This window comes from Streptomyces sp. NPDC002054 (assembly GCF_040296685.1).
GTDB lineage: Bacteria > Actinomycetota > Actinomycetes > Streptomycetales > Streptomycetaceae > Streptomyces.
In genome coordinates this window covers 54,053-166,452 of sequence record NZ_JBEOXT010000013.1, presented here as the reverse complement: position 1 = coordinate 166,452, position 112,400 = coordinate 54,053, and the positions used below count along the sequence as shown (strand labels likewise).

Here is a 112,400-nt window from a genome sequence, read left to right as displayed (position 1 = left end):
GGCCGGCGACGCTGCCGGTGCGGCCGGGGGTGCCGGGGATGCCGGGGATGCCGGGGGCGGCGGTGCCGTCGGTCCGGTGGGCGCGGGCGCCGAGCAGCAGGGCGGCGTGCGCGACGCTGGCGAGGGTGACGTGGTGGTGCCAGCCGCGGAAGGAGCGGCCCTCGAAGTCGCGGATGCCCACGGGTTCGCACACCTCGGCATAGTCCAGGGCGACCCGGTCGGTGAGCTTGGCCAGCAGGAAGAGCTGGGCGAGCGGCCGGTCGCCGATATTGGTGATCCAGAACTCGGAGGGCAGCAGGGCGGCTTCGGTCCAGGCCCCGACCAGCAGCAGGGGGGTGGGCGGCAGGGGTGCCGGCCGGTCCTCGGCGGGGGCGGCGAGGATGGCGGCGGAGGTGAGGAGGGTGACCGCGCCCTCCGGCCGGCCGTGCCGGGTCCACTCGACCACCCGGCGCTGGGAGCGCAGCGAGTCGATGAGTTCACGGGCGGGTGCGGTGTGCGGGCCGGGCTTGTGGCGTCCGGCACCGCCGAAGGAGACCGGCACGGAGCCGTCCACCTTGAGGACGAACGGGATGTCCTGGAGGGAGAGGGCCTCGATGCACTGCGGGAGTTCGGCGTTGCCGACCTCCATCACCACGGGCCGGCGCTGGAGTTGCCAGCCGGCGGCCATCCGCTGGACGGCGTGTACGGCGTCCTGGGCGGGGGTGAGGGAGCGGGCGGTGTCGGGGATGCCGGCCCGGCGGCGGCGGAGCAGTTCGCTGGTCCAGGGCCCGGGGAGGGTGAGGGTCCATTCGACCGGGAAGCTGGCTTCGCTGGAGGCCAGCCAGATGCCGCCGGCCTGCTGGCAGTTGGCGGTGCGGCCGAGCTGGGGGACGAACTGGCGGCCGACGCCGACCGAGCGGTCCCCGGCCTTTTCGATGACCATGGGCTGCACCACCCAGGCCAGGGGACGCTGTGCGGTGCGTTCGAGGTGCTGGGCGAGGGAACGGCGGACCGGGGTCCAGTCCCAGGGGGACTTGCTGATGAACTGCTGAAGACTCTGTTCCACCGAACTGGCCCCGGTGCCGGCAATGTTGCGAATGGTTTTCTTGCCGGTCGTCCCGACGAGGCCGTTCAGGTAAACGCGGGCCCAGTTGCGCTGGTCCCGCCGGGGTAAGGATTCGAAGAACAGAGATATCAATATGTCGATCAATTCGGAGACTTCCTTGGCGGATTCCTCCGGCAGGACTACGCGAGCCATCTGCGCCTCCCCCGCGACCAGCTAGATCCAATACCCTACTTGACCGGCCAGAACGGCCGTAGGCCCCGGCGGCTACTTCCTGAGGTCGCTGGCAGATTCGAGCCGCTCGTCTTCTACCACGAGCGGGATGGGGATCTGGTTCGCCGCATAGTAGATGGCGATGAGGAAGTGCGCGCCGAGGGCGAGCGGTGCGGAAATGAAGGACAGGATGACGGTGATGGGGTAGGCGATGGCCCCGAGACCGAAGCGCATCCGTGTGGCGCGTGCGCGGTCCTTGTCCACGTGCTCGTGGAAGAGATGGCCGACTCGCGTGACGTACCACCAGAAGGCACTGAAGGCAAGGGCGTAGACGACCGTCCAGGCGCTGTACAGAATGGCGGCGACCTTGGCCGCCTCGCCGTCCTTGAGGTGTTCGGCGAGCACGGACGTGGTCCACGGGATCACCGAAACCACCATCAGGACCAGGAGGTTGAGGAAGAGCAGGGGCCGGTCGACCCTCCTGAGGTGACCGAAGATGGTGTGGTGGTTGACCCACATGACGCCGATGACGAGGAAACTCACCACGTATGCGGCATAGTGCGGCCACTGGGCCCATAATCCGTGCCAGAGATCCGAACCGTGCTCCTCCGGAACCTTGATTTCCAGGACGAGAATGGTGATGACAATGGCGAATACGCCGTCACTGAATGCCTCGACCCGGTTGGTTTCCTGTTCCATGGCCTCCTGCCTCCCCTATGCCATGTGATGGGATGGCAGCGGGGAGGGTGGTCTGCCGCCCTCCCCGCGCCGTTCCGCGTACGCTACCCGGATATCCGGGGTCAGCTGCCGAATCCGGCCGTCTGCCGCCAGATTCGGCCATCGCGGACCACGAGTGTCCCGAACGCGTGCTCCGGCGCGCCATTGAGGTTCATGATCGCCCGATAGAAGATCGTGTCCTCGGTCTCGACGTACTCCTGGAGTTCGACGAGGGTGGGCTTCAGGGTGAGATAGCCGGTGAACGTCTCCCGTACCGCGTCGATTCCGACCGATACTCCTTCGAATCGCAGGAGTACGGCGTCGTCCGTGTAGTTCTTCATCACCGCGTCGATGTCGAGCGTAGCGAGGGCGTCCATCTGACGGACGAACACCGGGTGCAGTTTCGCGATGTCGTAGGTGGCCATGTCGGCTCCGTTTCTCGGTTGACGGCATCAGCAGACAGGCATCAGCTGATGGGCAGACGGACGGTCATACGGGTCTCGCCCGGCCGGGAACGCGCCGTGAGCGAGCCGTGGTGGCGCTGGGTCACGATCCGATAGCTCAGGTGCAGCCCCAGGCCGGTCCCCTTCCCCACGTCCTTGGTGGTGTAGAACGGCTCGAAGATGCGCGGAAGGGACGCCTCGGGGATGCCCCGGCCGGTATCGGCGATCTCGACGACCATGCAGCCGCCCTCGACGCGCACACGCAGCGTGAGCACCCCGGCCCCCTCCATGGCCTCGGCCGCGTTGTCGACCAGGTTGGTCCACACCTGGTTCAGCTCGCTCGGATATCCGGTCATCTCCGGCAGATCCGGCTCGTAGGCCCGGACGATGCTGATCCCGGCGAGCTTGGCGCGGAGCACCACAAGGGTGCTCTCCAGCCCCTCCGTGACCGCGAACCGCTGCTCGGGAGCCCGGTCGAGATTGGCGTAATCCCGGGTGGCCGCGACCAGTTGGGAGATCCGCGGGCCGGCCGCCCGGAGCTCGGCGGCGAGCGCCCGGGTCTCCAGCAGGGCGGCGAGATGGTCCAGGGCGGCGGGCCGGGCGGGGCCGCCCACGCCGGCCAGCCGGTCCTGCAGCCAGTCGAGTTCCAGGCCGAGGTCGGCGATCCCGGCGCCGAGGAGTCCGGGCTGCCCGGCGCCCTCGTCCTCGGCCCAGTCGGCGATCTCCTCCTCGGCGTCGGCCTGCGCCAGCGGATCGCTGGTGGCCGGCGGCGGCACCTTGTCCAGCTCCTCGGCCAGCCGGTCGAGTACGGGGCGTTCGGCGCCGCCCGCCGCCGCGCCCCAGGCCTGTGCGGTACGGGTAAGCCGGTCCAGGGCCGGCCCGAGCTCCTGGGCGGCCCGGGCCACGGCCGCCGCCGGGTTGTTCAGCTCGTGCGCGAGTCCGGCGGCGAGCGTGCCCAGGGCCTCCACGGTGGCCCGCTTGCGGGCCTGCACCTCGGAGGACTTGATCCGCCAGGCCAGGACCGGGATCAGCACGGCGGCCACCCCGTGGCAGCGGGTCAGCATCTCGAAGAAGGCCGGTTTCGAGTAGGCGACCACGGTGGTCGCCGGTCCGCTGGCGGCGGCGGTGGCCACATAGCCGCCCTCCGTCAGCAGCGGCAGTTCCCCGGTGAACCGGTGGGCGGCGGCGGGTTTGCCGTCGTGGTCCTCGGCGGACTCCTGCTCGGTGGAGTGCCGGGTGAGCACCTCCTCCCGGCCGTCCACCACCTTGGTGACCACCAAGCCGCCGGAGAGCAGCACATGGAACTCCGACGCCTCCTCCCCGTCGCGGAAGAGCACCGCTCCGTCGGGGAGCACCCGGGGCTCGGACACCGACACCAGCCAGTCCAGCTGCTCCTCGGTGAGTCCGGCGAAGATCTCCAGCCCGTGCAGGGCGGCCCGCAGTTCCTCCTCGGTCATGCCGTGCCCCTCTCGGCCTCGGCCCGGGTACGGGCGGCCAGCCGCACGGTGACCAGCAGCGCGAGCGCGCACACCCCGGCGACCGCGGCCATGAAGCCGACCGAGGTGCGGTGCAGCCCGTGGAGGTTGGTGAACAGGCCGGCGAGCACCGCGGGCACGCTCATGGCGAGATAGGCGAAGACGTAGACGGCGGCGGTGAGTTCCCCGCGGTGGGAGGGGTCGGCGAAGCCGCTCAGGGCCCGGAAGGAGCCGAGGAAGGCGGCGCCCCAGCCGCTGCCGAGGACGGCGGTGGCCGCCAGGAACACGGCGGCGGAACCGAGCCCGAGGGAGAGCAGCACCAGCCCCAGGCCGGTGAGCAGGCCGAGCAGGCCGAGCACGGCCGTCCGCAGGGCCTCGGTACGGCCGAGGAGCAGCTGGGCGGCGGTGGCCGCGCCGGCGAGCAGGGCCACGGTGGCTCCGCCGGCCAGGTAGTTGGTGCTCTCCAGCAGGGACAGGGCCAGGTGCGGGCCGAGGGAGAGGTAGAAGCCGCCGACCGACCAGACGGCGATGATGGTGAGGACCAGGACGGCGAAGCGGCGGCGGGCCGGTGCGGGCACGTGGATCCGGTGCGGTGTCAGCCTGAACCCGCCGGAGCGGACGGCGCCGGGAGCGCTCTCGGGCATCCGCACCACCCCGGCCAGGCAGAGGGCGAACGCACCGATCAGCAGCAGGTAGCTGAGGGAGGTCGGGGCGGGGGCGTACTGGACGAGCAGTCCGGCGCCGATGCCGCCGAGCCCGATGCCGACGGTGGGCCCGGCGCTGTTGACCTGGGCGCCCAGGGCGGGCCGGGAGCGGGGGGCGAGTTCCAGCAGCGCGGCGCCCATGGCCCCGGTGGCCAGGCCCACGGCAAGCCCCTGGACGGCCCGGGCCGCGAGCAGCCAGACCGGCCCCTGGGCGGCTGCGAACAGGCCCATGGAGGCGATGGCCAGGAGCAGCCCGGCGGCCAGCACGGGCCGGCGGCCGAGGGTGTCGGAGAGCGAGCCGAAGACCAGCAGGCCGGCCAGCACGGTGACCGCGTACAGGGCGAAGACCACCGTGATCATGCCGGAGGAGAGGTCCCACCGGTCCTGGTAGAGGACGTAGAGGGCGGAGGGTACGGAGGAGGACAGCATCAACAGGACGAGGACGGTGCCGACCAGCCAGAAGGCTGCTGCGCCGGGGCGGCCGGGTGCCCCGGCCGGCGGCGCGGGCGGCGGTCCGAGGGGCGGCTGGTGCGTGGTGCCCCCCGTACTCGGATTCGGGATGTGTCGTGCCACTGCTGTCACTCCCCCGTGGGATGGCGGGTGTGGCCCGGTCGGGTCAGATCCGGATCAGGGCCTGCGCCCGCTTGAGCGCGCGGGCGGTCAGGACCCCCGCAAGGTGGCCGAGGTATTCGGCCGAGGTGCCGCGGCCGGGCACGAACAGCTCCCGGGGCTCGGCGCGGAAGGCCGCGAGCACGGCCTCGGTGGTGTACGTGTACTCGGTGGTGGGCCCGGTGGCGCGCAGCCGGGCTTCGACCTCGGTCAGCCGCAGCGGGCGCGGGGTGGCGCCGGTGACGGCGATCCGCGGCCCGTCGGGGGTGATCCGTACCGCCGCCGCGCAGAGCGGGTAGCGGGTGGCCCGGTCGGCGGTCTTCTCGAAGGCGGCGGCCCGGCCGCCGGCGGGCACCAGCAGGGCGGTGACCAGGAAGCCCCGCGGCGGTCCGGCGGCGGCGAACTCCTCGGCCGGCAGGGAGTGGCGCCCGTCCGGACCGGCCAGTTCCACCCGGGCGTCGGCGGCGATGGCCGCGACCGGCAGGTCGGTGGCGCGACCGTCGCCGACGGCGGACAGATTGCCGCCGACGGTGCCGAGGTTGCGGACCTGCGGGTCGCCGTTGGCGCGGGCGGCGGCGGCCAGTTCCGGTGCCGCGTCGAGCACCAGCGGGTGTCCGGCGAGTTCGGCGAGGGTGGTGGCGGCGCCGATCCGGAGTGCTCCGTCCCGGCTGCCGTCGATACCGCGCAGCTCCTCGAGCCGGCGGACGTCCACCAGCAGCCGGGCGGTGGCGCTGCCGGCCCGCAGGGCGGGAAGCAGGCTCTGGCCGCCGGCCAGTACCCGGGCGCCGGGGGTGCTGCCGAGCAGGATGAGCGCCTCGTCCAGACCCGTGGGCCGGACGTAGTCGAAGTCGGTGAGGATCACCGCGGTCCCCCTTCCGTTCCGGTCCCGCCGGTTGTTCCGGTCCTGCCGGCCAGGACGCGCCAGACCTTCTCCGGGGTGACCGGCATGTCGATGTGCTGCACGCCCAGGTCGGAGAGGGCGTCCACGACCGCGTTGACCACGGCCGCGGCGGGCGGCACGGTGGCGATCTCGCCGGCGCCCTTGGCGCCGAGCGGGTTGTGCGGGCTGGGTGTCACGGTCTTGCCGAGGGTGAAGAAGGGCGCGTCGGCGGCGCGCGGCAGGGCGTAGCTGGTGAGGTCGGCGGTGAGCAGCCGGCCGTCGGTGTCGTATTCGGCGGCTTCCATCAGGGCCTGGCCGAGGCCGTGCAGAATCGATCCCTCGATCTGGCCGAGGACGATCTTCGGGTTCCCGATATTGCCCGCGTCGTCCACCGCGGTGTAGGACACCACCTCGGTCTCGCCGGTGAGTTCGTCGATCTCGACCACCGCGACATGGCTGCCGAAGGGGTAGTTGAAGTCCGGCGGGTCGAAGTGGGTGGTCTCGTCCAGGGCCGGTTCGATCTCCGGCGGCAGCCCCCAGCCGTACCACATGGCCATGGCGAGTTCGGCGAAGGTCTTGGCGTTCTCGGGGTTGCCGTCCTCGTGGACCCCGCCGCCGGCATAGACCACCTTCTCCTCGGGGATGCCGAGGAAGACGGCCCCGGCCCGGACCAGCTTGCTCTTGATCTTCCGCGCGGTCAGCGCGACGGCCGGCGCGGCCATGCTGTAGGAGCGGCTGCCATATGTGCCCTGCCCGTAGGGGGCCTTGAGGGTGTCGCCCTGGTACACGTTGACGGTGGCCGGGTCGATGCCCAGTTCGGCAGCCGCGACCTGGGCGAACACGGTGCCGTGGCTCTGGCCGGTGGAGGCCGAGCCGACCATGACGGTGACCTCGCCGGTCGGGTGGACCCGGATGTTGGCGCTCTCCCAGGTGCCCCCGAGCATGCCCTCCTGGGACATCCGGGTGGACGGGCCTACCCCGCAGATCGCCACATAGGTGGCGAGGCCGACGCCGAGCCGCTTGCCCCGGGTGCGGGCCTCGGCCTTGCGGGCGGGCATGTCGGCGTATCCGGCGAGCTCCAGGGCCTTGTCGAAGTTCTCCGCGTAGCTGCCCGAGTCGTAGGTCCAGCCGAGTCCGTTGTCGTACGGGAACTTCTCGGCGGGGACCAGGTTCTTGCGGCGGACGGCGGCCGGGTCCATGCCGATCTCGGCGGCGTACCGGTCGACGAGGCGTTCCATCAGGAAGGCGGCCTCGGCCCGGCCGCTGCCGCGCTGGGCGCCGAGCGGGACGGTGTTGGTGAAGGCGGCGTATACCTCGCAGAAGGCGGCGTCGATCTGGTACATGCCGCTGATGGACCGGCCCATCAGGGCGGTGGCGACGCCGGGGCCGATGGTGGACGGGTAGGCGCCGAGGTTGGCGTAGCTGGTGCAGCGCACGGCGGTGATACGGCCGTCGCGGGTGCCTGCCAGGGTGACGTGCTGGCGGTGGTCGCGGCCCTGGACGGTGGAGTTCATCAGCCCGGTGCGGGTGTCCACCCATTTGACCGGGCGGCCGAGCGCCTTGGAGAGGAGCAGGACCAGCGCCATGTCCGGGTAGAGGTAGCCCTTGGTGCCGAAGCTGCCGCCGACAGTCGGGGCGATCACCCGGAGCTTGTTGAACGGGATCCCGAGGACCAGGGCGGACAGCAGGAAGCGGTGGTTGTGCGGGCCCTGGGTGGAGGCGTAGAGGGTGTACTCGCCGGTGGCCCGGTTGTAGTCGCCGACGGCGCCGCGCGGTTCGATGGGGCTGTTGATGGTCCGCTGGTTGACCAGGTCAAGCTCTACGGTGACCTCGGCAGCGGCGATGGCGGCGTCGGTGCGCTCCTTGTCCCCGCAGGTCCAGTACGCGTTGAGGTTGCCGGGTACGGCCTCGTGGAGCTGCGGGGCGCCTTCGGCCAGGGCCCGGTCGGCGCGGGTGACCACGGGCAGCGGCTCGTAGTCCACGGTGATGGCGGCGAGCGCGGCGGCGGCCTGGCGCGGGGTCTCGGCGACCACCACGGCGATGGCGTCGCCCACGTGCCGGACGGTGTCGCCGGTCAGGACCGGGCGGGCGCCGGGCAGCCCGTACGGATGGGGCGGGAAGTGGCTCTCCACCCCGCCGGGTATCCAGATGCAGGGCAGCGGCATCACGTCGGTGAAGTCGGCGGCGGTGGCCACCTTCAGCACGCCGGGCATCTGTTCGGCGGCCTTGGTCTGGATGGACAGGATCCGGGCGTGCGCGACCTCGCTGCCCAGGATGGCCATATGGGCGGTGCCGGGCAGATCGATGTCCGCGATGTACGTGGCCTCGCCCCGCAGCAGCTGCGGGTCCTCACGGCTGTCCAGCGGCGCGCCGAGCACGCTCGCTTCCCCCGTCGGTGCGGTCATCGCTCACCCCTCCTGTCTCGCGGTGGCCTGCGCGGCGCAGGCGCGCTGCACCCCGCGGACGACGCTGTGGTAGCCGGTGCAGCGGCAGAGATTGCCGGTGAGCCACTCGCGGATCTCGGGCTCGGTGGGGGCCTCCTCGCCCCCGCCGGCCGCCGACCGGTCGACGAACTCGCCGAGGGCCATCACCATCCCGGGGGTGCAGAACCCGCACTGCGTGCCGTGTTCCTGGCGCAGGGCCTCCTGGAGGCCGGTGAGTGCCCCGTCCGGTGTGGCGGAGACCCCCTCGATGGTGGTGACCGCGGAGCCGGCCGCCGCGGCGGTCAGGATCAGGCAGCTCTTGACCGAGGCGCCATCGAGGCGGACGACGCAGGAGCCGCACTGGCCGGTGTCGCAGCCCACTTTGGTGCCGGTGAGGCCGAGCCCGTCGCGGAGCCGCTCGACAAGCAGTTCGTTGGGTTCGGCCGAGAACTGCCGGGGCAGTCCGTTGACATTCAGCGTGAGATCCATTCCGTTGCCTGCGCTTCCGTGAGCGGCCGGTTGAAGAGCGGCCCGCCGGGCTGTTGGAGAATTCCGCCGGAGTGCAGCGGGCCGGTGTCCACGGCGGCGAATCCGAGATCCGTGATGATTCCCGCCACGATGTCCTTTGCCTTCACGTCGTCGCCCGCCGTGTAATGGGCGAGGCGTTCCCCGGGTGCGGTCCCGGCAAAGGCAAATGTTTCGAAGTGCATGGTGTTCAGGGATTTCACCAGCCGCGCGCCGGGATACCAGCCGGCGACGATTTCGCTGGAGCTCCGGACGCCGAGGTCCCGGGGCTCGCCCTGCCCGCTGAACGCGTTCATCGCGTCGACGAGCACCTTGTCCCGGACGGCGTCCTGCGGCAGCAGCCCCTCGGCCCGGTCGAAGGGCAGCATCAGCACCAGGAGGTCGGCCCGCTCGGCGGCCTCGGCCACGGTCACCGCCCGTGCGGCGGAGCCCAGTTCGGCCACCAGCGGGCCGAGCGTGTGCGGGCCGCTCCCGTTGGCGAGGATCACCCGGTGGCCGGCGGCCACCAGGATGCGGGCCAGGGTGGATCCGATCCGCCCGGTGCCGATGATGCCCGTGTTCATGACGTTCCTCCGGTCAGTCGAGCGGTCAGTCGAGGCCGATCCATACCGACTTGGTCTGGGTGTAGCTCTCCAGCGACTCGGGACCGCATTCGCGGCCGAAGCCGGAGGCCTTGTAGCCGCCGTAGGGCACGGAGGGGTCGTACTGGTTGTAGCAGTTGACCCAGACCGTGCCGGCCTTGATCTGCGCCGCCACCCGGTGGGCGCGCCGCAGGTCCTTGGTGTGCACCCCGGCCGCGAGTCCGTACGCGCTGTCGTTGGCGATGCGTACGGCCTCCTCCTCGGTGTCGAAGGGGATGACGGAGAGGACCGGGCCGAAGATCTCCTCCTGGGCGATCCGCATGCCGTTGTCGACCCCGGTGAAGATCGTCGGCAGGAAGTACAGGCCTTCGGAGGAGGCGCCCTCGGGGGTCCAGCCGGAGCCGCCGATCCGCAGGTTGGCGCCCTCCTTCTCGCCGACCTCGATGTACGAGCTGACCTTGTCGAACTGGCCGCGGTGCGCCAGCGGGCCGAACAGGGTGGCCGGGTCGCGCGGGTCGCCGGGCTTGAGCGCGGCGGCCCGCCGGACCAGCCGTTCGACGAGTTCGTCGTGGATGGGGCGCTGGAGGAGCAGCCGGGATCCGGCCGTGCAGATCTCGCCCTTGTTGTAGTAGATGCCGAAGAAGGCGAGCTCCTCGGCGGCGTCGAGGTCGGCATCGGCGAAGACGATGTTGGCGGACTTGCCGCCGAGTTCCATGGTGACCTTTTTCAGGGTGCCGGCGGCCTTGCGGATGATGGACTGGCCGACGGCGGTGGAGCCGGTGAAGGCGATCTTGTCGATGCCGGGGTGGCCGGTGAGGGTCTCACCGAGTTCCACGCCCGGACCGGTGACCACGTTCAGCACCCCGTCCGGAATCTCCGCCTCCTGGAACAGCTCGGCGATCTTCAGGGCGGTCAGCGGGGTGGCCGGGGAGGGCTTGTGCACCACCGTGTTGCCCGCGGCCAGCGCCGGGGCGATCTTCGTCATGGAGAGCAGCAGCGGGAAGTTGAACGGGGTGATCGCACAGACCACGCCGAGCGGTTCGCGCAGGGTGTACGCGAGCTGTCCGCCGGCCGGCGCCCGGGAGGAGCCGTCGACCCGTGTGACGGCACCGGCGTAGTAGTGCATGAGCTGCGCGGCCATCGGGGCGTCGACCGTGCTGGAGAACGCGAACGGCTTGCCCATGTCCACGGTCTCCAGCAGGGCGATCTCCTCGAGGTCCCGCTCGATGAGCTCGCCGACCCGGTTCAGCCGCAGGGCGCGTTCCTGGGCGGACAGTCTGCTCCAGGGTCCCGACTCGTACGCTTCCCGGGCCGCCGCCACGGCCGCATCGGCGTCAGCGGCGCCGGCCTGGGCCACCGGCACGATCTCCTGACCGTCGACCGGGCTGATGTCGGGCTCGGTGCCGCCGCCTCTGGCCTCGACCCACTTGCCACCGATGAACAGCTTGCCGGGATTGGCCAGGGGCTGGCCGCTGAGCGCGCGCTTGGTCATAGCTGCCTTCCGCTTTTTTTGGGGCTCACTCGCCCGGGTCGGGGTGCGGGGCCGGTCGCCGGTCAGGCCTGCGCGAGCTGCTGTAAGAAGGTCTCGGCGAGGGCCTTCGAGGAGTACGGGTTCTGGCCGGTGGTCAGCTTGCGGTCCACCACCACGTGCGAGTCCCAGATCGCTTCGGCCTTCTCGTAGCGGGCGCCGAGCCGGGTGAGTTCGACCTCGAGGATCAGGGGGAGCCGGCCGGCCATGTTGGTGACCAGCTCCTCGCTGTGCGAGAAGGCCGTCATCCGGTAGCCCTCGAAGGGCCAGCGGCCCTCTCCGTCGCGCAGCGCGAGCAGCGAGGTGTGGCCGTGGCAGACCGTGGCGAGCGGCTTGTCCTGGGCAATGGCCCAGCGCAGCAGCTGGGCGAGCTCGTCGGACTTGGGCAGGTCGCCGATGGCGCCATGGCCGCCGCTGACGTAGATGCCGTCGTAACCGGCGATGTCCTTCTCGCCGAGGGACTCCAAGGCGAGCGGCTTCTTCAGCTGCGGAGTCGCCCCGATGACCCGGATGTACTCGGCCGCGCTGGCGGCGTCGGTGTCCTTCGAGCCGGCCGGGCGGACCCACTGGAGGAACTGCGGATCGATGCTGGTCTGGTCGACGGTCGGGGCCTGGCCGCCGATCGTCGCCACGTCGACGGTGTGCCCGGCGGCCCGGAAGATCTGATAGGGGACCACGAATTCCTCGGCCCAGAATCCCGAGGGGTGCAGTTCCCCGTCCAGCAGGTGGAGCGTTGCCTTGGCCGTCATGACGACGAGAATCTTCATGACCGATCTCCTTGTTCTGGATTCGCTGCCGATTCAACACGCCCACTATCAGAGGGCGTAAGGGGATGACGTCAGGCACGCGATACTTCGTCACGTGCGTCCATGGCGATGTCAAGCGCCGTGATGATGGTGCGGAATTCACCGACCAGGGGGTGGTCGGGATGGGCGTCCGCAAATATGCGTTCGCCGTACAGGGCGGCCATTTCCGGAACGTACGGAAGGATCCCGGCCAGCGGAGCGCCGTAGACCTCCTCGGCCCGCCGGCGGGCCGGTTCCCGGTCCATGCCGACGGGGGCCATGCTCATCACCAGGGCCCGCCGGCAGGTGAGCCGGCCGGCCAGGGCGAGGGTCTCCTCCACCCCGGACAGGTCGATCCGGTCCGCGCGGACCAGCAGCACCAGGATGTCGGCGCTGGCCATGGCGGTGACCGATTCGTTGTTCAGGCCCGCGTGCGTGTCGAGCAGGAGCAGGTCCAGGGCGTACCGGTCGGCGAACCGGTCGAAGCCCTCGGGCAGCAGCCCCACGTCGTAGCCGGTCGCCATGATCTCGCGCAGGGCCGTGGTGCCGGTCCGGGCGGGTACGACGTACAGCCCGGGCCGGGCCACCGGATGGGCCGCGGCCTCGATCTCGCAGCGGCCGAGCAGGTAGTCGGTGAGGGATCCGCCGCCCGGCGGGAGCCGGAACAGCAGGTCCAGGGTGGGCGACTGGATGTCGGTGTCGACCACTCCGACCCGGCGGCCCCCGTCCGCCAGCAGCAGCGCGAGGTTGGCCAGGACCGTGGACTTCCCCGTTCCGCCGCGGTGGGAGTGCACCACGACGGTGCGGGTCATCAGGCCACCACCCGGTAGCCGGCACCGTCCGCGTGCGGCCCCCGCGCCGCACGTGGTGGCCGGTGCAGGGCCAGCATGGTGACGTCGTCGTGCTGTTCGGCGGTTCCGGTGTGCTCGCGCACCGCGGAGTCCATCCGGTCCAGCACGTCCTTGCCGTTGCCCAGCGGCGGTTCGGCGAGCAGAGCGAGCATCCGCTCGTCGCCGAGGAACCGGCCCTCCGGGCAGCGGGCCTCCGGGACCCCGTCGGTGAAGACGAACAGGGTGTCCCCGGGGTCGAGCTGCGCGTATCCGAGGGTGTAGACACAGTCCGGCAGCACGCCGACGGCGGGTCCGGTGACCTCCAGGGCCACGGGTCTGCCGCCGCCGGGGCTGAGCAGCAGCGGCGGGTTGTGACCCCCGTTGATGTAGACGAGGCTGCCGGTGAGCGGGTCGAGCACGCCGAAGAACAGGGTGGCGAAGTAGCCCTGGCGCAGGTGGTTGCGGGTGAGGTAGCCGTTGGTGGCGGTGACCGCGTTGAGCAGCGGGGTCGCGCCGACGACGGGAATCCGGCCGCCGGACCGGCCGGCCGCCACCAGGTGCTGGAGGCCGCTGTTCTCGGCGGTGTGGCGGAGCAGGGAGCGGATCAGGGCCATGAACAGGGCCGCGCCGACTCCCTTGTCGCAGACGTCGGCGACGACTACGGCCAGCCTGCGCCGGTGGACGAGTTCGAAGACGTCGTAGAAGTCCCCGGCGACCTGGCGGGCCGGGCGGAACCGGACGTCGATCTCCCAGCCGTCGGGGACCGGCAGTGCCTCGGGGAGGAAGCCCGCCTGGATCTCGCGGCCGATCTCCAGTTCCTTCTCGTAGCTGACGAGTTCGGCGCGGGCGTCGGCCTCGCGCAGGGTGCGCCCGAGTTCGGCGCGTTCGGAGCAGCTGTGCAGCCGGGCGCCGACCAGGGCCGGCAGGAAGGGCGGTACGAGGTAGTCGTGGCCGAGCCGGACGTGTTCCTCCAGGGCGGCGAAGCCGTCCACGGTCCAGACGACCACGATCGGTGCGCCGTACCGGCGGCGCAGCCGGCGGACGGCCGTGCGGACCGAGTCCCCCGGCACTTCGGCCGGGGCGAGCAGCACATCGGCCACCGGCAGCAGCTCCACCGGGCCGGAGATCAGCTCCTGCAGGGTGTGGGCCACCAGGGCCGCGTCCATGGTGCGGAGCGCGGTCAGGAGGCTGTCCGGAGGAGGCGGATGGTCGTCGAGGATGATCACGGTTGTGGAGGGCATGGCTCCGTCCCCTCAGCCTGCACGGTCAGTGTGCTGATGTTCCGGCCGTCGTGCCGTACGTAGCTGAACTCGTCGACGCTGGTGAGGGCCAGGTGGATGCCGAGGCCGCCGATCCGCCGCTGTTCCGGCGGGAGTTCGGTGGCGGGTGGCAGGCAGCCGGCCACCGGGTCGAACTCGGGGGCGCTGTCCTCGACGACGATCCTGGCCCGGCCGGGGCCGGAGCGGCCTCGGACGGTGATCCGTCCGTCGCCGCCCCGGTAGCCGTGCATCACGATGTTGGTGGCCAGTTCGTCCACGGCGAGCCGGAGCCGGTAGGCGGCCCTCCGGTCCAGCCCGGCCCGCCCCGCCACCGCCTGTACGAAGGAGGCGATGGCGGCGAGCGAGCCGAAGCTGGCCGGTACCTGGAGCTCACCGGCGGCCGGTTCGGTCAGCGGGGTCCTGGCCTTGCGGGGTGGGTGGCTCTCACTCATCGGAGAGCACGATGCTCCGGTCCAGGCCCGCGGTGCGGATGGTCCGGGCGACGGGCTCGCTGGCCCCGGTCACCTTGATGGCCACATTGCTCGCGACCTTCTGCCGGGCGAAGACCAGGGAGCGCAGTCCGGCGCTGGCCATGTAGCCGACCCCGGTCATGTTGATCTCGACCGTGGCGGTGCCGTGTCCGGCGGCCTTCTCGATGGTCTGGTGGAAGTCCGGTGCGGTGCCGGCGTCCAGCTCGCCCTTCAGTTCGATGACGGTGGTGTCGCCCTCGATGCTCAGGGACACGGAAAGCGGCATGTCAGTCTCCTTCGTTGGTACGGCCCACGAGGATCACCACTGCGCGCGGGCCGATGAGGTACTTGCCGGCGTTGTCCAGTTCGGTCTCCGTGCCGGGGGCGGTGATGTCGTGCGGGGCCTCGGCTCCGGTGTCGGCGAACAGGTGCCAGGTGCGCCGCCCGGGCAGGGCGGGCAGTTCCAGGTCGTGTGCCTCCCAGTGGGAGTTCATGGCCACGTACACCACGTCGTCGTCCCCGGATCCGCAGCGGGCCACCGCCAGCAGCCGGCTCTCCGGCGACCAGTCGGGCTGCCAGGCCCGTTCCCCGTGCCAGCTGATGTCGGGCAGGCCGAGGTCGGCCCGGATCGCGCCGGTGGGGTGGTCGGTGGAGCGGAGTTCGCGGTGGTACGTGCGGAAGGCGATCATCTGCCGGGTGAAATTCAGGAGTTCCGCGTTCCGCTCCACCAGGTCCCAGTCGAACCAGGAGAGTTCGTTGTCCTGGCAGTAGGTGTTGTTGTTGCCCTGCTGGCCGCGGGCGACCTCGTCGCCGGACAGCAGCATCGGGATGCCCTGGCTGGTGAGCAGGATCGCGAGGGCGTTCTTCATCTGCCGGGTGCGCAGCGCGTTGATCTCCGGGTCCTCGGTGGGCCCTTCGACGCCGCAGTTCCAGCTGTTGTTGTCGTTCGCGCCGTCGTTGTTGTTCTCGCCGTTGGCCTCGTTGTGCTTGTCGTTGTACGCGACCAGGTCGGCGAGGGAGAAGCCGTCGTGCGCGGTGAGGAAGTTGACCGAGGCGGCCGGGCCGCGGCCGGTGTACAGGTCGGGCGAGCCGGCGATGCGGGTGGCGAGCTCCCCGACGACGCCGGAGTCGCCCTTGATGAACCGGCGTACGGTGTCCCGGTACTTGCCGTTCCATTCGGCCCAGCGGCCATAGGCCGGGAAGTTGCCGACCTCGTAGAGCCCGGCCGCGTCCCAGGCCTCGGCGATCAGCTTGGTGTGCCGCAGGACGGGGTCGAAGGCGAGCATTTCCAGCAGCGGCGGGTTGGGCAGCGGGGTGCCGTCCAGGGCCCGGCCGAGGATGGCCGCGAGGTCGAAGCGGAAGCCGTCGATGTGGTAGTCGGCGACCCAGTGGCGCAGGCAGTCGAGCACGTAGTTGCGGACCACCGGGTGGTTGCAGTTGACCGTGTTGCCGGTGCCGCTGAAGTTGAAGTAGTACCCCTCCGGGGTGAGCATGTAGTAGGTGGAGTTGTCGAGGCCCTTGAAGCTGATGGTCGGGCCCTGCTCGTTGCCTTCGGCGGTGTGGTTGAACACCACGTCGAGGATGACCTCGATGCCGGCCGCGTGCAGCTCCTTGATCAGGGTGCGGAACTCGTCGCCCTGCATGCCGTAGCGTCCGGTGGCCGCGTAGCCGGCCTTGGGCGCGAAGAAGGAGACGGTGTTGTAGCCCCAGTAGTCGTAGAGCTTCTCGCCGGTCTCGGGGTTGCTGCGCGGGTTGTCGCTCTCGTCGAACTCGAACACGGGCAGCAGTTCGATGCAGTTCACCCCGAGTTCCTTCAGGTACGGGATCTTCTCCCGCAGGCCGGCGAAGGTGCCGGGGGCGGTGACCTGCGAGTTGGGGTGCCGGGTGAATCCGCGGACGTGGGTCTCGTACACGACGAGGTCCTCCGCGGGGATCTGCAGCGGGGTGTCGTCGCCCCAGTCGAAGTCCTGCAGGCAGACCCGGGAGCGGTACTGGTAGCCGCGGCTGTAGTCCGGCGGTACGCCCCACACGTCGCGGCCGGCGATCAGCCGGGCGTACGGGTCGGAGAGGACCTGGCGGGCGTCGAAGCGGTGCCCGACGACCGGGTCGAAGGGGCCGTCGGCCCGGTAGCCGTACTCGATGTTCTCGTGGTCGAGGCCGAAGACGGTCATGGCGAAGACGCTGCCCATGCGGAATTCCTCGGGGAATTCCAGCTCGGCCATCGGCTCTGCTTCGCCGCGCTTGTAGATGACCAGGGTCATGGAGGTGGCCTGGTCGGAGAAGACGGAGAAGCTGACCCCGCCGGGAACCACATTGGCCCCGAAGGGGAACGGTTTGCCGGCGCGGACGCGGTACCCGCCCACCTCGTGGGTCGGGTACGCGTCGACGCGCAGGACCTGCTCGCTGCGGGCGGCCTCGGTCATCGGGCTGCCTTCGCCCTGGCGTTGGCGTTGGCCTTGGCGTTGGCCTTGGCGTTGGCTGCCTCGGCCTCGCCGGTCTCGAAGAAGTCGAGGAAGCCGGTGGCCGACATGACGAACCGGACTTCCTCGCTCACCCCATAGAGGGTGACGGCGACCCCGGCGTGCTGGGCCTCGCGGTAGACCACGAGCAGGGTCCGCAGGCCGGCACTGGAGACATAGGTGACGGCGGTGAGGTCGATCTTCAGCGGCCGGCCCTCGCGGACCAGCGGCAGCAGGGCTTCCAGCAGGGAGCCGGAGCTCTCGCTGTTGATCTCGCCGGTGGCGACGAGCACGGTGCCCGTCTTGTTCCGGCGTTCCTTGATGTGAAGAGTCATTTCTCGTTCCCCTCTTTCCGGGGCGCCCCCGTTGACGCCTAGTTGGTCACCGGCCGCAGGCGGACCTTGACCTTGATCCGGCCCTGGACGTCGGGCAGCCGGACGGTCAGGCCGTCGGCGTCGAAGTCCGTCCACGGCTTTTCGTCGATCTCGACCGAGGCGACGGCCACCGAGCCCGCGGGCAGCAGGTCCGGCGAGACGCGCAGCACGCGGTCGGGCAGGTTGGTCGGGTCGGGCTTGAAGTGGAAGTCCATCTCCCGGCCGTTGATGAGCAGGTTGTTGTAGACCGCGGCGAGGTAGCACAGCTCCGCCGAGTGGTACATGGACATCGAGTGGCTGCCCTTGAGCCGCTCGGTGCCGAGCAGGTACGGCGTGCCGCTGGCGAGCACGTTGAAGTAGACGGCTCCCTCGTCGTGGTCGAGGAAGAAGGTGTTGTAGAAGGCCTCCGCCTGGCGGGCCTCCTTCTTGAAGTCCTCGCCGCCGAGGGTGCCGTGCAGGATGAGGTAGGCGAGGATCGCCTGCTCCTGCTGCCACCAGGCCTTGCGGTCGTGCCAGGCGAAACGGTACGTCTCCCGGGTCGCGTCGGGGGCCTTGATCCGCTCGACCACGTCGTACCAGCCGCCCCGCTGGAGGTCGCTGCCGACCTCCGGCATCAGCTCGCCGATCTTCTTCGCGAGGTCGGTGTAGGCCGGCTTGGCCTTCAGCGAGTTCATCCGGAGCAGGTTCCAGGCGATCTTCAGGTTGTGGCCGACCACCGCACGGTTCTGCTGCCAGCTGTGCGTGGTGTCGTGCGACCAGTCGCGGTGGAAGCGCTCCTGGACGAACGGGCTGTTCTTGTAGTCCGGGAAGCGGTCCGCGATGGTGTCGAAGGTGTACTCCAGGAAGTCGGCGTACCTCTGGTCGCCGGTCGCCAGGTACAGGTTGATGAGGTACGCGGGCGCATGGTCGCCGACCGAGTTCCAGTTCTTGCGCTCGGCATTCTCACCGAGGGACTCGTGGTCGGCGCTGAAGAGGATCGGGTCGATGTGCGAGTAGTAGCCGCCCTGCTCCTCGTCCTTGAAGAACTTGTCGAACAGCCGGATGGTGGCGTCAGCGTCGTTCTTGATCCGGATGTCACCGGTGACCCGGTAGGTCTGGATGGGGCCGGCCAGGGCGTAGATCTGCTCGTACATCGGGATCGCGTCGTAGTCGTCGGAGAACTCCGAGGTGAACAGCTTCCGCTCGGTGTCCCCGTCCACGCTGACGCCGTGGTACCAGAAGACCACGTCCTCCTCGCTGTCCACGACGCGCATGTGCTTGCGCAGGTACTCGGTGCCGCGCTCGGCGACCTCCAGGTACTCGTCCTTGCCGGTCAGCAGGTAGGCCGAGGCCATGCCGTAGACCAGCCGCGAGATGGTGTCGGTCTCCTGGACGTGGCTGGCGGTCTTGTCCCCGCCGAGCCGGATCTCGGTCCGGTACTCGGTGAAGTCGACCGGGCCGTCGCCGAACTGGGCCTTGCGGTAGAAGGAGGCCAGCGACTCGATCTGCTTGACCCACCAGCCGGCCTCCTCGAACCGGTAGTCCTCGGCTCCGCGGCCCAGAAACACCAGGCGCTTGGCGTCGAACCTGCCGCCCTTCTCCGGGTAGTGGACGCCGTACACGAAGAGGAAGCGGCCCGGGGAGAGCATTTCGTCGATGTGCCCGGAGGCGTCGATGTACGGCTCGTCGAGGTTGCGGACCAGCTCGGCGCTGGGGTCGCCGGCCAGCGAGACGTCGAAGGCACGGCCGTCGGCGGTCTTCAGCCGCAGCAGCCGGGACTCGGAGTCGAAGCGGCCGACGTAGCCGGCGATGGTGTCGGAGAAGGAGAAGCTCACGGCGTCAGCCATGTGTCACGTCCTTTGTAGTGTCGGCTTCGTCCTGGAACCCCTGGCTGACCTCGACGATCACGCCGTCGGGGTCGCGCAGCCAGACGGTCCGCCAGCCGCAGATGAAGTCGTCGAAGTCCAGCGGACCGAGCGTGATGTCGGCGGCGTCCCCGATGTCCGCGAGGAATGCGTCGACGCTGTCGGTCTGAAAGGCCAGATGGCGCATCCGCCCGGGGGCCTGCGGGCCATCGTTCCCGTCCGGCCCTGCGGGCGGCTCGGTGCCCGCCGGGAAGAGCTCCAGGTACGCGTCCCCCTTGCGCAGGAACACGATCTGCGCATCGCCCAGGTTCACCACCCTGGCCCGGTCGAAGCCGAAGTACCGGGTGTAGAACTCCTCGGTGGTCTTCTGGTCGGTGCAGTTGAGGCCCACGTGCGACCAGCGCATCAGCCGGCCCCCCGCCCCCGCCCGCCGGCGATCAGGTCGATGATCCGGCGGGCGAACAGGTGGTGGTGGGCCCCGGTGCGGCCGGTGACCAGGTCACCGTCGACCACCACGTCCTCGTCCACGTACTGCGCGCCCATATTGCGGACGTCGCCGATGAGGTTGTTGTGGCAGACCACCTTGCGACCGCGGACCTTGCCGGGGATGGAGGAGGCCAGCCACATGCCGTGGCAGATGATCCCCTTCAGGACCGTCGGCTCCTCGAAGGCCCGGCGGAGCAGCTCGGTGGCCGGCGCGAGCACGTCCACGTCCTCGGTGTACCGGAGCCGGTCGGCCACCATCCCGGAGGGCACGATCAGCGCCGAGTACTGGCGCAGCGCCTCGTCGCTCAGCCCCTCCAGGGACCGGTCCGCGGTGAACGGCGCCCGGTACTCGTGCCCGGAGAAGGTGATGGAGTCGTTGCCCCACAGCCGGGTCAGGAAGTCGACCTCGGCGCCCTCCTCCGCGAACCGGTGCTGGTAGTAGAAGATCTCCGGCTCGTAGAAGTCGCTCTCGACCAGGACCGCGATCCGGGTCCCGGTGAGTGCGCCCTCGCGCAGCACGGCATCAGGCACGGGACACTCCCTTCAGGAAGTCCGCCGCGCGCTCGGCGATCATCGCGATGGCGGTGTGGCAGTTGCCGGACGGCACCGCGGGCATCACGCTCGCGTCCACCACCCGCAGGTTGCGCACGCCGTGCACCCGCAGCTGCGGGTCGACCACGGCGAGGTCGTCGATGCCCATCCGGCAGGAGCCGGCCTGGTGGTGGTAGCTCTCGGATTTCTGCCTGGCGAAGGTCCGCAGCTCCTCGTCGGTGACCGTGCCCGGCCCCGGCTGGAGTTCCTGCTTGTACCAGGGCGAGAAGGCGGAGGTCGCGAAGATCTCGCGGGCCAGCTTGACGCCCTGCACCATCCGCTCCAGGTCCCAGCGGTCGCCCAGGTAGTTCGGGTGGATCAGCGGGTGGGCCAGCGGGTCGGCACTGGCCAGCCGGATCCAGCCGCGGGAGACCGGCCGGACCACGCCCGGCAGGATGGACACCGTGTTGGGGTGGTCCTGGCCGACGATCACGTCGAAGGGCACGTGGACGAAGGCGATCTGCAGGTCCGGGGCGGGCAGGCCGGGCTGCGAGGACAGGAATAGAGCGCTCTCGGAGAGGTTCTGCGCGGGTGCCGGGAGTGCCTGGGTGACCTCGGCCATCAGTCCGGTCAGCACATGGTTGTGGAAGTTCTCGCCGACGCCCGGCACGGCAGCGGTGACCGCGATCCCGTGTTCGCGCAGCCGGTCCGGGGAGCCGATGCCGGAGAGCAGCAGCAGCTTGGGCGATTCGATGGCCCCGGCCGCGACGATCACCTCGCGGCGGGCCCGGACGGTGTACGTCCCGGGCTCCCCCGTGGTGCCGTTCGCGTCCCGTACGGTCCGGCCGGCGACATCGGCGGGCGGCGCCGTCTGGACGTACTCGGCGCCGGTGCAGGTGTCCCCGTCGAACAGCAGCCGAGTGGTCTGCGCGCCGGTGCGCAGGGTCAGGTTGGGCCGGGTCAGGGCCGGTTCCAGATAGGCGGCCAGGGTGCCCTGGCGGCGGCCGTCGGCCACGTCGATGTGGTGCCAGCCGGTGCCGAACAGTCCGCGGCGCGGCCCGTCGGTGTTGAAGTCGGCGATCTCCTGGTGGCCCAGCTCGACGGCGGCGTCGATGAAGGCGCGGGAGACCGGGTTGGGGCTGTGCCGGCCGGCGTGGGTGATGCGCTGCGGGCCCTGGGTGCCGGTGGTGGCGGCGGTGACGTCCTCCTGCGCCTCCAGCAGCGCGAAGTACGGCAGCACGTCCTCGTACGCCCAGCCGGCCGCGCCCTGGTAGGCCCAGTTGTCGAAGTCCGAGGCGTGGCCGCGGATGTGCATCATGATGTAGAGGTTGCTGCTGCCGCCGGGGGCCTTGCCGCGCGGTTCGTAGGTGCGGCGGCCGTCCAGTCCGGGCTGCGGGACGCTGGTGTAGCCCCAGTCGACCGGCCCGCCGAGCAGCTTGTACCAGGAGGACGGGTCGTCCACCTCGGGCGGGATGCGGTTGCCGCCGGCCTCCAGGACGAGGACGGAGACGTCCGGGTCCTCGGAGAGCCGGTTGGCCAGGACGCTGCCGGCGGTACCGGAGCCCACGATGATGTAGTCGTACTCGGCGATCGCCATCGGTCACCGCCCCCCTCAGCCCTGGCTCAGGACCTGGAAGGGGACCGTGTCGTGGTAGTTCGCCATGTAGGCGATCTTTCCGTCGGCGATCCGGAAGAAGTTCATGACCTCGGCCTCGATGGCCGCCCCGGAGGCGCTGACCGCGCTCAGGTGGGAGACCGCCGCGGCCTTCTCGCCGTCGTTGTCCACGATGAAGTGGACGGGCTTGTTCTGGAAGACCCGGTACATGTCCCCCATGCCCTTCATCATCGAGCGCAGGGTGTCCAGGCCCTCGATGTGCCCGGCCAGCTGCTCGTCCATGACCTGGTCCGCGGCGAACAGGTCGCACCAGCGGTCCCAGTCCCCGGCGTTGGCGTACTCGTAGTACTTGGTGAGGATCTCTCGGGCGTCCATGTCCGCTCCCCTATCGGTCCCTGCGGGTGCCGTCCGGGCCGAACGGCGCCCAGAACTGGCTGAAGGCCGTGGCCGTGTCGCCGAACAGGCCGTCGCGGCCCTCGACGATCCGTCCGTCGCGCCAGCGCATGAAGTGGAAGACCTGGTAGTCCATCCGCTCGTAGCCGGACGCTCCTGCCTCGGCCGCGCCCGCCCGCTGGGCGACGTTGCGGCACACGTCGGCGGAGCAGTCCTCGCCGACCAGGATCGACTCCAGGTCCATCCGGAAGGTGCCGCCGGTGAGTTTGTGGGTCTGGCCCATGAGTTCCAGGAAGGCGTCCAGGCTCTCGTACCAGCCGGCCAGCGGATGGCTGCCGGGCACCAGCCAGCGCAGGTCCTCCGCGTAGTACTCCAGGATCCGGTCCCGGTCCCCCGAGCCCAGCGCCTGGTAGGCGGCCTGCACCCGCTCCCGTGTCACCTCGGTCATCGTCCGCCTGCCTCTCAGAGCGAGCCCGAACCGGGCATCGGTGCCAGCTCGTTGACCACATACGTCTTGATCTGCGGCCCGTCCGGGCCCGCTACGACGATCCAGGTCTGGTCGGCGTCGAAGCCGAGCCACTGGCTCCGGGCCCCCGGCGGGTCCCAGATCTTGGCCTGCCAGTTGACCAGCACCCGTACGGTGGCGCGGTCTCCCGCGTCCTCGATGACCGGCTCCACCTTGGTGACGGTGTGCACCTCGTCGAAGAACCGGTGGGTGACGGCCTCGTACCAGCGGCCGAAGCCCTGGTGGCCGGTGAAGGTGTCCTCGGGGACCCGGAACTCCAGGTCGCCGGTGATGAAGGCCAGCACCTGGTCCAGCGGAATGTGCTGGTCCAGAGCCACGTACCACTTCTCGGCGAAACTGCGGATCGCGGGCTCGGTCAGCCGCTCGGCGGGCATGGTCCCTCCCTTTCCGGGTCTTTCCGGGTCAGATCTGGATGTCGACGAGGAACGGGCCGGGATGCGCGATCATCCGGCCCACCGCCGCCACGGCCTCGTCCGGCTTCTCCACCCGCATCCCGCCGGCCCCCAGGGACCGCGCCAGCCCGGCGAAGTCGATCTCGGGGTGGGAGAGGTCGAAGGAGCCGGGGAACTCGTGCGCGGCGATGTCCCGTTCCCGCCAGTACTGCGCGATGTTGTCGTCGAGCAGCCGGTACTTGCGGTTGTTGCAGACGACGAACTTCGCGTGGATGCCGTGCCGGGCGGCGGTCCACAGGGCCTGGTAGGTGTACATGGACCCGCCGTCGCCGGCGAACCCGACGACCAGCCGGTCCGGCCGGGCCAGTTTGACCCCGACCGCGCCCGGGAAGCCGATGCCGAGGGAGCCGCCCCGGGTGAGGTGGTAGTCCCCCGGCCGCTCGGCCGGCAGATGGCGGGTGACCAGCGGCGAGGTGGTGAGCGCCTCGTCGAAGACGATCAGGTCGCCGCGGGTCCGCTCGGCCAGGGTGCGCAGGAACACGGCCATCGGCGTGCCGTCTTCCGGCGCGGGCGGCGCGGCCAGGGCCTCGCGGGCCCGCTCCCGGGTGCGTACCTCCAGCCGGGCCGCCGCGGCGGCGCGCCGCTGCGGGGTCAGTTCCCGCTCCAGTACGCCGGCCAGGGCGCGCAGCGCCTCCCGCGGGTCGGCGGCCAGCCCGAGGTCCACCGGATGGTTCTTGGCGATCTCGTAGGCGTTGAGGTCGATGTGGACGATCCGGGCGCCCTCGCGGAACGGGCTCGCCAGTTCCGGGAAGACCTCGGGGAAGACGTAGGTGCCGACGATGAGCACCCCGTCCGCGTCCGCGACCAGCTCCTTGCTGTGCGGGCCGAACATGTGGCCGGTCTGGCCGCGCCGCAGCGGGTGCGAGGCCGGGATGTTGACCTCGGAGGAGTCGACCTCGTAGACGTCCGCGCCGAGCAGCTCGGCGACGGCGGCGAGTTCCCGCTGCGCGCCGGAGAGCGAGACCCCGTCGCCGATCAGGACCACCGGCCGCTCCGCGGAGGCGAGCAGCCGGGCCGCCTGCCCCACCGATGCCGCGGAGGGGGCCACATCGGTGAGGGGCACCGTGGCGGGCAGCACGGGCTCGGAGTTGAGCTCGTCCAGCACGTCCATCGGCAGGGCCACGAACACCGGGCCGCGCGGCGGGGTGAGGGCGATCTTCACGGCCCGCCGGATGGTGCGCAGTACCGAGTTCGGGTCGGTGACCCGGGTCGCGTACTTGGTGACCGGGCGGGCCATGGCCACCAGGTCGGCGGCCATCTGGGCGTCCATGGCGTCGTACCGGACCCCGGCGTCGCCCGCGACCACCACCAGCGGGGTGTGGCCGCGGAGCGACTGGTAGAGCATGCCGATGCCGTTGCCCAGACCGACACCGGAGTGCAGCTGGAGCAGGGCGGCACCGCCGGTGGCCCGGGCGTAGCCGTCGGCGATGCCGGCGGCCACGGTCTCCTGGAGGGCGAGGATGTAGTGGAAGTCCTCTGCCGCGTCGACCGCGTCGAGGAATCCCTGTTCCACCGTTCCCGGATTTCCGAACATGATGTTCAGGCCGTCGACCTTGAACTGCTCGATCAGCCTTTCCCGTCCGGGAGTGGGCGGAGTGGGCGGCTTGTTCGGCGTGGACCCCATGACATTCCCCCTGTCGTTACCACCCGTAGCGGGTGAGACCGTCCTCCAGGACTTCCACGATCTTCTGACCCGTGAGATACGAGTCGGGGGTCGAACGTCCCGTGACGAAGGGGAAGTCCACGATCACCGATACGGGTTTTCCGAAATTGCCGTGGTATGCGCCGCGCGGGCCGGTGGCATCGCGCAGGATGTACTCCAGCGGATACGGGGGCGGGCCCATGTTGAAGTCGGTACCGAGGAATCCGGTGCCGTCCTTGTAGTCGTATTCCTTGCAGTGGCCGGTGACGTGCTTGCCCCAGATGATGCTCTTGCGGTCGCTCCAGTCCCGGGCGAAGGCCAGGCAGGCCACGCCGTAGCACTCGGCGGCGACCACCTTGCCGGCCTTCTTGAAGGCGAGGATCAGGGCGTGGACCCGCTCGTTGTTGGCGAGGTCGGCGATGGGGCCGCTGCCGCCCACGATGAGGATCGCGTCGTAGCCGGCGATGTCCGCGTCGAGTTTGTCGAGATCACGGTGGTACTGCTCGAGCTTGCGCAGATAGCCCTCGTCGCTCGTGTACGGGCGCTCGGGCACCCAGGCCTCGATGTCGAGCGGCGAGTCCAGCCGGCTCGACTGCTCGAATTCGCGCCCCAGCCGGGCGTTCTCCTCGGTGGTCACCGAGCGGCCCAGCGGGGGGTCGATGTAGTTCGCGTCGAGGCTCGGCGGAAGTGCGTGCGCACGCTTTCCGGTCGGCGTGGCGAATACGACTTCATAGCCCCGCTCGTCGAACTTCGATACGGGCCCTATCAGTTCTTCGGCCCAGTAACCGTGTTCGGAGACAATGACCAGAATCTTTCTGCTCACGGATTCCTCCAGGCGCCGCCTGTTGTCGTTGGCGTCGTCCACACTGGTGGCGCCGTGGGCCTGCGTCAAAGCGCCTGTGTGCGACTTCGTGAGGTAGACGGCCAGGTCGCAGGGACACCTCAGGAAGTCGCCGGGCGAGTTCAGGAAGTCGCTTCCGGACTTCCTGACTTCGGCCGAATCGTTGAACCGGGAGCCGATCTCCGCCTTTATCTTCTGGACGGATCACGGGGACGCTTCACGGGAAGGGACGGGGCCGATGGACACCATCTGCACGCACATCGATCAGATACGTCCGGTGCGGGCGGGCACCGAGGGCTGCGAGGAGTGCCTCGCCCTCGGCGACGGCTGGGTGCACCTGCGGATGTGCCTCAGTTGCGGGCACGTCGGCTGCTGCGACTCCTCGAAGAACCGGCATGCCACCCGGCACTTCCGGCTCACCGGGCACCCCATCGCCGCCTCCCACGAGCCGGGCGAGGACTGGGCGTGGTGCTACGCCGACAAGCTGATGCTGGACGCGGCATGAGTGCGGCACCGGAGACCGGCCGGCCCACGGGAACGGCAGCGGACAAGGCAGATCAGGCCCGGGCGGAGAACCGCAAGCCGGTCATCCTGGCGGTGGACGACGACCCTCAGGTGCTGCGGGCCGTCCGCCGCGACCTGCGCAGCGCCTACGGCGACCGGTACCGGGTGCTGGGCGCCTCCTCCGCCGCCGACGCGCTGAAGATCCTCGACTCCCTCGACGAGCGCGGCCACGACCCGGCCCTGTTCCTGGTCGACCAGCGGATGCCGGACGTGACGGGCGTGGAGTTCCTCCTCGAGGCGGTGAGCCGCTTCCCGGACGCCCGCCGGGTCCTCCTCACCGCGTACGCGGAGACGGACGCGGCGATCACCGCCATCAACCGGGTCCGGCTGGACTACTACCTGCTCAAGCCCTGGGATCCGCCGCACGAGCGGCTCTTCCCCGTCCTGGACGACCTGCTGTCGGACTGGCTGGCCACCTACCGGCCGGCCTACGACGGCATCATCGTGGCCGGCCACCTCGTCTCCCCCGGCACCCACGCCGTACGGGACTTCTTCACCCGCAACGGCCAGCCGTTCCGTTTCCTCAACGTGGAGCGCGATCCCGAGGCGCTGACCGTCATCGCCGACCGCCCGGACGGGGCCCTCCCGCTCGTCCGCTTCCCGGACGGCACGGTGCTGTCCGCACCCACGGACACCGAACTCGCCCAGCGGCTGGGGCTGTCCACCACCGCGTCCCGCCCGCACTACGAGTGCGTGATCGTCGGAGCCGGCCCGGCGGGCCTGGCGGCCGGGGTGTACGCCGCCTCCGAGGGCCTGTCCACCCTGATGCTGGACTCCCGCGCGCCCGGCGGCCAGGCGGGCACCTCCAGCCTGATCGAGAACTACCTGGGCTTCCCCTCGGGCCTGTCCGGCGGGGACCTGACCCGCCGGGCCACCATCCAGGCGTCCCGCTTCGGGGCGGAGATCCTGCACCCGGTGGAAGTGGTCTCGATCACCCGGGACGACCCGGCGAAGATCCTCACCCTGGCCGACGGCACGGAGATCTCCGCAGAGACGGTCCTGCTGGCCACCGGGGTCGCCTACAACCGCCTCGAAGCACCGGGCGCGGACCGTTTCGAGGGCGCCGGCCTGTACTACGGCGCAGCGACCACCGAGAGCTCGGCCTGCATCTCGCAGCACGTGTTCATCGTCGGCGGCGCGAACTCGGCCGGGCAGGCGGCGATCCACTTCGCCAAGTACGCGGCCCGGGTGACCATCCTGGTCCGGGCGGAGTCGCTGGACACGAGCATGTCCCGCTACCTGATCGACGAGATCGGCCGGACGCCCAACATCGAGGTCAAGGTCCGCACCACCGTCACCGCCCTGGAAGGCGGCGAGCACCTGGAACAGATCACCCTCCACAACTCCGAGACCGGAACGGACACCACGATCCCGGCCCGCTTCATGTTCACCTTCATCGGTGCCCGCCCGCACACGGACTGGCTGGCGGGCGTGGTGGAGCGGGACGACCACGGCTTCGTACTGACCGGCTCGGACCTGATCGCCAACGGCGGCGAGCTCCCGGCCGAGTGGAGCCTGGAACGGGCCCCCTATCCGCTGGAGACCAGCATTCCCGGGGTCTTCGCAGCCGGCGACGTCCGCGCCCACTCGGTGAAGCGGGTGGCCTCGGGCGTCGGCGAGGGGGCGATGGCCGTCTCCCTGATCCACCGGTACCGCTCGATGGGCTGAGAGCGAACACCGGCCGCGGAGGGTTGTGATCAAGACCACAACGGATGCAACGTTGATTACATGATTACAGCCGAACAGAGAGAAGAGCTCCGCGGCTGGTTCGCCGGCCGCCTTCCGGTGGACGTCTACGAGGAGGTCCTCGAGGTCGTGGTCGACCGCGAGGAGATCACCGTGGTCGGCCGCCCGCCGGCCGACGAGTCGGCGGCGGACTTCCGCGAACGCACCCGGGAGCAGCGCATCGAGGTGGCCCGCGAGGCCGAACAGCTCTACCGCCGGAAGGTCGCCTGGGGCGTCCGGGTGGGTGACGAGCGCATCCTGTTCACCCACCTGGCCGTCCCGGTCATGACCCGGCTCCGCCAGTCCGAACGCCAGGTCCTGGACCTCCTGGTGGCGGGCGGAGTCGCCCGCAGCCGGGCCGACGCCCTCGCCTGGTGCGTCCGCCTGGTGGGCCGCAACACCGAATCCTGGCTGGCCGACCTGCGTGACTCCCTCGCCGGGGTCCAGCGGGTCCGCGCACAGGGCCCCGACGTAACAGACACGGCAAACGGGGACGCACCGGACTCCGACTCCCAGAAGTCCGACTCCGAATGACGGAAGCCGCCCCGGGGAACCGTTGATCCGACAAGGGTGGGCGCGGCGGCGCGCACCCGCCGGGCCGATCACAGGGAAGAGGCACACCATGACCACGACCACGACCGTCGAGTACATCCGCTACCGGATCGCGTTAGACGACCAGGCCGCGTTCGAGGACGCCTACCGTCGGGCCGCCGAATCACTGGCCGCCGCGCCGCAGTGCATCGACTACGAGCTGACGCGCTGCCAGGAGGAACGCGAGCGCTACATCCTGCGGATCCGCTGGACCTCGGTCGAGGACCACCTCCAGGGCTTCCGCAAGGGCGAGCACTTCCCCGCCTTCTTCAGCGCGATCCGCCCGTACGTCACCGCGATCGAGGAGATGCAGCACTACCTCGCCACGGATGTGGTGGGCATCGGAAAGGCCACGGCACAGTAATGAGCACCCCCACAACCCCCACGATCTACGAATGGATGGGCGGCGCGGAGGCGATGAACCGCCTCACCGACGCGTTCTACGGGCACGCCCTGCAGGACGAGATCCTGGCCCCGGTCTTCGCGGGCATGGACGCCGAGCACCCGCAGCACGTGGCGGTCTGGCTCGCCGAGGTCTTCGGCGGCCCGGCCGACTACACCGCCCACCACGGCGGCCATCAGCACATGGCCACCAAGCACCTGGGCCGCTCCATCACCGAGCAGCAACGCCGCCGCTGGGTGGACCTCCTGCTCGACACGGCGGACGAGGTCGGCCTCCCGACCGACCCGGAGTTCCGGGCCGTCTTCGTCTACTACATCGAGTGGGGCACCCGCATGGCCCTGATCTACTCGGGCGACAACCCGCCCCCGGTGGACGCGGCCAAAATCCCGGTCTGGACCTGGGGCCAAACCCCACCCTGGATCCCGAAGTCCTGACCGACCCGCCCGGCGCGGGGGTCTGGGGCGGAGCCCCCGAAACGGGGTGCCGGGCGGAGCCCGGGCGCCCCGGCGGGGTCCGGGGCGGAGCCCCGGTTTCGGGAAGGGGCGGGGTGGGGGAAAGGCCCCGCGCAGCGGCCCCGCCCGCTACCGCCCCGGCTCCGGCTCCGGCGGCGCGTCAGCCAGCAGGACCTCCAGCCCCGCCCCGGCGCCCTCCACCTCCCGCCAGTACCCCACCGCCTCCTCCAGCACCTCCCGCAACGTCTCCCAGTCCCCCGGCCGCGCCCTGGCAAAGCCCCGCCAAGAACTCACCACCACCACCCGCCCCGGCGCCTCCGGCAACCACGACAGGTCGACCAAACAATCCGCCAGCGCATCCCAGTTCCGCCCGAACCACTCCGGCAGCGCAAACGCCTCCGCACAGGCATCCATCAGCCCGGCCTTGCTCCGTACGCCGTCCAGGTCGAGCCGCAGGGTCGTCCAGCCGGCCGCCGGCTGCGGGTCCAGGGTCATCGGAGAACCGCCTCGAAGGTCTGGTAGTGGTCGTCCGTGTAGTAGAGCTCCCCGCCCTGGCCCGTCACGATCCGCCGGGCCCCGCGGTCCCGCTCCCCCGGGGTTTTCACCGTGAACTCGTGGTAGTAGCCGCGCTTCTGCCTGGGCAGCAGCTTCTCGAAGTTCCCGAACACCGTCCCGTCCTGCCGGTACGGGTACGGCCCACCCCGGTCGATCAGCGCAAGGGTGTCCCGGGCCTGCGGCGGCAGATCGCCGGCCGGAACCGTCGCCATCCCCTCGGCCCACGAGGGCGTGGCGACCACGCTCGGCGAGGTGGTGGTGCCGCTCCCACAAGCCCCGACCCCCGCAGCCACGGCCAGGCACAGGACCACAGCCCCCAGCACCCGCAGCAACCGTCGGGGCACGCTCCGGAAGATCATGCGCCCGATGCTGCCAAATATCCGATTCGTACGCGAATCAGCCCAGCCCGGCCAGCCCAGCCCGCCCGGCCGCCCCGGCCGGCCCCGCCTCAGTCGTCCGGATCAGCCCGGTCCAGCGCCGGCCGAAGCCCCGGCTCCGACTCGGTCAGCAGATAGTCCGCCGCGGCCGTGTCCGTGACCAGGCTGGTCACCAGCCCGGACCGAAGCACCGCCCCGATCGCCGAAGCCTTCCGCAGCCCGCCCGCGATCGCCACCACCTCCGGGATCCGCCGCAGCCGGTCCGCCTCGACGGTGATGCACCGCTCCCCGAGGTCCCGGCCGACCCGGCGGCCCTCCGCGTCGAACAGGTGTGCCGACATCTCCGCGGCGACACCGAGCGAGGCGTAGTGCGCCCGCTCCTCGTCGGACAGCATGTCGTGCACGGTGGAGATGCCCGGCTCCCAGGAGCCGATGGACACCGCGGCCACCGTCACCTTGTCGAAGTAGTCGAAGGCCCGCGCGATCCCGGTCTGGCTGCGCAGCGCCGCCGCCGTCGCCGGATCGGGCAGCAGCATCGGCGCGTAGATGGGGTGCGCGTCCCCGCCCGACACCTGGGCGGCCCGGCGCACCGCCTCCACCGATCCGCGCTCCGCCGTCCCGGCGTCGTACACCCCGGTCAGCTGCACCACGGTGCACTGGGGCAGCCGGTGCAGGGCAGCCGCCATGTGAATGGTCGACCGGCCCCACGCCAGACCCAGTACATCGCCCTCGTTGACCAGCTCGCCGAGGAGGTCCGCCGCCACCGCGCCCAGGTTCTCCGGGTCGGGCGCGTCCTCCGTGACCTCGGCGGGCGATTCGACGACCACGGCGTGCCGCAGCCCGTAGCGGGCGCGCAACGCGTCCGAGCGTTCCGCGTCCAGCTCGGCCGGCACCCGGATCTCGATGCGCACGAGGTCCCGCTCCAGAGCCGTCTCCAGGACCCGGGCCACCTTGAAGCGGCTCACGCCGAACTCCTCGGCGATCTGGATCTTGGATTTGCCCTCGAGGTAGAAGCGGCGGGCCATGGCCGCCGCCTGCACCAGCTCCGCGGGTCCCATCCGCAGGGCTGACCGTCCCGCCGACATTGCAGACACCGCGTTCTCCTCACTGCTGTTCACACTCTCGACTCGCCGTTCATCCTGTCAGATCCGGCGGCCGTTGATCAGGGCAGACGGCCGACGTTCACCGAGCCGTTCACCAATGCTTGTTTCAGTGGTCACACGCCCAGGGAGCCGCGGCGATCGCGGCACCCGCCTGCTCGCGCAGGGTGCGCACCGCGGCGGCCGGATCGACCGCGCCGTAGACCGCGCTGCCGGCGACGAACACATCCGCTCCGGCCTCGGCACAGCGTTCGATGGTGGACGCCGACACGCCGCCGTCCACCTGCAGCCAGAGCTCCAGCCCGTGCTTGGCGATCAGCTCGCGGGTCCGGCGGATCTTCGGCAGCATCACGTCCAGGAACGGCTGCCCGCCGAAGCCGGGCTCCACCGTCATGATGAGCAGCATGTCGAGCTCGGGGAGGATGTCCTCGTACTGCTCGATCGGGGTGGCCGGCTTCAGTGCCATCGAGGCCCGCGCGCCCTTGGCCCGGATCTCCCGCGCCAGCCGGACCGGGGCCCCGGCCGCCTCGGCGTGGAAGGTGACGGACCCGGCGCCCGCCTCCACGTACTGCGGGGCCCAGCGGTCGGGGTCCGCGATCATCAGATGCAGGTCCAGCGGAATGTCCGTGGCGCGGCTGAGGGACTCCACGATCGGCATCCCGAGGGTGAGGTTCGGGACGAAGTGGTTGTCCATGACGTCGACGTGCAGCCAGTCGGCCCCCTCCACCGCCTTCGCCTCGTCGGCAAGTCGGGAGAAGTCCGCGGACAGGATGCTGGGATTGATCTGAACGGCCATGCCCCAAGCCTGCCATGCCCGCGCCCGCCTTCGACCCCGACCCCGCATCTCCCGCAGGGCACCGCCGCAGCCGGCCGCCGCCGGCCGACAACCGCCGCCTAGGCGGTGCGGCGCAGCAGGGCCAGGTACATGGCGTCCGTGCCGTGCAGGTGCGGCCAGAGCTGGATGTCCGGGCCGTCGCCGAGGGCCGGTACGCCCGGCAGGAGCGGGCGGGCGTCGATCAGTTCGGCGGACACCGGCTCGGCGCCGGCGCCCCGGCCCTTGAGGACGTCCTCCACCACGACCCGGGTCTCCGCCAGGTGCGGGGAGCAGGTCGCGTAGCCGACCACGCCGCCGACCCGGACGGCCGCCAGCGCCTCGCGCAGCAGCGAGCGCTGGAGCGGCCCGAAGCCGTCCAGGTCCTCCGGGCGGCGCCGCCACCGGGCCTCCGGGCGGCGCCGCAGCGCGCCCAGGCCGGTGCACGGGACGTCCATCAGGACCCGGTCGAAGGAGCCCGGCAGCCACGGCGGCCGGGTGCCGTCCGCCGTGATGACCTGGTACGGGCCAGGGTTGCCGGCCAGCGCCCGCTCCACCAGCCGGGCTCGGTGCGGCTGCTTCTCCGAGGCCAGCAGGAAGGCGCCCCGCTCCGCGGCCAGCGCACCCAGCAGGGCGGCCTTGCCGCCGGGGCCCGCGCAGCCGTCCAGCCAGCGGGCGTCGGGCCCTTCGACGGGGGCGTTCGCCAGGGCGATGGCCACCAGCTGGCTGCCCTCGTCCTGCACCCCCGCACGGCCTTCGCGGACGGGTTCCAGCGCGCCCGGCTCGCCGCCCTCGGCGAGTCGTACGGCGTACGGGGACCAGCGGCCCGGCAGGGCGGAATCCGCGCCGGCCACCTCGAGCAGCTCCGCCGGGGTGGACCGGCCGGGCCGGGCCACCAGGGTCACCTCCGGCCGCTCGTTGTCGGCCTCCAGCAGGTCCTCGATGCCGGCCCGGCCACCGCCGAGCGCGTCCCACAGCGCGGAGACCACCCAGCGCGGGTGCGAGTGCATCACCGCGAGATGCTGCTCGGCATCGTCCTCGTACGGCGGGGCCACCTGCTCCAGCCAGCCGGCCAGATCGTGCGCGGAGATCTTGCGGAGCACCGCGTTCACGAACTTGGCCCGGCCGTCGCCCAGCACCACCCGCGCCAGCTCCACGCTGGCCGAGACGGCCGCGTGGGGCGGGATGCGGGTGCCGAGCAGCTGGTGCGCCCCGAGCGACAGCACGTCCAGCACCGGCGGGTCCACCTCGCGCAGCGGCCGGTCGATGCAGGCGGAGATGATCGCGTCGTACGTGCCCTGGCGGCGCAACGTCCCGTAGACCAGCTCGGTGGCCAGCGCCGCGTCCCGCGCCTCGAAGTCCGCGTTCTGGCGGGCCTTGCGCAGCAGCGGCGGCAGCACGAGGTTGGCGTACGCGTCACGCTCGTCCACCGCGCGCAGCACCTCGAAGGCAAGGATCCGGACGGGGTCCTTCTTCGGGCGGCGGTGCGGCTTGGCAGGGCGACGGGGCTGATCGCTCACGTGAAAGGTGCTCCGGAGGTACGAGGAGAGAAAGGGTGGGGCTGTTCGACCAGCGTACGTGGGGTCAGCCCAGCCGCTCGCCGGCGGCGATCCGCACGCCGCGGGCCCAGTCGGCGCCGCGCATCGGCTTCTTGCCCTGCGGCTGCACCCAGAGCAGCTCCACGGCGTGCGAGCCGGTGCCGACGTAGACGTTGTTCTTGGCGACGCCGAGCTCACCGGGGGCCAGGTCGGTGCGGTCGGCCACCAGGCCCACCGAGATCAGCTTGAGCCGCTCGCCGCGGAACACCGTCCACGCGCCGGGCGCCGGGGTGCAGCCGCGGACCACCCGGTCGGCGCGCAGCGCCGGGGCCGTCCAGTCGACCCGGGCCATCTCGACGGTGATCTTCGGGGCCTGGGAGAGGCCGTCGGAGGCCTGCGGGACGGCCCGCAGGGTGCCGTCCTCGATGCCGTCCATGGTGGCGGCGAGCAGCCCGGCGCCGGCGAAGGCCAGGCGGGTGAGGAGATCGCCGCTGGTGTCGGTGGGCCGGACCTCCTCGGTCAGCACCCCGTAGACCGGGCCCGAGTCCAGGCCCTCCTCGATCTGGAAGGTGGACGCGCCGGTCACGGGGTCGCCGGCCAGGATCGCGTGCTGCACGGGGGCGGCGCCGCGCCAGGCGGGGAGCAGCGAGAAGTGCAGGTTGACCCAGCCGCGTGCCGGGATCTCCAGGGCGCTCTTGGGGAGCAGGGCGCCGTAGGCGACGACCGGGCAGCAGTCCGGGGCGATCTCGCGCAGCCGGGCCTGGAACTCGGGGTCCCGCGGCCGGACGGGCTTGAGCACCTCGATGCCGGCTTCCTCGGCGCGCTCGGCGACCGGGCTGGCGACCAGGCGCCGGCCGCGGCCGGCGGGCGCGTCGGGGCGGGTGACGACCGCGGCCACCTCGTGCCGCCCGGAAGCGATCAGGGCGTCCAGGGCGGGCACGGCGACCTCGGGGGTGCCTGCGAAGACGAGCTTCACTGGGGTCCTACCTCGCTATCTCGGCGCTGTTGCGACGGCGGCTGTCAGCAGCGCACCAGTCTATGCGGCGGCAGCTGAGGGGGCGTACGCACAGGGGCGCGCCTCTCGCATATGCCGACACGCCCCCGGTGCGTGACTTCCGGGCCGTATGGAGCGTTGGTCAAGAGAGATTGACCGAAACGGGCCGCGTTCTGAACGGTGTGTGCGGCCCGATCCGCTCTTCAGCACCGGTTCGAGAGGCTTGTTCATGGCCGACCACGCCACCCACGACGCCCAAGCGCGGGCCAGTCTGCACCTCTTGGTGCGGGACATCGAGCGGGTCCGCCGGCAGGTGGATGCTCTGCGTACGCTCACCGCCCAGCTCGGCAACGTCTACCGCCCGCGCCGCTCCGGTCCCTCCACGGGCTTTGTCGTCTACGGCCGGGCGCCCGCGCCGACCGTCCGCCTCGCGCAGGAACTGCGGGACAGCGTCGAGACGCTGGTCACCGCCGCGGTGGACTTCGACCGCTCACTCGGGTTCTCGTGGGATGCGGTCGGCTCCGCCCTCGGAGTGACCAAGCAGGCCGTGCACCGGCGGTACGGGGCCCGCCGGGCGCAGACCGCGGAGTCGGCGGAACAGCAGCCGGCCGAGGGCACCACCACCCGCACCCTGGGCATGCCCACGGTCCCGGCGGCCCGCTCGGTCCCCCCGCAACCCCTGCGCGAGGAAACGGCGTCGGCCGCCTCCGCGCCCGCCTCCGCTTCCGCCGCCGCCTCCCGCACGGCGGCTTTCCCGGGGCCCCGCAACGGCTGAGGCACCGGGCCCCGCACCGGGGCCGGGGTCGGAAGACCGCGGCCCCGGTGACGGGACTGGAAGGTGATCAGCGGGACTAGAAGTTGATCATGTGGCCCGCCAGGCCGTGCACCGCCTCCTTGACCGCCTCGCCCAGCGTGGGGTGCGCATGGACGTTGCGGGCGACCTCATGGACCGTCAGGTCCCACTGCTGGGCCAGCGTCAGCTGCGGCAGGAGCTCGGTGACATCCGGTCCGATCAGGTGGGCGCCGATGATCTCGCCGTGGGTGGCGTCGCTGATCAGCTTCACAAAGCCGGCCGTGTCGCCCAGGCCGTGCGCCTTGCCGTTGGCGGTGAAGGGGAACTTGGCGACCTTGACGTCGAAGCCCTTCTCCGTCGCCTGCGCCTCGGTCCAGCCGAAGCTGGCGATCTGCGGCTGGCAGTAGGTCGCCCGCGGGATCATCGGGTAGTCCAGCTCCATCGTCTCCGCGTCCGCGATCGTCTCGGCCGCGATCACGCCCATCGCCTCGGCGGTGTGCGCCAGCATCAGCTTGGCCGTGACGTCTCCGATGGCGAAGATGTGCGGCACCGAGGTGCGGCAGCGGCCGTCCACCTCGACCGCGCCGCGCTCGGTGACACCCACGCCGGTCGCCTCCAGGCCGTAGCCGGTGACGTTCGGGGCGAAGCCGATGGCCTGGAGCACCCGGTCGGTCTCCAGGACCTTGGCGGTGCCGTCGGGGCCGGTGACCGTCACCCGGACCTGCGGGCCCGATTCGTCGATCGCCTCCACCCTGGTCGAGGTCAGCACCTCGATGCCCAGCTTGCGGTACTGCCGGGCCAGTTCGGCGGACACGTCCGCGTCCTCCAGCGGCGCGATCCGGTCCAGGAACTCGACGATGGTGACCTTCACGCCGTAGTTGTGCAGGACGTACGCGAACTCGACGCCGATGGCCCCGGCGCCCGCGATCACGATGGACTGCGGCACCTCCTCGGCGAGGATCTGCTCCTCGTACGTCACCACACGCTCGCTGAGCCGGGTACCGGGCAGCAGCCGCGGGGTTGCTCCGGTGGCGAGGATGCAGTGGTCGAAGGAGACCGACCGCGCGCTGCCGTCCGGACCGTCGACCCGGAGGGTGTGCGCGTCGAGGAAGGTGCCCCGGCCGTCGATCTCGGTGATGCCGTTCTTCTTCATCAGGTAGTGGACGCCCTTGACCCGGCCGTCCGCGACCCGGCGGCTGCGCCGGAACGCCTCGCCGTAGTCGAAGGAGACCTCGCCGTTCACCTTGATGCCGAAGGTCTTGGCCTCGTGCGTGAAGAGGTGCGCGAGTTCGGCATTGCGCAGCAGCGCCTTGGTGGGGATGCAGCCGATGTTCAGGCAGACGCCGCCCCAGTACTTCTCCTCCACGACGGCGACCCGCTTGCCGAGTTGGGCGGCGCGGATGGCGGCCACATAGCCGCCGGGCCCGGCCCCGAGGACGACGACGTCAAAGTGCTCTTGCATGGACTTCCCTTCGGATCACCCTGCAGAAGAAACCTGTAACGGAGTTGATTGTCCGCCAGACGCAGCCGGGTCAGCCGATGTGCGGCGGATCGATGCGGACCCGGACCGCTTCCGAGGGCGGGACGCCCCGGGCCAGCCGGGCCGCCTGCGCCGACTTCAGCGCCGCGGCCAGGGCCGCCCCGCTGCCCGGCGGGACGCGCACCAGGGCGCGCTCGCCGGGTGCTGGTTCGCCGCGGCGGGACGGCAGCGGCACCGGGCCCAGGATCTCCGCGTCCGGCGGGAGTCCGGCCGCGGCCAGGAAGGAGGCCACCGCCTCGGCGCCGCCCGCCACCGATGCCATCCGGGAGACCGGGGGGAAGCCCAGCTGGGCGCGCTCCGCCAGTTCCCGCAGGGCATGGCCCACCGGGTCCCAGCGGACCAGGGCCTGGACCGGGCGGAGCGTCGGCTCCGCGACGATCACGACCGTCCCGTCCGGCCGGACCAGGGAGGACGCCCCCAGCCAGCGGCGCAGCGCCTCCTCGCCGGCCCGCAGGTCGGGGCGGCCCAGCATGGCCCAGCCGTCCAGCAGCAGGGCGGCGGCATAGCCCTCCCCCGCCGCGACCGGCTCGGCGCCCGGGGTGGAGACCACCAGGGCCGGCCTGTCCGGGACCAGGTCCAGGATGTGGTCCCGGCCGGAGGTGCGCACCGCGACGGCGGGAAAGGCCCGGCCGAGCTCCTCGGCGGTACGGCGGGCGCCCACCACCTGGGCGCGCAGCCGGAACGATCCGCACTCCTGGCAGTGCCAGGAGTTTTCGGAACGCCCGCACCAGCCGCAGGTCAGCTCCCGTTCGTCCGGGGCCTCCAGCGGGCCCGCGCAGGCCGTGCAGCGGGCGGGGGTCCGGCAGCGCTCGCACGCCAGCCGGGGGACGTAGCCGCGCCGGGGCACCTGGACCAGGACGGGGCCGGTCTTGAGGCCTTCCCGTACGGTCTCCCAGGCCAGGCTGGGCAGCCGGGCGGCGCGGGCCGCCTCGTCCCGGGCCAGCAGCTCGTCGCCGACGGTCCGGATCCGGGGGGCGGTGGCCCGTACGGTCTCCCGGTCGGCGACCAGCGGCCGGGCCCAGCCGGATTCGACCAGCTGGGCGGCCTCGACGGTGCAGGAGGTGCTGCCGGCCATGAAGCCGCAGCCGTCGCCGACGGCACGGAGTTCGAGCACCTCGCGGACGTGCGGGAACGGGGCGTTGTCATCGCTGTGGCTGGAGTCCCCGTCGTCCCAGATCGCGACCAGGCCGAGGTCCCGGACGGGGGCGAACATGGCGGCCCGGGTGCCGATCACGGCGCGCACCGAGCCCCGGTGCACGGCGAGCCACTGCCGGTAGCGCTTCTCCGGGCCCGATTCGGCGGTGAGCAGGGCGTGCCGGCCCTCGCCGACGAGGGCGGTGAGTGCCGCGTCGAGGCGGGCTGCGGTCCTGCCGTCGGGGAGGACCGCGAGGGCGCCGCGGCCGGAGGCGAGGGTGGCGGCGAGGGCACGGGCGAGTTCCTCCGCCCAGCCGGGACCGGGCAGCGCGGTCCAGACGGCGCGCGGGTCTCCCCCGCCGGCCAGGGCCCGGAGGAAGGCCGGTCCGGCCGGGTAGCGCGCCCAGCCGCCGGGCTCGGGCGCGGGGGGCGGCGGCAGCGGCTCCGGGGAGGGCTTGGCCTCGGCGCGGGCGTTGCGCGGGGGCAGGGCCAGCTGGAGTACGTCGGCCAGGCTGCCCGCGTACCGGTCGGCGACGGCCCGGGCCAGGGCAAGCATGCGGGGGCTCAGGACGGCTTCGGGCGAGACGACCTGGGCAAGGGCGGCCAGCGGGCCGTGATAGTCGGTGTCGGCGCGGCGCTCGATGACGAAGCCGTCGATGAGGCCGCCGCCCTCGCGGCGTCCGCCGCGCACCTGGTGGGCTCCGGCGCCGAACCGGACCCGGACCCGGACACCGGGCTGGGCGGCCTCGGAGAGCTCCTCGGGGACGGCGTAGTCCCACAGCTGGTCCAGGTGGAGCACGCCCTTGTTGACCAGGATCCGGGCGACGGGAAGGTCCTTGGCGAGGGCTGCGCCCCGCCAGGTGCGGGGTTTGGCCTTGGGCGCCTTGGCCTTCGCCTCGGCGACCATGTCCCTCATGAGCGCGAGCTGCTCCGGCGGTCCGCCCGGACTCCCGTCCGCGGACCGCTCCCCCGATTCGTTCTCGCTGCTCACAGCAGCATTCTTACCAAACGGCACCGACAGTGCGGACCGGGCGGGCATGCCGGAGGGCCCGGACCGTTCCCGGTCCGGGCCCTCCTTGCGTCACTGGCCGGATTACAGGCCGGCGGCGGCGCGCAGCGCGTCGACGCGGTCGGTGCGCTCCCAGGTGAAGTCCGGCAGCTCACGGCCGAAGTGGCCGTACGCGGCGGTCTGGGCGTAGATCGGGCGCAGCAGGTCGAGGTCGCGGATGATCGCGGCCGGGCGGAGGTCGAAGACCTCGCCGATGGCGGTCTCGATCTTCGCGATGTCGATCTTCTCGGTGCCGAAGGTCTCGACGAACAGACCGACCGGCTCGGCCTTGCCGATGGCGTACGCGACCTGGACCTCGCAGCGGGAGGCCAGTCCGGCGGCGACGACGTTCTTGGCGACCCAGCGCATGGCGTAGGCGGCGGAACGGTCGACCTTGGACGGGTCCTTGCCGGAGAAGGCGCCGCCACCGTGGCGGGCCATGCCGCCGTAGGTGTCGATGATGATCTTGCGGCCGGTGAGGCCGGCGTCGCCCATCGGGCCGCCGATCTCGAAGCGGCCGGTCGGGTTGACCAGCAGGCGGTAGCCCTCGGTGTCCAGCTTGATGCCGTCCTCGACGAGCTCCTTGAGCACGTGCTCGACGACGAACTCGCGGATGTCGGGCGCGAGCAGCGAGTCGAGGTCGATGTCGGCCGCGTGCTGCGAGGAGACGACCACGGTGTCGAGGCGGACGGCCTTGTCGCCGTCGTACTCGATGGTGACCTGGGTCTTGCCGTCGGGGCGCAGGTACGGGATGGTCCCGTTCTTGCGGACCTCGGAGAGGCGGCGGGAGAGCCGGTGCGCGATGTGGATCGGCAGCGGCATCAGCTCGGGGGTCTCGTCGGTCGCGTAACCGAACATCAGGCCCTGGTCGCCGGCGCCCTGCTTGTCGAGCTCGTCCTCATCGCCCTCGACCCGGGTCTCGTACGCGGTGTCGACACCCTGCGCGATGTCCGGGGACTGCGCGCCGATGGACACCGAGACGCCGCAGGAGGCGCCGTCGAAGCCCTTCTTCGAGGAGTCGTAGCCGATCTCGAGGATCTTCTCGCGGACCAGCTGGGCGATCGGCGCGTACGCCTTCGTGGTCACCTCGCCCGCGATGTGGACCAGACCGGTGGTGATCAGGGTCTCCACCGCGACGCGGGACGTGGGGTCCTCGCGCAGCAGGGCGTCGAGAATGGTGTCGCTGATCTGGTCAGCGATCTTGTCGGGGTGGCCCTCGGTGACGGACTCCGAGGTGAAGAGACGGCGGGACACATCGCTCCCTGGGGTTGCAGCGGCTGCTGGCTGATCATTTGGCGGCACGGTACCGGGGGCTGCTCCCGGTCACGTTCCGGGTTCAGCTTATCGGGCGCTGCCCCCCGCAAGACCACCTGTCTCGCCTTCTGGGAGCTCTGTGACCTGCGGCACTCATTCTGACCCTACACGGAGCCACGGAACAAGGGTCGGCGATCCGGCCCCCGCCTTAGGTCACAGGCGTGGCGCCACCTGGTCCCACAGGAGATCAGCCAGGGCTTCCTTCGGACCATAGGGAACGGCGATCTCCGTGCCATCGGTTGAAAGGATCACAGCTTCGTTCTCCTCGGAACCGAACGTCTTGCGCTCCCCGACCTCATTGACCACCAGCAGGTCGCAGCCCTTGCGGAGCAGCTTGCTCCGCCCGTTGGCGAGGACGTCGTCGGTCTCGGCGGCGAACCCGACCACGACCTGGCCGGGGCGGGCCCGGTGGGCGGAGATCTCGGCGAGGACGTCCGGATTACGTGTCAGGTCGACCGGAGCCGGCTCCTGGCCGTCCTGCTTCTTGATCTTTCCGGCCGCGTACGCGACCGGCCGGAAATCGGCCACCGCCGCGGCCATCACGACGGCATCCGCGTCGGCCGCCGCCTTGAGCACCGCCTCCCGCAGCTGCAGTGCGGTCCCGACGCGTACGACGTCCGCCCCGGCCGGGTCGGGCAGGGCGGTGTTGGCGGCGATCAGGGTGACCCGGGCCCCGCGCGCCACGGCGGTGCGGGCGAGGGCGTAGCCCTGCTTGCCGGAGGAGCGGTTGCCGAGGAACCGGACCGGGTCGAGGGGCTCGCGGGTGCCGCCGGCGCTGATCACCACATGGCGGCCGGCCAGGTCGGGTTCGGTGATGCCCCGCGAGAGCACCCGGCGGCAGACCTCGAAGATCTCCTCGGGGTCGGGCAGCCGGCCCTTGCCGGTGTCCTTGCCGGTGAGCCGGCCCACGGCGGGCTCGATGACCAGCGCACCGCGCCGGCGGAGGGTGGCCACGTTCTCCTGGGTGGCGGGGTGCTCCCACATCTCGGTGTGCATCGCGGGGGCGAACACCACCGGGCAGCGGGCCGTGAGCAGCGTATTGGTGAGCAGGTCGTCGGCGAGCCCGTGCGCGGCCTTGGCCAGCAGGTCGGCGGTGGCCGGGGCGACCACCACCAGGTCGGCGCCCTGGCCGATCCGGACGTGCGGCACCTCGTGCACGGTCTCCCAGACCTCGGTGGAGGCCGGGTTGCCGGAGAGCGCGGCCCAGGTGGCCTCGCCCACGAAGTTCAGCGAGGACTCGGTCGGGACCACGCGGACCTCGTGTCCGGATTCGGTCAGCCGCCGCAGCAGCTCGCAGGCCTTGTAGGCGGCGATCCCGCCGCTGACCCCCAGGACCACCTTCGGCTTGCTGCCCACTGCTACTCCCGTGATCGGTTGTCGTCGGTACCCATGACCACCCCATGACACACCACAGGCCCGGCAGAGGCACTGCCGGGCCTGTGGTGAAAGGGATGTCGTGCCTTACTGGGCCGGGGCCTCGATGGCCTCGGAGGTCAGCAGACCCGCGTTGATCTCGCGCAGCGCGATCGAAAGCGGCTTCTCGTGGACGTGGGTGTCCACCAGCGGGCCGACGTACTCGAGCAGGCCCTCGCCGAGCTGCGAGTAGTACGCGTTGATCTGACGCGCGCGCTTGGCCGCGTAGATCACGAGGCTGTACTTCGAGTCGGTTGCCTCGAGCAGCTCGTCGATCGGCGGGTTGATGATGCCCTCGGGCGCGGCAATGGAAGAGGACACGCTCTACCTTCCGAAGATGGGTAAATGATCAAACAAACGATCAAACAACTTCCATCAAGGCTAGCAGCTCACGCGCCACGTCCTCGACGGAGGTGTTGACCAGGGTGGTGTCGAACTCGGATTCGGCCGCGAGCTCGGTCTTGGCGGCAGTCAGTCGACGCTCGATGACCTCCGCGGATTCGGTGCCCCGGCCGGTGAGCCGGCGGACCAGCTCCTCCCAGCTCGGCGGAGCGAGGAAGACCAGCAGCGCCTCGGGCATGGACTCGCGGACCTGGCGGGCGCCCTGCAGGTCGATCTCCAGCAGCACGGGCTCACCCCGGTCGAGGCGCTCCATGACGGCCGCCCGGGGGGTGCCGTAGCGGTTGCCCGCGAACTCGGCCCACTCCAGCAGCTCGCCGTTGGCGATCAGCTTGTCGAACTCGTCGTCGGTGACGAAGAAGTAGTGGACACCGTGTCGCTCACCGGGTCGCGGCTTACGGGTGGTGGCCGACACCGAGAGCCAGACCTCGGGGTGGACCTTGCGCATATGCGCGACGACCGTGCTCTTGCCGACCCCTGAGGGGCCGGAGAGCACGGTCAGCCGCGGACGAACCTCTGCTGCCATGAAGCGATTATCCAGGTTCTCAGGACTGCCTGAGAACGCCGGGAGAACTTCGGGCGACGCTTCAGGCGCCGCTGCCGCCGAACTCGCGCTCCAGAGAGGCGATCTGGTTGGAACCGAGACCCCGGACACGCCGGGACTCGGAGATGCCGAGACGCTCCATGATCTGCTTGGCGCGGACCTTGCCCACGCCGGGCAGGGACTCAAGGAGCGCGGAGACCTTCATCTTGCCGATGACGTCGTTCTCCTGTCCCTGCTTGATGACCTCGTGCAGGGATGCACCGGAGTGCTTGAGTCGATTCTTCACCTCGGCCCGCTCCCGGCGAGCCGCGGCGGCCTTTTCGAGCGCGGCTGCGCGCTGTTCAGGGGTAAGGGGCGGAAGAGCCACGCCTACGTCACCTCGGATGTCGAACTGTCGGATAGGACCGGTGGGCAAACCAATGGCGCCGCACCGGGCGAGCTCACGAACAGCGGTTGTGTTCGTTCGCTCTGGTCGGAGACTAGCGGCCTGGGCCGCTCCAGTCAGCGAGAACGGACGAAAAGTCCTGGTCAGCCTCTACTGAACCGTACATCACCGACAATTCACCCCGGTTTTGTCCGACGGAGGACCTGCGATTTCGTCAGGTCATGCGAAACCCGAGCCCGCCTCAGGCCACGGCCGCGCGGATCTCGTCCGCGAAGGCGCGCGCCGAGGCGCGCAGCGCCGCCGCGTCCGGGCCGTGCTTGAGCACACCCCGCGAGACGTTCGGGACCACGTTGCGGACGGCCGCGCCGAACACTGCGGGCAGGTCCGCCGCGGTCGCGCCCTGGGCCCCGATGCCCGGGGCCAGCAGCGGCCCGTTGATGTCGAGGTCGAAGGAGGACAGGTCGCCCAGGGTGGCGCCGACCACAGCCCCGAAGGAGCCCATCGGCTCGGCTCCGGCGTTCTCGGCGGCCAGGTGCGCCAGCATGGTGGCACCGATGGACCGGCCGTCCTCCCGGACCGCCCGCTGGACCTCCGCGCCCTCCGGGTTGGAGGTGAGGGCCAGGACGAACAGGCCGGCGCCGGACTCCCGCGCCAGGTCCACGGCGGGCTTCAGCGAGCCGTAGCCCAGGTACGGGGAGACGGTCAGCGCGTCCGAGAACAGCGGCGAGGCCGGGTCCAGGAAGGCCGAGGCGTACGCGGCCATGGTCGAGCCGATGTCACCCCGCTTCGCGTCCATCACCACCAGCGTGCCCGCGGCCCGGGCGTCGGCGACCGTCTGCTCCAGCACCGCGAGGCCGCGGGAGCCGAACCGCTCGAAGAAGGCGGCCTGCGGCTTGAAGACCGCCACCTGGTCGGCCAGCGCCTCGACCACCGTGCGGGAGAACTTCTCCAGGCCGGCGATGTCGTCGTTCAGGCCCCAGGAGGCGAGCAGGGCGGCGTGCGGGTCGATGCCGACGCACAGCGGACCCCGCTCGTCCATGGCGGAGCGCAGACGGGTACCGAAGGAGAGGGTCACTTGGCGGCCTTTCGGGTCTCGGCGCCCACCGCGTCGGCGAGGGTCGCGTACGGGCTGTTGGCCAGGCGCGCGGCCAGGCCCTTGTGGATGGCGCGGGCGTAGAACGGGCCCTCGTAGATGAAGGCGCTGTAGCCCTGGATCAGGGTGGCGCCGGCCAGGATCCGCTGCCAGGCGTCCTCGGCGTTCTCGATGCCGCCGACCCCGACCAGCACCATCCGGTCGCCCACGCGGGCGTACAGGCGGCGCAGGACCTCCAGGGAGCGCTCCTTGACGGGGGCCCCGGACAGTCCGCCGGTCTCCTGGACCAGGGAGGGGTCGGACTTCAGGCCCAGGCCCTCCCGCGCGATGGTGGTGTTGGTGGCGATGATGCCGTCCAGGCCGAGCTCCAGGGCCAGGTCGGCGACCGCGTCCACGTCCTCGTCGGCCAGGTCGGGGGCGATCTTGACGAGCAGCGGCACCCGGCGGTCGGTGACCGCGCGGTCGGCGGCCTCGCGGACCGCGGTGAGCAGCGGCCGGAGGGACTCGGTGGCCTGGAGGTTGCGCAGGCCCGGGGTGTTCGGCGAGGAGACGTTGACCACGAGGTAGTCGGCGTGCCGGGCGAGGCGCCCGGTGGAGAGCACGTAATCCGCGGCGGCCTCGGCCTCCGGCACCACCTTGGTCTTGCCGATGTTGACGCCCACCACCGTCTTGAAGACCGGCCTACGGGCCGCCAGGCGGGCCGCCACGGCCTCGGAGCCCTCGTTGTTGAAGCCCATCCGGTTGATCAGCGCCCGGTCCGGGACGAGCCGGAACAGCCGCTTCTTGGGGTTGCCGGGCTGGGCCTGGCCGGTGACGGTGCCGATCTCGATGTGGTCGAAGCCGAGCATCGACATGCCGTCGATCGCGACCGCGTTCTTGTCGAAGCCGGCCGCCAGGCCGAACGGGCCGTGCATGCGCAGCCCGAGCGCCTCGGTGCGGAGCTCCGGGTGGCGGGGGGCGAGGGCGGCGGCGAGGAAGGTGCGCAGCACCGGGATGCGCGCGGCCAGCCGGATCCAGCGGAAGGCGAGGTAGTGGGCCTGCTCCGGGTCCATCCGCTTGAAGACCAGGTTGAAGAACAGTTTGTACATTGTCCCGAATATCCCTTGTGCGCTCATGAGAAGGGGGACACCCGTCGTGAAACCGGTGTCCCCCTGCTCGTACGGGCTGTTAGTCGCGGGCCGCGATCAGGTGCTCCGCGTGCTCCTGGAGGGAGCGGACGCCCACGTCGCCGTGGTTGAGCGCGTCGATGCCCTGGACGGCGGCGGCCAGCGCCTGGACCGTGGTCAGGCACGGGACGCTGCGCGCCACGGCCGCCGTACGGATCTCGTAGCCGTCGAGGCGGCCACCCGTGCCGTACGGGGTGTTGACGATCAGGTCGACCTGGCCGTCGTGGATCAGCTGGACGATGGTCTTCTCGCCGTTGGGGCCCTCGCCGTCGCTGAGCTTGCGCACAATGGTGGCGTTGATGCCGTTGCGGCGCAGCACCTCGGCGGTGCCGGAGGTCGCCATCAGCTCGAAGCCGTGGGCGACCAGCTCGCGCGCCGGGAAGATCATCGAGCGCTTGTCGCGGTTGGCGACGGAGATGAACGCCCGGCCCTTGGTCGGCAGCGGGCCGTAGGCGCCGGCCTGCGACTTGGCGTACGCCGTGCCGAAAACGGCGTCGATGCCCATGACCTCGCCGGTGGAGCGCATCTCCGGGCCGAGGACGGTGTCCACGCCGCGGCCGTGGATGTCGCGGAACCGCGACCACGGCATGACGGCCTCCTTGACGGAGATCGGCGCGTCGATCGGCAGGGTGCCGCCGTCGCCGGTCTTCGGCAGCAGGCCTTCGGCGCGCAGCTCGGCGATGGTGGCGCCGAGCGAGATGCGGGCGGCGGCCTTGGCGAGCGGGACGGCGGTGGCCTTCGAGGTGAAGGGCACGGTCCGGGAGGCGCGCGGGTTGGCCTCCAGGACGTAGAGGATGTCGCCGGCCATCGCGAACTGGATGTTGATCAGGCCGCGCACGCCGACGCCCTTGGCGATCGCCTCGGTGGAGGCCCGCAGCCGCTTGATGTCGAAGCCGCCGAGGGTGATCGGGGGCAGCGCGCAGGCGGAGTCGCCGGAGTGGATGCCGGCCTCCTCGATGTGCTCCATGACGCCGCCGAGGTAGAGCTCGTGGCCGTCGTAGAGGGCGTCGACGTCGATCTCGATGGCGTCGTCGAGGAAGCGGTCGACCAGCACGGGGCGGGTCGGGGAGATCTCGGTGGACTCGGCGATGTACGACTCCAGCCGGGTCTCGTCGTAGACGATCTCCATGCCCCGGCCGCCGAGCACGTACGAGGGGCGTACGAGCACCGGGTAGCCGATCTCGTCGGCGATGGCCTTGGCGCCGGCGAAGGTGGTGGCGGTGCCGTGCTTGGGGGCGGGCAGGCCGGCCTCGGCGAGGACCTGGCCGAAGGCACCGCGGTCCTCGGCGGCGTGGATGGCCTCCGGCGGGGTGCCGACCACGGGCACGCCGTTGTCCTTGAGGGCCTGGGCGAGGCCCAGCGGGGTCTGGCCGCCGAGCTGGACGACCACACCGGCGATCGGGCCGGCCAGGGACTCCGCGTGGACGATCTCCAGCACGTCCTCGAGCGTCAGCGGCTCGAAGTACAGGCGGTCGGAGGTGTCGTAGTCGGTGGAGACGGTCTCCGGGTTGCAGTTGACCATCACGGTCTCGTAGCCGGCGTCGCTGAGGGCGAAGGAGGCGTGGACGCAGGAGTAGTCGAACTCGATGCCCTGGCCGATGCGGTTCGGGCCGGAGCCCAGGATGATCACCGCGGGCTTCTCGCGCGGGGCGACCTCGGTCTCCTCGTCGTAGGACGAGTAGAAGTACGGGGTCTTGGCGGCGAACTCGGCGGCGCAGGTGTCGACCGTCTTGTAGACCGGGCGGACGCCGAGGGCGTGCCGGACCTCGCGGACCACGTCCTCGCGCAGGCCGCGGATCTCGGCGATCTGGGCGTCGGAGAAGCCGTGCCGCTTGGCCTCGGCGAGCAGCTCGGGCTGGAGCTTCTCGGCGGCGGCCAGCTCGTCGGCGATCTCCTTGATCAGGAAGAGCTGGTCGACGAACCACGGGTCGATCTTGGTGGCCTCGAACACCTCCTCCTGGGTGGCGCCGGCCCGGATGGCCTGCATCACGGTGTTGATGCGGCCGTCGGTCGGGCGGACCGCGGTGCGCAGCAGCTCGGCCTTGTCACCCGGCTCGCCGACGAAGGTGAACTGCGAGCCCTTCTTCTCCAGGGAGCGCAGGGCCTTCTGGAGCGCCTCGGTGAAGTTGCGGCCGATGGCCATGGCCTCGCCCACCGACTTCATGGTGGTGGTGAGGGTGGCGTCGGCGAGCGGGAACTTCTCGAAGGCGAAGCGCGGGGCCTTGACCACGACGTAGTCGAGGGACGGCTCGAAGGAGGCCGGGGTCTTCTCGGTGATGTCGTTGGGGACCTCGTCCAGCGTGTAGCCGATGGCCAGCTTGGCGGCGATCTTGGCGATCGGGAAGCCGGTGGCCTTGGAGGCGAGCGCGGAGGAGCGGGAGACGCGCGGGTTCATCTCGATGACGATGACGCGGCCGTCGTCCGGGTTGATCGCGAACTGGATGTTGCAGCCGCCGGTGTCGACGCCGACCTCGCGGATGATCGCGATGCCGATGTCACGCAGCCGCTGGTACTCGCGGTCGGTGAGGGTCATGGACGGGGCGACGGTGATCGAGTCGCCGGTGTGCACGCCCATCGGGTCGAAGTTCTCGATGGAGCAGACGACCACGACGTTGTCGGCCTTGTCGCGCATCAGCTCCAGCTCGTACTCCTTCCAGCCGAGGATGGACTCCTCCAGGAGCACCTCGGTGGTCGGGGAGAGCGTCAGGCCCTGGCCGGCGATGCGGCGCAGCTCGTCCTCGTCGTGGGCGAAGCCGGAGCCGGCGCCGCCCATGGTGAAGGAGGGGCGGACGACGACGGGGTAGCCGCCGAGGGTGTCGACTCCGGCCAGGACGTCGTCCATGGAGTGGCAGATCACCGAGCGGGCGGACTCGCCGTAACCGATCTTGGCCTTGACGGCCTCGACGACGCCCTTGAAGAGGTCGCGGTCCTCGCCCTTGTTGATGGCCTCGACGTTGGCGCCGATGAGCTCGACGCCGTACTTCTCCAGCACACCCTGCTCGTGCATGGAGATGGCGGTGTTGAGCGCGGTCTGGCCGCCCAGGGTCGGGAGCAGCGCGTCGGGGCGCTCCTTGGCGATGATCTTCTCGACGAACTCGGGGGTGATCGGCTCGACGTACGTGGCGTCGGCGATCTCCGGGTCGGTCATGATCGTCGCCGGGTTGGAGTTCACCAGGATGACCCGCAGGCCTTCGGCCTTGAGGATGCGGCAGGCCTGGGTGCCGGAGTAGTCGAACTCGGCGGCCTGGCCGATGACGATCGGGCCGGAGCCGATGACCAGGACGGACTGGATATCGGTGCGCTTAGGCACGATCGGCCTCCATCAGGGTGACGAAACGGTCGAAGAGGTACGCGGCATCGTGCGGGCCGGCGGCTGCTTCGGGGTGGTACTGGACGCTGAAGGCCGGCTGGTCGAGCAGCTGGAGGCCCTCGACGACCTGGTCGTTCAGGCAGACGTGGGAGACCTCGGCGCGGCCGTAGGGGGTCTCGGAGACCTTGTCGAGGGGCGCGTCCACGGCGAAGCCGTGGTTGTGCGCGGTGACCTCGACCTTGCCGGTGGTGCGGTCCTGGACCGGCTGGTTGATGCCGCGGTGGCCGTACTTCAGCTTGTAGGTGCCGAAGCCGAGCGCGCGGCCGAGGATCTGGTTGCCGAAGCAGATGCCGAAGAGCGGGGTCTTGCGCTCCAGTACCGCCTGCATGACGGAGACCGGGTGGTCGGCGGTGGCCGGGTCGCCGGGGCCGTTGGAGAAGAACACACCGTCGGGGTTGACGGCGTAGACGTCCTCGGCGGTGGCGGTGGCGGGCAGCACGTGCACCTCGATGCCGCGCTCGGCCATCCGGTGCGGGGTCATGCCCTTGATGCCGAGGTCCACGGCGGCGACGGTGAACTTCTTCTCACCGATCGCGGGGACCACGTAGGCCTCCTTGGTGGCGACCTCGGCGGACAGGTCGGCGCCCTTCATCTGCGGGGAGGCCTGCACCTTGGCGAGCAGCGCCGCGTCACGGACGCCCGTCCAGGCCTCGCCGGAGAAGATGCCGACGCGCATGGCACCGCGCTCGCGGAGGTGGCGGGTGAGGGCCCGGGTGTCGATGCCGGAGATGCCGACGACGCCCTGCCGCTCGAGCTCCTCGTCCAGGGAGCGCTGCGCGCGCCAGTTGGACGGGATGCGGGCGGGGTCGCGGACGACGTAGCCGCTCACCCAGATCCGGGAGGACTCGGGGTCCTCGTCGTTGACGCCGGTGTTGCCGACGTGCGGGGCCGTCATCACCACGACCTGGCGGTGGTACGACGGGTCGGTCAGGGTCTCCTGGTAGCCGGTCATACCGGTGGAGAACACGGCCTCGCCGAAGGTCTCCCCCACGGCCCCGTAGGCGCGCCCGCGGAAGATGCGGCCGTCCTCCAGGACGAGTACGGCGGGAGCTTTCGCAGCTCCCCTGGTGGAGGTCGTCATCGTTCGGCGCCTTCCGTCGTGATGGATTGGTTCATGAGATTGATCGCTTCGACCCAGGCGGCGTGCTCGGCCGCGCGGTCGGAGCGGAATCCGGAGTCGATCAGCTTGTCGCCGTGCGCCCAGGTGACGACGAGCAGACCGCCCTCGGTGAGTACCTTGCCCGCGATTCCCTTGTCGAGGCGGGCGCCGCGCAGCTGCGCGGCCGGTACGAAGAAATCGGTGGCCCCCGGACGGACCACATCGAGGCCCGCGTCGGTGAGCGTCAGTTCGACCCGGCTGCGGACGCCCAGACCATGCGCGACGATCCGGTCGAGCCACTGCCCGGCCGTGGTGGACCCGTGGTACCGGCCGGTGAGGGCCAGCCGGTGCTCGGGGAGTCCGCCGGGGGCGGCGGGCAGCTCCGGCAGATCGTTCTGCAGAGCGCCGCGCCACTTCCAGCCTTGCCGCATCAGCCAGTACACGAACGCGATGAAGACGAGCAGACCGATGATCCACGCGATCCGCGCGCCCCAGTCCGTCACCTCCGCCGACTTCCGTTCGGCAGCCTCGGAGGCCAGAAGGATTACTGCAGGTGTCACGCCAGTTTCCCGTCCACGACCGTTGCCCGGCCCCGCAGGAATGTGTGAGTGACGCGACCCGGCAGCTCACGGCCCTCGTAAGGCGTGTTGCGGCTGCGGGAAGCGAAGTGTGCGGGGTCCACGGCACCACGGTACGAGGTATCGACCAGCGTCAGGTTCGCGGGTTCACCTGCCGAGACGGGACGCCCGTGATGCGGGAGGCTGCCGATGCGTGCGGGTGCGAAGGACATGCGCTCCGCGACGCCCGCCCAGTCGAGCAGTCCGGTCTCCACCATCGTCTGCTGGACCACGGACAGCGCGGTCTCCAGGCCCACCATGCCCATGGCAGCGGCGGCCCACTCGCAGTCCTTGTCCTCGTGGGGGTGCGGGGCGTGGTCGGTGGCGACGATGTCGATGGTGCCGTCGGCGAGCGCCTCGCGCAGGGCCAGCACATCGGCCTCGGTGCGCAGCGGCGGGTTGACCTTGTAGACCGGGTTGTACGAGCGGACCAGCTCGTCGGTCAGCAGCAGGTGGTGCGGGGTGACCTCGGCGGTGACGTCGATGCCGCGGGACTTGGCCCAGCGGACGATCTCGACGGAGCCGGCCGTGGAGAGGTGGCAGATGTGCACGCGGGAGCCGACGTGTTCGGCGAGGAGCACATCGCGGGCGATGATCGACTCCTCGGCGACGGCCGGCCAGCCGCCGAGGCCGAGCTCGGCGGAGACGATGCCCTCGTTCATCTGGGCGCCCTCGGTGAGGCGGGGCTCCTGGGCGTGCTGGGCGACGACCCCGCCGAAGGCCTTCACGTACTCCAGGGCGCGGCGCATGATCACGGCGTCGTCCACGCACTTGCCGTCGTCGGAGAAGACGGTGACGTTCGCGGCGGACTCGTGCATGGCGCCGAGCTCGGAGAGCTTCTTGCCCTCCAGGCCGACGGTGACGGCGCCGATGGGCTGCACATCGCAGTAGCCGGACTCCTTGCCGAGCCGCCAGACCTGCTCGACCACGCCTGCGGTGTCGGCGACCGGGAAGGTGTTCGCCATGGCGAAGACGGCGGTGTAGCCGCCGGCCGCGGCGGCGCGGGTGCCGGTGAGGACGGTCTCGGAGTCCTCGCGGCCGGGCTCGCGCAGGTGGGTGTGCAGGTCGACGAGGCCCGGCAGCAGGACCTGGCCCTCGGCCTCGACGACGGTGGCGCCCTCGGCGGACAGGTTCTGTCCCACCTCGGCGATGGTCTCGCCGTCGATCAGGACGTCCTGCTGCTCGCCGCCCAGTACCTTCGCGCCACGGATCAGGATCTTCGACATGCTTACTTGTTCTCCTCGGTACGGGCGGGGGCGGCGGGGGTGGTGACGGCGGGCTCGGAGCCGCCGAGCAGCAGGTACAGGACGGCCATCCGGACGGACACGCCGTTGGCGACCTGCTCGACGACCGTGCAGCGGTCGGAGTCGGCGACCTCGGCGGTGATCTCCATGCCGCGGACCATCGGGCCGGGGTGCATCACGATGGCGTGCTCCGGCATCTTGGCCATCCGCGCCGCGTCCAGCCCGTACCGGCGCGAGTACTCGCGCTCGGTCGGGAAGAAGGCGGCGTTCATCCGCTCGCGCTGCACACGCAGCATCATCACCGCATCGGACTTCGGCAGCACCTCGTCGAGGCTGTACGAGACCTCGCACGGCCAGGTCTCGACGCCGACCGGGACCAGGGTGGGCGGGGCCACCAGGGTGACCTCGGCGCCGAGGGTGTGCAGCAGGTCCACGTTGGAGCGGGCGACCCGGCTGTGCAGGACGTCGCCGACAAGGGTGATGCGACGGCCGTCGAGGCCCTTGCCGAGGCCGGCGTCCCGGCCAACCAGGCGGCGGCGCATGGTGAAGGCGTCGAGCAGGGCCTGGGTGGGGTGCTGGTGGGTGCCGTCGCCGGCGTTGATGACCGGGGCGTCGATCCAGCCGGAAGTGGCGAGCCGGTAGGGGGCGCCGGAGGCGCTGTGCCGGATGACCACGGCGTCGACGCCCATGGCCTCCAGGGTCTGCGCGGTGTCCTTGAGGGACTCGCCCTTGGAGACGCTGGAGCCCTTGGCGGCGAAGTTGATGACGTCGGCGGACAGGCGCTTCTCGGCGGCCTCGAACGAGATCCGGGTGCGGGTCGAGTCCTCGAAGAAGAGGTTGCAGATCGTCCGGCCGCGCAGGGTGGGCAGCTTCTTGATCGGCCGGTCGGCGACCCGGGCCATCTCCTCGGCGGTGTCGAGGATCAGGACGGCGTCGTCGCGCGTGAGGTCGGCGGCCGAGATGAGGTGGCGCTTCATCTGGGTGCTCCGTGGTGTCGGGGCGGGTGAGGGTCGGAAGTACGGCGTGCGGGCGCGGGCATGCCTGTCCCGCGGGGCGGGCCGGCAGGGCCGGCCGGGGCTCTTCGGGCTCCGGCGGTGCCGGCGGGCCGGGGGGAACGGCGGCCGACGGCCGGGTCAGGCCGTCACCCGGACGGGTCAGCGCCGGGATACGGCCGGGTCGAGGCCTTGCCCGAGCAGCACGGCGTCACGGCCGTCCTCCTCCTGGAGCTGGACCTTGACGGTCTCCCGCAGCGAGGTGGGGAGGTTCTTGCCGACGTAGTCGGCGCGGATCGGCAGCTCGCGGTGCCCGCGGTCGACCAGGACGGCGAGCTGCACGGCACGGGGGCGGCCGAGGTCGCCGAGGGCGTCCAGGGCGGCGCGGATGGTGCGGCCGGAGAAGAGCACGTCGTCGACGAGGACCACGAGCCGGCCGTCGATGTCGTCACCGGGGATCTCGGTGCGGCCGATCGCACGGGCGGGCTTCATCCGCAGGTCGTCGCGGTACATGGTGATGTCGAGGGAGCCGACCGGGATCTTGCCGCCGGTGATCTCTTCGAGTTTGGCGGCGAGCCGGCGGGCGAGGAAGACACCGCGGGTCGGAATGCCGAGGAGCACCACGTCGTCGGCGCCCTTGGCGCGTTCGACGATCTCGTGGGCGATGCGGGTCAGGACCCGCGCGATGTCCTGCGCCTCCAGAACGGGGCGGGTCGCATCGTCGTGCTGCAGCGGTGCTGCCTGAGCGTCCATGAAAAGGACCTCCTTCTCCGCCTCACGGGACGGTTCTTAAAGGACGTCTGATGTACGGCTGCAACGGTAGCAGGCGCACGGCCGGGGGCTCGAACCGGGGGCGCGCAGCGGGGCCGCGAGCATCCCTCGCAGGGGGGCGAGGCAACCCATTCGGCTTGACGCGGCCAAGTAACGCTGCGTAACCTCACAGTGAGTTACCAGCCGCGGCGGAGCCGTATGTGGTCCATGCCGTCACAGCGTCCATGTCGTCACAGCGTCACAGCGTCCGGGAGCGTTATGTCCAGCGAATACGCCAAACAGCTCGGGGCCAAGCTCCGCGCCATCCGCACCCAGCAGGGCCTTTCCCTCCACGGTGTCGAGGAGAAGTCCCAGGGCCGGTGGAAGGCCGTAGTGGTCGGTTCGTACGAGCGCGGGGACCGCGCCGTGACCGTCCAGCGCCTCGCCGAGCTGGCGGACTTCTACGGGGTGCCGGTGCAGGAACTGCTGCCGGGGACGACCCCCGGCGGTGCTGCCGAGCCGCCGCCGAAGCTGCGTCTGGACCTGGAGCGGCTGGCCCACGTGCCCGCCGAGAAGGCCGGCCCGCTGCAGCGGTACGCGGCCACCATCCAGAGCCAGCGCGGTGACTACAACGGCAAGGTGCTGTCGATCCGCCAGGACGACCTGCGCACCCTTGCGGTCATCTACGACCAGTCCCCCTCGGTGCTGACCGAGCAGCTGATCAGCTGGGGTGTGCTGGACGCGGACGCTCGCCGTGCCGTGGCGCACGACGAGGTCTGAGCACCACCTGAAGAAACGTATACGCACTCATTGGTCAAACCAGTGACTGCGGCCACGAGAAGGGCCCGCAGCGCATCGCGCTGCGGGCCCTTTCGCGTGCCGGGAGGCCGGGCGTCAGCTCTCGCTGCGGCGCAGGCTCGGCTTCAGGTCCTTGAACCGGCCCAGCAGGCCGTTCACGAACGCCGGGGAATCGTCGGTGGAGAACTCCTTGGCCAGCTGCACGGCCTCGTCGATCGCCACCGCGTCCGGGGTCTCGTCGACCCAGATCAGCTCGTAGGCGCCGAGCCGCACGATGTTGCGGTCGGCCACCGGCATCCGGTCGAGATCCCAGTCCACGGCGTACGTCGCGATCAGATCATCGATCCGGTTCACCCGATCGGCGTAACCCTCGACGAGATTCATGGTGAACTCGCTCACCGGGGGCTGCCGGGTGTCGCTCCGCGAGTGGCGGATCCAGTCCGCGAGGACCTCACGCACGGGAACATCGCGCTGGTCGGCCTCGAAGAGGATCTGGAAGGCGCGCTTGCGCGCATTGCTCCGGGCAGCCACGGTTAGCTGCTCACCCGGCCGAGGTAGTCGCTGGTGCGGGTGTCGACCTTGACCTTCTCGCCGGTGGTGACGAAGAGCGGGACCTGGATCTCGTGGCCGGTCTCCAGCTTGGCGGGCTTGGTGCCACCGGTGGAGCGGTCGCCCTGGACACCCGGGTCGGTGTGCTCGATGACCAGCTCGACGGCGGCGGGGAGCTCGACGTACAGCACCTCGCCCTCGTGGCGGGCCACGGAGGCGGTGAAGCCCTCGATCAGGAAGTTGGCGGCGTCGCCGACGGCCTTCTTGTCGACGTGCAGCTGGTCGTAGGTCTCCATGTCCATGAAGACGAAGTACTCGCCGTCCATGTAGGAGAACTGCATGTCGCGACGGTCGATGGTCGCCGTGTCGACCTTGATGCCGGCGTTGAAGGTCTTGTCGACGACCTTGCCGGACATCACGTTCTTGAGCTTGGTGCGCACGAAGGCCGGGCCCTTGCCGGGCTTGACGTGCTGGAACTCGACGACGGACCAGAGCTGGCCGCCTTCGAGCTTGAGCACCATGCCGTTCTTGAGGTCGTTCGTGGAAGCCACGGTTGCGGAATCTCCTGGACTGATTGACCACGGGCGCGCGCACAGCAGAGCTAGAGCGCGAGCAGCTCCTTGGTCGTAATGGTGAGTAGCTCGGGTCCGCCGTCCGCCTCGGGGCGTACGACGAGCGTGTCATCGATCCGGACTCCGCCCCGGCCCGGGAGGTGGACCCCCGGTTCGACGGTGACCGGCACGCAAGCGTCCAGTTTACCCATGGCCGTAGGTGCAAGCTGCGGGTCCTCGTCGATTTCGAGTCCCACCCCGTGTCCGGTCCAGGGCGAGAGGGCCTCGCTGTGGCCCGCGGAGTCCAGAACGGACCGCGAGGCATGATCGACATCACGGTAGGCGGCACCGGGCAGCAGGGCCTCGCGGCCGGCCCGCTGGGCGGCGAAGACGAGGTCGTACAGCTCGATCTGCCAATCGGCCGGCGTGGTGCCGATGACGAAGGTCCGGCCGATCTCGCAGCGGTAGCCGCGGTAGTTCGCACCGAGGCAGACGGAGAGGAAGTCGCCTTCCTCCACCCGGCGGTCGGAGGGCCGGTGCCGGGAGCGCCCGGAGTGCGGGCCGGTGCCCACGGAGGTCGGGAACGCGGGCCCGTCGGCCCCGTGGTCGACGAGCCGCCGCTCCAGCTCCAGGGCGAGGTGGCGTTCGGTCCGGCCGACCAGGATGGACTCCAGGAGCTCGCCGAGGGCCTGGTCGGCGATCTCGGCGGCGATCCGGAGGCAGGCGATCTCCTCCTCGTCCTTGACCAGCCGCTGCTGCTCCACCGCGGTACCGAGATCGGTGAGCAGCAGCTTGGGGGCCACGGACCGCAGGGCGCGGTGCCGGGCGACGGTGAGGTGGTGTTCCTCGACGGCCAGGGTCTCGGCCCGGGCGGACGCGGCGAGGTCGGCCGCGGCCACGGCGGGGTCCCCGCCGGGGGTGGGCAGCACGGAAACCCGCAGCTGCTCGTCGAGCCGTCCCTCGTCCGGCTCTCCGGTGGGCGGGTCGGCGCTGAACAGCACGTCCTCGGCCGACCCCACCAGCAGCACGGCCCCGCGGGGGCTGGCACCGGCGAGGTAGCGGACGTTGGCCGGACGCGTGACCAGGGCGGCGGAGTTGCCCGCGGCGGCGCAACGGTCCCGAAGCGTGGCCCTGCGGGCGGCGTACACGTCTGACATGCCTCGAGCCTATGAGCGCCCCGCCCACTCGGCGCGCTGAGCGCGCCCGCCCGTGGCTCCCCTCCGGCCCCCGCGGACAGGGCGGGTTACCGGGTCACCGGGTTACCAGGGCGCGGGGGACGAGATGGCCCGGGCCAGGGCCTCGTCCAGGGCACGGGCCGTGGCCTGGACGTCCAGGTGGGAGTTGTCGATGATCGGCAGGCCCGAGCCGTACCAGCCCGCCATCCGGCCGTGGATGCGGGCGACCTCCTCGTCGGAGAGCCTGCGGTTGCCGGAGCGTTCCGCGTTCCGCTCCAGGACGATCTCCAAGCCCGGCAGCAACACCACCGGGAGCAGATGGGGGCCCACATGCCGCTTCCAGCCGCCCAGGCCCACCACCGGCCGGTCCGGGAAGACCGCGTCGTCGAGGATGCAGGAGATGCCGTTGGCCAGGAAGTTCCGGGCGGCGAAGCCGCAGGTGCGGCGGGCCAGGCGGTACTGGGCCTCGGAGTGGTCGTTCCAGCCCGCCTGCGGGTCGGCGAAGCCGGCGCAGACCCATTCGCGGACGTCGTCCAGGCTGATGTGCGCGGTGGCCACCTGGCGGGTGCTCGCCCAGTGCCGGGCCACGGTGGTCTTCCCGGCCCCGGCCGGGCCGATCAGCAGGACCGCGAGGGTCGCCGCGCCGGTGCCCGGCGCGGCCGGCACCGGCACCGGGGCGGGCGGCGGCAGCGGGATGTGGCCGGTGGCCTCGGGCACCGGCGTGACCGCCCAGCCCTGCGCGGGGGGTATCGGCGGCTGCGGGGGCGCCGCCGGGTGCTGCCCCGGCGGCCCCCAGCCCCCCACTCCGTGCTGCATCCGCTGCGACTCCGTCTCGTATCGGCGACTGATGCGAGAACGTTATCTCAGGAGGTGACTTCCTCCGCCAGCGCCCGCAGCGCCAGCCGGTAGGAGCCCAGGCCGAAGCCCGCCACCGTCCCGGTCGCCACGGCCGCGATGACCGACGTGTGCCGGAACTCCTCCCGCGCGTACGGGTTGGAGATGTGGACCTCGATCAGCGGGGCGGTCCGCTGCGCCGCCGCATCCCGCATGGCGTACGAGTAGTGCGTGAAGGCGCCGGGGTTGATGACCACCGGGATCCGCCCGTCCGCCGCCTCGTGCAGCCAGCGCACCAGCTCGCCCTCGTCGTTGGTCTCGCGGACCTCGACGTCGAAGCCGAGCTCCTTGCCGACGGCCTGGCAGCTCTCGACCAGACCGGCGTACGAGGTGGCACCGTACACGTCGGGCTCGCGGGAGCCGAGCCGGCCCAGGTTCGGGCCGTTCAGCACCAGCACCCTGCGGCTCACGCCGACACCTCGCCGTACGCGGCGACCAGGTGGGCCGGGTCCGGGCCCTCCAGGACCGACGGCTTGCCCAGCCCGTCCAGGACGATGAAGCGCAGCAGGTTGCCCCGGGACTTCTTGTCGACCTGCATGGTCTGGAGCAGCTGGGGCCACTGGTCGCCCCGGTAGGTGAGGGGCAGGCCCACGGCGGCGAGGACGGTGCGGTGGCGGTCCGCCGTCGCGTCGTCCAGCCGCCCGGCCAGCCGGCCCAGCTCGGCCGCGAAGACCATGCCGACCGAGACGGCCGCGCCGTGCCGCCACTTGTAGCGCTCGTTCTTCTCGATGGCGTGCGCGAGCGTGTGGCCGTAGTTGAGGATCTCCCGCAGGCCCGATTCCTTCAGGTCGCTGGAGACCACGTCGGCCTTGACCCGGATGGACCGCACGATCAGCTCCGCGGTGTGCGGGCCGGCCGGGGTGCGGGCCGCCGCCGGGTCCTCCTCGATCAGGTCGAGGATCGCCGGGTCGGCGATGAAACCGGCCTTGATGATCTCGGCGAGGCCGCTGACGTAGTCGTTGACCGGCAGCGATTCCAGCGCGGCGAGGTCACAGAGGACGCCCGCCGGCGGGTGGAAGGCGCCGACCAGGTTCTTGCCCTCGGCGGTGTTGATGCCGGTCTTGCCGCCGACGGCCGCGTCGACCATGCCGAGGACCGTGGTCGGTACGGCGATCCAGCGCACCCCGCGCAGCCAGGAGGCCGCGACAAAGCCCGCCAGGTCGGTGGTGGCGCCGCCGCCGACGCCGACGACGACGTCGGTCCGGGTGAAGCCCGACTGGCCGAGCGCCTTCCAGCAGTAGGCGGCGACCTCGGCGGTCTTGGCCTCCTCGGCGTTCGGCACCTGGATGGCGACCGCCTCGTAGCCCTGCTCCGCGAGGTCGTCGCGGAGGGCCTCGCCGGTGGAGGCGAGCGCCTCCGGGTGGATCACGGCGACTCTCTGGGCCCGGGTGCCGATGAGGCCGCCCAGCTCGCCGAGCAGCTGCCGGCCGACCAGCACGTCGTACGGATCGTGGCCGGCGCTGCCGGCCACGTGGATCCGGGTGACCTGGTTCTGGTCCTGCTCCGTCATGCGTCCTTCAACTCCAGTGCGTCGAGGACCGCCTGGGCGACCTCTTCGGGTGTGCGGTCATCGGTGGGTACGACGACCCGCGCGACGTCGGTGTACAGCGGCCGGCGGGCCTCCATCAGCTCGCGCCACTGGCGGCGCGGGTTGATGGCGAGCAGCGGCCGGGCGGTGTTGAGGCCGACCCGGCGCACGGCCTCGTCGACGTCCATCGACAGGTAGGCGACGGGCAGCCCGGTCAGCTGCTCGCGGGTGTTCGCGTCGAGCACGGCGCCGCCGCCGAGGGCGAGGACACCGGTGTGGTCGGCGAGGGCGGCGGCCACGGCCTGCCGTTCCAGCTGCCGGAAGTGCGGTTCGCCCTCGTCGACGAAGATGTCGGCGATCTCCCGGCCCTGGGCGGCGACGATATCGGCGTCGGTGTCCCGGTAGGGGACGCCGAGCCGCTCGGCGAGCAGCGCCCCCACCGTGGACTTGCCGGACCCGGGGGGCCCGACGAGGACGACCATCGGTCCGCCGGTCACCGGATCTGGAGGTTGTCGAGGTACGACTGCACGTTGCGGCGGGTCTCGGGGACCGAGTCCCCGCCGAACTTCTCCACCACCGCGTCGGCGAGGACCAGGGCGACCATGGCCTCGGCCACGATGCCGGCCGCCGGGACGGCGCACACGTCGGAGCGCTGGTGGTGGGCCACCGTCGCCTCGCCGGTCGCCACGTCGACGGTCGCGAGGGCGCGCGGCACGGTCGCGATGGGCTTCATGGCCGCCCGTACGCGCAGCAGCTCGCCGGTGGTCAGGCCGCCCTCGGTGCCGCCGGCGCGGCCGGAGGTCCGCTTGAGGCCCTCGGGGGTGGAGACGATCTCGTCGTGGGCCTGGGAGCCGGGGACCCGGGCGAGCTCGAAGCCGTCGCCGACCTCCACGCCCTTGATGGCCTGGATGCCCATCAGCGCACCGGCCAGGCGGGCGTCGAGACGGCGGTCCCAGTGCACGTGGGAGCCGAGGCCGACCGGCACACCGTAGGCGAGCACCTCGACCACACCGCCGAGGGTGTCGCCGTCCTTGTGGGCCTGGTCGATCTCGGCGACCATCGCCTTCGAGGCGTCGGCGTCCAGGCAGCGCACCGGGTCGGCGTCGAGCTTCTCGACATCGGCGGGGGTCGGGTAGACGCCGTACGGGGCCTTGGCCGCGGCCAGCTCCACCACGTGCGAGACGATCTCGATGCCCGCGACCTCCTGGAGGAAGGAGCGGGCGATCGCGCCGAGGGCGACCCGGGCGGCGGTCTCGCGGGCGCTGGCACGCTCCAGGATCGGGCGGGCCTCGTCGAAGCCGTACTTCTGCATGCCGGCGAGGTCGGCGTGGCCGGGCCGCGGGCGGGTCAGCGCCGCGTTGCGGCCGGTGTCCTTGAGCAGCGACGGGTCGACCGGGTCGGCCGACATGACGGTCTCCCACTTGGGCCACTCGCTGTTGCCGACCATCACCGCGACCGGGGAGCCGAGGGAGAGGCCGTGGCGCACACCGCCGAGGAAGGTCACCTCGTCCTGCTCGAACTTCATCCGGGCACCGCGGCCATAGCCCAGCCGCCGCCGCGCCAGGTGGTCGGCCACCAGCTCGGTGGTGATCGGGACACCGGCGGGAAGACCCTCCAGCGTCGCGACCAGCGCCGGTCCGTGAGATTCCCCGGCGGTCAGCCAACGCAACCTGCTCAACGATGCTCCTCATGCTCGCGCCTGATCCAGCGATGGCGCGACCGGGTGCGCAGCCCGAGCCCGCCGTACCCCCGATCCTGCCATGTCCGGAAGGGTTTGCCGGGCCCAGGTCCAGCTATCGGACGCCCGGGTCCGCCTGAGGGACCTGTCGGGCGGGCTGCACCGCAGCCCTTCCGGTGGGTCGGCGGACCGGATCGGGATTCGCTCGCCCGAGCGAATCCATCACGTCAAGGGCGGCAGGTCACGGGCGGCACCTCAGGGCCGGGCGGCCAGGGCGCGCTCTCCGGCCGCCCGCATCGCGGCGAGCGGGCCGGGGGTGCGGCCGGTCATCTGCTCCACCTGGAGCACCGCCTGGTGGACGAGCAGGTCGAGGCCGCCCAGCACGGCGCCGCCGCGGTCGGTCCAGGCCGCCGCGAGGGGGGTGGGCCAGGGCTCGTAGAGCACGTCGAAGAGGGTGCCCGGGTGCTCCGGGACGGCCGCGGCCAGGGCGTCGGTGCTGCCTGCCGGGGTGGTCGCGATCACAAGTGGGCTGCTCAGTGCCTCGGCAGCGTCGGACCAGTCGGCGGTGCGGACGGGCACGCCGAGGCGTTCGCCCCACTGCCGCATCTCGGCGGCGCGGGCCTCGGAGCGGACGTACGCCGTGACCTCGCCGGAGCAGATCCGGGAGAGCGCGGCCAGGGCGGAGGAGGCGGTGGCTCCGGCGCCGAGGACGGCGGCCGAGGGCACCTTCTCCACACCGCGTTCCCGCAGGGCCGAGACCAGGCCCGGGATGTCGGTGTTGTCGCCGACCCGCCGGCCGTCCTCGGTGAGGACGACCGTGTTGACCGCCTCCACCGAGGCGGCGGTGTCGGTGATGCCGTCCAGCAGCGGGATGATCGCCCGTTTGAGCGGCATGGTCAGGGACAGCCCGGCCCATTCGGGGCCGAGTTCCGCGAGGAAGGCCGGGAGCGCGGCCTCGTCGATCTCGAACCGGTCGTACGACCAGTCGTCGAGGCCGAGCTCCCGGTAGGCGGCGCGGTGCAGCACCGGTGAGAGGGAGTGCTCGATGGGAGACCCCAGCACCGCGGCCCTTCTGCCTGACATGACGTTCCTATCCGCCGTTCTTCTGTCGCGCGTTGAACTCGTCGACCAGCTTCAGGTGCTCTTCGTAGGTCGTCGTAAAGGAGGTCTTCTTGCCGTCCACCGACACGAAGAACATCCAGCCGCCGTCGTCCGGGTCGAGGGTGGCCTTGAGAGCGTCGTCGCCCGGGTTGCCGATCGGGCCGGGGGTGAGCCCGTCGTTGAAGTACGTGTTGTAGGGGTGGTTGAACTCCTTCGCCTCCTTGCGGGTGACGTGGATGTTGCTGGTCCCCTTGGCGTAGTTGATGGTCGAGTCGAACTCGATCTTGTGGTTGGTGACCACATTGTCGGGCTTGAGGCGGTTGTAGACGACCTCGGCCATCTTCCGGAAGTCGTCGTGGTTCATGCCCTCGGCATTGACCATGCTTGCGACCGTGACCACCTGGAGCGGGTTCTCCAGGCCCAGCTCCTTGGCCTTGCCCTCGATGCCGAGCTCCTCGTACTTCTGCTTGGCATTGGCGACCATCTCCTTGAGGAGGGCCTCCGGCTTCATGTCCTTGGTGAGGTCGTACCGGGCCGGGTACAGGAAGCCCTCGAGCGGGTCCATGATCTTCGGGTTGTTGTTGGCCCAGGCCGGCAGGCCGAGGTTCTTCAGTTCGCGCTTGGAGACCTCGAGGGTGGTGCCGGGCTTCAGCTTCAGCTTCTTGTCCATGGCCGCGTAGACGGCCGCATTGCGCATGCCCTCGGTGACCGTCACCACGTTCAGCTTGGACGGGTCGGTCATCAGCTCGACGGCGGACTTGGCGGACATGCCCTTGCGCAGCGGGTACACGCCGGGCTGGATGGACGTGCCCCTGGGGTCCGCCTGCGCCGCCTCGGTGAAGGCGTCGACGCTCGCGACCACGCCGGCTTCCTTGAGGGCGCGGCCCATCGCGCCGAGGCTGGAGCCGGCCTTGATCTCCACGTCGACCGGCTCGGTGCCCTCGCCGGTGAAGTCGGCGGGCTCGCCGAACTTGTCCTGGAGGAAGGAGTAGCCGTAGTAGCCGACGCCGCCGACACCGCCGACCAGCACCAGCGCCACGAACAGGCAGGCGACGCCGTTGCGGCGTTTTTTGGGTTTCTTGCCCTTGGCCTTGCCCTGGCCCTTGCCGCGGGCGGCCCGACGGCCGCCGTCGCGGGGACCGTCCTCTTCGGCCGCGAGGTCGGTGTCCTCGGCTGCGTCCCGGTCGTCCCGGTCGTCCTGGTCGTCCTGCTGCCATTCGGCGGCGGGTTCGGGGATCGGGGCGCGACGGCCGGGGGCCTCCGGCGGCGGGTAGGCCTCGGGGGTGCCGTACAGGTCGGGCGCTTCGCCGGGGTAGCCGCCGCCGGGCTGCTGGGCGTACGGGTCCGCGCCGCCCGCGTAGGGGTCGACGGTGTGGAACTGGCCGGTCTGGCCCTCGTACCCCTGCTGCTGGCCGTAGTACTGCTGCTGGGGGTGCTGCTGCTGGTACTGCGGGTGCTGCGGGTGCTGCTGCTGTACGTACTGCTGATGTGGGTGCTGCTCGTACTGCGGCTGCGGCTGCGGCTCCTGCGGGTACTGCGACGGGACCTGGTGCTGTCCCGTCCACCCCTGGTCCCCGTACAAGGGGTCATTGGGGTGCCACGGTTCGGGGGCCTGGCCCCGCCCATACTCAGTCATCGATCCCCTAGAGCCGCGTGTCGAAGAGCCGACGGCTGTTCGAATGCCGCCACATCGCGCGGAACGTTACCGTATCGCGATCAGATGACCACTTCGACGCACTCACCGGGCGGATTACCAGATACCCGTTCGGTCTCAAGAGCATTCTGAAGGATGATCACAGCGGCTGCCTGATCGATGACCGCCCGGCCCTTCTTGGCGTTCCGGCCCGAGGCCCGCAGGCCCTGGGCCGCGGTGACCGTGGTCATCCGCTCGTCCACCAGACGGACCGTCACCGGCTTGATGCCCTTGGCGAGTTCGGTGGCGAAGGCACGGACCTTGGCCGCGGCCGGCCCTTCCCGCCCGCTGAGCGAGCGGGGCAGGCCGACCACCACCTCGAGGGGCTCGTACTCCTCGACCAGCTGGCGCAGCCGGCGGTGTGCGAACGGGATGTCCCGCCCTGGCACCGTTTCCACCGGTGTGGCCAACACCCCGTCGGGGTCGCACGAGGCGACCCCGATCCGGGCGTCACCGACATCGATCGCGAGGCGTCGGCCACGGCGCAGCGTCATCGTCAGGCCGTTTCCACGACGAGGCGCTCGACGGCGCTGATGGCCTCCGGGATGGCGGCCGGGTTCTGGCCGCCGCCCTGGGCCACGTCCGGCTTGCCGCCACCGCCGCCGCCGAGGGTCTTGGCGGCCGTGCGAACCAGGTCGCCGGCCTTGAGACCGCGCTCACGGGCGGCCTCGTTGGTGGCGATGACGGTCAGCGGGCGGTCGTTCGCCACGGTGAAGAGGGCCACGACGGCCGGGCGGTCGCCCTGGATGCGGCCACGGACGTCGAGGACCAGCTTGCGCAGGTCGTCGGCGCCCACACCGTCGGCGACCTGGCCGACGACCAGGGCGACGCCGCGGATGTCCTGGGCGTTGGCGGCGAGACCGGCGGCGGCCTGGAGGACCTTCTCCGCGCGGAACTTCTCGATCTCCTTCTCCGCGTCCTTCAGCTTGGACAGCATCGAGGAGATCTTCTCCGGCAGCTCCTCCGGACGGCCCTTGACCAGCTCCTGGAGCTGGGCGACGACCGTGTGCTCCTTGGCGAGGAAGTTGTACGCGTCCACGCCGACCAGGGCCTCGACCCGGCGCACGCCGGAGCCGATGGAGGACTCGCCGAGCAGCTTCACCAGACCCAGCTGGGCGGTGTTGCCGACGTGCGTGCCGCCGCACAGCTCCTTGGAGAAGTCGCCGATGGTGACGACGCGCACGCGCTCGCCGTACTTCTCGCCGAACTCGGCGATGGCGCCCTGCTTCTTCGCCTCGTCGATGCTCATGATCTCGGCGGTGACCTCGAGCTCGCGCGAGAGCACGTCGTTGATCTTCTGCTCGACGTCGGTGAGGACCGAGCCGGGGACGGCGTTCGGCGAGCCGAAGTCGAAGCGGAAGCGGCCCGGGCTGTTCTCGGAGCCGGCCTGGGCGGCGGTCGGGCCCAGGGCGTCGCGCAGCGCCTGGTGGGTGAGGTGGGTGGCGGAGTGGGCGCGGGCGATGGCCCGGCGCCGCGTGATGTCGATGGCGGCGTACGCGGAGGCGCCGACCGTCACCTCGCCGACCTGCACCGAGCCCTTGTGCACGGAGACGCCCGGGACCGGCTGCTGGACGTCGCGGACCTCGATGACGGCGCCGGTGTCGAGCTTGATCCGGCCCTGGTCGGCGAGCTGGCCGCCGCCCTCGGCGTAGAACGGGGTGCGGTCGAGGACGACCTCGACCTCGTCGCCCTCGGAGGCGGCGGGCGCGGGCATGCCGTTGACCAGCAGGCCGACGACCGTGGACTCGCCCTGGGTGGTGGCGTAGCCGGTGAACTCGGTGGCGCCGGCGTTGTCGGCGATCAGGCGGTAGGCGGAGACGTCGGCGTGGCCGGTCTTCTTGGCCTTGGCGTCGGCCTTGGCCCGGTCGCGCTGCTCCTGCATCAGGCGGCGGAAGCCGGTCTCGTCCACGGAGAGGCCCTGCTCGGCGGCCATCTCCAGGGTGAGGTCGATCGGGAAGCCCCAGGTGTCGTGGAGCAGGAAGGCCTTGTCGCCGGAGAGGACCGTGCCGCCGGCGGCCTTGGTCTCGGTCACGGCGGTGTCGAGGATGTTGGTGCCACCCTTGACGGCCTTGAGGAAGGCGGCCTCCTCGGCGAGCGCGACGGTCTCGATGCGCTTGCGGTCGGTGATCAGCTCCGGGTACTGCTGCCCCATGGTGTCGATCACGACGTCGATGAGGTCCTTGACCACCGGGCCGGTGGCGCCCATGAGGCGCATGTTGCGGATGGCGCGGCGCATGATGCGGCGCAGCACATAGCCGCGGCCCTCGTTGCCGGGGGTGACGCCGTCGCCGATGAGCATGACGGAGGTGCGGATGTGGTCGGCGACCACGCGCATGGACACGTCGGTGTTCTGGGCGGCGCCGTAGCGGACGCCGGTGAGCTCGGTGGCCTTGTCCATGACCACGCGCAGGGTGTCGGTCTCGTACATGTTCTGCACGCCCTGCAGGATCATCGCGAGGCGTTCGAGGCCGAGACCGGTGTCGATGTTCTTCGACGGCAGGTCGCCGAGGATCGGGAAGTCTTCCTTCCCGTCGCCGGCGCCGCGCTCGTACTGCATGAAGACCAGGTTCCAGATCTCCACGTAGCGCTCGTCGTTGACGGCCGGGCCGCCCTCGACGCCGAACTCCGGGCCGCGGTCGTAGTTGATCTCGGAGCACGGGCCGCAGGGGCCGGGGACGCCCATGGACCAGAAGTTGTCCTTCTTGCCCAGGCGCTGGATGCGCTCGGCGGGGACGCCGATCACGTCGCGCCAGATCGTCTCGGCCTCGTCGTCGTCGAGGTAGACGGTGATCCAGAGCTTCTCCGGCTCAAGGCCGTAGCCGCCGTCCGCCACGGAGCTGGTGAGGAGCTCCCAGGCGTACTTGATGGCGCCTTCCTTGAAGTAGTCCCCGAAGGAAAAGTTGCCGCACATCTGGAAGAACGTGCCGTGCCGGGTGGTCTTGCCGACCTCTTCGATGTCCGGCGTACGGACGCACTTCTGCACGCTGGTGGCGCGGGGGGCCGGGGGCTTGGTCTCGCCGAGGAAGTACGGCTTGAACGGGACCATGCCCGCGTTGACCAGCAGCAGAGTCGGGTCGTCCGCGATGAGCGACGCCGAAGGGACGACGGTGTGACCGCGCTCCTCGAAGAAGCTCAGCCAGCGGCGGCGGATCTCAGCCGACTCCATCAGTGGTCCTCATTCCGGTCGTAAGAATTGTTCGGTCGAATGGTCTTGCTGTCGTTCTGGATGGCCCGCAGGCGGCGCTGCCCCGGCAGGGCGCGCACATTGTCGGGCCGGTCGGGGTCGGAGTGCAGCCCCAGTGCATCGTTCAGCTCGTCCTCGCGCTGGAGCATTCCCGCCTTGACGTCGAGGGCGAAGTCCTTGAGGCGGTGACCCGCCTCCACGGCCTTGTCCGCGGCCTGCGCGGCGAGGCTCTCCGGGGTCAGCTGCTTCAGCTTCCGGTTGACTTTGGTGGTGGCCCACACGCCGGCGGCTGCGCCTGCGGTGAACCAGAAGGTGCGGCGGAACATCGCGGTCTAGCCCTTCTGCTTCCGGCGGCGGGCCGCCGGCACGGTCCGCCCGACGATCACGGTACGTCGCTCCGAGCGCGCCGGCAGGTCGTCCCCGCGGCCCAGCGCCTTGCGGACCCCGTAGCCGAAGGCCGCGACCTTGACCAGCGGGCCGCCGAAGGTGGAGGCCACGGTGGAGGACAGCGCGGAGGCGTTGGAGGTGACCTCCTGCACGTCGCTGGCGATGGCGTCGACCCGGTCGAGCTGGGTGCGGGCGGAGCGGACCGTGGTGGAGGCGTCTGCCAGCAGCGGCACGGCCTGCTCGGTCACCTCCGCGACCATCTTGGTGGTCGCCTTGAGCGTCTGGGCCAGCCTCGCCAGCACCACGGCGAGGAAGGAGACGAGGATCGCCCAGAAGACGGCCACGAGGATCCCGGCCACCTCTCCACCGGACACGTTGCACCGCTCCCTGAAGTATAAGAAAAGTCGTCCCCCGACCCTATCGCGCCGGGGCCCGGCCGCCGTACCGGAATTCCGCAGACGGCAGGCCCGTCTTGTACGCAGAGCATCCGGAGCAGTACCCTCCGTGTCCCATGCGACAGCGGACCTACGGCAATCTTCCCTCGGAGCTCGGCGGCCTCGTCGGGCGGGGTGCCGAACTCGCCGAGCTGGGGCGGCTGCTGGAGTCCTCGCGGCTGGTCACGGTGACGGGGGTCGGCGGGGTGGGGAAGTCCCGGCTGGCGGTCGCGGCGGCCCGGGCCGCACAGGGACGCTTCCCCGACGGTGTCTGGCTGGCCGAGCTGTCCTCCGTACGCGATCCAGCGCTGCTTGGGCTCGCCCTGGCCGACGCCCTGGGGCTGACCGACCACACCACCCGGCCGCCGCGGACCGTGCTGGCCGAGCACCTGGCGGGGCGCAGGCTGCTGCTGGTCCTGGACGGGTTCGAGCAGCTGGTGGACGACTGTGCCGAGCTGGTCCGGGAGCTGCTGCGGCGGGCTCCGGGGCTGCGGGTGCTGGCGGCCGGGCGGCGGCCCCTGGCGGTCGAGGCGGAGCAGGCGTTCCCGCTGGCACCGCTGGGCGTCGAGGACTCCGTACGGCTGCTGACCGAGCGGGCCGTGGCGGCCGATCCGGCGTTCGGGTCCGGCCGGGCGGCCGATCCGGCGGTGCTCGGGGAGCTGTGTGCGCGGCTGGACGGGATCCCGCTGGCGTTGGAGCTGGCGGCGGGGCGGCTGCGCATGCTGTCGCCGGAGCAGGTGCTGGCCCGGCTGGAGGACCGGTTCCGGCTGCTGACCGGCGGGGTGCGCGGGGCGCTGCCCCGGCACCGGGCGCTGCGGACGGCGATCGGCTGGAGCCACGAGCTGTGCACGCCGCAGGAGCGGCTGCTGTGGGCGCGGCTGTCGGTGTTCGCGGGTGCCTTCGACCTGGACGCGGCGGAGTACGTGTGCGCCGGGCCGGACCTGCCGGTGGAGAGTGTGCTGGACGTGGTGGGCGAGCTGCTGGCGCAGTCGCTGCTGGTCCGGGAGGACCCGGAGCGGCCGGGGGTCTCCCCGGACGGGGTCCGGGGGAGCGTCCGCTACCGGATGCTGGAGACGGTACGGGCGTACGGGGCGGGCTGGCTGGAGTCGCTGGGCGATGCCGAGCGGCTGCGGCGCCGGCACCGGGACTGGTACATGGGGCTGGCGACCTGGTGCGAGCTGGACTGGTTCAGTCCGCGGCAGCAGGAGGTGTCCCGGCTGGTGGAGGCGGAGCTGCCGAATCTGCGGCTGGCGCTGGACTACTGCCTGGAGGATCCGCGGGAGGTCCATCTGGGCCAGTACCTGGCCGGCACCCTGTGGTTCTACTGGGCGGGCTGCGGGCGGCTCACGGAGGGCCGGCACTGGCTGGACCGGGCGGTGCAGCAGGAGGCGGCGGCGTACGGCGTCGGCACGGACGCGGCGGACGGCCCGCGGCTGAAGGCGCTGTGGGTGCTGGGGTATGTGGCGGCACTCCAGGGCGACGGGGTGGCCTCGCTGAGCGCGCTGCACGAGTGCCGGGAGGGTGCGCTGGCGGCCGGGAACCCGGTGGCCACGGCGTACGCGGTGCACCGGATGGGGTGCCTGGCGCTGGTCTCGGACGACATGGCGCGGGCCGGCGAACTGCTCGGGTCCGCGCTGGAGCAGTACCGGGAGGCCGGGGAGCTGAACAGCAATGTGCTGATGTGCCAGGTGGAGCTGGCGATGGCGCGGGCCTTCCAGGGGGAGCTGCCGGCGGCGCTGGCGCTGTGCGAGGAGGTCCGGGAGATCTGCGAGGAGCGCGGGGAGCGCTGGACGAAGGCGTATGCCTTGTATGTGCTGGCGTACGCGGCGCTGGACGCGGGCGATCCGACGGCGGCCCGGGCGCTGCTGACCGAGTGCGTGACGATCAACCACGCCTTCCACGATCTGCTGGGGCTGGTGCTGGCGGTGGAGCTGCTGGCGCTGGTGACGGTGGCCGAGGGGCACCCGGCGGAGGCGGCGCTGCTGCAGGGGGCGGCGGAGCCGGTGTGGGACTCGGTGGGGCTGCAGCTGTTCGGGTCGGGGTACTTCAATGCGCCGCGGCTGCGGTGCGAGGAGCGGGCGCGGGAGCAGCTGGGGGCGGTTCGGTACGCGGCGGAGACGGCGGCGGGCCGTGCGCTGGGCCTGGACGCCCTGGCCGAGCGCACGATCCGCGGGCCCGCCCGCCGCCCCGGCCCTCCCCGTAACGGGCCGAAGCCCGCAGCTCCCCCCGAAAGGGGAACTGCGGGCTTCGGAACAAACAGCCAGGTGAGGCTACGACCGGATCAGCGGGCGTAGTACTCGACGACGAGCTGCTCGTCGCAGATCACGGGGATCTCCTTGCGCTGCGGGTCGCGGTCCAGGCGGAACGCGAGCGCCTTCAGGTTGATCTGAAGGTAGCGCGGGGCCTCGCCCTCGCCGGCGTAGCCACCCTCGCGCGCAACCTGGAAGGGGTGCTTCTCGCGGGAGCGCTCACGCACGGTGATGACGTCGTCCGGACGGACACGGAACGACGGCTTGTCGACCTTGCCACCGTTGACCTCGATGTGGCCGTGAACGACCATCTGGCGAGCCTGGTAGATGGTGCGGGCGATGCCCGAACGCAGAACCAGGGCGTCGAGACGACGCTCGAGCTCGACGACCAGCGCCTCGCCCGTCTTGCCCTCGGCCTTCTTGGCGCGGTCGTACGCGCGGGCCATCTGACGCTCAGAGATGTCGTACTGAGCGCGCAGACGCTGCTTCTCCAGCAGACGGACCTTGTAGTCCGAGTTCTGCTTGCGGCCACGGCCGTGCTCACCCGGGGGGTACGGGCGGGCCTCAAAGTACTTGACGGCCTTCGGGGTCAGAGCAATGCCGAGCGCACGGCTCTTCTTGACCTTGGGTCGCTTCTGGTTCACGTGGAACCTACCTCCATGTAAGTTAGGTGAGGCTTACCTTATTTCGAGGAGGACGTAATGTCTCGACCGCATGGGATCCCCCTGCCCAGTGCGCATCGCAGTCCGGACGAGAAACAATCCACGTCCGCTTACGACGACGGTAGGCAAGGTCAGCCGCGTCCCAGGGAAGGCGCTCGACAGCTCACCGGAGCCGAACGCGTACGAACCCTCGTAGAGTCCAACGCCTCAGTATCCCTCACGCTCGCGGGTGCTCGTGACACACAGGTACCGCAGGAACCCGCTGACTTCGGGACAGGGATGCCGGCCGCACGGACCGTCACCCCGGACGGGGACGTGATTCTCCTTGTTTCCGGGGAATCCGCGGCTGCCAGGGCAGCCGCTCACGCCCAGGACGACGACCTCACAGCGGTGATCGAGATCACTGATGTGGCGCCGGTGTCCGTGCCCCATCGTATCCGGGGCCGCGCTCGGCTGTCCGGCTGGCTCACTCCCGTACGCGGGGCCGACGACCGGGCCGCCTGTGCGGCCCTGCTCGCGGAGCGGCAGCCGGTCGGCGAGCTGCTCGGCCTGGGCGAGGCCTTGTACTCCGACCCGGCACCCGGACTGTACGGACGGCCCGCCTGGATGCTGCTGCGCCTGGAGGTCGGCGAGATCACGGTGGACGACCTGTGGGGCGCCGAGCAAGTGGACCCCGAGGAGCTGGCCGCTGCCGCGCCCGACCCGCTGCTGCCGCACGAGACGGAACTGCTCCAGCACCTGCACGCGGCCCACCGGGACCGGGTCGCCGACCTGCGCGGTCTGCTGGGCCATCGCTCGGCGCTCGCCCTGCGGGCCGTTCCGCTCGCCCTGGACCGGCTCGGCCTGCGGGTGCGCTTCGTCGCCGAGTCCGCCACCCAGTCCGCCGAGTCGGCCGCCTCCTTCGACGCGCGGTTCGACTTTCCGGAGCCGGTGTCGGACGTCTGCGCCCTGCGCCGGGCCATGCACCACCTGTTCGCCGCAGCCGCCGCGCCCGACGCAGGCTAGGTGTCGCCGCGGAGGCGGCTGCGGACGCGTTCGGCGATGTCCGCGTACCGGGCTTCGGCTCCGTACCGGGTCGGTTCGTAGTACCGGCGGCCGTGGACGGTGTCCGGGGCGTACTGCTGGGCCGCGATGGCACCCGGCACGTCGTGCGGGTAGACGTACCCCTGCGCATGCCCCAGCTTGGCGGCCCCCTTGTAGTGCCCGTCCCGCAGGTGCGGCGGGACCGGTCCGGCCAGGCCTGCGCGGACGTCGGCCAGGGCTGCGCCGATCGCGGTGGTCGCGGTGTTCGACTTCGGGGCCAGGGCCAGGGCGATGGTGGCGTGCGAGAGGGTGAGCGCGGCCTCCGGGAAGCCGATCAGCGCCACCGCCTGGGCCGCGGCGACCGCCGTCGGCAGGGCCGTCGGGTCCGCCAGCCCGATGTCCTCGCTCGCCGAGATCATCAGCCGGCGGGCGATGAACCGCGGGTCCTCCCCCGCCTCGATCATCCGGGCCAGGTAGTGCAGCGCCGCGTCCACGTCCGAGCCGCGGATCGACTTGATCAGCGCGCTGGCCACGTCGTAGTGCTGGTCGCCGTCCCGGTCGTAGCGGACCGCCGCCCGGTCGACCGCCTCCTCCAGCGTCTGGAGGGTGATCTCGTCCTCGCCCTTGGCGAGGGCCGATCCGGCTCCCGCCTCCAGTGCGGTCAGCGCCCGCCGGGCGTCGCCGCCCGCGATCCGCAGCAGGTGCGCCTCGGCATCGGCGGGCAGGGTGACGGCGCCGTCCAGGCCGCGCTCCTCCGTCAGCGCCCGCCCCATCAGGGCGCTCAGATCGGCGTCGGTCAGCGGCTCCAGGGTCAGCAGCAGGGACCGCGACAGCAGGGGGGAGATGATCGAGAAGTACGGGTTCTCGGTGGTCGCGGCGATCAGGGTGACCCAGCGGTTCTCCACGGCCGGCAGCAGGGAGTCCTGTTGGGCCTTGCTGAACCGGTGGATCTCGTCGAGGAAGAGGACGGTCTCCTTGCCGTAACCGCCGGCGGCGCGCTTGGCGCCCTCGATGACCGCCCGTACCTCCTTCACGCCCGCGGTGATGGCGGACAGCTCCACGAACCGCTTCTGGGTGGCCTGGCTGACCACATACGCGAGGGTGGTCTTCCCGATGCCCGGCGGGCCCCAGAGGATCACCGAGGAGGCGCCGGCCGGGCCTCCCGCCCCCTCGCCGACCAGCCGCCGCAGCGGCGAGCCGGGCTTGAGCAGGTGCTGCTGGCCGACGACCTCGTCCAGGGTGCGCGGGCGCATCCGGACGGCGAGCGGGGAGCTCGCGGGATCCTTCTCCTGGCGGTCTTCGGCAGCGGCGGTGAACAGGTCTGGTTCCACACCGAAAGCCTAAGCGAGCCCACCGACACCGCTTACGAGGTCACGAGGTCCAGAAGTCCCACCAGCGGGTCAGGATCAGCATGCCGATGATCCCGATGTGCAGGACCGGCAGCACCCAGGTGAACTCGGCGAAGAAGGCCTTGAGCCAGGCCGGCGCGGGCAGCAGGCCCTCGCGGACGTTGTGCGAGGTGACGTACCAGAACATGACGATGGTGGCGACCCAGGCCAGGCAGCACCACAGGCACAGCGAGTTGATCTCGTACAGCGACTGGTACATCAGCCAGGCGCAGAAGACCACGCCGAAGAGCGTGCCGGCGTTGAAGGTCAGCCAGTACCAGCGGCGGAACCGGGCGCCGGCCAGCAGGCTCATGCCGACGCAGATCACGATCCCGTAGGCCACCAGGCCGAGCATCGGGTTCGGGAAGCCGAAGGCGGACGCCTGATCGCTCTTCATGATGTTGCCGCAGGCCACGACCGGGTTGAAGCTGCATCCGGGGACGAAGTCCGGGTCCTCCAGCAGCTTGAACTTGTCGAGGGTGATCACCCAGGCGGCAAGCAGTCCGGCCGCGCCGGTAATCACCAGCAGCCAGGCCAGTGCTCGGCTACCGCCGACCGTCCGTGTGGTGGTCTCCGTGCCCGCGTCTCTCATGCGGAGCATTCTGCCGCACCGGGTCCGGGGGCTTCCCCGGACCCGGTCCGACCACGGCTCAGGCCAGCTTCGCCCGGACCGTCTCGACCAGCGCGTCCAGCGGAACGGCGGTCTGCTCGCCGGACTCCATGTCCTTGAGCTGGACGACACCCTCGGCCAGGTCCCGGTCGCCCGCGACGATGGCGAAGCGCGCACCGCTGCGGTTCGCGTCCTTCATGGACCCCTTGAGGCCCTTGCCGCCGTACGACATGTCGGCCGCGACACCCGCCTTGCGCAGCTGCGTCACCAGCCCGAAGACGGTCGGCTTGGCCTCGCCCAGAGCCACCGCGAACACCGATGTCGATACCGGGAGGTCCAGTTCGACGCCCTCGGCTTCGAGCGCCAGCACCGTGCGGTCCACACCGAGCGCCCAGCCCACCGAGGGCAGCGCCGGTCCGCCGATCATCTCGGACAAGCCGTCGTACCGGCCGCCGCCGCCGACCGCCGACTGCGAACCCAGGCCGTCGTGGACGAACTCGAAGGTGGTGCGGGTGTAGTAGTCCAGGCCGCGCACCAGCTTCTCGTCGTCCTCGAAAGCCACGCCCGCGGCGGTGATCAGCGCGCGCACCTCCTCGTGGTACGCCTTGCACGCGTCACACAGGTAGTCCCGCAGCATCGGCGCCCCGACGAGCTGCTTCTGCACGTCCGTCCGCTTGTCGTCGAGGACCCGCAGCGGGTTGATCTCGGCCCGGCGGATGGTCTCCTCGTCCAGGTCCAGCCCCCGCAGGAAGGCCTGGAGGGCCTCCCGGTACACCGGACGGCACTCCTTGTCGCCCAGCGAGTTCAGCAGGATGCGGAAGTTGCGCAGGCCCAGCGAGCGGTACGCCTGGTCGGCCAGGATGATCAGCTCGGCGTCCAGCGCCGGGTCCTCGGCGCCGATGGCTTCGGCACCGACCTGCGAGAAGTGGCGGTAGCGGCCCGCCTGGGGCTTCTCGTAGCGGTAGTACGAGCCGGAGTACCAGAGCTTGACCGGCAGGTTGCCCTTCTTGTGCAGGCTCGCCTCCAGGGCCGCGCGCAGCACGGAGGCGGTGCCCTCGGGGCGCAGGGCCAGCTGGTCGCCGCCCTTGGTCTCGAAGGCGTACATCTCCTTGGAGACGATGTCGGTGGACTCGCCGACACCGCGGGCGAAGAGGCCCACGTCCTCGAAGCCGGGGGTCTCGATGTAGCCGTAGCCGGAATTGCGGAGCGGGGCCGCGATGGCCTCGCGTACCGCCAGGTACTTCACGGAGACCGGCGGGATCAGGTCGTACGTGCCCTTGGGGGCCTGAAAAGTAGCCACGAAACTCTCGTCACATTCCTCGTCGTGGAGCGGCGGTCGGGTCCGCTGCCAGGCCGGCGGCGACCTCCCGCAAATACGGGTTGGTCGCGCGCTCCCGGCCGATGGTGGTCTGGGGACCGTGGCCGGACAGCACCACGGTCGAGTCCTCGAGCGGCAGGCACACGCGGGCCAGCGACTCGAGCATCTCGGCGTGGGAGCCGCCGGGCAGGTCGGTGCGTCCGATGGAGCCGGCGAAGAGCAGGTCGCCCGAGAAGAAGACCGGCGGGATGTCGGCCGCCTCGGGCATCCGGAAGGTCACCGACCCCTTGGTATGGCCGGGCGCGTGCGCGACCGAGAACTCCAGACCGGCGAGCTTCAGGCTGGTGCCGTCGGTGAGCGTGCGGACGTCGTCCGGTTCGCCCACGGTCAGCTCGCCCATCAGCGGCATCCCGATGGAACGCCCGAGGGCCTTCTCGGGGTCGCTCATCATGTACCGGTCCTCGGGGTGGATCCAGGCCGGTACGTCGTGCGCTCCGCACACCGGGACCACCGAGGCCACATGGTCGATGTGGCCGTGGGTGAGGATGACCGCGACGGGCTTGAGCCGGTGCTTCTTCAGCGTCTCCTCGACTCCCTGGGCGGCCTGATGGCCCGGGTCGATGATGACGCACTCCTCACCGGCGGCGGGGGCGACCAGGTAGCAGTTGGTGCCCCAGGCCCCGGCGGGGAATCCGGCAATCAGCACGTTCGTCCTCTGGTTAGTCGTCGTCCGTCGGGAGGGTTGCGGCAGATCAGAGCCTACCGGCGCCGCTCATCTCACAGCGAACCCATATACGGTACGGCCTAACCCAGCCCGGACAGCGGTACCAGAAACGCACAAGGAGACGAGACCCGGTGGTCACGAGCGATCAGCGGCGGCGGCAGCTCGCCAAGGAGAAGTTCGAGCGTCAGCAGAAGCGGCGGGCCGAGGCCCAGCGCAAGGCGCGGCAGCGGATGATCGTGATCGGCGCGGCCATCGCCGTCGTCGTGGCGACGCTCGTCGGCCTGGTGGTGGGCGGGGTCTTCGACAGCAAGGACTCCGCGGAGCCGAGCGCCGAGAGCTCGCCGTCGGCCGCGCCGACGCCGAAGCAGTCCCCGTCGCCGGCCATGGCGATCGACCAGAAGGCGAAGTACACGTTCTCGCTGAAGACCAACGAGGGCGATATCAAGATCGACATGGATGCGGCGAAGACCCCGCAGACCGTGAACTCCTTCAAGTCGCTTGCCGACAAGGGGTACTTCAACACCACCAAGTGCCACCGCCTGACCACGGAGGGCATCTTCGTCCTCCAGTGCGGCGACCCGGAAGGCACCGGCATGGGCGGTCCGGGCTACACCATCGCGGACGAGAACCTGGACGCGCTGGGCAAGGCCAACGAGCAGGGCCAGGTGATCTACCCGGCCGGCACGGTGGCGATGGCCAACACCGGCCAGCCCGGTTCCGGCGGCAGCCAGTTCTTCCTGGTCTACAAGGACAGCCCGCTGGCCCCGTCGTACACCCCGTTCGGCAAGATCGACCCGGCCGGCCTGAAGATCGTCCAGGATGTGGCCAAGGAGGGCACCGTCCAGGGCGGCATCGCCCCGAAGAAGGGCGTCACCATCGAGAAGGCCACGGTGACCAAGAACTGAGGCCCCGGGCGGCCCGCGGGCCGGCCGGGCCGCGTCCATGGCGATATTCCGTCGTGCGGGATGCGGACAGCCGGCCCGGCGGTCGCCTATGTTTGCGTTGTGCAGGGCGGGCGCTGCCCGCCCCAGGAACTGTGGACGATGCCGAGGGGGAGACCCCCGCGCAGGCATCAGGTGGAGGAGGCGCTGTGAGCAGCGACCCGTGGGGCCGCGTCGATGAGACGGGCACCGTGTACGTGCGAACTGCCGATGGCGAGAAGGTCGTCGGCTCGTGGCAGGCGGGCACCCCCGAGGAGGCCCTGGCCTACTTCGAGCGCAAGTACGAGGGCCTGGTGGTCGAGATCGGCCTCCTCGAACGGCGGGTTCGGACCACCGATCTGTCCGCCAAGGACGCGCAGACCGCGATCGACCACCTGCGCACGCAGGTCGAGGAGCACCACGCGGTGGGCGACCTCGACGCGCTGCGGGTGCGGCTGGACAAGCTGGTCGCGACGGTGGAGTCGCGTCGCGAGGAGCGCAAGGTCCAGAAGGCCAAGCAGACCGACGAGGCCCGCAAGGCCAAGGAAGACCTGGTCACGGAGTCGGAGCAGCTGGCGCAGAGCGACCAGTGGCGCAGCGCCGGCGAGCGGCTGCGGGCCCTGGTGGACACCTGGAAGGGTCTCCCCCGGCTGGACCGCAAGTCGGACGACGAGCTGTGGCACCGCTTCTCGCACGCCCGGTCCGCCTTCTCCAAGCGCCGCAAGGCGCACTTCGCCTCGCTGGACGCGCAGCGCGAGGATGCCCGCAAGGTCAAGGAGAAGCTGGTCGCCGAGGCGGAGTCGCTGTCGAAGTCGACCGACTGGGGTCCGACGGCGGCCCGGTACCGCGAGCTGATGGCGGACTGGAAGGCGGCCGGGCGGGCCCAGCGGGAGTCGGAGGACGAGCTGTGGAACCGCTTCCGCGGTGCGCAGGACGTGTTCTTCGCGGCCCGCGGCGAGGTCTTCGCGGAGCGTGACGCCGAGCAGGTGGAGAACCTGAAGCTGAAGGAGGAGCTGGCCGAGGAGGCCGAGAAGCTCGTCCCGGTGACGGATCTGAAGGCGGCCCGTGCCGCGTTCCGGTCCATCAACGAGCGCTGGGAGGCCATCGGCCACGTGCCGCGCGACGCCCGCCCGAAGGTCGAGGGCCGGATGCACGCGGTGGAGCGGGCGATCCAGGAGTCCGAGGAGACCGAGTGGCGCCGCACCAACCCGGAGGCCCGGGCCCGGGCGGCCGGTCTCACCGGTCAGCTGCAGGCGGCCGTGGACAAGCTGCGTGAGCAGATCGACGCGGCCCGCGCCCAGGGCAACAACGCGAAGGCGGACAAGCTCGCCCGCGAGCTGGAGGGCCGCCAGGCCCTGCTGGACCAGGCTCTGAAGGGCCTGGAGGAGTTCGGCGGCTGAGGCGGTCCGTCGCCCGCTGTGACAGGGCCCCGGGTACGGATCTCCGTACCCGGGGCCCTTCCCTTCCCGTCCCGTTACCGGGGCAGGGCCCTGGCGCCGTCCTGGACGAGGTCCAGGGCGTGGTCGAGGACCTCGCAGGCCTGGATGTGGTTGCCGGACTCCTGGAGCAGTCCGGCGAGGCGCCGGCAGACCTGGACGGCCTCCGGCCCGTAGAACCGGTGCACCTGCTGGAAGGCCTGTTCCAGGACCTCGATGGCCTCCCGGGTCTGGCCGGTCTCCTCCAGCATGTCGGAGAGTTCCAGCTGGACGGCGAGCAGATCGCCCTCGCCGCCGGGCTGGCGTTCGCGCAGGGCGAGCCGGAGTACGGGCAATGCGTCCCGGGTCCGGCCCGCGGCGCGCAGGGTCCGGGCCAGGCCGAGCCCGGCGGCGGCCATGGCCGCGCGGACGTCGGCGGCGAGCACGGGCCCGGCCGCGGCCCCGCGGACGGCGCGGGCCCGGTTGCGGACGAGCTTCAGCCGGCCGAGGCCGTTCTCCTGGGCGGACTGCGGCAGCGGCCGGTTCTTGCCGCGCAGCCGGGTCTCCAGGGCGCGGCCGAGGGTGTCCAGGTCGATCAGCTCGGGACCGTCCGGGATGCCCTCCCGGAGGATCGTGAGCAGTTCGCCGGTGAAGGCGGTGTGCCGCTCCCCGTCGGGTGCGAGCGCCACCCGGTCGCGCGGGGAGGCGGTCAGTACGTAGGCCCCGTCGACGGCTGCTTCGGCCGCCAGGGCCTGGTGTTCCCCGGCCAGGGTGCGGGCGGCCCGGCCGCTGAAGCAGCAGTCGAGCAGCACGACCTTCCGGGCGGCCCGGGAGTCGCGCAGGGCGGCGCGCAGGTGCCGGTAGGCGACGGCGGTGTAGCCGACGTTGTCCCGGGAGCCGTGCAGGGCGAGGTACAGGTCGGCCGAGTCGCTGTCCCGCATCCCGTGCCCGGCGAAGTACACGAGGAGGGTGTCGGTGGCCTCCTCGCCGGCCCGGTACACCGGGTCGAGCAGCTCGGCCGGATGCCGGGGGTCGGACACCAGGGTGCAGTGCTGTTCGGGCAGCCCCCAGACGGTCGCGTCGCACAGTTCGGCGGCCAGGTCCTTGAGGTTGGCCTCGACCGCCGGGAGCGCGGCCAGGTGCCGGTATCCCCCGCTGCCGATGAGCACCGCCCGGGAGGCCGCCGGGTCAGGCAGTCCGGTCATCGTCCCCGTCCGGCCCGTCAGGCCCCTCTGCTTCCAGGGCGGCGACGATGCGGCGCAGGGCGTCCGGGTCGGTGGCCTCGGCTCCGGTGAGCGTGACCTCGTACGCCCCTCGCCGCACGGTGAGCGCGGGCGGGCGGCGGCGGGAGGCCTGCCACTGCAGGACGGCGAAGACCAGCGATCCGGTGGACAGCCCACTGCCGACGGCGAGTTGCAGCAGGTCGAGGCCCGTGCCCATGGGCCGACCATCCATGCCGTCCAGCTCGGCCGCGCCGGCCAACCGCCCTCGCGTGTGCGCTCGTACGGTGTCGTCCTCGTTCAACCAACGCAACAACGACCGCAGTTCGTCCTCGGCCGGGCGGCCCGCCGGGCCGGCGGCCCCGTCGTCGACTCGTAACTCGAACTCACGCATCGGTGGTGTCCCTCCCCGGGCCGGTGTGTGTGGTGACATGCGAGAACAGTTCCAGCGCGGGCCGGGCCGCCCCGAGCCGGGCCAGGCAGACGGCCTGCCAGAACTGGCACGCGACGGTGGTCGGATGCTCCGCGCCGAGGCTCTCCTGGCAGAAGGGCAGGACTCCGGCCAGCATCTCCGAGGCCTCCCGGAAGGAGCCGCGCAGGGCCAGCCCGACGGCCTCGCGCTGCCGGGCGGTGGCCGACCGGTCGGTCATCCGGCTGCGGACCAGGCTGGTGGTGGACTCGCTGAGGACGGGCAGGTCGGAACTCTCGGGGCCCTCCCCGGTCCGCCCCACGTCCACAGTGCCCCAGTCGTACTCGGGGCTGAGGACCACGCGGTGGCCCGGTACCGCGGGCGGCGGGGTCGGCACGAGCGGGTCGCGCAGCTGCGGCCGGGGTCCCAGGACCATGGTCCGCTGCGTGAACGGGCCCGTGAGCGCGAGCGGTTCACCTGCCCAGGGAAGCACCAGTGCGGCTGCCTCGGCAGCGGTCTGCGGGCGGTCGGCCGGGTCCTTCGCGCAGAGCGCGTCCACCGCGGCCACCAGGCCGGGCGGCAGCGGCACGGACTGTGCGCCGAGCGGCGGCAGCCCTTCGGCGGCCCGCAGGACGAGCACGCCGACGTCGAGCCCCTGGCCGAAGGGCTGCCGGCCGGTCAGCATCACGTGCAGGCACGCCCCGACCCCGTACACGTCCGTGGTGGGCAAGGGGGGCAGACCCCGGATCCGTTCCGGGGCCATGAAGCGCGGGGTGCCCAGCAGGTAGCCGGGGGCCGTGATCGCCCGTTCTTCGGCGATCCGCGCCAGCCCGAAGTCGTAGAGCACCACCCGCCCGCGCTCGGTGACCCGGACGTTCGCCGGTTTCACATCGCGGTGCATCACGTCCTGCTCGTGTGCCGCCTGGAGGCCGCTCAGCACCTCGTGGGCGATCCGCATGGCCGTCGGCGGTGGCAGCGGGACCTCCCCGGACACCAGGTCAGAGAGGTCGGAGCCGTCGAGGAGCTCCATGACGAGGTAGGGCGCGGAGTCGGCGATGCCCGTGTCGTGGACCGCCACCACCGACGGATGGCTGATGCGGGCCAGCGCCCATGCCTCGGCCTGGAACCGGTCGCCGTTCCTGAGCAGGTCGGCGTCGCCCGCGGACAGCACTTTGATGGCCACCCGGCGGCGCAGGTTGCGGTCCTCGGCCTCGAAGACCGATCCCATGCCGCCGCGGCCGAGCACGCGCAACGGTTCGTACCGCTCGCTGAGTGCTTGCGGAAACAGGTCGTACTCGGCCACACGCTCCCCCGGGGCGCCGTCAGGCGAGGGTCACGGCCTCCTTGGTCACGGCCTCCTCGCCGAAGTCACACGGTAGACGTCGTACACGCCCTCCACACCCCGAACGGCCTTCAGGACGTGGCCCAAATGCTTCGGGTCGCCCATCTCGAAGGTGAAGCGGGAGGTGGCCACCCGGTCGCGGGAGGTCTGGACGGCCGCCGAGAGGATGTTGACGTGCTGGTCGGAGAGGACCCGGGTGACGTCGGACAGCAGGCGGGACCGGTCCAGGGCCTCGACCTGGATGGCGACCAGGAAGACCGAGGACTGGGTGGGTGCCCACTCGACGTCCAGGATCCGCTCGGGCTGCTGGGACAGCGAGTCCACGTTGACGCAGTCCGCGCGGTGAACCGATACGCCGCTGCCGCGGGTGACGAAGCCGATGATCGGGTCGCCCGGCACCGGGGTGCAGCAGCGGGCCAGCTTGACCCAGACGTCCTCGACGCCCTTGACCACCACGCCGGGGTCGGCGTTCGCACGGCGCTTGCTGCGGGTGCGGGACGGCGGGACGCTCTCCTCGATGTCCTCGTTGGCGGCCTCCTCGCCGCCCATGGCCTGGACCAGCTTCTGGACCACGGCCTGCGCCGAGACGTGCCCCTCGCCGATCGCCGCGTACAGCGAGGAGATGTCGGGGTAGCGCATCTCGTGGGCCAGGGTGACCAGCGAGTCGCCCGTCAGGATCCGCTGGATCGGCAGGTTCTGCTTGCGCATGGCCCGCGCGATGGCGTCCTTGCCCTGCTCGATCGCCTCGTCGCGGCGCTCCTTGGAGAACCAGGCACGGATCTTGTTGCGGGCCCGCGGGGACTTGACGAAGCCGAGCCAGTCGCGGGACGGGCCGGCGCCTTCCGCCTTGGAGGTGAAGACCTCGACCAGGTCGCCGTTGTCCAGGGTGGACTCCAGCGGGACGAGCCGGCCGTTGACCCGGGCGCCTATGGTCCGGTAGCCGACCTCGGTATGGACGGCGAAGGCGAAGTCGACCGGGGTGGCGCCGGCCGGCAGCGCTATCACGTCGCCCTTCGGCGTGAAGACGAAGACCTCGTTGCGGGACAGGTCGAAGCGCAGCGACTCCAGGAACTCGCCCGGGTCCTCCGTCTCCTTCTGCCAGTCCAGCAGCTGCCGCAGCCAGGCCATGTCGTTGACGGTGTCCTGGCCGGCGCTGCCCTTGGCCGCCTTGGGGACATCGGTACGGATCTTGGAGCTGCCGGCGACGGTCTCCTGCTTGTACTTCCAGTGCGCGGCGATGCCGTACTCGGCGCGGCGGTGCATGTCGAAGGTGCGGATCTGGAGCTCGACCGGCTTGCCGCTGGGCCCGATGACCGTCGTGTGGAGCGACTGGTACATGTTGAACTTGGGCATCGCGATGTAGTCCTTGAACCGGCCGGGGACCGGGTTCCATCGCGCGTGGACGGTGCCGAGGGCCGCGTAGCAGTCGCGGACGGTGTCCACCAGGACGCGGATGCCCACCAGGTCGTAGATCTCGGCGAAGTCGCGGCCCCGCACGATCATCTTCTGGTAGACGCTGTAGTAGTGCTTGGGTCGGCCGGTGACGGTGGCCTTGATCCGGGCGGCCCGCAGATCGGTCTGCACCTCGTCGGTGACCACGGCGAGGTACTCGTCCCGCTTGGGCGCGCGCTCGGCGACCAGGCGGACGATCTCGTCGTACATCTTGGGGTAGAGGATCGCGAAGGCGAGGTCCTCCAGCTCCCACTTGATGGTGTTCATGCCCAGCCGGTGGGCCAGCGGGGCGTAGATCTCGAGGGTCTCGCGGGCCTTCTTCTCCTGCTTCTCCCGCTTGAGGTAGCGCATGGTGCGCATGTTGTGCAGGCGGTCGGCGAGCTTGATGACCAGGACCCGGGGGTCCTTGGCCATGGCGACGACCATCTTGCGGACGGTCTCGGCCTGGGCGGCCTCGCCGAACTTGACCTTGTCGAGCTTGGTGACTCCGTCGACGAGGAGGGCGACGGCGTCCCCGAAGTCGCGTCTGAGCTGTTCCAGGCCGTACTCGGTGTCCTCGACGGTGTCGTGGAGCAGACCCGCCATCAGGGTGGCCGGGTCCATGCCCAGCTCGGCGAGGATGGTGGTCACCGCGAGCGGGTGGGTGATGTACGGGTCGCCGCTCTTGCGCTTCTGGCCGCGGTGCCAGCGCTCGGCGACCTGGTAGGCCTGCTCGATCTGGCGGAGCGTCGCGGTCTCGATCTTCGGGTCGTTGCTCCGGACTATCCGCAGCAGGGGTTCCAGCACCGGGTTGTACGGGTTGGAACGCTGGACGCCGAGACGGGCGAGCCTGGCGCGCACCCGGTTGGAGGACCCGGCGGACTTCAGCGGCGCGGGCCGGACCGGCGGCGCGGGCGGCTTGGGCGCGGCGGCAGCCGCCTTGGCCTGCTCGGCCTTCGGGTCGGGCTGCGCGGCGGAGATGGGCTGGACCTCGTCTGGCAAGAGCGCTCCTCTGGGGGTCCCGGACGGAGTCCGGGGGAGGATCCGGGGCCCCGGTCAGGTCCGGATAACCCATGGTAGCGAGCCCGGCCGCATGGCGTTCGCCTGGCTGCGGTACGGGCGGCTCCCGGGGGCGGGCGCCGGGTGGGGCCCGGGTCCGGCCCCGGTCCGGCCGGGGCCCGCGGGAACGCCGAAGCGGCGGGCACCCCCGTTCGGGGGAACCCGCCGCTTCGGTCGGCCGTACCCGGACCGGCCTGCGTCAGACCACGATCAGCGCGTCCAGCGGGGCACCGGCCAGGGCCGGCTCCAGCCGGGCGCGGCCCGGCAGGAAGGACAGCTCCATCAGGACGGCGAGCCCGGCGACCTGCGCGCCCGCCCGCCGGATCAGCTCCAGCGAGGCTTCGGCGGTGCCGCCGGTGGCCAGGACGTCGTCGATGACCAGGACCCGGTCCTCGGCGGCCAGCGCCTCGGCGTGGATCTCGATCTCCGCGGTGCCGTACTCCAGCTCGTACGACTGGGCCAGCGTGGCCCCCGGCAGCTTGCCGGCCTTGCGGACCGGCACAAAGCCGATGCCCGCCCGGACGGCCACCGGGGCGGCCAGGATGAAGCCGCGGGCCTCCAGGCCCACGATCTTCGTGGCCCCGCAGCCGGTGGCGATCTCCACCAGGGCGTCGGTCAGCGCGGCGAAGGCCTGCGGGTCCGCCAGCAGCGGGGTGATGTCCTTGAACATCACGCCCGGCTTGGGGTAGTCCGCGACATCCGTGATCCGGCTGAGCAGCAGCTCCCGGGTCTCGTCGGCGAGCGCGGTCACCGGCGGCGTCCCGTCGCACGGCCGGGCCGGCCCTGCGCCACGACCTCGGCCGCGTTCTCGGCCTCGTCGGTGTCCTCGGCGTCCACGCTCTGACCCTTCGCCGCGGCGGCGGCCCGCTTGGCGAGCACCCGCTTCTTCAGCGCCTTCATCGCCGGCTCGCGCTCCTTGAAGTCCACGACCAGCGGGGTCGCGATGAAGATCGAGGAGTACGCACCGGCCGCGAGGCCGACGAACAGCGACAGCGAGATGTCGTTCAGCATGCCCGCGCCCAGGAAGCCGCCGCCGATGAACAGCAGCGCGGCGACCGGGAGCAGGGCCACCACCGTGGTGTTGATGGAGCGGACCAGGGTGCCGTTGACGCTCTTGTTGGCGAGCTCGCTGTAGGTGAAGCGGGTCTGCTTGGTGATGTCCTTGGTGGACTCCTTCAGACCGTCGAAGACGACGACGGTGTCGTAGAGGGAGTAACCGAGGATGGTCAGCAGACCGATGACGGTACCCGGGGTGACCTCGAAGCCGACCAGCGCGTAGATGCCGACGGTGATGGTGAGGTCGTGGATCAGCGCGATCAGCGCCGCCACGGCCATCCGCCACTCGAAGGCGATGGCCAGGTAGATCACCACGAGGACCATGAACACGCCGAGGCCGGTCCAGGCCTTGTTGGCGATCTGCTCGCCCCAGCTGGGGCCGACGAGGTCCGCGTTGATGTCCTTCTCGGACACCTTGAGGTCGCCGGCGAGCTGCTTCTTCACATCGGCCGCGGCGTCGGTGTCCAGACCGGAGATCTGGATGCGCAGGCCGCCGGTGCCGAGCTCCTGGACGATCGCGTCGTGGCCGGAGGCCTTCTCGGCGTCCTCGGTGGCCTGCGCCACCGAGACGGCCGTCTTCGGGGTGGTGAAGACGGCACCGCCCTTGAACTCGATGCCCATGTTGAGGCCCTGAACGGCCAGGGCCACGATCGCCGTGATGGTGATCAGGATGGAAACGCCGTACCAGAGGAAGCGCTTGCCGACGAAGTCGTACCCGACCTCACCCTTGTACAGCTTGGCGCCGAGGTCTCCCAGCTTCGACATCTCACGCCTCCTTTACGTCGACGGGGGCGGAGCTGGCGGCGGGGCGGCGGGACCGGCGCAGCGGCGGCTTGGCGCCGAGCCGCTTCGGGTCCAGCCCGGACCACGGGTGCCCGCTGGAGAAGAACTTCGTACGCGCCAGCAGGGTCATGACCGGCTTGGTGAAGAGGAACACCACGACCACGTCGAGCAGGGTGGTCAGACCCAGGGTGAAGGCGAAGCCCTGCACCTTGCCGACGGTGACGATGAAGAGCACCGCGGCGGCCAGGAACGACACGAAGTCGGACACCAGGATGGTGCGCCGGGCGCGCGGCCAGGCACGCTCCACGGCGGGCTTGAGGGTGCGGCCCTCACGGATCTCGTCGCGGATGCGTTCGAAGTACACGATGAACGAGTCCGCGGTGATACCGATGGCCACGATCGCACCACAGACGGCGGGCAGGTTCAGCGCGAACCCGATGCCCTTTCCGAGCAGCGCCATGATCGTGTAGGTGAGGATCGCGGAGACCATCAGCGAGACGACGGCGAGGATCGACAGGCCGCGGTAGTAGACCAGCAGGTAGATCACGACGAGGGCGAGGCCGATGGCGCCGGAGATCAGGCCGGCCTTCAGCTGCTCGCCGCCGAGCGCGGCGGTCACGGTGGTGACGCTGTCCTCCTGGAAGGACAGCGGCAGGGCGCCGTAGGACAGCATGTTGCCCAGGTCCTGGGCGGACTGCTGATTGAAGCCGCCGGAGATCTGGGCGTTGCCGCCGGTGATCGCGGAGCTGACGGACGGGTCGGAGATGACCTCACCGTCGAGCACGATGGCGAACTGGTTCTGCGGGGACTGCTGGGTGGCCAGCTGGCCGGTGACCTTGGCGAAGGCGTCGGAGCCCTTGCCGTTGAACTCCATGGTCACGATCCACATGCCGGTCTGCGGGTCGATGACGCCCTTGGCGGTCTTGACGTCCTTGCCCTCGACACCGGCCGGGCCCAGGATCCACTTGCTCCAGGGCGCGTTCTCGCCCTTGTCGCGCTGGCCGCAGGCGACGATGGTGTCGCCCGGCTTGGCACCCTTGCCGGCGGTGGCGCGCTGGTCTTCCTTGGAGCAGTCGAGCGCGGCGAACTTGGCCTGGATGTCGGCGACGGCAGGGTCGACCGACGGGGTCGGGGCCGGGGTGGTCGCCTTGTCGTCTGCCTTCTTCGACTGGCTCGCCGAGGGGTTCGGCGAGGGGGTGCCGGTGGCCTTGAGGGCCTCACCGATGGCACGGCCCTGCGAAGTGGCGCTGGACGACGGGCTGGCGGGCGGGCTGGACTTGCCGCCCTTGTTGTCCCCGGCCTTCGGGGTGCCGGAGGCACTGGCCGACGGGCTCGGGGCGCCGCTCGGCGCACCGGAGGGCTTCGCCGACGGCGTCGGCTCGGGGGCCGCGGCGGCGTCCTGGTAGGCCAGGACCGGGCGGAAGTACAGCTGGGCGGTCGTACCGACCTGCGCGCGAGCCTGCTTCTCGTTCGTCCCCTTGGGGATGTTCACGATGATGTGGTCGCGGCCCTGGGTCTGGACCTCGGCCTCCGAGACGCCGAGACCGTTGACGCGGCGCTCGATGATCCCGACCGCCGTGTTCATGTTGGTCTCGTTGATCGCGTTCGGCTTGCCGGGCTCGTTCTTCGCCTTCAGCGTGATGCTCGTACCGCCGGCGAGGTCGATGCCCAGCCGGGGCGTCGTCTGATTGGAGATGAACATCCCCGCGGTGAGCGCCACCATCGCGATCAGGATGATGGCCAGGGCGCGCCCCGGCCTCCCCTGAGCCCCCGTGGGCCGCCGGCCCTTCTTCGGTGCTGCCACCTTGTCGTATCTCCCTGTCCAACCGTCCAGCGCTCAGGTCAGCGCGCGGACGGCCACGAAATGTGTGGTGGGGACCCCTGCCCCCCGCAGAAACGGGTCACCGACCGGGACCGTGCCGACCGCCGGTCAGGCGGGCCCGGTCCCGGCCGCGTGCGCTACTTCGCGCCGGTCTCGCCGTCGGTCTTGCCGTCGGTCTTCGGCTCGGCGTCCTTGGGCTCGTCCTTCTTGCCCAGGTCGAGCTTCTTGGCCTCGGCCTCGTCCGCGGCCTTGTCCTCGGCCGATTCGATCAGCGAGGAGGCATCGTCCGGGACGACCGGCGTGTCGATGGTCAGATCATCGGGCGCACCGTGGACGATGCGGTTGTACTCCTCGTCCTCGAGCACGGCGCCGATGGCGTTCTTCGCGTAGATGGCATGGACACCGGGGGCCACCTCAAGGGTGACGGTGTCGTCGCCGATCTCCTTGACCGTGGCGTACATGCCGCCGATGGTCCGGACGCCGGTCCCGGGCGTCATCTGATCGCGCATCTGGACGGCCGCCTGCTGCTTCTTCTTCGCAGAGCGGGTCATCAGGAACATCGCCCCGATGAGCACGATGAACGGGAGGAAGGTCACGAGGTTCACGAGACGAAGATCCTTCGCACGACCGCGCTGGAAGGCGGCCTTTTCTACGGGGGTGGGCATGCCGACCTGCACAGTCGGCATCGGCGGAGTCTAGGCGAGTCCGCACCGATGGAACAACGCCCAGCATGTCACCGGTGTTCCGCAGGGGTCGATCCTCCGCGCCGTCAGGCTCCGAAGAGCCCGGGTTGTCCGGTCTGCGCAGCGGGGGGTACGAGTCCCAGATGTGCCCAGGCCGCAGGGGTCGCGACCCGCCCCCGGGGGGTACGGGCGAGCAGCCCCTCGCGGACCAGAAAAGGCTCGGCAACCTCCTCCACGGTCTCGCGCTCCTCCCCCACCGCCACCGCGAGGGTGGACAGGCCCACGGGCCCGCCGCCGAACAGCTTGAGCAGGGCCTCCAGCACCGCCCGGTCCAGCCGGTCCAGCCCGCGGGCGTCCACCTCGTACACCTGGAGGGCGGTGGCGGCCACCGCACGGGTGATGACGCCGTCCGCCTTGACCTGGGCGTAGTCGCGGACCCGGCGCAGCAGGCGGTTGGCGATGCGGGGGGTGCCGCGGGAGCGGCCGGCGATCTCGGCGGCGCCGGCCGGGTCGATCTCCACGTCGAGCAGCCGGGCGGAGCGGTGGATCACCCGCTCGAGCTCCTCGGGGGCGTAGAACTCCATGTGGCCGGTGAAGCCGAAGCGGTCGCGGAGCGGCGGCGGCAGCAGGCCGGCCCGGGTGGTGGCGCCGACCAGGGTGAAGGGCGGCAGCTCCAGCGGGATCGCGGTGGCACCGGGCCCCTTGCCGACGATCACGTCGACCCGGAAGTCCTCCATGGCCATGTAGAGCATTTCCTCGGCGGGCCGGGACATCCGGTGGATCTCGTCGAGGAAGAGGACCTCGCCCTCCTGGAGGGAGGAGAGGATCGCGGCGAGGTCGCCGGCGTGCTGGATGGCGGGGCCGGAGGTGATCCGGATGGGCGCGCCCATCTCGGCCGCGATGATCATGGAGAGGGTGGTCTTGCCGAGACCGGGGGCGCCGGAGAGCAGGACGTGGTCGGCGGTGGCGCCGCGCTGGCGGGCCGCTCTGAGGACCAGGTCCAGCTGCTGCCGGACCTTTTCCTGGCCGACGAACTCGCCGAGGTCCTTGGGGCGCAGGGCGGCTTCGACGGCGGTGTCCTCACCATCCGCCGAGGCGCCGACCAAGCGCTCCGCGGGTGCGGTGTCCGGCTCGTCGTCCCAGTTCACTGTGTCTGCCTTCTCGTCGTGGTGCGGTCGTGTGCCGGCGGGGGCCGCTGCGCGGAGCCTTCCCCCACCCCGCCCCTTCCCGAAACTGGGGGCAAGCCCCCAGACCCCCGTCCGGCGCTTCGCGCCGGGGCGCTCAAACGCCGCGCGGGCTGGAAATGCCGCTGCGCGGCATTTCCAGCCTCGCCGGCGCGGGGTCTGGGGCGGAGCCCCAGTTTCGGGGAGGGGCGGGGTGGGGGAAACGCCCCGCAGGGCTATCTGGCGCGGTTCAGGGTCTGGAGGGCCGCCCGGAGGAGCTGCGGGACCGGAGCAGCGCCCGATGCCGCGATGGCTGCCTCCGCCTGCGGGGTCACGGCGGTGACCGCATCCTCTGCCTCCCGCGACGCATAGCCGAGGCCGATCAGGGCCGAGGCCAGCTGTTCGGTCCACGGGGCCGGGCCGGCCGCGGCGGCGCCGCGCTGTGTGCCCACCAGGCCGCTGCTGCCCAGCGGAGCCCCCAGCTTGTCCCTGAGCTCCAGCAGCAGCTTCTGCGCGCCCTTCTTGCCGATTCCGGGCACCGCCGTCAGCGCCTTCTCGTCACCCGTGGAGACGGCCAGCCGCAGCGCGTCCGGGCTGTGCACGCCCAGCATGGCCTGGGCGAGCCGCGGCCCGACCCCGCTCGCGGTCTGGAGCAGCTCGAAGACCTGGCGCTCGTCGTCGTCGGCGAAGCCGTACAGGGTGAGGGAGTCCTCCCGGACCACCAGGGAGGTCGCCAGCCGGGCGGGCTCGCCGGTCCGCAGGCCCGCGATGGTGTTCGGGGTGCACTGGACGGCCATGCCCACACCGCCGACCTCGATCACGGCCGTGGTGGGGGCGAGGGCGGCCACCGGGCCGCTGACGAAAGCGATCATGCGCTTCGGCCTTTCGAGGCGTTCGAGGCGTGCAGGGCTACGGCCTGCTGCAGGCGGTTCTGGGCGGGGGCCCGCCAGATGTGGCAGATGGCGAGGGCGAGGGCGTCGGCGGCGTCGGCGGGCTTGGGCGGGGCGTCCAGCCGCAGCAGCCGGGTCACCATGGCGCCGACCTGGGCCTTGTCGGCCCTGCCGCTGCCGGTGACGGCCGCCTTGATCTCGCTGGGGGTGTGCAGGGCGACGGGTATGCCGCGGCGCGCGGCGCACAGCATGGCAACGGCGCTGGCCTGCGCGGTGCCCATCACCGTGCGCACATTGTGCTGGCTGAACACCCGCTCCACGGCGACGAGTTCGGGCTGGTATTCGTCCAGCCAACGCTCGAGGCCCTGCTCGATCCCGACCAGCCTGAGCCCGAGGTCCGCGTCCGCGGAGGTCCGTACGACGCCCACGCCCAGCATCCTCAGGGGACGGCCGGCGACGCCCTCGACCACACCGACACCGCATCGGGTCAGTCCGGGGTCCACCCCCAACACACGCACGTGTCCCGTCCCTTCGTTCAGCCTTTTGTGCAGGCTATCGGGTGCCACTGACAACGCAGCGGGCCGACGGGGTGTGTCCCCGTCGGCCCGCCGTCGGTCGTGCTCGCGGCCTTACGCGTCGACCTTCTCCATGACCTCGTCGCTGACGTCGAAGTTGGCGAAGACGTTCTGCACGTCGTCGCTGTCCTCCAGCGCGTCGATCAGCTTGAACATCTTGCGCGCGCCCTCCTCGTCCAGCTCGACCTGCATGGTCGGGACGAAGCTGGACTCGGCCGAGTCGTAGTCGATGCCGGCGTCCTGGAGGGCGGTACGGACCGCGACCAGGTCGGTTGCCTCGCTGATGATCTCGAAGTTCTCACCGAGGTCGTTGACCTCCTCGGCGCCCGCGTCGAGCACCGCGTCGAGGACGTCGTCCTCGGACAGCTCGGCCTTGGGCAGGACGACGACGCCCTTGCGGTTGAACAGGTACGAGACCGAGCCCGGGTCGGCCATCGAGCCGCCGTTGCGGGTCATGGCCACCCGCACGTCGGACGCGGCGCGGTTGCGGTTGTCGGTGAGGCACTCGATGAGCACCGCGACACCGTTCGGACCGTAGCCCTCGTACATGATCGTCGCGTAGTCGACGCCGCCGGCCTCGAGACCGCCACCGCGCTTGACCGCGGAGTCGATGTTCTTGTTCGGCACCGAGCTCTTCTTGGCCTTCTGGATGGCGTCGAAGAGCGTCGGGTTGCCGTCCGGGTCGGCGCCGCCGGTACGGGCCGCGACCTCGATGTTCTTGATCAGCTTCGCGAAGAGCTTGCCGCGCTTGGCATCGATCACGGCCTTCTTGTGCTTCGTCGTAGCCCATTTAGAGTGGCCGGACATCCGCCTGTCTCCTTCGCGTAACCAACAGTGTTCGTCCCTGATCCTACCGGGGTGCGTTCACACCCCCGCGCGCACCATGTCGACGAAGTACGCGTGGACGCGATCGTCGCCGGTGAGTTCGGGGTGGAAGGAGGTGGCGAGCACGTTGCCCTGGCGCACGGCGACGGTGTGGCCGTCGTACGTGGCGAGCACCTCGGCGGCGGCGCCGACGGACTCCACCCAGGGGGCCCGGATGAAGACGCCCTCGACCGGTCCGCCCTCGATGCCGGCGAAGTCGATCTGTGCCTCGAAGGACTCGTTCTGCCGTCCGAAGGCGTTCCGGCGGACGATCATGTCGATGCCGCCGAGCGTCTCCTGGTCCTCACGGCCGTCCAGCAGCTTGTCGGCGAGCATGATCATGCCCGCGCAGGTGCCGTAGACGGGCATGCCGGCGCGGACCCGCTCGCGGAGCGGCTCCAGCATGCCGAAGAGGACGGCGAGCTTCGACATGGTCGTGGACTCGCCGCCGGGGATGACCAGGGCGTCGACCTCGGCGAGCTCCTCGGGGCGCCGGACCGGCCTGGCCACGGCGTCCGCCGCGGCCAGGGCGATCAGGTGCTCCCGTACGTCGCCCTGGAGGGCCAGGACGCCTATCACGGGGTTGTTCATGGGAGTGGTGCCTTACCAGCCGCGGTTGGCGTAGCGCTCGGCCTCGGGCAGGGTGTCGCAGTTGATGCCGACCATGGCCTCGCCCAGGTTGCGGGAGGCGTCCGCGATGATCTTCGGGTCGTCGTAGAAGGTGGTGGCCTTCACGATGGCGGCGGCGCGCTTGGCCGGGTCGCCCGACTTGAAGATGCCGGAGCCGACGAAGACGCCCTCGGCGCCGAGCTGGCGCATCAGGGCGGCGTCGGCGGGGGTGGCGACGCCACCGGCGGAGAACAGCACGACCGGCAGCTTGCCGAGCTCGGCGACCTCCTTGACCAGCTCGTACGGGGCGCGGAGCTCCTTGGCGGCGGCGTACAGCTCGTTGTTGTCGAAGCCGCGCAGCTTGGCGATCTCGTTCTTGATCTGGCGCAGGTGGCGGACGGCCTCGACGACGTTGCCGGTGCCGGCCTCGCCCTTGGAGCGGATCATGGCCGCGCCCTCGGCGATGCGGCGCAGGGCCTCGCCCAGGTTGGTGGCGCCACAGACGAAGGGGGTGGTGAAGGCCCACTTGTCGGAGTGGTTGACCTCGTCGGCCGGGGTCAGGACCTCGGACTCGTCGATGTAGTCGACACCGAGGGACTGCAGGACCTGGGCCTCGACGAAGTGGCCGATGCGGGACTTGGCCATGACGGGGATGGAGACGGCCTCGATGATCTCTTCGATCATGTTCGGGTCGGACATCCGGGCGACGCCGCCGTCCTTGCGGATGTCGGCGGGGACCCGCTCCAGGGCCATGACGGCCACGGCGCCTGCGTCCTCGGCGATCTTCGCCTGCTCGGCGTTGACCACGTCCATGATCACGCCGCCCTTGAGCTGCTCGGCCATGCCTCGCTTGACGCGAGAGGTGCCAATCGCCGAGGACTCAGCGGACTGCGGGTTGGTGGGAAGCGTGCTCACGGGGTGACCTCACTCGAAGGAAGACGTCTGTACCGCAGGGGTACGGCTCTACTCGGCTGAGCAAACCGCCACCGACCAGTCCACTGCAAGGGCCAATAAGGAGCCGGTGGCTCCTTCCAACTTGGCCACCGGGTACAAATCAGGGGCGGTCGGCCAGATCGGCCGGTGGCTCGTCGTCCATCTCGAACGCGAGCGGGAACGGTGCGTGCCCCGCCAGTCTGAACCAGCGCACCTTGCGATGGGTGCGCAGCGCGCGGGCGGCGCGTACGGCGTCATTGTGGAACCGCCGGGCCATCGGCACCCGGCGCACGGCCGCGGCCAGCTCCTCGGCGGCCTGCTCGCCGCCCGGGGCCTCCTTCAGGGCCTCCACCTGCGCGGCATCCCCGAACACGGCGCGCAGGGCCTGGCTCAGCTCGCTCTCGGCGACCTCGCGGTGGTCCTCCTCGGCCTGCCGGGCGGCATGCGCGGCCTCGTAGAGCACCAGCGAGGAGGCAGGATCCAGCACCCCGGAGGTGGCCACCTCGATCACGACGGAGGCCCGCCGCAGGAGCTGCGCATCGAGCGCGGCCCGGGCGGCGTCCATCCGCGAGTGCAACCGGTCGAGCCGCCCGGCGGTCCAGCTGAGGTAGACCCCGATGACGCCGAGCGCCAGCACGATCCATACGAGGGTTTCGATCACGCGGGGTGACACTACCCTCCCGGGTGTGGCTCCCGTGGGCCTAGGGTACGGGGACGATCTCCGGGGGGAGTCATGGCCATGACCAGCAACACTACGAACGCAACGACCGGGACGCCGCGCGGGCTGCGGGTCCGCCGCGGGCTCGGTGCCGCCCTGGCGGTGGCGGCGGTCGCCCTGGCCGGCTGGACGGTGGCGGGGTGGTACGGCGGCGGTGACGGCGGCCTGGTGGTCCTCGTCACGGCCCGGGAGCACCAAGTGGTGACCGTGTGGCTGGTCCTGGCTGCGCTGTTCGGAGCGCTTGCGCTCGGTGTGCGGCACGGCCCGTTCAAAGCGGGCGGGTACGTGTGCCTGAGCCTGGCCGCCCTGCCGGCCCTGGTCCTGGCCCAGTTCACCTCCTCCGCGGAGGAGTCGGCGCGTACCGCGGCTCCCGGGCGGGCCGACCGGCACCTCGTCGTGCACCGGGACCACGTGTCGATCGACCCGATCTGGCTCGTGTACGTACAGCAGGGCACGTGGCCTCGGGAGCGGCGCTGGCTCCTGGGGTCCTTCGACGGCGACGCCGAGGACAACGAGCTGGCCGGGGCGGTCTGGGACGGAGCCGACCGGGTCCGTCTGGACACCGCCGGTGGTGAGACGTACCTGGTCGGCGTCGGCCCGTCGGGGCGCCCCGACCGCCGGATCTCCGTCCCCTGAGCCTGGCGCCCGGTCAGGCCCCCGGGTCGCGGGTCAGGCCCAGCCTGGTGCGGAGTGATACCCGCTCGTCCTCCGCCACCGCCGCCGCGCCCAGCGTCACCGTCTCGTAGACGGCCAGGATGTCCGCACCGACCGTGGACCAGTCGAAGCGGCGGACGTGGGCCGAGCCGTGGGACGAGAGGGCGGCTCGGCGGGCCGGGTCGTGGAGCAGGCCGATCGCCGCGGCGGCCAGTGCGTCCGGGTCCTCGTTGGCGAAGAGCTCGCCCGCCGCGCCCTGGTCCAGGACCTGGGCGAAGGCGTCGAGGTCGGAGGCGAGCACGGCCGCGCCCGCCGACAGCGCCTCGACCAGGATGATGCCGAAGCTCTCACCGCCCGTGTTCGGGGCGACGTAGACGTCCACGCTGCGCAGCAGCCGCGCCTTGTCCTCGTCCGAGACCATGCCCAGGAAGGTCACCTTGGCGCGGAGCTCCGGCGGCAGGGTGGCGACCGCCTCCTCCTCGTCGCCGCGGCCGGCGACCAGCAGGCGGACGTCCGGGCAGGCCTCGGCGATCTTCGGGAAGGCCGCCATCAGTACGGGCAGGCCCTTGCGGGGTTCGTCGATCCGGCCGATGAAGCCCAGGGTGGTGCCCGACCACTCGGGGTTGGGCTCGGCCTCGGCGAAGAAGTCCACGTCGACCCCGTTGGGGATGACCACCGCGTCGCCGCCCAGGTGTTCCACCAGAGTGCGCCGGGCGTACTCGCTGACCGCGATCCGCGCGCTGATCTTCTCCAGCGCGGGCTGCAGGATCGGGTACGCGGCGATCATCGCCCGGGACCGCGGGTTCGAGGTGTGGAAGGTGGCCACGATCGGGCCGCGTGCCGCCCAGCAGGACAGCAGCCCGAGCGAGGGCGAGGCCGGCTCGTGGATGTGGATCACGTCGAAGGTGCCGTCGTGCAGCCAGCGCCGGACCCGCGCGGCGGACAGGAAGCCGAAGTTCAGCCGGGCCACCGAGCCGTTGTACGGCACCGGAACCGCGCGGCCGGCGGAGACCACGTACGGCGGCAGCGGGGTCTCGTCGTCCGCCGGGGCGAGCACGGACACCTCGTGGCCGAGCCCGATCAGGTGCTCGGCCAGGTCGCGGATGTGGAACTGGACGCCGCCGGGGACGTCCCAGGAATACGGGCAGACGATGCCGATCCTCACGCCCCGGCCCCCGCTGCGTCGCGCGGCTCCAGGTCGTCCAGCCAAAGCCGCTGCAGCATGTGCCAGTCCTCGGGGTGCTCGGCGATGCCGGAGGCGAACGCGTCGGCCACCGCCTGGGTCATTGCTGCGGTCTTGGCCTGCCGGGTGCCCGTCTCGGGTACCGGCACCGGCGGGTGGATGCGGCCGTACATCCGGGGGGTGTCCCCGTACCAGAGGGTGGCCGGCAGCAGGATCGCCCCGGTCTGCTGGGCGAGCAGCGCGGGCCCGGCCGGCATCCGGGCGGTGGCGCCGAAGAACTCCACCTCGACGCCGGAGGCGGACAGGTCCCGGTCGGCGACCAGGCAGACCAGGCCGCCGGCCCGCAGCCGCCGGGCGAGCGTGCCGAAGGCGGCGCCGCCGGTGTGCGGCAGCACCTCCATGCCGAGGCTCTCCCGGTAGGCCACGAACCGGTCGAACAGCGTCTCCGGCTTGAGGCGCTCGGCGACCGTGGTGAAGGGCTGTCCCAGGTGGGTGGTGGCCCAGGCGCCGGCCAGGTCCCAGTTGGCCAGGTGCGGCAGGGCGACGACCACTCCGCGGCCGGAGGCGATGGCCTCCCGGAGGATGTGCTCGTCCTTCATCTGCACGTCCCGGCCGAAGCGCTCCTTGGGCACGGCGGGCAGCCGGAAGGATTCCATCCAGTAGCGCATGTACGAGCGCATGCCCGCCCGGGACAGCTCGCGCAGCTGCTCCGGCCCGGCCTCCGGCACCACTCGGGCCAGGTTCGATTCCAGCCGCTGCACGCTGCGGCCGTGCCGCTTCCAGGCGAAGTCGGCGATCCGGTGGCCCAGCGCGACGGCCGCCGGCTCGGGCAGCTTCTTCACTCCGGCCCAGCCGGCTCCGTACAGTCCGTCGGTCAGTCTGTCCCGCATCGAGCCCATCAGGCGGCGCCGCTCTCCGGGGAGCCGGCCGAACCGGCCGAGCCGGCCGAGCCGGTCGACGGGGCTGCCGCGGCATCCGCCTCCGCCGCCTCCCGGCGCACGGTCACCACCCGCTGGATCAGCGTCACCAGCGAGCCGACGGCCACGACCCACAGGGCGATCGGCAGCAGCACGCCGATCCAGGAGGGCACGCCGAAGATCTGCAGCCCGGACAGGCCGGCCGCGACCAGCGAGATCACCAGCCGCTCGGCCCGCTCGATGAGGCCGTTGACGGCCACCGGCAGCCCGATCGACTCGCCCCGGGCCTTGGTGTACGAGACCACCTGGCCGCTGGCCAGGCAGAAGATCGCCACCGCGCACAGTGCGTTGTTGTCGCCGCCGCCCGCGTACCAGAGCGCGAGGCCGCCGAAGATCGCCGCGTCCGCGACCCGGTCCAGGGTGGAGTCGAGGAAGGCGCCCCACCGGCTGGACACGCCGGCCTGGCGGGCCATGTTCCCGTCCACCAGGTCGGAGAAGACGAAGGCGGTGATGGTGATCGTGCCCCAGAAGAACTCGCCGCGGGGGAAGAAGACCAGCGCACCGGCCACCACTCCGGCCGTGCCGATCAGGGTGACCGCGTCCGGGCTCACCCCCCGCCGGAGCAGAAACGCGGCGAACGGTGTGAGAACACGCGTGAAGAAGGCACGCGCGTACTTGTTCAGCATGGTCTTCCCAGGGGGTCGCTGGGCCGCACGGCCACCACGGCCACCGGCTGGCCCATCGTAGCCAGCGGCCACGGCGCCCGATGCCGCGCACCCACCGTTGTGTCACTTACGTATGGACGGTGGGTGACGCCGGTGCAAAGCTTCAAGAACTCCATCCTCCTCACCGTCGCACCGGGAGGCACGAGCAACATGGGCGACAAAACACACACGCAACAGCCCGGAGCCGCCGGCAGGGCACCGACGGCCGACCGGCCCTCGTCCCTGCGGAACGTGGTGCTGGTCGGCCACAGCGGTGCCGGAAAAACCACGCTGGTCGAAGCCCTGGCCCTGACCTCGGGGGCGGTGAACCGGGCCGGACGCGTCGAGGACGGCGGGACCGTCTCCGACTACGACGAGATCGAGCACCGGCAGCAGCGCTCGGTCCAGCTCTCCCTCGTCCCCGTCGAATGGGGCGGAATCAAGATCAACATCCTGGACACCCCCGGATACGCCGACTTCGTCGGTGAGCTCAGGGCCGGTCTGCGCGCCGCGGACGCGGCCCTTTTCGTCGTCTCGGCCTCCGACGGGGTCGACGGGGCCACCCGCATGGTCTGGGAGGAATGCGAGGCCGTCGGCATGCCCCGGGCCATCGTCGTCACCCATCTGGAGGCATCCCGGGCCGACTACGCGCAGATGACCGCCGTCTGCGGGGAAATCTTCGGCGCGGACGACCCCGATGCCGTCATCCCCCTCTACCTGCCGCTGTACGGGCCGGCCGGCCCGGACGGCCACTCCCCCGTGACCGGGCTGCTCGGCCTGCTGTCCCGCCGGGTGTACGACTACGCCTCCGGGGAGCGCATCGAACGCGACCCGGACCCCGCCGAGCTCGAGCTCATCTCCGAGGCCCGCAACCGGCTCATCGAGGGGATCATCGCCGAGAGCGAGGACGAGTCCCTGATGGACCGCTACCTCGGCGGCGAGGACATCGACATCAAGACCCTGATCGAGGACCTGGAGCGGGCCGTCGCCCGCGGCACCTTCCATCCGGTGCTGATGGCCGCCCCCGCCACCGACGGCGCCCGCCAGGGCCTGGGCACGGTCGAACTCCTCGAACTGATCACCGGCGGCTTCCCCACCCCGCTGGAACGCACCGCTCTGCCGGTCACCACCCCGGACGGCCGGTCCCGCCCCGACGCCGTCTGCGACCCCGGCGGCCCCCTCCTCGCCGAGGTCGTCAAGACCTCCTCCGACCCGTACGTCGGCCGGGTCTCCCTGGTCCGGGTCTTCTCCGGCACCCTGCAGCCCGACGCCACCGTCCACGTGTCCGGCCACGGGCTCACCGACCGCGGCCACGAGGACCACGATGTCGACGAGCGGATCGGCAGCCTCACCGCCCCCTTCGGCAAACAGCAGCGCACCCTCACCCGGGCCATCGCCGGCGACCTCGCCTGCGTGGCCAAACTCACCCGCGCCGAGACCGGCGACACCCTGTCCGCGAAGGACGACCCGCTCCTGATGGAGCCCTGGGTGATGCCCGACCCGCTGCTCCCCCTCGCCATCGAGGCGCACAGCAAGGCCGACGAGGACAAGCTCTCCCAGGGGCTGGCCCGGCTGGTCGCCGAGGACCCCACCATGCGGCTGGAGCAGAACCAGCACACCCACCAGGTGGTCCTGTGGTGCCTCGGCGAGGCCCACCAGGACGTCGCCCTGGAACGGCTGCGCACCCGGTACGGGGTCCAGGTCGACCCGGTCCCGCACAAGGTCAGCCTCCGCGAGACCTTCGGCGACCGGGCCACCGGCCGCGGCCGGCACGTCAAACAGTCCGGCGGCCACGGCCAGTACGCCATCTGCGAGATCGAGGTCGAGCCGCTGCCGCCGGGCAGCGGCATCGAGTTCGTCGACAAGGTGGTCGGCGGAGCCGTCCCGCGCTCGTTCATCCCGTCCGTGGAGAAGGGCGTCCGCGGCCAGGCCGCGAAGGGCGTCGCAGCCGGCTACCCGCTGGTCGACGTACGGATCACCCTGCGCGACGGAAAGGCGCACTCGGTGGACTCCTCCGACGCCGCCTTCCAGACCGCCGGCGCCCTGGCCCTGCGCGAGGCCGCCGCCGAGACCAGGATCCACCTCCTCGAACCGGTGGCCGAACTGTCCGTGATGATCCCCGACGAATACGTCGGCGCCGTCATGAGCGATCTGGCGGGCCGCCGCGGCCGGGTCGTCGGCACCGAACAGGCAGGCCCCGGCCGGACCCTGGTGCGGTCCGAGATCCCGGAGATCGAAATCGACCGGTACGCCGTGGACCTGCGCTCGGTCTCGCACGGAACAGGCCGGTTCAGCCGCAGTTACGCCCGGCACGAGCCGATGCCCCCGCAGCTGGCGGACAAGATTCGCGAACAGGCGGAGGGGGGATCCTAGTTGTCATAGCGTGTGTCCGGCCGCCCACCCAACCCGCTTGCGGTGGGCGGCATTTCCCTGTCCCATATGCGTCAGGGACGGGACAACACGGCACAACGGGCACGGCACAACACAGCACAACGATGGGGGCGGTCAGCGGTGGCGGACGACGGTTTCGACTTCAGGCCGGGAGCGCAGGTCCCGCTGCAGGGGGCAGGAGGCCAGACCGCGGCGACCAACGCGCTCGCCTCCGCCGCGTACCGGGACAGCCCCATCGACGACATCCTCAAGGCCAACAACGAGTACCACGAGTCCACCGTCAAGGCCGGCCGCGCCTGGGCCACCATTTTCAAGCCGAATCTGGGCGAGGCCTTCTCCCGCGCGGTGGAGACCCGGATGCTCGGGGCCGCCCGCAAACCGCTGATCCAGTCCTTCGGCGCCGACCCGCAGACCGTGGTCGAGCACTGCCTGGCCGCCTCCCGGATCCGCAAGGAACGCGACCGCAAGCTGCGCCTGATCACCCTGCTGTTCGGCGTGCTGTTCCTGCCCGGCATGCTGCTCTGGCTGGGGCTGTTCCAGATCCGCAAGCTGCTCGCCAAGAACGAGAGCAAGCACGCCTCCTGGATCGGGACGGTCGTACTGGTCGGCGTGGCCCTGGCGGTCCTGGTGCTGATGTTCCGGCTGCCCTACACCGGCTTCTGGGCGTACTACCTGCGCGGCATGATCATCGCGCCGGCCGTCGGCTGGTTCCTGGCCCGCCGGATCTGCGAGAGCACCGCCGTCGACATGCGCTCCCGCTGGGACGGCCTGCTGTCCGGGGGCGGCGTCGGAGCCAAGATCCCGGAGGCCGTTCCGTCCGGCAAGCCCGGCGAGAAGGCCGCCGAGGACCTCCGCCACCAGCTGGCCAAGCTCACCGCCGAGGACCGCAGCAACTCCGTCTTCTACGCCGGGCCCAAGGGCATACTCGGGATGGGCACCCGCTGGGGCAGCTGGCAGATGGCCGAGGACCTCGTCCCGCAGACCGAGGGCACCGAGATCCACCCGTTCCGCAGCTGGGACGTCATCCGGGCCATCCACGACCAGCTCCGCCTGATCGAGCGCGGCCCGCTGCACACCGGCGGCTTCCCCACCCCCCAGATCAAGCACTGGATCGTCACCCCGGTCGGCGAGGGCGCCAAGGAAGTGGCCCGGCCCTCAGGTGAGAACGTCGATGCCTTCCAGGTCAAGCCGCACGAAATAACCCGCATCTGCAACGAGCAGCAGTTCAGCGCCGGCAACCGGCACTACCTCGGCATCCAGTGGCCGCTGTGGGACGGCCAGCTGGTGATCACCATGCTGGTGACGGTGACCGTGCTCTACCAGACCCTCCGCGTGGAGGTCACCGGCCACGCCCTGGGCCCGGTGCACGGCCTGTTCACCAGCAAGTCCGAACCCAAGAAGGTCGAGGTCTCCAAGACCCTCCGGTTCTGGGAGACCACAGAGCGCCTGCTGCCGGTCTGCGACACCTCCGAGGTGGTCCGCCTGATGGTCCGCGCCCCGCTGACCTGGTACCCGCCGGTCCTGGAGTGGCTCGGCGGGAAGCTGATCCTGCCCGAGCCCTTCGGCGCCCGGCACGTCTGGGCGGGCTCGATGTGGCGGCACCGGTTCATGGCGGACGACGCGATGCGCGCCGCCACCCCGGTCCTGCGGGTGGTGCACGCGGCTGCGATGCGGGTCCTGAAGGAGAACGGCTGCGACATCGAACGCTTCAACAACCGCTCGATGATCATCAGCGGCATGATCCAGGAGCCGGGTCCGCGCAAGGTGGACGTGTACGACGCGTAAGCCGCGCGCGAGTGCGCGGCCGGGCCCCGGCCCGGCCGCGCTCCGATCCCCCGTTCCTCCGGAAGCTAGTCCTGGGGCCAGGCCTCGGCCAGCATCTGCCGGGTGTCCGCAAGCAGCTGGGGCAGCACCTTGGTGTGCCCGACCACCGGCATGAAGTTCGTGTCCCCGCCCCACCGCGGCACGATGTGCTGGTGCAGGTGCGCGGCAATGCCGGCCCCGGCCGCCGCGCCCTGGTTCATCCCGATGTTGAACCCGTGCGCCCCCGAGGCCTTCCGCAGCGCGACCATGGCCCGCTTGGTGAGGTCCGCCAGCTCGGCGGTCTCCGGGGTGTCCAGCTCGGTGTAGTCGGCGACGTGCCGGTACGGGACGACCATGAGGTGCCCGCCGTTGTACGGGTAGAGGTTCAGCACCGCGTACACGTGCTTGCCCCGGGCGACGACCAGCCCGTCCTCGTCCGACATGTTCGGAATGCCACAGAAGGGGCAGCCGTCCCCGGCATCGGGGCCGGTCGGCTTGTTCTCCCCCTGGATGTACGCCATCCGGTGAGGCGTCCACAGCCGCTGGAACGCGTCCTGCGTGCCCACACCGATCTGCTGCTCCGGCTCAGTCGTCATGGCATGCAGCATATGACCTTGCCGCCGCTCGGCGTGTCGCCGGGGCGGAGATCGCCCTGGGGGCGGCGATGCTGACCCCATGGACGACCCGAGGAACCTCAGGATGCAGCGCTGGGAGGACCGGACCGAGCTCCCGCTGCTCGCGGCCTCGCTGCTCTTCCTGGCCGGATATGCCGTGATCGTGCTGGTCCACGACACGGACCCGCTCGTGCAGAACATCGCCTTGGCGGTGATCGCTCTGAGCTGGCTGTGCTTCGGGCTGGACTACGCGGTACGGAAGCAGCTGAGCGGCCTCGGCCTGCTGCGCTTCACCCGCACGCACTGGCTGGACACCATCGTCCTGGTACTGCCGCTGCTGCGCCCGCTGCGGCTGGTCAAGCTGTACACGGCGGTCCAGCGGCGCCGTGACCAGCCGCGGCTCAGCCTGTACGCGCGGGCGATCACGTACGCCGGGCTGTCCGCCCTCCTGCTGGGCTTCGCCGGGGCGCTCGCCGTGTACCAGCAGGAGCGGGGGGCGCCCGGGGCGTCGATCCGTACCTTCGGGGACGCGCTCTGGTGGGCCTGCGAGACGCTCACCACCGTGGGCTACGGGGACGTGGTCCCGGTGACCTGGCAGGGCCGGACGATCGCGGTCTTCCTGATGGCCTGCGGCTTGGCCCTGCTGGGCGCGGTCACCGGGTCGTTCTCGTCCTGGCTGATCCAGGTGTTCACTCGGGAGGACGAGGAAGCCCCCGGGAAGTGAGACTTCCCGGGGGCTTCAGCCCCGCTGGTGCGGGGAGCAGAACTACTGACCGCGGTTCTGCATCTCATGCATCGGATCATCCCCACTCACGCGGGGAGCAGATCACACCTGGACCCGACGCTCCACCACGTCAACGAGCTTGGCCAGTGCCTGGTCACGCGCAATGCCGTTCTCCTGCGAACCATCCCGGTAGCGGAAGGAGACCGTCCCCGCGGCCATGTCCTCGTCGCCGACGATGATCATGAACGGGACCTTGAGCTTCTGATGGGTGCGGATTTTCTTCTGCATGCGGTCCGAGGAGGCGTCCACCTCCACCCGCAGGCCCTTCTTCTTCGCCTCGGCGGCGAACTCCTGCAGGTACTCCACGTGCGCGTCGCCGATCGGGATGCCGACCGCCTGGACCGGGGCCAGCCACGGCGGCATGGCGCCCGCGTAGTGCTCCAGCAGCACCGCGAAGAACCGCTCGATCGAGCCGAACAGGGCGCGGTGGATCATGACCGGGCGCTGGCGCGAGCCGTCCGGGCCGGTGTACTCGAGGTCGAAGCGCTCGGGCAGGTTGAAGTCCAGCTGGACCGTCGACATCTGCCAGGTACGGCCGATCGCGTCCCGGCACTGGACGGAGATCTTCGGGCCGTAGAACGCGGCGCCGCCCGGGTCCGGGACCAGCGGGAGGCCCTGCTTCTCGGCGACCTGCTGGAGGACCGCGGTGGCCTCCTCCCACGCCTCGTCCGAGCCGACGTACTTCGACTCGTCCTTGGTCGACAGCTCCAGGTAGAAGTCGGTCAGACCGTAGTCGCGCAGCAGGTCCAGCACGAAGGTGAGGGTGCGGTCGAGCTCCTCGGCCATCTGCTCACGGGTGCAGTAGATGTGCGCGTCGTCCTGGGTGAAGCCGCGGGCCCGGGTCAGGCCATGCACCACGCCGGACTTCTCGTACCGGTACACCGTGCCGAACTCGAACAACCTCAAGGGGAGCTCGCGGTAGGAGCGGCCCCGCGCGTCGAAGATCAGGTTGTGCATCGGGCAGTTCATGGGCTTGAGGTAGTAGTCGGTACCACCGTCGAGCTGCATGGGGGGGTACATGCCCTCCGCGTACCAGTCCAGGTGGCCGCTCTTCTCGAAGAGCGCGCCCTTGGTGGCGTGCGGGGAGTACACGAACTCGTAGTCGTGCTCCTCGTGCTTCTTGCGCGAGTAGTCCTCCATGACCCGGCGGATGATGCCGCCGCGCGGGTGGAAGACGGCCAGGCCGGAGCCGATCTCGTCCGGGATGGAGAAGAGGTCGAGCTCGGTGCCGAGCTTGCGGTGGTCGCGCTTCTCGGCCTCGGCGAGGAAGTCGAGGTGGGCCTTCAGCTCCTCCTTCGACGGCCAGGCGGTGCCGTAGATGCGCTGGAGCATCGGGTTCTTCTCGCTGCCGCGCCAGTAGGCGGCGGCGTTGCGCATCAGCTTGAAGGCCGGGATGTTCCGGGTGGTGGGCAGGTGCGGACCACGGCAGAGGTCGCGCCAGCACAGCTCGCCGGTCTTCGCGTCCAGGTTGTCGTAGATGGTCAGCTCGCCGGCGCCGACCTCGACGTTCGCGCCGTCGTCGGTCGACACGGAGCCCTTGATGCCGATGAGCTCCAGCTTGTACGGCTCGTCGGCGAGCTCCTCGCGGGCGGCCTCGTCGGTGACCACGCGGCGGGAGAACTTCTGGCCCCGCTTCTGGATCTCCTGCATCCGCTTCTCGATGGCCTTCAGGTCCTCCGGGGTGAAGGGCCGGGCCACATCGAAGTCGTAGTAGAAGCCGTTCTGGACCGGCGGGCCGATGCCGAGCTTGGCCTCGGGGAAGAGCTCCTGCACGGCCTGGGCCATGACGTGCGCGGTGGAGTGGCGGAGGATGTCCAGGCCGTCCGGGGAGGAGATCTCCACGGGCTCGACGGCCTCGCCGTCCTTCACCTCGTACGCCAGGTCCTTGAGCTCGCCCGCGACGCGCGCCGCGATGACGGTGCGCTCACCGGAGAAGAGGTCCGCTGCCGTAGTGCCCGTGGTCACCACGCGCTCTTCCCGCTCGGAATCGCGTTGGATGATCACACGGACGTCTGACACCGGTCTCTCCTGAACTGTTGGGGGCACGCCGGCGGACACCGGGTGCGCCTGAATCGTACCGAGAGGGGCGGGCCGACCGCTAAACGGTTGTCGGCGGAGCGGGATGGGGGCGAGGGTGGGCCCGTACGAAGCCCGCACTGAGCCCGTACGGAGCCCGCACCGAACCCGTACGGCCGTCTGACCCGGAGGGAACCCGCCCATGCCCGACCCGCTCGTACACCCCCTGGACCTCGAACAGGACGCGGTCGCGGAGGCCGTGCACCGCCTCGGACGGGCGTCCTACGCCGTGGAGGCGGAGCTGATCGGCTTCGACGGGATCCCGGCGCTCCGGGAGAGCCTGGCCGAGCTGCGGGCGCGGCCGTTGCGGTGGGTGGGGGCGGCCGACGGGGACGGCGGCCTGGCCGGGTTCCTGGCCTGGGAGGAGCCGGCGGCGGGCGACGCGGCGGCCCGGATCGACCGGCTGTGCGTGGACCCGGCCTGGTTCCGCAAGGGCATCGCCTCGCAGCTGGTCTGGTACTTCCTGGAGGAGGTGGCGGGTGGGCGCGCGGCCGAGGTGACTACGGGTGCGGCGAACGCTCCGGCTGTCGCCCTGTACGAGGGCCTGGGCTTCGTCCGCGGCGCAGACTTCTCCCCGGCCCCGGGCCTCCGCATGGCCTCATTCCACCGCCCCGCACCCCACACCCGCTAGCCCCCAGGGCTCCGCTGCGCGGAGCTGTCCCCCACCCCGCCCCTTCCCGAAACCGGGGCCTGCGGCCCCGGCCCCCGCTCGTGGGGCTGCGCCCCACACCCGCTGGGTGCACGGGCTCCGCCCGGCACCCGGGGCCGGGCTGCGCCCGGGGGGTCGGGGCGGAGCCCCGGTTTCGGGGAGGGGCGGGGTGGGGTGAGGCCCCGCGCAGCGGGTGCGCCGGGGCCCGGGGTCACGCGTCCGGGAGGGAGTCGTCCTCCAGGGACTTCAGGAGGCGGTCGTGGTCGACCTCGTCCAGGGGGACCGGGGTGACGTCCGAGACCTCCGTCAGGCGGCGGAAGCCGCCGCGGCGCTCCAGCCGGCCGCTGAGCCGGACCGGGACGCCGGCCAGGTGGGCGTGGCCCGCCACCCCGTACGCCTCCTCGTCCAGCGCGGCCCGCACATACGCGATCTCCGCGCCCGACAGCACCCGCAGCCGGACCGTGCCGCCGCCCCCCGGGGCCGAGCGGCGCATCCGGACCACTGCGCCTGCCAGGCGGACCGGGACCGCCGGTTCGTCCCGGGTGTAGCGGGTGGCCGCTTCGCGCAGCGCGGGCAGGTCGCCCGGGGAGAACTCGACCGGCTCGGGGCGGGCCGCGCAGCCCGCCGGCACCCCCGCGGCCGGCGCCCAGGCCAGCGCGACCGTCGCCCCCTCCGAGCCGTGGACCAGGGCGATCAGCGCCTCGGCGAGCTCCCGGCTGACTCCGGCCGCGACCGCCGCGTCGAAGGCCTCCATGCCGCCCGTGGCCCGCTGGTAGTCCACCGCCTCCCGGGCCGCGTGCAGCGCATGGTGCAGCCGGGTCACCGTCCCCCGGCCGCCGTCCACCGGCACGTACGCGGTCAGCCGGCGTCCGCCGGGTGCCGGGCCCACCAGTACCCCGTCCAGGGACCGTTCCGCCTGGCCGCGCCACCGTGCGCCGTAGTAGCCGGCCCGGGCGCGGTCGGCGAGGGCGCCCGCGACCAGCAGCTGCCGGGCGGCCGAGCGGAGTTGTTCCTGCGCGGTCCAGGAGGACTCGGCCGCCGGCGCCGTGTCGCGGGCCCAGCGGATCTCGTCGCTGGGCACGGTCAGCCCGTAGAGCACCTCCCGGGCCGAGGGGAGCCCGCTGCGGGTGAGGGCGGTGAGGGCCTCGTCCAGCAGGTCGGTGCAGTCCGGGAAGGACCGGTCCTCCGGGACCAGCAGGCTGGTGCCGGCCCGGCCGGGCGGTGTCCAGCGCCCGTACCGGCCGGCCGCGCCCCCGCGCCGCTGCCAGCCGTGCCGGTGCAACAGGGCGGCCAGGACGGCCGGATCGACCTGTCCCGGGTCGGGCCGGGAGCCGGCCTGCTCCAGGTCCGGCTCCAGGTCCGGGTCCGGGGCGAAGGGTGCGTGTGGTTCGGGTTTCGGCGACTGCCAGTGCATCAGGGTGTCCCTCCCGACCCGACCCGGGTCATGATCTCGCACAGCGCGCGGTCGTCGAAGATCCTCGTGGTCGGGATCCGGACGGTGGTGCGGCGCCGGCCGGTCACGGGGTGACCCGCCAGGTTGGTCCAGTAGCAGCAGTGCCGCAGGCCGAGCAGGTCGTGCCCGGCATCGAGCCAGTCCCGGCGCTCCCGCGGGACGAGCATCACCACGAGGATCTTGTGGACGGCGACCGGGGTCCTGGCCAGCTTCAGCAGGTGCTCGTTGTCGAGGGTGAAGGCGAAGGTCGGCCCGGGCGGCCGGGCGGCCACCTGGTAGGTCGCCTTCAGCTGCACCTTGATGGTGACCTCGTCGTCGACGGTGTGCTCGGCCGCGCCGTGGCTGACGTGCCAGTCGATGCCGTTGTCCGGAAACGGCTGGGAGAGCGAGCAGCCCGCCGCGGCGGCGACGGCATGGAGATAGCCCACCTGGAGGGTCTCCATGCAGGCGGTGGTGGCGAGGCTGCCGCGCAGCACCTCACCCGGCTCGGGATGCGCGAGCGCCATGGCTCCCCATGCCTTCCAGGCTCGACTGGCCGGATTGTGACGACCGCTCACCTGTACGGTCCCCCACCGGAGTTGTCTCCGCACCCGACGGGCCGCAAACGGCGTACGGGGCAAACCTCCCGGGTATCACGCATGCGGGCAGGCCTCGCCTGCCGTTCGGGGACGAGGAGTTCGCCATGACGCGCTGGTACGAGGGCCCGCTGGCCGCATTCGACACAGAGACCACCGGTGTGGACGTCGAGCAGGACCGCATCGTGTCCGCTGCGATCGTCGTCCAGGAGTGCGCGGGCGGCCGGGCCCGGGCGACTCGCTGGCTGGTCAATCCCGGTGTTCCGGTGCCGCCGGGCGCCACCGAGGTGCACGGTCTGACCGACGACCACCTCCAGCGCAACGGGCGCTGGCCGGCCCCGGTGGTGGAGGAGATAGCCCGCACCCTGGCCGAGCAGCAGGTCGCCGGCCGGCCGGTGGTGGTGATGAACGCGCCGTTCGATCTGACGCTGCTGGACCGGGAGTTGCGCCGGCACCGGGCGTCCTCGCTGTCCCGGTACATGGACAACCGGCCGCTGACGGTGCTGGATCCGCGGGTGCTGGACAAGCATCTGGACCGCTACCGCAAGGGCCGGCGGACGCTGACCGATCTGTGCGGTCACTACGGCATAGAGCTGGAGGCAGCGCACGATGCGGCGGCGGACGCGCTGGCCTCGCTGGAGGTGGTCCGGGCGGTGGGCCGCCGCTTCGCGACCCGGCTGGAGCGACTGACCCCGGCCGAGCTGCACACCCTGCAGGCGGTGTGGCATGCGGCGCAGGCCCGCGGGCTGCAGGCCTGGTTCGCGCGCAACGGTTCGGAAGAGGCCGTGGATCCGCACTGGCCGGTGCGGCCGGAGCTGTCCACCGCCGCCTGAGCGCACGAACAAGCACGAAAAAGCCGGTCCGTCTGAGACGGACCGGCTTCTCCCGGTGTGGGCGATACTGGGATCGAACCAGTGACCCCTTCGGTGTGAACGAAGTGCTCTCCCGCTGAGCTAATCGCCCGGGAACGGACTGAACCATACAGGCCCGGCCGGGGTTCGTTCAAACCGCTTCTAGGTATGCCGCGAGACCGCGCCGTCCGGAGCGCATCATCAGGGCGTGGTTGAGCCGGAAGAACGGCCTCCCGGCGATCGCGAGCCGCCGCATCAGCGGCTTGCGGACGACGACCTCCTGCTCGTACACGGCCCGGGTGCCGCCCTCACCGAGGGGCAGCAGCGTCCACCGCACCCACCCTTCGAGGTCCCCTGCCAGGGAGACCTCCAGCACCCGGCGAGCGGGGTCGGCCGGCCGTTCGGTGACGGTGACGCGGAGCGTGTACGGCAGGACGGAGCGGAACTCGGCGGTCCCGGTCCGCCCGTCGGCGGGGTCGGGGGTGACCGCCCGGATCTGGGGCCACCAGAGCGGGTAGTCGGCGGGGCGTGCCAGGACGGCGTAGACGCGGGCGGGCGGGGCGGCGAGGTCCCACACACTGCGGAATCGGTAGCAACTCCAGTCCATAGATGAGTATGCGTACCCATGTGCGGGCTGCGTGACCGGCACCACACTGCGAAACATGGAAAACGTTCTGCCGCCGGCCGAGGAGCTGGTGCTCGTCGACCGCGAACTGGTCCAACTCGACGCCCGCCGCGTGTATCTGCTGGGCCGTCGGGCCTGGCTGCTGGGGCGGCTGCAGGCCGCCGCGCAGCCGTGGCCGGCTCAGGCAGCACAGCCGCGGCCCGCAGAGGCTTCGGCGCCCGGCGCGCAGAACGTGCTGCTGACCCTGGGTGCGGTGCTGCTCGGGGTGGCGGCGCTGGCGTTCACGCTGGTGAGCTGGGGCTCGATGGGGATCGGGGGCCGGTCGGCGGTGCTGGCCGCGGTGACGGCGGCGGCGCTGGCCGCGCCCGCGCTGCTGCTGCGCCGGGGGCTGCGGTCCACCGCCGAGTCGGTGGCCGGGGTGGGTCTGACGCTGACGGTGCTGGACGCGTACGCCCTGTACGCGGTGGGCCTGTCGGACACGGACGGCCTGGCGTACGCGGCCGGGGCGGCGGCGGTGCTGGCAGCGGTCTGGGCGGGGTACGGGCTGGCATTGCGCCCGCTGCGGATGCCGCTGCCGGCCGCGGTGCTGACCGGGCAGCTGCCGTTGCCGCTGGCGGCGCTGGCCGCGGGGGCCGGGGCCACCGGGGTGGGCTGGGCGCTGCTGGCCACGGCGGCACTGGATGCCGGGCTCGCGCTGTGGCCGCGGGCCCGGGCGGTCGTGCGGTGGTGCGCCGGGGTGTCGGGGGCGGCGTTCGGTACGAGTGTGCTGCTGATCGGGCTGACGGTGTCGGCGGGTACCGGGGCGGTGGCCCCGTCGCTGCTGCTCGCCGCGCTGGCGGCCGGGTGTGTGGCGGTGGCCTGGCGCGCGGCGGGCGTGACGGCGGGGGCCCCGGCGGCCGGGTACGCGATGGCAGCGGCGGGCGGTTTCGCCGCCGTGGGCGCGCTGGGCGGGCTGCTGCGGCCGGCCTGGGATTCGGGCTGGCCGGTGGTGGTGTACCTGGCGGTGGCGCTGCCGCTGCTCGGGGCGGTACGGGCGCCCCGGTGGCCGCGGCCGGTCCGGCTGGGTCTGGCGGTCGCCGGGGCGGTGGTCGCGGCGCTGTCGGTGCTCTCGGTGCTGCCGGCGGCCGGGGTGGCGCAGGCGGCGCGGCTGGCGGTGGCGGGTGAGGTCTGGGAGGCCTCGGTCCCGGCTCCGGTGGTGCTGTGGCCGGGTGCGGCGGTGCCGGTGGTGCTGCTGCTGGTGGCGGCTGCGGCGGGGCTGCTGGAGCGGCTGCTGCGGCGGCCGGAGCCGCGTGGGGTGGCGGTGGCCCTGGGGTGGGCGGGGCTGTTCGTGGCTCCGGTGCTGCTGGAGGCTGCGGTGCCCGTGGTGCTGGTGGTGCAGGCCGGGGTGTCGGTGGCCGCGCTGTTCCTGGCGCTGCGGTGGTCCGGCACGGGTCCGGGCGGCCGGCGGGCGGCCGGGGTGGTCGCGGCGGTGTGTGCCCTGCTGGGGGCCGCTGCCGTGGCGGTGGCCGCGCTGGACGGCCGGACGGCGACCTTCGGGGTGTTCGGGGTGCTGGGGGCGGCGTGCGCGTGGGGGGCGGCGTACGGGCCCGCCCCGGCGTGGCTGCGGGCCGGTGCGGCGGTGGGGGCCGTCGGGTACGCGACGGGGCTGCTGATGGCCCTGGGGGCCGTGCTGGAGCTTCCGGTGCACGCCTGGGGGCTGCTGGTGCTGGCCGTCCCGGCGGCGGTGGCCGTCCGGCCGCCGGGACGGGGCGGTGCGGTGCCCCGGGTGCCGGTGGAGGTCGCGGCGGCCGTGGCGGGCGGCCTGGCGGTGGCCCTGGCCGCCGCGGAGCCCGCCTGGCTGGCGCTGCTGCTGGCGCTGGCCGGGGTGGTGTGCGCGGGTGCGGCGGTACGGCCGGACCGGCGCGGGGTCGGCTATGCGGCCGGGGTGCTGTTCGTGGCGGCGACCTGGGTGCGGCTGGCCGCGTCCGGGGTGCAGGTCCCGGAGGCGTACACGCTGCCCGTGACGGTGCCCGCGCTGGCGGTCGGCCTGCTGCGGCGCCGCCGGGACCCGCAGGCCTCGTCCTGGACGGCGTACGGGCCCGGTCTGGCGGCGACCCTGCTGCCGAGCCTGGTCGCGGCCTGGGGGGACGCGCACTGGCTCCGGCCGCTGCTGCTGGGGGTGGCCGCGCTGGGCGTGACCCTGGCCGGGGCGCACCGCCGGCTGCAGGCGCCGCTGCTGCTCGGCGGGACGGTGCTGGCGCTGGACGCGCTGCACGAGCTGATGCCGTACGTGGTGCAGGTGGCCGATGCGCTGCCGCGCTGGCTGCCGCCGGCGCTGGCGGGGGTGCTGCTGCTGGCGGTGGGGGCGACGTACGAGAAGCGGCTGCGGGACGCGCGGCGGCTCCGGGGGGCCCTGGGCCGACTGCGGTAGCCGCCCGGGCCCGGGCCCCAGCACGGGGGCCCGGGGGCCGGGAACGCCGAAGGCCCGGAGACTTCGAGAAGTCTCCGGGCCTTCGTCCGGGTGGGCGATACTGGGTTCGAACCAGTGACCTCTTCGGTGTGAACGAAGCGCTCTCCCACTGAGCTAATCGCCCGGGCGCACCGCAAACATTACCCCATGTCAGCGGTGCCTTTGACCATCCTGCCCGGCCGCCCGCGACCGGTTGGCGATCACTCGCCCTTGAGGTCCCAGGGCATGGTGATGCCGTACTTCCAGAGGTAGATGCCGAGCAGGGTTCCCGCGATCACCAGGCCGGTCGTGGTCAGGATGAGGTTGCGGCGGCGGACCCTGGGATCGAGGGCCTTCCGGGCGGCCTCGGTGACCTTGCGCTTGGTCCAGCGCAGCACGAGCTGGGCCCAGACGAACTCGGTCGCCCAGATCGCCATGCCACCGAAGATGATCACCCAGCCCGGTCCGGGCAGGGGCAGCAGGATGACGCCCGTGATCACGACGGCGAGGCCGACGATGAAAACGCCGACCTGCCAGCTCAGGTGAAGGGTTCTGCGCGCCTGGATGAAGGCGGGCGCCCGTGAGCCGAGCGGCTGCTCCGTCTCGGGCATATCGGTGGTCTTGGCGTCGTCACTCCCCGTATCCATGGGCAGGAATGTACCCGAGCCGAAAGCACACGTGAATGGCCGTTTGGATCCGCCGTCCGAGGGACCCGAAGGTCCGCAAAACGGTCAGAGGGGTTTACAACGGCACCGTAGGTGGCATGTCGATTTCGCCGACGTGCGAATCCCCGAGCGCACACTGAGCGAAAGGCCCTGGCGCTTATGAACACCACGGTCAGCTGCGAGCTGCACCTGCGCCTCGTTGTGTCGAGCGAGTCCTCTCTGCCTGTTCCCGCGGGCCTGCGGTATGACACGGCCGACCCCTACGCCGTGCACGCCACCTTCCACACCGGCGCCGAGGAGACGGTCGAATGGGTATTCGCCCGCGACCTCCTCGCGGAGGGCCTCCACCGGCCCACCGGTACCGGAGACGTCCGGGTCTGGCCGTCCCGTAGCCACGGCCAGGGCGTCGTCTGCATCGCCCTGAGCTCACCGGAGGGAGAAGCCCTGCTCGAAGCACCCGCCCGAGCACTGGAGTCGTTCCTGAAGCGGACCGACGCCGCGGTTCCACCCGGTACCGAGCATCGGCACTTCG

At 71.3% G+C, this 112,400-nt stretch carries 109 protein-coding genes and 2 tRNA genes (2 of these 111 running past the window's edge); 19 read left to right on the top strand and 92 right to left on the bottom strand.

Annotated features, from left to right (window positions below; translation table 11 throughout):
- The 26 genes from ABT123_RS15020 to ABT123_RS14895 form a co-directional block, all read right to left on the bottom strand.
- Positions 1–1,237, bottom strand: partial view of an IS701 family transposase gene (locus ABT123_RS15020; RefSeq protein WP_351313418.1) — the 5' portion only. The gene continues 110 nt to the left of window position 1, outside the view; the window shows 1,237 of its 1,347 coding nt (coding positions 1–1,237); its start codon is at positions 1,235–1,237; its stop codon lies beyond the left edge, outside the window.
- 72 nt (positions 1,238–1,309) lie between these two features.
- Entirely contained in the window at positions 1,310–1,954 is a 645-nt protein-coding gene (locus ABT123_RS15015; protein ID WP_351313416.1) for a TMEM175 family protein, read from the bottom strand.
- A 101-nt stretch (positions 1,955–2,055) separates the two neighbouring features.
- Entirely contained in the window at positions 2,056–2,397 is a 342-nt protein-coding gene (locus ABT123_RS15010) for a nuclear transport factor 2 family protein (protein ID WP_351313414.1), read from the bottom strand.
- 41 nt (positions 2,398–2,438) lie between these two features.
- Positions 2,439–3,872, bottom strand: coding sequence for an ATP-binding protein (locus ABT123_RS15005; RefSeq protein ID WP_351313412.1), 1,434 nt, complete (start codon positions 3,870–3,872; stop codon positions 2,439–2,441).
- Positions 3,869–5,167 carry an MFS transporter gene (locus ABT123_RS15000; RefSeq protein WP_351313410.1) on the bottom strand — a complete coding sequence of 433 codons (1,299 nt, stop codon included), beginning with the start codon at positions 5,165–5,167 and terminating at the stop codon, positions 3,869–3,871. The genes ABT123_RS15005 and ABT123_RS15000 overlap by 4 nt, the downstream gene beginning before the upstream one ends.
- Before the next feature lie 43 nt (positions 5,168–5,210).
- Positions 5,211–6,065 carry an FAD binding domain-containing protein gene (locus ABT123_RS14995; protein ID WP_351313408.1) on the bottom strand — a complete coding sequence of 285 codons (855 nt, stop codon included), beginning with the start codon at positions 6,063–6,065 and terminating at the stop codon, positions 5,211–5,213.
- Positions 6,062–8,488, bottom strand: coding sequence for a xanthine dehydrogenase family protein molybdopterin-binding subunit (locus tag ABT123_RS14990; RefSeq protein ID WP_351313406.1), 2,427 nt, complete (start codon positions 8,486–8,488; stop codon positions 6,062–6,064). Before ABT123_RS14990 ends, ABT123_RS14995 begins: the two co-directional genes overlap by 4 nt.
- Before the next feature lie 3 nt (positions 8,489–8,491).
- Positions 8,492–8,995, bottom strand: coding sequence for a (2Fe-2S)-binding protein (locus tag ABT123_RS14985; RefSeq protein ID WP_351313404.1), 504 nt, complete (start codon positions 8,993–8,995; stop codon positions 8,492–8,494).
- Complete coding sequence (locus tag ABT123_RS14980) at positions 8,980–9,594, bottom strand: NADPH-dependent F420 reductase (protein ID WP_351313402.1); 615 nt, start codon at positions 9,592–9,594, stop codon at positions 8,980–8,982. Before ABT123_RS14980 ends, ABT123_RS14985 begins: the two co-directional genes overlap by 16 nt.
- Positions 9,595–9,619: 25 nt before the next feature.
- On the bottom strand, positions 9,620–11,104 hold the full coding sequence (locus tag ABT123_RS14975; RefSeq protein WP_351313400.1) for an aldehyde dehydrogenase family protein: 1,485 nt from the start codon (positions 11,102–11,104) through the stop codon (positions 9,620–9,622).
- A 62-nt stretch (positions 11,105–11,166) separates the two neighbouring features.
- Positions 11,167–11,907, bottom strand: a complete 741-nt coding sequence (locus tag ABT123_RS14970; protein ID WP_351313398.1) for a type 1 glutamine amidotransferase domain-containing protein — start codon at positions 11,905–11,907, stop codon at positions 11,167–11,169.
- A 71-nt stretch (positions 11,908–11,978) separates the two neighbouring features.
- Positions 11,979–12,737 (bottom strand): AAA family ATPase, encoded by a 759-nt coding sequence (locus ABT123_RS14965; protein WP_351313397.1) that lies wholly within the window; start codon positions 12,735–12,737, stop codon positions 11,979–11,981.
- Positions 12,737–13,996 carry a PP2C family protein-serine/threonine phosphatase gene (locus tag ABT123_RS14960; RefSeq protein ID WP_351313395.1) on the bottom strand — a complete coding sequence of 420 codons (1,260 nt, stop codon included), beginning with the start codon at positions 13,994–13,996 and terminating at the stop codon, positions 12,737–12,739. The genes ABT123_RS14965 and ABT123_RS14960 overlap by 1 nt, the downstream gene beginning before the upstream one ends.
- Positions 13,978–14,466, bottom strand: a complete 489-nt coding sequence (locus ABT123_RS14955) for an ATP-binding protein (protein WP_351313393.1) — start codon at positions 14,464–14,466, stop codon at positions 13,978–13,980. The genes ABT123_RS14960 and ABT123_RS14955 overlap by 19 nt, the downstream gene beginning before the upstream one ends.
- Positions 14,459–14,770, bottom strand: a complete 312-nt coding sequence (locus ABT123_RS14950) for an STAS domain-containing protein (RefSeq protein WP_351313391.1) — start codon at positions 14,768–14,770, stop codon at positions 14,459–14,461. Before ABT123_RS14950 ends, ABT123_RS14955 begins: the two co-directional genes overlap by 8 nt.
- Position 14,771: 1 nt before the next feature.
- Positions 14,772–16,907 (bottom strand): glycogen debranching protein GlgX, encoded by a 2,136-nt coding sequence (glgX, locus tag ABT123_RS14945; protein ID WP_351313390.1) that lies wholly within the window; start codon positions 16,905–16,907, stop codon positions 14,772–14,774.
- Positions 16,904–17,278, bottom strand: coding sequence for an STAS domain-containing protein (locus tag ABT123_RS14940; RefSeq protein WP_351313388.1), 375 nt, complete (start codon positions 17,276–17,278; stop codon positions 16,904–16,906). The genes glgX and ABT123_RS14940 overlap by 4 nt, the downstream gene beginning before the upstream one ends.
- Positions 17,279–17,316: 38 nt before the next feature.
- Complete coding sequence (locus ABT123_RS14935; RefSeq protein ID WP_351313386.1) at positions 17,317–19,143, bottom strand: AGE family epimerase/isomerase; 1,827 nt, start codon at positions 19,141–19,143, stop codon at positions 17,317–17,319.
- Positions 19,136–19,567 (bottom strand): VOC family protein, encoded by a 432-nt coding sequence (locus ABT123_RS14930; protein WP_351313384.1) that lies wholly within the window; start codon positions 19,565–19,567, stop codon positions 19,136–19,138. The genes ABT123_RS14935 and ABT123_RS14930 overlap by 8 nt, the downstream gene beginning before the upstream one ends.
- Positions 19,567–20,178, bottom strand: a complete 612-nt coding sequence (locus ABT123_RS14925; protein WP_351313382.1) for a DJ-1/PfpI family protein — start codon at positions 20,176–20,178, stop codon at positions 19,567–19,569. The genes ABT123_RS14930 and ABT123_RS14925 overlap by 1 nt, the downstream gene beginning before the upstream one ends.
- The gene (locus ABT123_RS14920) at positions 20,171–21,775 is read right to left on the bottom strand and encodes a GMC family oxidoreductase (protein ID WP_351313381.1); all 1,605 of its coding nucleotides are present in this window, start codon (positions 21,773–21,775) and stop codon (positions 20,171–20,173) included. Before ABT123_RS14920 ends, ABT123_RS14925 begins: the two co-directional genes overlap by 8 nt.
- A 15-nt stretch (positions 21,776–21,790) precedes the next feature.
- Entirely contained in the window at positions 21,791–22,168 is a 378-nt protein-coding gene (locus tag ABT123_RS14915; protein ID WP_351313380.1) for a nuclear transport factor 2 family protein, read from the bottom strand.
- Positions 22,169–22,178: 10 nt separating this feature from the next.
- Positions 22,179–22,634, bottom strand: a complete 456-nt coding sequence (locus ABT123_RS14910; protein WP_351313378.1) for a nuclear transport factor 2 family protein — start codon at positions 22,632–22,634, stop codon at positions 22,179–22,181.
- A 14-nt stretch (positions 22,635–22,648) separates the two neighbouring features.
- Positions 22,649–23,086: a nuclear transport factor 2 family protein gene (locus ABT123_RS14905; RefSeq protein ID WP_351313376.1), complete on the bottom strand. Its 438-nt coding sequence runs from the start codon at positions 23,084–23,086 to the stop codon at positions 22,649–22,651.
- Positions 23,087–23,114: 28 nt separating this feature from the next.
- Positions 23,115–24,788: a thiamine pyrophosphate-binding protein gene (locus ABT123_RS14900; protein WP_351313374.1), complete on the bottom strand. Its 1,674-nt coding sequence runs from the start codon at positions 24,786–24,788 to the stop codon at positions 23,115–23,117.
- 16 nt (positions 24,789–24,804) lie between these two features.
- Complete coding sequence (locus tag ABT123_RS14895; RefSeq protein WP_351313372.1) at positions 24,805–25,629, bottom strand: type 1 glutamine amidotransferase domain-containing protein; 825 nt, start codon at positions 25,627–25,629, stop codon at positions 24,805–24,807.
- Between the two features lie 256 nt (positions 25,630–25,885).
- Between ABT123_RS14895 and ABT123_RS14890 the strand changes: the two genes are divergently transcribed.
- The 5 genes from ABT123_RS14890 to ABT123_RS14870 all read left to right on the top strand — a co-directional run bounded on the left by ABT123_RS14890 (position 25,886) and on the right by ABT123_RS14870 (position 29,364).
- A complete protein-coding gene (locus ABT123_RS14890; RefSeq protein ID WP_351313371.1) occupies positions 25,886–26,152 on the top strand; it encodes a UBP-type zinc finger domain-containing protein in 267 nt (88 codons plus the stop codon).
- A complete protein-coding gene (locus ABT123_RS14885; protein ID WP_351313369.1) occupies positions 26,149–27,879 on the top strand; it encodes an FAD-dependent oxidoreductase in 1,731 nt (576 codons plus the stop codon). Before ABT123_RS14890 ends, ABT123_RS14885 begins: the two co-directional genes overlap by 4 nt.
- Positions 27,880–27,939: 60 nt before the next feature.
- On the top strand, positions 27,940–28,470 hold the full coding sequence (abmR, locus tag ABT123_RS14880) for an ATP-binding transcription factor AbmR (protein ID WP_351313367.1): 531 nt from the start codon (positions 27,940–27,942) through the stop codon (positions 28,468–28,470).
- An 88-nt stretch (positions 28,471–28,558) separates the two neighbouring features.
- Positions 28,559–28,891 carry a putative quinol monooxygenase gene (locus tag ABT123_RS14875; RefSeq protein ID WP_351313365.1) on the top strand — a complete coding sequence of 111 codons (333 nt, stop codon included), beginning with the start codon at positions 28,559–28,561 and terminating at the stop codon, positions 28,889–28,891.
- On the top strand, positions 28,891–29,364 hold the full coding sequence (locus ABT123_RS14870; protein ID WP_351313363.1) for a group II truncated hemoglobin: 474 nt from the start codon (positions 28,891–28,893) through the stop codon (positions 29,362–29,364). The genes ABT123_RS14875 and ABT123_RS14870 overlap by 1 nt, the downstream gene beginning before the upstream one ends.
- A gap of 147 nt (positions 29,365–29,511) precedes the next feature.
- On the opposite strand, the gene ABT123_RS14865 is transcribed toward ABT123_RS14870, so the two are convergent.
- From ABT123_RS14865 to fmt, 6 genes are all read right to left on the bottom strand, one after another.
- Positions 29,512–29,877: a barstar family protein gene (locus ABT123_RS14865; protein WP_351313361.1), complete on the bottom strand. Its 366-nt coding sequence runs from the start codon at positions 29,875–29,877 to the stop codon at positions 29,512–29,514.
- Positions 29,874–30,296 carry a guanyl-specific ribonuclease gene (locus tag ABT123_RS14860; protein WP_351313359.1) on the bottom strand — a complete coding sequence of 141 codons (423 nt, stop codon included), beginning with the start codon at positions 30,294–30,296 and terminating at the stop codon, positions 29,874–29,876. Before ABT123_RS14860 ends, ABT123_RS14865 begins: the two co-directional genes overlap by 4 nt.
- An 89-nt stretch (positions 30,297–30,385) precedes the next feature.
- Positions 30,386–31,399, bottom strand: a complete 1,014-nt coding sequence (locus ABT123_RS14855; RefSeq protein WP_502970959.1) for a sugar-binding transcriptional regulator — start codon at positions 31,397–31,399, stop codon at positions 30,386–30,388.
- 124 nt (positions 31,400–31,523) lie between these two features.
- Positions 31,524–32,210, bottom strand: a complete 687-nt coding sequence (rpe, locus tag ABT123_RS14850) for a ribulose-phosphate 3-epimerase (protein ID WP_351313355.1) — start codon at positions 32,208–32,210, stop codon at positions 31,524–31,526.
- Positions 32,211–32,308: 98 nt separating this feature from the next.
- Positions 32,309–33,745 (bottom strand): RsmB/NOP family class I SAM-dependent RNA methyltransferase, encoded by a 1,437-nt coding sequence (locus ABT123_RS14845; protein ID WP_351313353.1) that lies wholly within the window; start codon positions 33,743–33,745, stop codon positions 32,309–32,311.
- 64 nt (positions 33,746–33,809) lie between these two features.
- A complete protein-coding gene (gene fmt, locus ABT123_RS14840; RefSeq protein ID WP_351313351.1) occupies positions 33,810–34,739 on the bottom strand; it encodes a methionyl-tRNA formyltransferase in 930 nt (309 codons plus the stop codon).
- A gap of 247 nt (positions 34,740–34,986) precedes the next feature.
- Between fmt and ABT123_RS14835 the strand changes: the two genes are divergently transcribed.
- Positions 34,987–35,532, top strand: a complete 546-nt coding sequence (locus ABT123_RS14835) for a hypothetical protein (RefSeq protein ID WP_351313349.1) — start codon at positions 34,987–34,989, stop codon at positions 35,530–35,532.
- 76 nt (positions 35,533–35,608) lie between these two features.
- On the opposite strand, the gene lpdA is transcribed toward ABT123_RS14835, so the two are convergent.
- From lpdA to pyrR, 15 genes are all read right to left on the bottom strand, one after another.
- Positions 35,609–37,012, bottom strand: a complete 1,404-nt coding sequence (lpdA, locus tag ABT123_RS14830; protein WP_351313348.1) for a dihydrolipoyl dehydrogenase — start codon at positions 37,010–37,012, stop codon at positions 35,609–35,611.
- A 70-nt stretch (positions 37,013–37,082) separates the two neighbouring features.
- Entirely contained in the window at positions 37,083–39,215 is a 2,133-nt protein-coding gene (locus ABT123_RS14825; protein WP_351313346.1) for a primosomal protein N', read from the bottom strand.
- Positions 39,216–39,317: 102 nt separating this feature from the next.
- Positions 39,318–40,526, bottom strand: a complete 1,209-nt coding sequence (metK, locus tag ABT123_RS14820) for a methionine adenosyltransferase (protein ID WP_351313344.1) — start codon at positions 40,524–40,526, stop codon at positions 39,318–39,320.
- A gap of 213 nt (positions 40,527–40,739) precedes the next feature.
- A complete protein-coding gene (gene coaBC, locus ABT123_RS14815; protein ID WP_351313342.1) occupies positions 40,740–41,942 on the bottom strand; it encodes a bifunctional phosphopantothenoylcysteine decarboxylase/phosphopantothenate--cysteine ligase CoaBC in 1,203 nt (400 codons plus the stop codon).
- 105 nt (positions 41,943–42,047) lie between these two features.
- On the bottom strand, positions 42,048–42,320 hold the full coding sequence (gene rpoZ, locus ABT123_RS14810; RefSeq protein ID WP_150210819.1) for a DNA-directed RNA polymerase subunit omega: 273 nt from the start codon (positions 42,318–42,320) through the stop codon (positions 42,048–42,050).
- A gap of 40 nt (positions 42,321–42,360) precedes the next feature.
- The gene (gene gmk, locus ABT123_RS14805) at positions 42,361–42,924 is read right to left on the bottom strand and encodes a guanylate kinase (RefSeq protein WP_351313340.1); all 564 of its coding nucleotides are present in this window, start codon (positions 42,922–42,924) and stop codon (positions 42,361–42,363) included.
- A gap of 61 nt (positions 42,925–42,985) precedes the next feature.
- Positions 42,986–43,309, bottom strand: coding sequence for an integration host factor (locus ABT123_RS14800; RefSeq protein WP_016638838.1), 324 nt, complete (start codon positions 43,307–43,309; stop codon positions 42,986–42,988).
- A 259-nt stretch (positions 43,310–43,568) separates the two neighbouring features.
- The gene (gene pyrF / locus ABT123_RS14795) at positions 43,569–44,402 is read right to left on the bottom strand and encodes an orotidine-5'-phosphate decarboxylase (protein WP_351313337.1); all 834 of its coding nucleotides are present in this window, start codon (positions 44,400–44,402) and stop codon (positions 43,569–43,571) included.
- Positions 44,399–45,508, bottom strand: coding sequence for a quinone-dependent dihydroorotate dehydrogenase (locus ABT123_RS14790; RefSeq protein WP_351313335.1), 1,110 nt, complete (start codon positions 45,506–45,508; stop codon positions 44,399–44,401). The genes pyrF and ABT123_RS14790 overlap by 4 nt, the downstream gene beginning before the upstream one ends.
- A 79-nt stretch (positions 45,509–45,587) precedes the next feature.
- The gene (gene carB, locus ABT123_RS14785; protein WP_351313333.1) at positions 45,588–48,896 is read right to left on the bottom strand and encodes a carbamoyl-phosphate synthase large subunit; all 3,309 of its coding nucleotides are present in this window, start codon (positions 48,894–48,896) and stop codon (positions 45,588–45,590) included.
- Positions 48,889–50,037, bottom strand: coding sequence for a glutamine-hydrolyzing carbamoyl-phosphate synthase small subunit (gene carA / locus ABT123_RS14780; protein ID WP_351313331.1), 1,149 nt, complete (start codon positions 50,035–50,037; stop codon positions 48,889–48,891). The genes carB and carA overlap by 8 nt, the downstream gene beginning before the upstream one ends.
- Positions 50,034–50,615, bottom strand: coding sequence for a PH-like domain-containing protein (locus tag ABT123_RS14775; RefSeq protein WP_150210813.1), 582 nt, complete (start codon positions 50,613–50,615; stop codon positions 50,034–50,036). Before ABT123_RS14775 ends, carA begins: the two co-directional genes overlap by 4 nt.
- Positions 50,612–51,898, bottom strand: a complete 1,287-nt coding sequence (locus ABT123_RS14770; RefSeq protein WP_351313329.1) for a dihydroorotase — start codon at positions 51,896–51,898, stop codon at positions 50,612–50,614. Before ABT123_RS14770 ends, ABT123_RS14775 begins: the two co-directional genes overlap by 4 nt.
- A gap of 2 nt (positions 51,899–51,900) precedes the next feature.
- Positions 51,901–52,893: an aspartate carbamoyltransferase catalytic subunit gene (locus tag ABT123_RS14765; RefSeq protein ID WP_351313327.1), complete on the bottom strand. Its 993-nt coding sequence runs from the start codon at positions 52,891–52,893 to the stop codon at positions 51,901–51,903.
- A 177-nt stretch (positions 52,894–53,070) separates the two neighbouring features.
- A complete protein-coding gene (gene pyrR, locus ABT123_RS14760) occupies positions 53,071–53,661 on the bottom strand; it encodes a bifunctional pyr operon transcriptional regulator/uracil phosphoribosyltransferase PyrR (protein WP_351313326.1) in 591 nt (196 codons plus the stop codon).
- A 276-nt stretch (positions 53,662–53,937) separates the two neighbouring features.
- Here pyrR and bldD point away from each other — a divergent pair, with 276 nt between their 5' ends.
- Positions 53,938–54,438, top strand: a complete 501-nt coding sequence (bldD, locus tag ABT123_RS14755; RefSeq protein WP_351313324.1) for a transcriptional regulator BldD — start codon at positions 53,938–53,940, stop codon at positions 54,436–54,438.
- 114 nt (positions 54,439–54,552) lie between these two features.
- Here bldD and nusB read toward each other — a convergent pair whose 3' ends face one another.
- From nusB to ABT123_RS14685, 14 genes are all read right to left on the bottom strand, one after another.
- A complete protein-coding gene (nusB, locus tag ABT123_RS14750) occupies positions 54,553–54,987 on the bottom strand; it encodes a transcription antitermination factor NusB (RefSeq protein ID WP_351313322.1) in 435 nt (144 codons plus the stop codon).
- 2 nt (positions 54,988–54,989) lie between these two features.
- Entirely contained in the window at positions 54,990–55,556 is a 567-nt protein-coding gene (gene efp, locus ABT123_RS14745) for an elongation factor P (RefSeq protein ID WP_351313320.1), read from the bottom strand.
- Positions 55,557–55,606: 50 nt separating this feature from the next.
- The gene (locus tag ABT123_RS14740) at positions 55,607–56,713 is read right to left on the bottom strand and encodes an aminopeptidase P family protein (RefSeq protein WP_351313318.1); all 1,107 of its coding nucleotides are present in this window, start codon (positions 56,711–56,713) and stop codon (positions 55,607–55,609) included.
- Positions 56,714–56,815: 102 nt separating this feature from the next.
- Positions 56,816–57,547 carry an AAA family ATPase gene (locus tag ABT123_RS14735; RefSeq protein WP_351313316.1) on the bottom strand — a complete coding sequence of 244 codons (732 nt, stop codon included), beginning with the start codon at positions 57,545–57,547 and terminating at the stop codon, positions 56,816–56,818.
- Positions 57,548–57,594: 47 nt separating this feature from the next.
- Positions 57,595–58,035 (bottom strand): type II 3-dehydroquinate dehydratase, encoded by a 441-nt coding sequence (aroQ, locus tag ABT123_RS14730; protein WP_351313314.1) that lies wholly within the window; start codon positions 58,033–58,035, stop codon positions 57,595–57,597.
- Positions 58,032–59,135, bottom strand: coding sequence for a 3-dehydroquinate synthase (aroB, locus tag ABT123_RS14725; RefSeq protein ID WP_351313312.1), 1,104 nt, complete (start codon positions 59,133–59,135; stop codon positions 58,032–58,034). The genes aroQ and aroB overlap by 4 nt, the downstream gene beginning before the upstream one ends.
- A complete protein-coding gene (locus tag ABT123_RS14720) occupies positions 59,132–59,650 on the bottom strand; it encodes a shikimate kinase (RefSeq protein ID WP_351313310.1) in 519 nt (172 codons plus the stop codon). Before ABT123_RS14720 ends, aroB begins: the two co-directional genes overlap by 4 nt.
- Complete coding sequence (aroC, locus tag ABT123_RS14715; RefSeq protein ID WP_351313308.1) at positions 59,647–60,831, bottom strand: chorismate synthase; 1,185 nt, start codon at positions 60,829–60,831, stop codon at positions 59,647–59,649. The genes ABT123_RS14720 and aroC overlap by 4 nt, the downstream gene beginning before the upstream one ends.
- Before the next feature lie 255 nt (positions 60,832–61,086).
- Positions 61,087–61,914: a shikimate dehydrogenase gene (locus tag ABT123_RS14710; RefSeq protein WP_351313307.1), complete on the bottom strand. Its 828-nt coding sequence runs from the start codon at positions 61,912–61,914 to the stop codon at positions 61,087–61,089.
- Between the two features lie 7 nt (positions 61,915–61,921).
- Complete coding sequence (gene mltG, locus ABT123_RS14705) at positions 61,922–63,568, bottom strand: endolytic transglycosylase MltG (protein WP_351313305.1); 1,647 nt, start codon at positions 63,566–63,568, stop codon at positions 61,922–61,924.
- 80 nt (positions 63,569–63,648) lie between these two features.
- A complete protein-coding gene (gene ruvX, locus ABT123_RS14700; RefSeq protein WP_351313303.1) occupies positions 63,649–64,119 on the bottom strand; it encodes a Holliday junction resolvase RuvX in 471 nt (156 codons plus the stop codon).
- Between the two features lie 2 nt (positions 64,120–64,121).
- A complete protein-coding gene (gene alaS / locus ABT123_RS14695) occupies positions 64,122–66,791 on the bottom strand; it encodes an alanine--tRNA ligase (RefSeq protein ID WP_351313301.1) in 2,670 nt (889 codons plus the stop codon).
- A complete protein-coding gene (locus ABT123_RS14690; protein ID WP_351313299.1) occupies positions 66,791–67,135 on the bottom strand; it encodes a DUF6167 family protein in 345 nt (114 codons plus the stop codon). Before ABT123_RS14690 ends, alaS begins: the two co-directional genes overlap by 1 nt.
- A 6-nt stretch (positions 67,136–67,141) precedes the next feature.
- Positions 67,142–67,570 carry a DUF948 domain-containing protein gene (locus tag ABT123_RS14685; protein ID WP_351313297.1) on the bottom strand — a complete coding sequence of 143 codons (429 nt, stop codon included), beginning with the start codon at positions 67,568–67,570 and terminating at the stop codon, positions 67,142–67,144.
- A gap of 137 nt (positions 67,571–67,707) precedes the next feature.
- Between ABT123_RS14685 and ABT123_RS14680 the strand changes: the two genes are divergently transcribed.
- On the top strand, positions 67,708–69,924 hold the full coding sequence (locus tag ABT123_RS14680; RefSeq protein WP_351313295.1) for an ATP-binding protein: 2,217 nt from the start codon (positions 67,708–67,710) through the stop codon (positions 69,922–69,924).
- Here the strand turns inward: ABT123_RS14680 and rpsD are convergent.
- Complete coding sequence (rpsD, locus tag ABT123_RS14675; protein WP_150210796.1) at positions 69,912–70,523, bottom strand: 30S ribosomal protein S4; 612 nt, start codon at positions 70,521–70,523, stop codon at positions 69,912–69,914. The genes ABT123_RS14680 and rpsD overlap by 13 nt on opposite strands.
- A gap of 297 nt (positions 70,524–70,820) precedes the next feature.
- Here rpsD and ABT123_RS14670 point away from each other — a divergent pair, with 297 nt between their 5' ends.
- On the top strand, positions 70,821–71,546 hold the full coding sequence (locus tag ABT123_RS14670) for a DUF2470 domain-containing protein (protein ID WP_351313293.1): 726 nt from the start codon (positions 70,821–70,823) through the stop codon (positions 71,544–71,546).
- On the opposite strand, the gene ABT123_RS14665 is transcribed toward ABT123_RS14670, so the two are convergent.
- From ABT123_RS14665 to ABT123_RS14650, 4 genes are read right to left on the bottom strand one after another with little or no spacing between them, the layout of a single operon-like run.
- Positions 71,543–72,895 (bottom strand): replication-associated recombination protein A, encoded by a 1,353-nt coding sequence (locus ABT123_RS14665; protein ID WP_351313291.1) that lies wholly within the window; start codon positions 72,893–72,895, stop codon positions 71,543–71,545. The two genes, ABT123_RS14670 and ABT123_RS14665, sit on opposite strands and share 4 nt — an antisense overlap.
- 40 nt (positions 72,896–72,935) lie before the next feature.
- The gene (locus ABT123_RS14660) at positions 72,936–73,544 is read right to left on the bottom strand and encodes a vitamin K epoxide reductase family protein (protein ID WP_502970955.1); all 609 of its coding nucleotides are present in this window, start codon (positions 73,542–73,544) and stop codon (positions 72,936–72,938) included.
- Positions 73,545–73,602: 58 nt separating this feature from the next.
- A complete protein-coding gene (gene hisS / locus ABT123_RS14655; protein WP_351313287.1) occupies positions 73,603–74,862 on the bottom strand; it encodes a histidine--tRNA ligase in 1,260 nt (419 codons plus the stop codon).
- A gap of 10 nt (positions 74,863–74,872) precedes the next feature.
- Positions 74,873–75,586 carry an MBL fold metallo-hydrolase gene (locus ABT123_RS14650; protein ID WP_351313285.1) on the bottom strand — a complete coding sequence of 238 codons (714 nt, stop codon included), beginning with the start codon at positions 75,584–75,586 and terminating at the stop codon, positions 74,873–74,875.
- Between the two features lie 149 nt (positions 75,587–75,735).
- Here ABT123_RS14650 and ABT123_RS14645 point away from each other — a divergent pair, with 149 nt between their 5' ends.
- Positions 75,736–76,509: a peptidylprolyl isomerase gene (locus ABT123_RS14645; protein ID WP_351313283.1), complete on the top strand. Its 774-nt coding sequence runs from the start codon at positions 75,736–75,738 to the stop codon at positions 76,507–76,509.
- 185 nt (positions 76,510–76,694) lie between these two features.
- The gene (locus tag ABT123_RS14640) at positions 76,695–77,924 is read left to right on the top strand and encodes a DUF349 domain-containing protein (protein ID WP_351313281.1); all 1,230 of its coding nucleotides are present in this window, start codon (positions 76,695–76,697) and stop codon (positions 77,922–77,924) included.
- A gap of 74 nt (positions 77,925–77,998) precedes the next feature.
- On the opposite strand, the gene ABT123_RS14635 is transcribed toward ABT123_RS14640, so the two are convergent.
- The 15 genes from ABT123_RS14635 to ABT123_RS14565 all read right to left on the bottom strand — a co-directional run bounded on the left by ABT123_RS14635 (position 77,999) and on the right by ABT123_RS14565 (position 93,439).
- Positions 77,999–79,144: a caspase, EACC1-associated type gene (locus ABT123_RS14635; protein ID WP_351313279.1), complete on the bottom strand. Its 1,146-nt coding sequence runs from the start codon at positions 79,142–79,144 to the stop codon at positions 77,999–78,001.
- Positions 79,128–79,553 (bottom strand): effector-associated constant component EACC1, encoded by a 426-nt coding sequence (locus ABT123_RS14630; protein WP_351313277.1) that lies wholly within the window; start codon positions 79,551–79,553, stop codon positions 79,128–79,130. The genes ABT123_RS14635 and ABT123_RS14630 overlap by 17 nt, the downstream gene beginning before the upstream one ends.
- Complete coding sequence (locus tag ABT123_RS14625) at positions 79,546–80,871, bottom strand: serine/threonine-protein kinase (protein WP_351313275.1); 1,326 nt, start codon at positions 80,869–80,871, stop codon at positions 79,546–79,548. Before ABT123_RS14625 ends, ABT123_RS14630 begins: the two co-directional genes overlap by 8 nt.
- 45 nt (positions 80,872–80,916) lie before the next feature.
- The gene (locus tag ABT123_RS14620; protein WP_351313273.1) at positions 80,917–83,343 is read right to left on the bottom strand and encodes a RelA/SpoT family protein; all 2,427 of its coding nucleotides are present in this window, start codon (positions 83,341–83,343) and stop codon (positions 80,917–80,919) included.
- 256 nt (positions 83,344–83,599) lie between these two features.
- On the bottom strand, positions 83,600–84,151 hold the full coding sequence (locus ABT123_RS14615) for an adenine phosphoribosyltransferase (RefSeq protein ID WP_351313272.1): 552 nt from the start codon (positions 84,149–84,151) through the stop codon (positions 83,600–83,602).
- Positions 84,148–85,221 (bottom strand): protein translocase subunit SecF, encoded by a 1,074-nt coding sequence (gene secF, locus ABT123_RS14610; RefSeq protein WP_351313270.1) that lies wholly within the window; start codon positions 85,219–85,221, stop codon positions 84,148–84,150. Before secF ends, ABT123_RS14615 begins: the two co-directional genes overlap by 4 nt.
- A gap of 1 nt (position 85,222) precedes the next feature.
- A complete protein-coding gene (gene secD / locus ABT123_RS14605; protein WP_351313268.1) occupies positions 85,223–87,043 on the bottom strand; it encodes a protein translocase subunit SecD in 1,821 nt (606 codons plus the stop codon).
- A gap of 155 nt (positions 87,044–87,198) precedes the next feature.
- Positions 87,199–87,666 (bottom strand): preprotein translocase subunit YajC, encoded by a 468-nt coding sequence (gene yajC, locus ABT123_RS14600; protein WP_351313487.1) that lies wholly within the window; start codon positions 87,664–87,666, stop codon positions 87,199–87,201.
- A gap of 164 nt (positions 87,667–87,830) precedes the next feature.
- Positions 87,831–88,892 carry a Holliday junction branch migration DNA helicase RuvB gene (gene ruvB, locus ABT123_RS14595; protein ID WP_351313267.1) on the bottom strand — a complete coding sequence of 354 codons (1,062 nt, stop codon included), beginning with the start codon at positions 88,890–88,892 and terminating at the stop codon, positions 87,831–87,833.
- A gap of 251 nt (positions 88,893–89,143) precedes the next feature.
- Complete coding sequence (ruvA, locus tag ABT123_RS14590; RefSeq protein WP_351313265.1) at positions 89,144–89,779, bottom strand: Holliday junction branch migration protein RuvA; 636 nt, start codon at positions 89,777–89,779, stop codon at positions 89,144–89,146.
- A complete protein-coding gene (gene ruvC, locus ABT123_RS14585) occupies positions 89,776–90,315 on the bottom strand; it encodes a crossover junction endodeoxyribonuclease RuvC (protein ID WP_351313263.1) in 540 nt (179 codons plus the stop codon). Before ruvC ends, ruvA begins: the two co-directional genes overlap by 4 nt.
- A 111-nt stretch (positions 90,316–90,426) precedes the next feature.
- Positions 90,427–91,179 (bottom strand): YebC/PmpR family DNA-binding transcriptional regulator, encoded by a 753-nt coding sequence (locus ABT123_RS14580; RefSeq protein ID WP_351313261.1) that lies wholly within the window; start codon positions 91,177–91,179, stop codon positions 90,427–90,429.
- 57 nt (positions 91,180–91,236) lie between these two features.
- Entirely contained in the window at positions 91,237–91,827 is a 591-nt protein-coding gene (pdxT, locus tag ABT123_RS14575) for a pyridoxal 5'-phosphate synthase glutaminase subunit PdxT (RefSeq protein ID WP_351313259.1), read from the bottom strand.
- A gap of 12 nt (positions 91,828–91,839) precedes the next feature.
- Positions 91,840–92,760, bottom strand: coding sequence for a pyridoxal 5'-phosphate synthase lyase subunit PdxS (gene pdxS / locus ABT123_RS14570; RefSeq protein ID WP_351313257.1), 921 nt, complete (start codon positions 92,758–92,760; stop codon positions 91,840–91,842).
- Between the two features lie 139 nt (positions 92,761–92,899).
- Positions 92,900–93,439 carry a LemA family protein gene (locus ABT123_RS14565; protein WP_351313256.1) on the bottom strand — a complete coding sequence of 180 codons (540 nt, stop codon included), beginning with the start codon at positions 93,437–93,439 and terminating at the stop codon, positions 92,900–92,902.
- A 78-nt stretch (positions 93,440–93,517) separates the two neighbouring features.
- Here ABT123_RS14565 and ABT123_RS14560 point away from each other — a divergent pair, with 78 nt between their 5' ends.
- Entirely contained in the window at positions 93,518–94,132 is a 615-nt protein-coding gene (locus ABT123_RS14560; protein ID WP_351313254.1) for a hypothetical protein, read from the top strand.
- Positions 94,133–94,145: 13 nt separating this feature from the next.
- On the opposite strand, the gene ABT123_RS14555 is transcribed toward ABT123_RS14560, so the two are convergent.
- The 3 genes from ABT123_RS14555 to pgsA are packed head-to-tail and all read right to left on the bottom strand — an operon-like array spanning position 94,146 to position 96,936.
- Positions 94,146–95,315: a glycosyltransferase family 4 protein gene (locus tag ABT123_RS14555; RefSeq protein ID WP_351313252.1), complete on the bottom strand. Its 1,170-nt coding sequence runs from the start codon at positions 95,313–95,315 to the stop codon at positions 94,146–94,148.
- Entirely contained in the window at positions 95,312–96,232 is a 921-nt protein-coding gene (locus ABT123_RS14550; protein ID WP_351313250.1) for a phosphatidylinositol mannoside acyltransferase, read from the bottom strand. The genes ABT123_RS14555 and ABT123_RS14550 overlap by 4 nt, the downstream gene beginning before the upstream one ends.
- Positions 96,232–96,936 carry a phosphatidylinositol phosphate synthase gene (pgsA, locus tag ABT123_RS14545; RefSeq protein WP_351313248.1) on the bottom strand — a complete coding sequence of 235 codons (705 nt, stop codon included), beginning with the start codon at positions 96,934–96,936 and terminating at the stop codon, positions 96,232–96,234. The genes ABT123_RS14550 and pgsA overlap by 1 nt, the downstream gene beginning before the upstream one ends.
- Before the next feature lie 189 nt (positions 96,937–97,125).
- Between pgsA and ABT123_RS14540 the strand changes: the two genes are divergently transcribed.
- Complete coding sequence (locus ABT123_RS14540; protein ID WP_351313486.1) at positions 97,126–99,327, top strand: elongation factor G-like protein EF-G2; 2,202 nt, start codon at positions 97,126–97,128, stop codon at positions 99,325–99,327.
- Between the two features lie 138 nt (positions 99,328–99,465).
- The gene (locus ABT123_RS14535; RefSeq protein ID WP_351313246.1) at positions 99,466–101,130 is read left to right on the top strand and encodes an AbeC-like domain-containing protein; all 1,665 of its coding nucleotides are present in this window, start codon (positions 99,466–99,468) and stop codon (positions 101,128–101,130) included.
- 65 nt (positions 101,131–101,195) lie between these two features.
- Here the strand turns inward: ABT123_RS14535 and ABT123_RS14530 are convergent, their stop codons facing one another.
- On the bottom strand, positions 101,196–101,756 hold the full coding sequence (locus ABT123_RS14530; RefSeq protein WP_351313244.1) for an HIT family protein: 561 nt from the start codon (positions 101,754–101,756) through the stop codon (positions 101,196–101,198).
- A gap of 67 nt (positions 101,757–101,823) precedes the next feature.
- Here ABT123_RS14530 and ABT123_RS14525 point away from each other — a divergent pair, with 67 nt between their 5' ends.
- Complete coding sequence (locus ABT123_RS14525) at positions 101,824–102,486, top strand: potassium channel family protein (RefSeq protein ID WP_351313242.1); 663 nt, start codon at positions 101,824–101,826, stop codon at positions 102,484–102,486.
- Between the two features lie 102 nt (positions 102,487–102,588).
- On the opposite strand, the gene thrS is transcribed toward ABT123_RS14525, so the two are convergent.
- Positions 102,589–104,565, bottom strand: a complete 1,977-nt coding sequence (gene thrS, locus ABT123_RS14520; RefSeq protein WP_351313240.1) for a threonine--tRNA ligase — start codon at positions 104,563–104,565, stop codon at positions 102,589–102,591.
- A 199-nt stretch (positions 104,566–104,764) separates the two neighbouring features.
- Between thrS and ABT123_RS14515 the strand changes: the two genes are divergently transcribed.
- Positions 104,765–105,253: a GNAT family N-acetyltransferase gene (locus tag ABT123_RS14515; protein WP_351313238.1), complete on the top strand. Its 489-nt coding sequence runs from the start codon at positions 104,765–104,767 to the stop codon at positions 105,251–105,253.
- 229 nt (positions 105,254–105,482) lie between these two features.
- On the opposite strand, the gene ABT123_RS14510 is transcribed toward ABT123_RS14515, so the two are convergent.
- Together ABT123_RS14510 and ABT123_RS14505 are read right to left on the bottom strand one after the other, a co-directional pair.
- Complete coding sequence (locus ABT123_RS14510; protein WP_351313236.1) at positions 105,483–106,685, bottom strand: ATP-binding protein; 1,203 nt, start codon at positions 106,683–106,685, stop codon at positions 105,483–105,485.
- A complete protein-coding gene (locus ABT123_RS14505; RefSeq protein WP_351313235.1) occupies positions 106,685–107,230 on the bottom strand; it encodes a DUF4365 domain-containing protein in 546 nt (181 codons plus the stop codon). The genes ABT123_RS14510 and ABT123_RS14505 overlap by 1 nt, the downstream gene beginning before the upstream one ends.
- Positions 107,231–107,406: 176 nt before the next feature.
- Here ABT123_RS14505 and ABT123_RS14500 point away from each other — a divergent pair, with 176 nt between their 5' ends.
- Positions 107,407–108,132, top strand: coding sequence for a 3'-5' exonuclease (locus ABT123_RS14500; protein ID WP_351313234.1), 726 nt, complete (start codon positions 107,407–107,409; stop codon positions 108,130–108,132).
- A gap of 58 nt (positions 108,133–108,190) precedes the next feature.
- Here the strand turns inward: ABT123_RS14500 and ABT123_RS14495 are convergent.
- Together ABT123_RS14495 and ABT123_RS14490 are read right to left on the bottom strand one after the other, a co-directional pair.
- A tRNA-Val gene (locus tag ABT123_RS14495) sits at positions 108,191–108,262 on the bottom strand.
- 39 nt (positions 108,263–108,301) lie between these two features.
- On the bottom strand, positions 108,302–108,757 hold the full coding sequence (locus ABT123_RS14490) for an SRPBCC family protein (RefSeq protein WP_351313232.1): 456 nt from the start codon (positions 108,755–108,757) through the stop codon (positions 108,302–108,304).
- Between the two features lie 55 nt (positions 108,758–108,812).
- Between ABT123_RS14490 and ABT123_RS14485 the strand changes: the two genes are divergently transcribed.
- Positions 108,813–111,185 carry an SCO7613 C-terminal domain-containing membrane protein gene (locus ABT123_RS14485; protein WP_351313230.1) on the top strand — a complete coding sequence of 791 codons (2,373 nt, stop codon included), beginning with the start codon at positions 108,813–108,815 and terminating at the stop codon, positions 111,183–111,185.
- A gap of 91 nt (positions 111,186–111,276) precedes the next feature.
- Here the strand turns inward: ABT123_RS14485 and ABT123_RS14480 are convergent.
- Together ABT123_RS14480 and ABT123_RS14475 are read right to left on the bottom strand one after the other, a co-directional pair.
- Positions 111,277–111,348, bottom strand: a tRNA-Val gene (locus ABT123_RS14480).
- A 76-nt stretch (positions 111,349–111,424) separates the two neighbouring features.
- A complete protein-coding gene (locus ABT123_RS14475) occupies positions 111,425–111,850 on the bottom strand; it encodes a TIGR02611 family protein (protein ID WP_351313228.1) in 426 nt (141 codons plus the stop codon).
- Positions 111,851–112,027: 177 nt separating this feature from the next.
- On the opposite strand from ABT123_RS14475, the gene ABT123_RS14470 reads away from it, so the two are divergent.
- On the top strand, positions 112,028–112,400 hold the 5' portion of the coding sequence (locus ABT123_RS14470; protein ID WP_030011909.1) for an SsgA family sporulation/cell division regulator. It continues 41 nt past the right edge of the window; 373 of the gene's 414 nt are visible here — the first part of the coding sequence; it begins with the start codon at positions 112,028–112,030; its stop codon lies off the right edge, out of view.

Coding starts and splice junctions, on each gene's coding strand:
- ABT123_RS15015 (WP_351313416.1), bottom strand. CDS start 1,954: ATGGAACAGGAAACCAACCGGGTCGAGGCATTCAGTGACGGCGTATTC.
- ABT123_RS15010 (WP_351313414.1), bottom strand. CDS start 2,397: ATGGCCACCTACGACATCGCGAAACTGCACCCGGTGTTCGTCCGTCAG.
- ABT123_RS15005 (WP_351313412.1), bottom strand. CDS start 3,872: ATGACCGAGGAGGAACTGCGGGCCGCCCTGCACGGGCTGGAGATCTTC.
- ABT123_RS14990 (WP_351313406.1), bottom strand. CDS start 8,488: ATGACCGCACCGACGGGGGAAGCGAGCGTGCTCGGCGCGCCGCTGGAC.
- ABT123_RS14985 (WP_351313404.1), bottom strand. CDS start 8,995: ATGGATCTCACGCTGAATGTCAACGGACTGCCCCGGCAGTTCTCGGCC.
- ABT123_RS14980 (WP_351313402.1), bottom strand. CDS start 9,594: ATGAACACGGGCATCATCGGCACCGGGCGGATCGGATCCACCCTGGCC.
- ABT123_RS14975 (WP_351313400.1), bottom strand. CDS start 11,104: ATGACCAAGCGCGCGCTCAGCGGCCAGCCCCTGGCCAATCCCGGCAAG.
- ABT123_RS14970 (WP_351313398.1), bottom strand. CDS start 11,907: ATGAAGATTCTCGTCGTCATGACGGCCAAGGCAACGCTCCACCTGCTG.
- ABT123_RS14965 (WP_351313397.1), bottom strand. CDS start 12,737: ATGACCCGCACCGTCGTGGTGCACTCCCACCGCGGCGGAACGGGGAAG.
- ABT123_RS14960 (WP_351313395.1), bottom strand. CDS start 13,996: ATGCCCTCCACAACCGTGATCATCCTCGACGACCATCCGCCTCCTCCG.
- ABT123_RS14955 (WP_351313393.1), bottom strand. CDS start 14,466: ATGAGTGAGAGCCACCCACCCCGCAAGGCCAGGACCCCGCTGACCGAA.
- ABT123_RS14950 (WP_351313391.1), bottom strand. CDS start 14,770: ATGCCGCTTTCCGTGTCCCTGAGCATCGAGGGCGACACCACCGTCATC.
- glgX (WP_351313390.1), bottom strand. CDS start 16,907: ATGACCGAGGCCGCCCGCAGCGAGCAGGTCCTGCGCGTCGACGCGTAC.
- ABT123_RS14940 (WP_351313388.1), bottom strand. CDS start 17,278: ATGACTCTTCACATCAAGGAACGCCGGAACAAGACGGGCACCGTGCTC.
- ABT123_RS14935 (WP_351313386.1), bottom strand. CDS start 19,143: ATGGCTGACGCCGTGAGCTTCTCCTTCTCCGACACCATCGCCGGCTAC.
- ABT123_RS14930 (WP_351313384.1), bottom strand. CDS start 19,567: ATGCGCTGGTCGCACGTGGGCCTCAACTGCACCGACCAGAAGACCACC.
- ABT123_RS14920 (WP_351313381.1), bottom strand. CDS start 21,775: ATGGCGATCGCCGAGTACGACTACATCATCGTGGGCTCCGGTACCGCC.
- ABT123_RS14915 (WP_351313380.1), bottom strand. CDS start 22,168: ATGGACGCCCGAGAGATCCTCACCAAGTACTACGAGTACGCCAACGCC.
- ABT123_RS14910 (WP_351313378.1), bottom strand. CDS start 22,634: ATGACCGAGGTGACACGGGAGCGGGTGCAGGCCGCCTACCAGGCGCTG.
- ABT123_RS14905 (WP_351313376.1), bottom strand. CDS start 23,086: ATGCCCGCCGAGCGGCTGACCGAGCCCGCGATCCGCAGTTTCGCCGAG.
- ABT123_RS14900 (WP_351313374.1), bottom strand. CDS start 24,788: ATGGGGTCCACGCCGAACAAGCCGCCCACTCCGCCCACTCCCGGACGG.
- ABT123_RS14890 (WP_351313371.1), top strand. CDS start 25,886: ATGGACACCATCTGCACGCACATCGATCAGATACGTCCGGTGCGGGCG.
- ABT123_RS14885 (WP_351313369.1), top strand. CDS start 26,149: ATGAGTGCGGCACCGGAGACCGGCCGGCCCACGGGAACGGCAGCGGAC.
- abmR (WP_351313367.1), top strand. CDS start 27,940: ATGATTACAGCCGAACAGAGAGAAGAGCTCCGCGGCTGGTTCGCCGGC.
- ABT123_RS14875 (WP_351313365.1), top strand. CDS start 28,559: ATGACCACGACCACGACCGTCGAGTACATCCGCTACCGGATCGCGTTA.
- ABT123_RS14870 (WP_351313363.1), top strand. CDS start 28,891: ATGAGCACCCCCACAACCCCCACGATCTACGAATGGATGGGCGGCGCG.
- ABT123_RS14865 (WP_351313361.1), bottom strand. CDS start 29,877: ATGACCCTGGACCCGCAGCCGGCGGCCGGCTGGACGACCCTGCGGCTC.
- ABT123_RS14860 (WP_351313359.1), bottom strand. CDS start 30,296: ATGATCTTCCGGAGCGTGCCCCGACGGTTGCTGCGGGTGCTGGGGGCT.
- ABT123_RS14855 (WP_502970959.1), bottom strand. CDS start 31,399: ATGTCGGCGGGACGGTCAGCCCTGCGGATGGGACCCGCGGAGCTGGTG.
- rpe (WP_351313355.1), bottom strand. CDS start 32,210: ATGGCCGTTCAGATCAATCCCAGCATCCTGTCCGCGGACTTCTCCCGA.
- ABT123_RS14835 (WP_351313349.1), top strand. CDS start 34,987: ATGGCCGACCACGCCACCCACGACGCCCAAGCGCGGGCCAGTCTGCAC.
- lpdA (WP_351313348.1), bottom strand. CDS start 37,012: ATGCAAGAGCACTTTGACGTCGTCGTCCTCGGGGCCGGGCCCGGCGGC.
- gmk (WP_351313340.1), bottom strand. CDS start 42,924: ATGGCAGCAGAGGTTCGTCCGCGGCTGACCGTGCTCTCCGGCCCCTCA.
- ABT123_RS14790 (WP_351313335.1), bottom strand. CDS start 45,508: ATGTACAAACTGTTCTTCAACCTGGTCTTCAAGCGGATGGACCCGGAG.
- carA (WP_351313331.1), bottom strand. CDS start 50,037: ATGACGACCTCCACCAGGGGAGCTGCGAAAGCTCCCGCCGTACTCGTC.
- ABT123_RS14770 (WP_351313329.1), bottom strand. CDS start 51,898: ATGTCGAAGATCCTGATCCGTGGCGCGAAGGTACTGGGCGGCGAGCAG.
- ABT123_RS14765 (WP_351313327.1), bottom strand. CDS start 52,893: ATGAAGCGCCACCTCATCTCGGCCGCCGACCTCACGCGCGACGACGCC.
- pyrR (WP_351313326.1), bottom strand. CDS start 53,661: ATGGACGCTCAGGCAGCACCGCTGCAGCACGACGATGCGACCCGCCCC.
- bldD (WP_351313324.1), top strand. CDS start 53,938: ATGTCCAGCGAATACGCCAAACAGCTCGGGGCCAAGCTCCGCGCCATC.
- ABT123_RS14740 (WP_351313318.1), bottom strand. CDS start 56,713: ATGTCAGACGTGTACGCCGCCCGCAGGGCCACGCTTCGGGACCGTTGC.
- ABT123_RS14735 (WP_351313316.1), bottom strand. CDS start 57,547: ATGCAGCACGGAGTGGGGGGCTGGGGGCCGCCGGGGCAGCACCCGGCG.
- aroB (WP_351313312.1), bottom strand. CDS start 59,135: ATGACGGAGCAGGACCAGAACCAGGTCACCCGGATCCACGTGGCCGGC.
- ABT123_RS14710 (WP_351313307.1), bottom strand. CDS start 61,914: ATGTCAGGCAGAAGGGCCGCGGTGCTGGGGTCTCCCATCGAGCACTCC.
- mltG (WP_351313305.1), bottom strand. CDS start 63,568: ATGACTGAGTATGGGCGGGGCCAGGCCCCCGAACCGTGGCACCCCAAT.
- ruvX (WP_351313303.1), bottom strand. CDS start 64,119: ATGACGCTGCGCCGTGGCCGACGCCTCGCGATCGATGTCGGTGACGCC.
- alaS (WP_351313301.1), bottom strand. CDS start 66,791: ATGGAGTCGGCTGAGATCCGCCGCCGCTGGCTGAGCTTCTTCGAGGAG.
- ABT123_RS14690 (WP_351313299.1), bottom strand. CDS start 67,135: ATGTTCCGCCGCACCTTCTGGTTCACCGCAGGCGCAGCCGCCGGCGTG.
- ABT123_RS14680 (WP_351313295.1), top strand. CDS start 67,708: ATGCGACAGCGGACCTACGGCAATCTTCCCTCGGAGCTCGGCGGCCTC.
- ABT123_RS14670 (WP_351313293.1), top strand. CDS start 70,821: ATGCCGGCCGCACGGACCGTCACCCCGGACGGGGACGTGATTCTCCTT.
- ABT123_RS14660 (WP_502970955.1), bottom strand. CDS start 73,544: ATGAGAGACGCGGGCACGGAGACCACCACACGGACGGTCGGCGGTAGC.
- ABT123_RS14635 (WP_351313279.1), bottom strand. CDS start 79,144: ATGACCGGACTGCCTGACCCGGCGGCCTCCCGGGCGGTGCTCATCGGC.
- ABT123_RS14630 (WP_351313277.1), bottom strand. CDS start 79,553: ATGCGTGAGTTCGAGTTACGAGTCGACGACGGGGCCGCCGGCCCGGCG.
- secF (WP_351313270.1), bottom strand. CDS start 85,221: ATGTCGAAGCTGGGAGACCTCGGCGCCAAGCTGTACAAGGGTGAGGTC.
- ruvA (WP_351313265.1), bottom strand. CDS start 89,779: ATGATCGCTTTCGTCAGCGGCCCGGTGGCCGCCCTCGCCCCCACCACG.
- ABT123_RS14580 (WP_351313261.1), bottom strand. CDS start 91,179: ATGTCCGGCCACTCTAAATGGGCTACGACGAAGCACAAGAAGGCCGTG.
- pdxT (WP_351313259.1), bottom strand. CDS start 91,827: ATGAACAACCCCGTGATAGGCGTCCTGGCCCTCCAGGGCGACGTACGG.
- ABT123_RS14560 (WP_351313254.1), top strand. CDS start 93,518: ATGACCAGCAACACTACGAACGCAACGACCGGGACGCCGCGCGGGCTG.
- ABT123_RS14550 (WP_351313250.1), bottom strand. CDS start 96,232: ATGGGCTCGATGCGGGACAGACTGACCGACGGACTGTACGGAGCCGGC.
- pgsA (WP_351313248.1), bottom strand. CDS start 96,936: ATGCTGAACAAGTACGCGCGTGCCTTCTTCACGCGTGTTCTCACACCG.
- ABT123_RS14540 (WP_351313486.1), top strand. CDS start 97,126: ATGGGCGACAAAACACACACGCAACAGCCCGGAGCCGCCGGCAGGGCA.
- ABT123_RS14530 (WP_351313244.1), bottom strand. CDS start 101,756: ATGCTGCATGCCATGACGACTGAGCCGGAGCAGCAGATCGGTGTGGGC.
- ABT123_RS14525 (WP_351313242.1), top strand. CDS start 101,824: ATGGACGACCCGAGGAACCTCAGGATGCAGCGCTGGGAGGACCGGACC.
- ABT123_RS14515 (WP_351313238.1), top strand. CDS start 104,765: ATGCCCGACCCGCTCGTACACCCCCTGGACCTCGAACAGGACGCGGTC.
- ABT123_RS14510 (WP_351313236.1), bottom strand. CDS start 106,685: ATGCACTGGCAGTCGCCGAAACCCGAACCACACGCACCCTTCGCCCCG.
- ABT123_RS14505 (WP_351313235.1), bottom strand. CDS start 107,230: ATGGCGCTCGCGCATCCCGAGCCGGGTGAGGTGCTGCGCGGCAGCCTC.
- ABT123_RS14500 (WP_351313234.1), top strand. CDS start 107,407: ATGACGCGCTGGTACGAGGGCCCGCTGGCCGCATTCGACACAGAGACC.
- ABT123_RS14490 (WP_351313232.1), bottom strand. CDS start 108,757: ATGGACTGGAGTTGCTACCGATTCCGCAGTGTGTGGGACCTCGCCGCC.
- ABT123_RS14485 (WP_351313230.1), top strand. CDS start 108,813: ATGGAAAACGTTCTGCCGCCGGCCGAGGAGCTGGTGCTCGTCGACCGC.
- ABT123_RS14475 (WP_351313228.1), bottom strand. CDS start 111,850: ATGGATACGGGGAGTGACGACGCCAAGACCACCGATATGCCCGAGACG.